The sequence below is a fragment of the Rhizobium sp. BR 249 genome, assembly GCF_047445895.1.
Classification (GTDB): Bacteria; Pseudomonadota; Alphaproteobacteria; order Rhizobiales; family Rhizobiaceae; genus Rhizobium.
Window position 1 is genome coordinate 57,672 of record NZ_JARWKX010000012.1, and the last position, 115,343, is coordinate 173,014.

At 61.6% G+C, this 115,343-nt stretch carries 103 protein-coding genes and 2 pseudogenes (2 of these 105 cut by a window edge); 53 read left to right on the forward strand and 52 right to left on the reverse strand.

Annotated features, from left to right (window positions below):
- From mmsB to QD408_RS13370, 7 genes are all read right to left on the reverse strand, one after another.
- Positions 1 to 87: the start of a 3-hydroxyisobutyrate dehydrogenase gene (gene mmsB, locus QD408_RS13340; protein ID WP_088683711.1), read on the reverse strand. It extends 795 nt beyond the left edge of the window; 87 of the gene's 882 nt are visible here — the first part of the coding sequence; the start codon lies at positions 85 to 87; the stop codon falls past the left edge of the window.
- A gap of 9 nt (positions 88 to 96) precedes the next feature.
- Positions 97 to 1,692: a GMC family oxidoreductase gene (locus QD408_RS13345; RefSeq protein ID WP_414139620.1), complete on the reverse strand. Its 1,596-nt coding sequence runs from the start codon at positions 1,690 to 1,692 to the stop codon at positions 97 to 99.
- Between the two features lie 134 nt (positions 1,693 to 1,826).
- The gene (locus tag QD408_RS13350) at positions 1,827 to 2,816 is read right to left on the reverse strand and encodes a branched-chain amino acid ABC transporter permease (RefSeq protein ID WP_414139687.1); all 990 of its coding nucleotides are present in this window, start codon (positions 2,814 to 2,816) and stop codon (positions 1,827 to 1,829) included.
- A gap of 10 nt (positions 2,817 to 2,826) precedes the next feature.
- Positions 2,827 to 3,714: a branched-chain amino acid ABC transporter permease gene (locus QD408_RS13355; RefSeq protein WP_414139621.1), complete on the reverse strand. Its 888-nt coding sequence runs from the start codon at positions 3,712 to 3,714 to the stop codon at positions 2,827 to 2,829.
- A 4-nt stretch (positions 3,715 to 3,718) separates the two neighbouring features.
- Positions 3,719 to 4,420 carry an ABC transporter ATP-binding protein gene (locus QD408_RS13360; RefSeq protein ID WP_414139622.1) on the reverse strand — a complete coding sequence of 234 codons (702 nt, stop codon included), beginning with the start codon at positions 4,418 to 4,420 and terminating at the stop codon, positions 3,719 to 3,721.
- A complete protein-coding gene (locus QD408_RS13365; protein ID WP_088683716.1) occupies positions 4,420 to 5,202 on the reverse strand; it encodes an ABC transporter ATP-binding protein in 783 nt (260 codons plus the stop codon). The genes QD408_RS13360 and QD408_RS13365 overlap by 1 nt, the downstream gene beginning before the upstream one ends.
- A gap of 5 nt (positions 5,203 to 5,207) precedes the next feature.
- Complete coding sequence (locus QD408_RS13370; RefSeq protein ID WP_414139623.1) at positions 5,208 to 6,413, reverse strand: ABC transporter substrate-binding protein; 1,206 nt, start codon at positions 6,411 to 6,413, stop codon at positions 5,208 to 5,210.
- 175 nt (positions 6,414 to 6,588) lie between these two features.
- Between QD408_RS13370 and QD408_RS13375 the strand changes: the two genes are divergently transcribed.
- Entirely contained in the window at positions 6,589 to 7,542 is a 954-nt protein-coding gene (locus QD408_RS13375) for a LysR family transcriptional regulator (RefSeq protein WP_414139624.1), read from the forward strand.
- On the opposite strand, the gene QD408_RS13380 is transcribed toward QD408_RS13375, so the two are convergent.
- Positions 7,543 to 7,881 (reverse strand): cupin domain-containing protein, encoded by a 339-nt coding sequence (locus QD408_RS13380; protein ID WP_088683718.1) that lies wholly within the window; start codon positions 7,879 to 7,881, stop codon positions 7,543 to 7,545.
- Positions 7,882 to 8,053: 172 nt separating this feature from the next.
- Between QD408_RS13380 and QD408_RS13385 the strand changes: the two genes are divergently transcribed.
- From QD408_RS13385 to QD408_RS13400, 4 genes are all read left to right on the forward strand, one after another.
- A complete protein-coding gene (locus QD408_RS13385) occupies positions 8,054 to 9,241 on the forward strand; it encodes an acyl-CoA dehydrogenase (RefSeq protein WP_414139625.1) in 1,188 nt (395 codons plus the stop codon).
- An 81-nt stretch (positions 9,242 to 9,322) separates the two neighbouring features.
- A complete protein-coding gene (locus QD408_RS13390; RefSeq protein ID WP_414139626.1) occupies positions 9,323 to 9,784 on the forward strand; it encodes a DUF4126 family protein in 462 nt (153 codons plus the stop codon).
- Complete coding sequence (locus QD408_RS13395; RefSeq protein ID WP_414139627.1) at positions 9,781 to 11,148, forward strand: FAD-containing oxidoreductase; 1,368 nt, start codon at positions 9,781 to 9,783, stop codon at positions 11,146 to 11,148. The genes QD408_RS13390 and QD408_RS13395 overlap by 4 nt, the downstream gene beginning before the upstream one ends.
- A gap of 32 nt (positions 11,149 to 11,180) precedes the next feature.
- Positions 11,181 to 11,750, forward strand: coding sequence for a DedA family protein (locus QD408_RS13400; protein WP_088683722.1), 570 nt, complete (start codon positions 11,181 to 11,183; stop codon positions 11,748 to 11,750).
- A 12-nt stretch (positions 11,751 to 11,762) separates the two neighbouring features.
- Here QD408_RS13400 and QD408_RS13405 read toward each other — a convergent pair whose 3' ends face one another.
- On the reverse strand, positions 11,763 to 12,806 hold the full coding sequence (locus QD408_RS13405) for an NAD(P)-dependent alcohol dehydrogenase (protein ID WP_414139628.1): 1,044 nt from the start codon (positions 12,804 to 12,806) through the stop codon (positions 11,763 to 11,765).
- Positions 12,807 to 13,304: 498 nt separating this feature from the next.
- Here QD408_RS13405 and QD408_RS13410 point away from each other — a divergent pair, with 498 nt between their 5' ends.
- From QD408_RS13410 to QD408_RS13445, 8 genes are all read left to right on the forward strand, one after another.
- Positions 13,305 to 13,667, forward strand: coding sequence for a copper resistance protein CopC (locus QD408_RS13410; RefSeq protein WP_414139629.1), 363 nt, complete (start codon positions 13,305 to 13,307; stop codon positions 13,665 to 13,667).
- Positions 13,668 to 13,973: 306 nt separating this feature from the next.
- On the forward strand, positions 13,974 to 14,063 hold the full coding sequence (locus QD408_RS13415) for a K(+)-transporting ATPase subunit F (RefSeq protein ID WP_003547774.1): 90 nt from the start codon (positions 13,974 to 13,976) through the stop codon (positions 14,061 to 14,063).
- A gap of 68 nt (positions 14,064 to 14,131) precedes the next feature.
- Complete coding sequence (gene kdpA, locus QD408_RS13420) at positions 14,132 to 15,835, forward strand: potassium-transporting ATPase subunit KdpA (protein ID WP_414139630.1); 1,704 nt, start codon at positions 14,132 to 14,134, stop codon at positions 15,833 to 15,835.
- 65 nt (positions 15,836 to 15,900) lie between these two features.
- Positions 15,901 to 17,961, forward strand: coding sequence for a potassium-transporting ATPase subunit KdpB (gene kdpB / locus QD408_RS13425; RefSeq protein WP_414139631.1), 2,061 nt, complete (start codon positions 15,901 to 15,903; stop codon positions 17,959 to 17,961).
- 19 nt (positions 17,962 to 17,980) lie between these two features.
- Positions 17,981 to 18,550, forward strand: a complete 570-nt coding sequence (kdpC, locus tag QD408_RS13430; protein ID WP_414139632.1) for a potassium-transporting ATPase subunit KdpC — start codon at positions 17,981 to 17,983, stop codon at positions 18,548 to 18,550.
- 177 nt (positions 18,551 to 18,727) lie between these two features.
- Positions 18,728 to 21,436: a DUF4118 domain-containing protein gene (locus QD408_RS13435; protein WP_414139633.1), complete on the forward strand. Its 2,709-nt coding sequence runs from the start codon at positions 18,728 to 18,730 to the stop codon at positions 21,434 to 21,436.
- Positions 21,433 to 22,125 (forward strand): response regulator transcription factor, encoded by a 693-nt coding sequence (locus QD408_RS13440; protein ID WP_088683730.1) that lies wholly within the window; start codon positions 21,433 to 21,435, stop codon positions 22,123 to 22,125. The genes QD408_RS13435 and QD408_RS13440 overlap by 4 nt, the downstream gene beginning before the upstream one ends.
- 85 nt (positions 22,126 to 22,210) lie before the next feature.
- Positions 22,211 to 22,666 carry a PTS sugar transporter subunit IIA gene (locus QD408_RS13445; RefSeq protein WP_414139634.1) on the forward strand — a complete coding sequence of 152 codons (456 nt, stop codon included), beginning with the start codon at positions 22,211 to 22,213 and terminating at the stop codon, positions 22,664 to 22,666.
- A 43-nt stretch (positions 22,667 to 22,709) separates the two neighbouring features.
- Here QD408_RS13445 and QD408_RS13450 read toward each other — a convergent pair whose 3' ends face one another.
- Positions 22,710 to 23,726, reverse strand: a complete 1,017-nt coding sequence (locus QD408_RS13450) for a porin (RefSeq protein WP_088683732.1) — start codon at positions 23,724 to 23,726, stop codon at positions 22,710 to 22,712.
- 362 nt (positions 23,727 to 24,088) lie between these two features.
- On the opposite strand from QD408_RS13450, the gene QD408_RS13455 reads away from it, so the two are divergent.
- The 5 genes from QD408_RS13455 to QD408_RS13475 all read left to right on the forward strand — a co-directional run bounded on the left by QD408_RS13455 (position 24,089) and on the right by QD408_RS13475 (position 28,933).
- Positions 24,089 to 25,114 carry a sulfate ABC transporter substrate-binding protein gene (locus QD408_RS13455; protein WP_414139635.1) on the forward strand — a complete coding sequence of 342 codons (1,026 nt, stop codon included), beginning with the start codon at positions 24,089 to 24,091 and terminating at the stop codon, positions 25,112 to 25,114.
- A gap of 8 nt (positions 25,115 to 25,122) precedes the next feature.
- Positions 25,123 to 25,980, forward strand: a complete 858-nt coding sequence (gene cysT / locus QD408_RS13460) for a sulfate ABC transporter permease subunit CysT (protein ID WP_414139636.1) — start codon at positions 25,123 to 25,125, stop codon at positions 25,978 to 25,980.
- Entirely contained in the window at positions 25,970 to 26,842 is an 873-nt protein-coding gene (cysW, locus tag QD408_RS13465) for a sulfate ABC transporter permease subunit CysW (protein ID WP_088683735.1), read from the forward strand. Before cysT ends, cysW begins: the two co-directional genes overlap by 11 nt.
- 10 nt (positions 26,843 to 26,852) lie before the next feature.
- Complete coding sequence (locus QD408_RS13470) at positions 26,853 to 27,893, forward strand: sulfate/molybdate ABC transporter ATP-binding protein (protein WP_414139637.1); 1,041 nt, start codon at positions 26,853 to 26,855, stop codon at positions 27,891 to 27,893.
- A gap of 161 nt (positions 27,894 to 28,054) precedes the next feature.
- A complete protein-coding gene (locus QD408_RS13475; RefSeq protein WP_414139638.1) occupies positions 28,055 to 28,933 on the forward strand; it encodes a cell wall hydrolase in 879 nt (292 codons plus the stop codon).
- Positions 28,934 to 28,965: 32 nt separating this feature from the next.
- Here the strand turns inward: QD408_RS13475 and pepT are convergent, their stop codons facing one another.
- The 7 genes from pepT to QD408_RS13510 form a co-directional block, all read right to left on the reverse strand.
- On the reverse strand, positions 28,966 to 30,198 hold the full coding sequence (gene pepT / locus QD408_RS13480; protein ID WP_414139639.1) for a peptidase T: 1,233 nt from the start codon (positions 30,196 to 30,198) through the stop codon (positions 28,966 to 28,968).
- 94 nt (positions 30,199 to 30,292) lie between these two features.
- Positions 30,293 to 31,351, reverse strand: coding sequence for an ABC transporter ATP-binding protein (locus QD408_RS13485; protein ID WP_414139640.1), 1,059 nt, complete (start codon positions 31,349 to 31,351; stop codon positions 30,293 to 30,295).
- Between the two features lie 4 nt (positions 31,352 to 31,355).
- Positions 31,356 to 32,186 (reverse strand): carbohydrate ABC transporter permease, encoded by an 831-nt coding sequence (locus QD408_RS13490; protein ID WP_414139641.1) that lies wholly within the window; start codon positions 32,184 to 32,186, stop codon positions 31,356 to 31,358.
- A 4-nt stretch (positions 32,187 to 32,190) separates the two neighbouring features.
- Positions 32,191 to 33,126, reverse strand: coding sequence for a carbohydrate ABC transporter permease (locus QD408_RS13495; protein ID WP_088683740.1), 936 nt, complete (start codon positions 33,124 to 33,126; stop codon positions 32,191 to 32,193).
- Positions 33,127 to 33,316: 190 nt separating this feature from the next.
- Positions 33,317 to 34,576 (reverse strand): ABC transporter substrate-binding protein, encoded by a 1,260-nt coding sequence (locus QD408_RS13500; protein WP_414139642.1) that lies wholly within the window; start codon positions 34,574 to 34,576, stop codon positions 33,317 to 33,319.
- A 33-nt stretch (positions 34,577 to 34,609) separates the two neighbouring features.
- Complete coding sequence (locus QD408_RS13505; RefSeq protein WP_414139643.1) at positions 34,610 to 35,782, reverse strand: PLP-dependent transferase; 1,173 nt, start codon at positions 35,780 to 35,782, stop codon at positions 34,610 to 34,612.
- Positions 35,779 to 36,501 carry a FadR/GntR family transcriptional regulator gene (locus QD408_RS13510; RefSeq protein ID WP_088683743.1) on the reverse strand — a complete coding sequence of 241 codons (723 nt, stop codon included), beginning with the start codon at positions 36,499 to 36,501 and terminating at the stop codon, positions 35,779 to 35,781. Before QD408_RS13510 ends, QD408_RS13505 begins: the two co-directional genes overlap by 4 nt.
- Positions 36,502 to 36,771: 270 nt before the next feature.
- On the opposite strand from QD408_RS13510, the gene QD408_RS13515 reads away from it, so the two are divergent.
- Complete coding sequence (locus QD408_RS13515; protein WP_414139644.1) at positions 36,772 to 37,353, forward strand: hypothetical protein; 582 nt, start codon at positions 36,772 to 36,774, stop codon at positions 37,351 to 37,353.
- Here the strand turns inward: QD408_RS13515 and QD408_RS13520 are convergent.
- Complete coding sequence (locus tag QD408_RS13520) at positions 37,350 to 38,165, reverse strand: endonuclease/exonuclease/phosphatase family protein (RefSeq protein WP_088683745.1); 816 nt, start codon at positions 38,163 to 38,165, stop codon at positions 37,350 to 37,352. The genes QD408_RS13515 and QD408_RS13520 overlap by 4 nt on opposite strands.
- A 96-nt stretch (positions 38,166 to 38,261) precedes the next feature.
- The gene (locus QD408_RS13525; RefSeq protein WP_088683746.1) at positions 38,262 to 39,725 is read right to left on the reverse strand and encodes a phospholipase D-like domain-containing protein; all 1,464 of its coding nucleotides are present in this window, start codon (positions 39,723 to 39,725) and stop codon (positions 38,262 to 38,264) included.
- A 162-nt stretch (positions 39,726 to 39,887) separates the two neighbouring features.
- On the opposite strand from QD408_RS13525, the gene QD408_RS13530 reads away from it, so the two are divergent.
- The 6 genes from QD408_RS13530 to QD408_RS13555 all read left to right on the forward strand — a co-directional run bounded on the left by QD408_RS13530 (position 39,888) and on the right by QD408_RS13555 (position 42,874).
- Positions 39,888 to 40,529 carry a UdgX family uracil-DNA binding protein gene (locus tag QD408_RS13530; RefSeq protein ID WP_414139645.1) on the forward strand — a complete coding sequence of 214 codons (642 nt, stop codon included), beginning with the start codon at positions 39,888 to 39,890 and terminating at the stop codon, positions 40,527 to 40,529.
- A 143-nt stretch (positions 40,530 to 40,672) separates the two neighbouring features.
- The gene (locus QD408_RS13535) at positions 40,673 to 40,927 is read left to right on the forward strand and encodes a DUF2934 domain-containing protein (protein WP_414139688.1); all 255 of its coding nucleotides are present in this window, start codon (positions 40,673 to 40,675) and stop codon (positions 40,925 to 40,927) included.
- Between the two features lie 250 nt (positions 40,928 to 41,177).
- Complete coding sequence (locus tag QD408_RS13540) at positions 41,178 to 41,357, forward strand: hypothetical protein (RefSeq protein WP_088683749.1); 180 nt, start codon at positions 41,178 to 41,180, stop codon at positions 41,355 to 41,357.
- A 141-nt stretch (positions 41,358 to 41,498) separates the two neighbouring features.
- Entirely contained in the window at positions 41,499 to 41,813 is a 315-nt protein-coding gene (locus QD408_RS13545) for a plasmid stabilization protein (RefSeq protein WP_414139646.1), read from the forward strand.
- Between the two features lie 38 nt (positions 41,814 to 41,851).
- The gene (locus QD408_RS13550; protein WP_088683751.1) at positions 41,852 to 42,142 is read left to right on the forward strand and encodes a DUF3175 domain-containing protein; all 291 of its coding nucleotides are present in this window, start codon (positions 41,852 to 41,854) and stop codon (positions 42,140 to 42,142) included.
- A gap of 6 nt (positions 42,143 to 42,148) precedes the next feature.
- Positions 42,149 to 42,874 (forward strand): glutathione S-transferase, encoded by a 726-nt coding sequence (locus QD408_RS13555; protein ID WP_414139647.1) that lies wholly within the window; start codon positions 42,149 to 42,151, stop codon positions 42,872 to 42,874.
- A gap of 12 nt (positions 42,875 to 42,886) precedes the next feature.
- On the opposite strand, the gene ligD is transcribed toward QD408_RS13555, so the two are convergent.
- The 9 genes from ligD to QD408_RS13600 all read right to left on the reverse strand — a co-directional run bounded on the left by ligD (position 42,887) and on the right by QD408_RS13600 (position 52,645).
- Positions 42,887 to 43,765 (reverse strand): non-homologous end-joining DNA ligase, encoded by an 879-nt coding sequence (gene ligD / locus QD408_RS13560; protein WP_414139648.1) that lies wholly within the window; start codon positions 43,763 to 43,765, stop codon positions 42,887 to 42,889.
- Positions 43,762 to 44,769 (reverse strand): DNA topoisomerase IB, encoded by a 1,008-nt coding sequence (locus QD408_RS13565; protein ID WP_414139649.1) that lies wholly within the window; start codon positions 44,767 to 44,769, stop codon positions 43,762 to 43,764. The genes ligD and QD408_RS13565 overlap by 4 nt, the downstream gene beginning before the upstream one ends.
- 15 nt (positions 44,770 to 44,784) lie before the next feature.
- On the reverse strand, positions 44,785 to 46,941 hold the full coding sequence (gene glgX, locus QD408_RS13570; RefSeq protein WP_414139650.1) for a glycogen debranching protein GlgX: 2,157 nt from the start codon (positions 46,939 to 46,941) through the stop codon (positions 44,785 to 44,787).
- A gap of 104 nt (positions 46,942 to 47,045) precedes the next feature.
- On the reverse strand, positions 47,046 to 47,840 hold the full coding sequence (locus QD408_RS13575; protein WP_414139651.1) for an SDR family NAD(P)-dependent oxidoreductase: 795 nt from the start codon (positions 47,838 to 47,840) through the stop codon (positions 47,046 to 47,048).
- A gap of 314 nt (positions 47,841 to 48,154) precedes the next feature.
- Positions 48,155 to 49,369 (reverse strand): MFS transporter, encoded by a 1,215-nt coding sequence (locus QD408_RS13580; protein ID WP_414139652.1) that lies wholly within the window; start codon positions 49,367 to 49,369, stop codon positions 48,155 to 48,157.
- A 135-nt stretch (positions 49,370 to 49,504) separates the two neighbouring features.
- A complete protein-coding gene (locus tag QD408_RS13585; RefSeq protein WP_414139653.1) occupies positions 49,505 to 49,987 on the reverse strand; it encodes an N-acetyltransferase family protein in 483 nt (160 codons plus the stop codon).
- 49 nt (positions 49,988 to 50,036) lie between these two features.
- Complete coding sequence (gene pcaF / locus QD408_RS13590; RefSeq protein WP_414139654.1) at positions 50,037 to 51,242, reverse strand: 3-oxoadipyl-CoA thiolase; 1,206 nt, start codon at positions 51,240 to 51,242, stop codon at positions 50,037 to 50,039.
- A 9-nt stretch (positions 51,243 to 51,251) separates the two neighbouring features.
- Positions 51,252 to 51,941: a CoA transferase subunit B gene (locus QD408_RS13595; RefSeq protein WP_414139655.1), complete on the reverse strand. Its 690-nt coding sequence runs from the start codon at positions 51,939 to 51,941 to the stop codon at positions 51,252 to 51,254.
- Positions 51,938 to 52,645: a 3-oxoacid CoA-transferase subunit A gene (locus QD408_RS13600; protein WP_088683760.1), complete on the reverse strand. Its 708-nt coding sequence runs from the start codon at positions 52,643 to 52,645 to the stop codon at positions 51,938 to 51,940. Before QD408_RS13600 ends, QD408_RS13595 begins: the two co-directional genes overlap by 4 nt.
- A gap of 130 nt (positions 52,646 to 52,775) precedes the next feature.
- Between QD408_RS13600 and QD408_RS13605 the strand changes: the two genes are divergently transcribed.
- Positions 52,776 to 53,534: an IclR family transcriptional regulator C-terminal domain-containing protein gene (locus QD408_RS13605; protein WP_414139656.1), complete on the forward strand. Its 759-nt coding sequence runs from the start codon at positions 52,776 to 52,778 to the stop codon at positions 53,532 to 53,534.
- A 52-nt stretch (positions 53,535 to 53,586) separates the two neighbouring features.
- Here QD408_RS13605 and QD408_RS13610 read toward each other — a convergent pair whose 3' ends face one another.
- Entirely contained in the window at positions 53,587 to 55,131 is a 1,545-nt protein-coding gene (locus QD408_RS13610; RefSeq protein ID WP_414139657.1) for an acid phosphatase, read from the reverse strand.
- 195 nt (positions 55,132 to 55,326) lie between these two features.
- Here QD408_RS13610 and QD408_RS13615 point away from each other — a divergent pair, with 195 nt between their 5' ends.
- Complete coding sequence (locus QD408_RS13615) at positions 55,327 to 56,604, forward strand: cytochrome-c peroxidase (RefSeq protein WP_414139658.1); 1,278 nt, start codon at positions 55,327 to 55,329, stop codon at positions 56,602 to 56,604.
- Between the two features lie 29 nt (positions 56,605 to 56,633).
- Here QD408_RS13615 and QD408_RS13620 read toward each other — a convergent pair.
- From QD408_RS13620 to QD408_RS13630, 3 genes and pseudogenes are all read right to left on the reverse strand, one after another.
- Positions 56,634 to 57,239 (reverse strand): annotated as a pseudogene (locus tag QD408_RS13620) (IS630 family transposase); the annotation flags it as partial.
- An 84-nt stretch (positions 57,240 to 57,323) separates the two neighbouring features.
- Entirely contained in the window at positions 57,324 to 57,656 is a 333-nt protein-coding gene (locus QD408_RS13625; protein ID WP_414139659.1) for a DUF6572 domain-containing protein, read from the reverse strand.
- Positions 57,657 to 57,670: 14 nt separating this feature from the next.
- Positions 57,671 to 63,889: an RHS repeat-associated core domain-containing protein gene (locus QD408_RS13630; protein ID WP_414139660.1), complete on the reverse strand. Its 6,219-nt coding sequence runs from the start codon at positions 63,887 to 63,889 to the stop codon at positions 57,671 to 57,673.
- Positions 63,890 to 64,369: 480 nt separating this feature from the next.
- Here QD408_RS13630 and QD408_RS13635 point away from each other — a divergent pair, with 480 nt between their 5' ends.
- The 6 genes and pseudogenes from QD408_RS13635 to QD408_RS13660 all read left to right on the forward strand — a co-directional run.
- A complete protein-coding gene (locus QD408_RS13635) occupies positions 64,370 to 65,296 on the forward strand; it encodes an ArsR/SmtB family transcription factor (RefSeq protein ID WP_190237487.1) in 927 nt (308 codons plus the stop codon).
- A gap of 211 nt (positions 65,297 to 65,507) precedes the next feature.
- Positions 65,508 to 67,016: an alpha-N-arabinofuranosidase gene (locus tag QD408_RS13640; protein WP_414139661.1), complete on the forward strand. Its 1,509-nt coding sequence runs from the start codon at positions 65,508 to 65,510 to the stop codon at positions 67,014 to 67,016.
- A gap of 187 nt (positions 67,017 to 67,203) precedes the next feature.
- Complete coding sequence (locus tag QD408_RS13645) at positions 67,204 to 69,108, forward strand: ABC transporter substrate-binding protein (RefSeq protein WP_088683766.1); 1,905 nt, start codon at positions 67,204 to 67,206, stop codon at positions 69,106 to 69,108.
- Positions 69,109 to 69,225: 117 nt separating this feature from the next.
- The gene (locus QD408_RS13650; RefSeq protein ID WP_088683767.1) at positions 69,226 to 70,230 is read left to right on the forward strand and encodes an ABC transporter permease; all 1,005 of its coding nucleotides are present in this window, start codon (positions 69,226 to 69,228) and stop codon (positions 70,228 to 70,230) included.
- A 3-nt stretch (positions 70,231 to 70,233) separates the two neighbouring features.
- Complete coding sequence (locus tag QD408_RS13655; RefSeq protein ID WP_414139662.1) at positions 70,234 to 71,091, forward strand: ABC transporter permease; 858 nt, start codon at positions 70,234 to 70,236, stop codon at positions 71,089 to 71,091.
- A 1-nt stretch (position 71,092) separates the two neighbouring features.
- Positions 71,093 to 71,566 (forward strand): annotated as a pseudogene (locus QD408_RS13660) (ATP-binding cassette domain-containing protein); the annotation flags it as partial.
- A gap of 570 nt (positions 71,567 to 72,136) precedes the next feature.
- On the opposite strand, the gene QD408_RS13665 reads toward QD408_RS13660, so the two are convergent.
- The 3 genes from QD408_RS13665 to QD408_RS13675 all read right to left on the reverse strand — a co-directional run bounded on the left by QD408_RS13665 (position 72,137) and on the right by QD408_RS13675 (position 74,562).
- The gene (locus QD408_RS13665; protein WP_414139663.1) at positions 72,137 to 73,048 is read right to left on the reverse strand and encodes an HNH endonuclease; all 912 of its coding nucleotides are present in this window, start codon (positions 73,046 to 73,048) and stop codon (positions 72,137 to 72,139) included.
- A 726-nt stretch (positions 73,049 to 73,774) separates the two neighbouring features.
- On the reverse strand, positions 73,775 to 74,269 hold the full coding sequence (locus QD408_RS13670; protein WP_414139664.1) for a GNAT family N-acetyltransferase: 495 nt from the start codon (positions 74,267 to 74,269) through the stop codon (positions 73,775 to 73,777).
- On the reverse strand, positions 74,266 to 74,562 hold the full coding sequence (locus tag QD408_RS13675; protein WP_088683452.1) for a DUF1778 domain-containing protein: 297 nt from the start codon (positions 74,560 to 74,562) through the stop codon (positions 74,266 to 74,268). Before QD408_RS13675 ends, QD408_RS13670 begins: the two co-directional genes overlap by 4 nt.
- A 294-nt stretch (positions 74,563 to 74,856) precedes the next feature.
- Here QD408_RS13675 and QD408_RS13680 point away from each other — a divergent pair, with 294 nt between their 5' ends.
- The 3 genes from QD408_RS13680 (at position 74,857) to QD408_RS13690 (ending at position 78,523) form a co-directional block, all read left to right on the forward strand.
- The gene (locus QD408_RS13680) at positions 74,857 to 76,089 is read left to right on the forward strand and encodes an HlyD family secretion protein (protein WP_414139665.1); all 1,233 of its coding nucleotides are present in this window, start codon (positions 74,857 to 74,859) and stop codon (positions 76,087 to 76,089) included.
- Positions 76,071 to 78,065, forward strand: coding sequence for a glycosyltransferase (locus QD408_RS13685; RefSeq protein ID WP_414139689.1), 1,995 nt, complete (start codon positions 76,071 to 76,073; stop codon positions 78,063 to 78,065). The genes QD408_RS13680 and QD408_RS13685 overlap by 19 nt, the downstream gene beginning before the upstream one ends.
- A gap of 152 nt (positions 78,066 to 78,217) precedes the next feature.
- Positions 78,218 to 78,523, forward strand: a complete 306-nt coding sequence (locus QD408_RS13690; protein ID WP_414139666.1) for a hypothetical protein — start codon at positions 78,218 to 78,220, stop codon at positions 78,521 to 78,523.
- Between the two features lie 64 nt (positions 78,524 to 78,587).
- On the opposite strand, the gene QD408_RS13695 is transcribed toward QD408_RS13690, so the two are convergent.
- The gene (locus tag QD408_RS13695) at positions 78,588 to 79,484 is read right to left on the reverse strand and encodes a GGDEF domain-containing protein (RefSeq protein WP_414139667.1); all 897 of its coding nucleotides are present in this window, start codon (positions 79,482 to 79,484) and stop codon (positions 78,588 to 78,590) included.
- A 203-nt stretch (positions 79,485 to 79,687) separates the two neighbouring features.
- Between QD408_RS13695 and QD408_RS13700 the strand changes: the two genes are divergently transcribed.
- The 7 genes from QD408_RS13700 to QD408_RS13730 all read left to right on the forward strand — a co-directional run bounded on the left by QD408_RS13700 (position 79,688) and on the right by QD408_RS13730 (position 87,407).
- Positions 79,688 to 80,125, forward strand: a complete 438-nt coding sequence (locus tag QD408_RS13700; RefSeq protein ID WP_088683456.1) for a hypothetical protein — start codon at positions 79,688 to 79,690, stop codon at positions 80,123 to 80,125.
- Positions 80,126 to 80,356: 231 nt separating this feature from the next.
- Positions 80,357 to 83,344 (forward strand): ATP-binding protein, encoded by a 2,988-nt coding sequence (locus QD408_RS13705; RefSeq protein WP_414139668.1) that lies wholly within the window; start codon positions 80,357 to 80,359, stop codon positions 83,342 to 83,344.
- A 15-nt stretch (positions 83,345 to 83,359) separates the two neighbouring features.
- Positions 83,360 to 84,502, forward strand: coding sequence for a YcaO-like family protein (locus tag QD408_RS13710; RefSeq protein ID WP_414139669.1), 1,143 nt, complete (start codon positions 83,360 to 83,362; stop codon positions 84,500 to 84,502).
- Positions 84,459 to 85,259, forward strand: coding sequence for a TfuA-like protein (locus tag QD408_RS13715; protein WP_414139670.1), 801 nt, complete (start codon positions 84,459 to 84,461; stop codon positions 85,257 to 85,259). Before QD408_RS13710 ends, QD408_RS13715 begins: the two co-directional genes overlap by 44 nt.
- A 42-nt stretch (positions 85,260 to 85,301) precedes the next feature.
- Entirely contained in the window at positions 85,302 to 86,522 is a 1,221-nt protein-coding gene (locus QD408_RS13720) for a hypothetical protein (protein ID WP_414139671.1), read from the forward strand.
- Positions 86,523 to 86,542: 20 nt separating this feature from the next.
- On the forward strand, positions 86,543 to 87,019 hold the full coding sequence (locus tag QD408_RS13725) for a hypothetical protein (RefSeq protein ID WP_088683461.1): 477 nt from the start codon (positions 86,543 to 86,545) through the stop codon (positions 87,017 to 87,019).
- Between the two features lie 25 nt (positions 87,020 to 87,044).
- Positions 87,045 to 87,407: a hypothetical protein gene (locus QD408_RS13730; RefSeq protein WP_088683462.1), complete on the forward strand. Its 363-nt coding sequence runs from the start codon at positions 87,045 to 87,047 to the stop codon at positions 87,405 to 87,407.
- A gap of 87 nt (positions 87,408 to 87,494) precedes the next feature.
- Here the strand turns inward: QD408_RS13730 and QD408_RS13735 are convergent, their stop codons facing one another.
- The 6 genes from QD408_RS13735 to QD408_RS13760 all read right to left on the reverse strand — a co-directional run bounded on the left by QD408_RS13735 (position 87,495) and on the right by QD408_RS13760 (position 96,555).
- A complete protein-coding gene (locus tag QD408_RS13735; protein WP_414139672.1) occupies positions 87,495 to 88,865 on the reverse strand; it encodes an alpha-glucosidase/alpha-galactosidase in 1,371 nt (456 codons plus the stop codon).
- Positions 88,866 to 88,887: 22 nt separating this feature from the next.
- On the reverse strand, positions 88,888 to 90,555 hold the full coding sequence (locus QD408_RS13740) for an ABC transporter ATP-binding protein (protein WP_088683464.1): 1,668 nt from the start codon (positions 90,553 to 90,555) through the stop codon (positions 88,888 to 88,890).
- A gap of 10 nt (positions 90,556 to 90,565) precedes the next feature.
- Positions 90,566 to 91,702: an ABC transporter permease gene (locus tag QD408_RS13745; RefSeq protein ID WP_088683465.1), complete on the reverse strand. Its 1,137-nt coding sequence runs from the start codon at positions 91,700 to 91,702 to the stop codon at positions 90,566 to 90,568.
- Position 91,703: 1 nt separating this feature from the next.
- Positions 91,704 to 92,711, reverse strand: coding sequence for an ABC transporter permease (locus QD408_RS13750; RefSeq protein WP_088683466.1), 1,008 nt, complete (start codon positions 92,709 to 92,711; stop codon positions 91,704 to 91,706).
- 165 nt (positions 92,712 to 92,876) lie between these two features.
- Positions 92,877 to 94,964: an ABC transporter substrate-binding protein gene (locus QD408_RS13755; RefSeq protein WP_088683467.1), complete on the reverse strand. Its 2,088-nt coding sequence runs from the start codon at positions 94,962 to 94,964 to the stop codon at positions 92,877 to 92,879.
- Between the two features lie 124 nt (positions 94,965 to 95,088).
- Entirely contained in the window at positions 95,089 to 96,555 is a 1,467-nt protein-coding gene (locus QD408_RS13760; protein WP_088683468.1) for an alpha-glucosidase/alpha-galactosidase, read from the reverse strand.
- Between the two features lie 244 nt (positions 96,556 to 96,799).
- On the opposite strand from QD408_RS13760, the gene QD408_RS13765 reads away from it, so the two are divergent.
- Complete coding sequence (locus tag QD408_RS13765) at positions 96,800 to 97,642, forward strand: AraC family transcriptional regulator (protein WP_088683772.1); 843 nt, start codon at positions 96,800 to 96,802, stop codon at positions 97,640 to 97,642.
- 387 nt (positions 97,643 to 98,029) lie between these two features.
- Positions 98,030 to 99,457 (forward strand): hypothetical protein, encoded by a 1,428-nt coding sequence (locus QD408_RS13770; protein WP_088683469.1) that lies wholly within the window; start codon positions 98,030 to 98,032, stop codon positions 99,455 to 99,457.
- 171 nt (positions 99,458 to 99,628) lie between these two features.
- Here the strand turns inward: QD408_RS13770 and QD408_RS13775 are convergent, their stop codons facing one another.
- The gene (locus QD408_RS13775) at positions 99,629 to 100,690 is read right to left on the reverse strand and encodes a class I SAM-dependent methyltransferase (protein WP_088683470.1); all 1,062 of its coding nucleotides are present in this window, start codon (positions 100,688 to 100,690) and stop codon (positions 99,629 to 99,631) included.
- A gap of 223 nt (positions 100,691 to 100,913) precedes the next feature.
- On the opposite strand from QD408_RS13775, the gene QD408_RS13780 reads away from it, so the two are divergent.
- The 4 genes from QD408_RS13780 (at position 100,914) to QD408_RS13795 (ending at position 102,147) form a co-directional block, all read left to right on the forward strand.
- Positions 100,914 to 101,249, forward strand: a complete 336-nt coding sequence (locus QD408_RS13780; RefSeq protein ID WP_414139673.1) for an XRE family transcriptional regulator — start codon at positions 100,914 to 100,916, stop codon at positions 101,247 to 101,249.
- Positions 101,250 to 101,537 (forward strand): hypothetical protein, encoded by a 288-nt coding sequence (locus tag QD408_RS13785; protein ID WP_414139674.1) that lies wholly within the window; start codon positions 101,250 to 101,252, stop codon positions 101,535 to 101,537.
- On the forward strand, positions 101,521 to 101,760 hold the full coding sequence (locus tag QD408_RS13790; RefSeq protein WP_088683473.1) for a hypothetical protein: 240 nt from the start codon (positions 101,521 to 101,523) through the stop codon (positions 101,758 to 101,760). Before QD408_RS13785 ends, QD408_RS13790 begins: the two co-directional genes overlap by 17 nt.
- 213 nt (positions 101,761 to 101,973) lie before the next feature.
- Positions 101,974 to 102,147 (forward strand): hypothetical protein, encoded by a 174-nt coding sequence (locus QD408_RS13795; protein WP_190237479.1) that lies wholly within the window; start codon positions 101,974 to 101,976, stop codon positions 102,145 to 102,147.
- Positions 102,148 to 102,261: 114 nt separating this feature from the next.
- Here QD408_RS13795 and QD408_RS13800 read toward each other — a convergent pair whose 3' ends face one another.
- The gene (locus QD408_RS13800; RefSeq protein WP_141105650.1) at positions 102,262 to 102,654 is read right to left on the reverse strand and encodes a hypothetical protein; all 393 of its coding nucleotides are present in this window, start codon (positions 102,652 to 102,654) and stop codon (positions 102,262 to 102,264) included.
- Positions 102,655 to 102,903: 249 nt separating this feature from the next.
- Here QD408_RS13800 and QD408_RS13805 point away from each other — a divergent pair, with 249 nt between their 5' ends.
- Positions 102,904 to 105,465, forward strand: coding sequence for a GcvT family protein (locus QD408_RS13805; protein ID WP_414139675.1), 2,562 nt, complete (start codon positions 102,904 to 102,906; stop codon positions 105,463 to 105,465).
- A 61-nt stretch (positions 105,466 to 105,526) separates the two neighbouring features.
- On the opposite strand, the gene QD408_RS13810 is transcribed toward QD408_RS13805, so the two are convergent.
- Positions 105,527 to 106,264 (reverse strand): phosphatase PAP2 family protein, encoded by a 738-nt coding sequence (locus tag QD408_RS13810; RefSeq protein WP_414139676.1) that lies wholly within the window; start codon positions 106,262 to 106,264, stop codon positions 105,527 to 105,529.
- Between the two features lie 191 nt (positions 106,265 to 106,455).
- On the opposite strand from QD408_RS13810, the gene QD408_RS13815 reads away from it, so the two are divergent.
- Positions 106,456 to 107,001 carry a hypothetical protein gene (locus QD408_RS13815; RefSeq protein WP_414139677.1) on the forward strand — a complete coding sequence of 182 codons (546 nt, stop codon included), beginning with the start codon at positions 106,456 to 106,458 and terminating at the stop codon, positions 106,999 to 107,001.
- 15 nt (positions 107,002 to 107,016) lie between these two features.
- Here the strand turns inward: QD408_RS13815 and QD408_RS13820 are convergent, their stop codons facing one another.
- The 5 genes from QD408_RS13820 to QD408_RS13840 form a co-directional block, all read right to left on the reverse strand.
- Positions 107,017 to 108,510 carry an HAL/PAL/TAL family ammonia-lyase gene (locus QD408_RS13820; RefSeq protein ID WP_414139678.1) on the reverse strand — a complete coding sequence of 498 codons (1,494 nt, stop codon included), beginning with the start codon at positions 108,508 to 108,510 and terminating at the stop codon, positions 107,017 to 107,019.
- A complete protein-coding gene (locus QD408_RS13825) occupies positions 108,507 to 109,283 on the reverse strand; it encodes an ABC transporter ATP-binding protein (RefSeq protein ID WP_088683477.1) in 777 nt (258 codons plus the stop codon). Before QD408_RS13825 ends, QD408_RS13820 begins: the two co-directional genes overlap by 4 nt.
- A 27-nt stretch (positions 109,284 to 109,310) precedes the next feature.
- Positions 109,311 to 110,015 (reverse strand): ABC transporter permease, encoded by a 705-nt coding sequence (locus QD408_RS13830; protein WP_047613446.1) that lies wholly within the window; start codon positions 110,013 to 110,015, stop codon positions 109,311 to 109,313.
- Positions 110,016 to 110,025: 10 nt separating this feature from the next.
- On the reverse strand, positions 110,026 to 110,751 hold the full coding sequence (locus tag QD408_RS13835) for an ABC transporter permease (protein ID WP_414139679.1): 726 nt from the start codon (positions 110,749 to 110,751) through the stop codon (positions 110,026 to 110,028).
- A gap of 102 nt (positions 110,752 to 110,853) precedes the next feature.
- Entirely contained in the window at positions 110,854 to 111,696 is an 843-nt protein-coding gene (locus QD408_RS13840) for a transporter substrate-binding domain-containing protein (protein WP_414139680.1), read from the reverse strand.
- 182 nt (positions 111,697 to 111,878) lie between these two features.
- Between QD408_RS13840 and hutC (QD408_RS13845) the strand changes: the two genes are divergently transcribed.
- The gene (gene hutC / locus QD408_RS13845; RefSeq protein ID WP_414139681.1) at positions 111,879 to 112,634 is read left to right on the forward strand and encodes a histidine utilization repressor; all 756 of its coding nucleotides are present in this window, start codon (positions 111,879 to 111,881) and stop codon (positions 112,632 to 112,634) included.
- Between the two features lie 26 nt (positions 112,635 to 112,660).
- On the opposite strand, the gene hutC (QD408_RS13850) is transcribed toward hutC (QD408_RS13845), so the two are convergent.
- Both hutC (QD408_RS13850) and QD408_RS13855 read right to left on the reverse strand, forming a co-directional pair.
- Entirely contained in the window at positions 112,661 to 113,383 is a 723-nt protein-coding gene (gene hutC, locus QD408_RS13850) for a histidine utilization repressor (RefSeq protein ID WP_414139682.1), read from the reverse strand.
- Between the two features lie 60 nt (positions 113,384 to 113,443).
- Positions 113,444 to 114,790 (reverse strand): formimidoylglutamate deiminase, encoded by a 1,347-nt coding sequence (locus QD408_RS13855; RefSeq protein ID WP_088683482.1) that lies wholly within the window; start codon positions 114,788 to 114,790, stop codon positions 113,444 to 113,446.
- A gap of 121 nt (positions 114,791 to 114,911) precedes the next feature.
- Between QD408_RS13855 and hutI the strand changes: the two genes are divergently transcribed.
- On the forward strand, positions 114,912 to 115,343 hold the 5' portion of the coding sequence (hutI, locus tag QD408_RS13860; protein WP_088683774.1) for an imidazolonepropionase. 831 nt of this gene lie beyond the right edge of the window; 432 of the gene's 1,263 nt are visible here — the first part of the coding sequence; the start codon lies at positions 114,912 to 114,914; its stop codon lies beyond the right edge, outside the window.

The window sequence follows — 115,343 nt, forward strand, 5'->3', positions numbered from 1 at the left end:
GCCAAGGACTTCGTGACCCGACTTGACGAGATTGGCCGCCATCGGCCCGCCCATATTGCCCAATCCGATGAATGCGATCCTTGCCATGGTCTTCTCCTATCGATTGTCTTCGAGGATCATCGCGGCCGCCTTCTCAGCGATCATGATCGTCGGCGAATTGGTGTTGCCCGAGGTGATCGACGGCATCACCGAGGCGTCGGCGATCCTGAGCTTGCCGAGCGCGCGCAGTTTCAGCCGGGGATCGACGACGCTGTCCCGGTCTGCGCCCATGCGGCAGGTGCCGACGGGATGGAAGATCGTCGTGCCGATATCGCCCGCCGCCCGCTCCAGATCGGCCTCCGTCTGATAGCTGGGGCCGGGCTTGAATTCCTCCGGCCGGAAGCGGGCGAAGGAAGGCTGCGCGACGATCTTGCGCGTCAACCGTATGGAGCGGACAGCTATGTCACGATCGCGCTGCGTCGAGAGGTATTTCGGGCTGATCGTCGGCTGGGCGGCGAAATCCGGGCTCGACAGATGCACCGAACCCCGGCTTTCCGGCCTCAGATTGCAGACGCTCGCCGTGATCGCCGGGAAGGGATGGACGGGATCGCCGAACTTCTCCAGTGAGACCGGCTGCACGTGATATTGCAGATCAGGCGTTTCCCGGTCCGGGCCCGAACGGGTGAAGATGCCGAGCTGGCTCGGCGCCATCGCCATCGGGCCGGAGCGGCGCACGAGATATTCGAGCCCGATCGCCGCCTTGCCGATCAGCTTGGTCGCCTTCTCGTTCAAGGTTGGAACGCCGGTCACTTTGTAGGCGAGGCGCAGTTGCAAATGATCCTGCAGGTTCTCGCCGACGCCTTTCACCTCGGTGACGACATCGACGCCCGCCTGCCGCAGCACCTCGCCCTTGCCGATGCCGGACAGTTCCAGAATATGCGGCGAGCCGATCGAGCCGGCGGAAAGGATGGTTTCCCGGGCCGCATAGGCGCGTTTGGCGACGCCATCATGCTGGAACTCGACGCCGGCAACAGTGCCCTCCTCCACCAGCAGCCGGCGGACCTGGGCTTTGGTCAAAACGGTCAGGTTCGCGCGCTTCATTGCCGGGCGCAGAAAGGCCTTGGAGGTGTTCCAGCGAATGCCGGAGCGCTGGTTGACGTCGAAATAGCCGGAGCCCTCGTTGCTGCCGCGGTTGAAATCCGCCGTCTCCGGAATGCCTGCCTCCCTCGCCGCCTGCTGGAAGGCATCGAGCACGGCCCAGCGCACCCGCGCCTTCTCGATGCGCCATTCGCCGCCGGCGCCGTGCATGTCATCGGCGCCACGATAGAAATCCTCGGATTTCGTGAAGAAGGGCAGAATATCGTCCCAGCCCCAGCCGGTGCAGCCCATCTGCCGCCAGAGGTCGTAGTCGCGGGCCTGGCCGCGCATGTAGATCATGCCGTTGATCGACGAACAGCCGCCGAGCACCTTGCCGCGGGGATAGGTGAGCGCCCGGCCGTTCAGCCCCGCTTCCGGCGCCGTGGTGAAGCACCAGTCGGTGCGCGGATTGTTGATGCAATAGAGATAGCCCACAGGAATATGGATCCAGTGGTAGTTGTCGCTGCCGCCGGCTTCGAGCAGCAGGACACGGCTTCTTCCATCGGCCGACAGCCGGTTGGCGAGCACGCAGCCGGCGCTGCCTGCCCCGATGATGATGTAGTCGTAGCGATCCATGCCCCTCACGAAACTCCAGATGCTTTCTGCTTCCCTCTCTCCGTGGGTCGGGGAGAGGGACAGACGCAGCGCCGCCGCCCATCTCTTTTCCGGGGGAAGAGAGCTCCTTCCCGGAAAGAGAGAGGTCCGCCCGTTCAGCGGCGATAGACGAAGCCCAGTTTCCGCCCCAGCCGCGAAGCGTAGAATTCGCCGATGATGCCGCGGCGGAAGATCAGCACGCAGACCATGAAGACGATGCCGGTGATGATCGTCACCGGGAATTCCGAGGTGGCGAGGTAGTTTTCCAGCGCCACCACCAGCCCCGCGCCGAAAAGCGGGCCGATCAGCGTGCCGATGCCGCCGAGCAGCGTCATCAGGATCACTTCGCCCGACATCTGCCAAGCGACGTCGGTGAGCGTCGCGAATTGGAAGACGAGCGATTTCACCGCGCCCGCCAGCCCGGCAAGCGCCGCCGACATGACGAAGGCGCCGAGCTTGTAGCGCGCCACGGAATAGCCGAGCGAGATCGCCCGTTGCTCGTTCTCGCGGATCGATTTCAGGATCATGCCGAAGGGCGAGTTGATGAAACGCCAGATGATCAGGATGCCGATCAGAAAGACGGCCAGCACGAAATAATACATGTTGGTCGAGTTGTTCAGATCGATGAAGCCGAAGAGGTGACCGCGCGGCACCGATTGAATGCCGTCCTCGCCTTCGGTGAACTCCGCCTGCAGGCAGAAGAAGAAGAACATCTGCGACAGCGCCAGCGTGATCATCGCGAAATAGATGCCCTGCCGGCGGATCGCGAAGAAGCCCATGACCAGGCCGAGAAACGCTGCGCCCGCCACGCCGATCAGGATGCCGAGTTCCGGTGGCAGCCCCCATGCCTTCACCGTGTAGGCGGTGAAATAGGCCGCCCCGCCGAAGAAGGTGGCATGGCCGAAGGAAAGCAGGCCGGTATAGCCGAGCAGCAGGTTGAAGGCGCAGGCGAACAGCGCGAAGCAGAGCAGCTTCATCAGGAAGATCGGATAGAAGAAGAACGGCGCCAGCAGCAGGAGCAGCAGCCCGGCAAGCAGGAAGCCCGCCTGGACCGAAAGGGCGGTCCGGCTTTTTTCCGTTCGGACGGTTTCGTTGATGTCGGTGATGTCAGCCATGTCAAGCATCCCGGCCGAAGAGGCCCGCGGGCCTGATGAGAAGCACGATCGCCATGATGACGAAGATCACGATGTTGGACGCCTCGGGATAGAAGACCTTGGTCAAGCCCTCGGCAATGCCGAGCACATAGCCGGTGATGATCGCGCCCATGATCGATCCCATGCCGCCGACCACGACCACGGCGAAGACGACGATGATCATGTTCGAGCCCATCAGCGGCGAGACCTGGTAGATCGGCGCCGCCAGCACGCCGGCAAAAGCGGCAAGCCCGGCGCCGAGCGCATAGGTCAGCGTCAGCAGCACCGGCACATTGACACCGAAGACCTGCACCAGCACGGCGTTTTCGGTGGCAGCGCGGAGATAGGCCCCGAGCTTGGTCTTCTCGATCAGCAGCCATGTGCCGAGGCAGACGACAAGCGAGACGACGACCACCCAGCCGCGATAGATCGGCAGGAACATGAAGCCGAGATTGGCCCCGCCGGCAAGCGCCGCCGGCGTCGCATAGGGTTGGCCGGACGAGCCGTAAAGATAGCGGAAGGTGCCTTCGACCGCGAGCGCCAGCCCGAAGGTAAAGAGCAGGCCGTAGAGCGGATCGAGATCGTAGAGCCGGCGCAGGAACAGCCGCTCGATGACGGCGCCGGCAAGGCCGACGATGACGGGCGCCAGGATCAGCGACGGCCAGTAGCCGATGCCGGCATAGGTCAGCAGCAGATAGGCGGCGAAGGCGCCGAGCATATATTGGGCGCCATGGGCGAAGTTGATCACCCGGAGCAGGCCGAAGATGATGGCGAGGCCGAGGCTGAGCAACGCATAGAACGAGCCATTGATCAGGCCGATCAACAGCTGGCCGAGCAGCGCCTGCAGGGGAATGCCGAAGATCATCGTCATCTGGTCACACTCCCAGAACCTTGTGCAGCGTATCCATGCGCTGCGGCAGTTCGCCGACCGGGAATTCCGACACCATCTGCCCATGATCCATCAGATAGAAGCGATCGGCAATACGGCTGGCGAAGCGGAAGTTCTGCTCGACGAGCAGGATCGTCATGCCGCGCTCCTTGAGTTTCTTCAGCACCTCGCCGATGCGCTGGACGATGACGGGAGCAAGCCCTTCCGTCGGTTCGTCGAGAATGAGCAGCCGCACACCAGTGCGGAGAATCCGGGCGATCGCCAGCATCTGCTGCTCGCCGCCTGATAGTTTGGTGCCCGGGCTGCCGCGGCGCTCGTAGAGATTGGGAAAGAGCTCATAGATCTCGTCGAGCGTCATGCCGCCCTCCGCCACGACAGGCGGCAGCAGCAGGTTTTCCGAAACCGTGAGCGTCGAAAAGATGCCGCGCTCCTCCGGCACGAAGCCGATGCCCCGATGCGCCGTCTTGTGCAGCGGTACCTGCATCATGTCGCTGCCGGCAAAGCTGATCCTGCCCTTGCGGGCGCGCACGATGCCGGTGATGGTGCGCAGTGTCGTCGTCTTGCCGACGCCGTTGCGGCCGAGAATGGTGATCGTCTCGCCTTCGCCGACATGCATGTCGACCCCGTGCAATATGTGGCTTTCGCCGTACCAGGCATTGAGGCCCTGAACTTCGAGGAGAGCGGCCATCAATGCTCCTCCGTACCCATGTAGGCCACGCGGACGCGCTCGTCCTGGCTGACGGTGGCATAATCGCCTTCCGCGAGGATCTCGCCGCGCTGAAGCACGGTGACGTGCTGGCAGATATTGGCGACGACGGAGAGATTGTGCTCGACCATCAGCACGGCCCGATCGCGGGCGACGTCGCGAATGATCGATGAGACGACGCCGACATCCTCATGCCCCATGCCGGCCATCGGTTCGTCGAGCAGCAGCACCTTCGGATCGAGCGCCAGTGTCGTGGCGATCTCCAGCACCCGCTTGCGGCCATAGGAAAGATCGGCGGCGATATGGTCGCGTTCCTTGGAAAGCCCGACGCTGGCAAGCAGCTGCTCGGCGCGCTCGTTCAGCCGGTCAAGCGCCGAGAGAGGCCGCCAGAACTGGGTGGAGAGGTTGTTCGGCCGTTGCAGCGCCACGCGCACATTGTCGAGCACGGAGAGGTGCGGAAAGACCGCCGAAATCTGGAAAGAGCGCACCAGCCCCATGCGCGCCACCTTATCGGGCGCGGTGCCGGTGATATCGGTGCCCATCAGGGTGATCGTTCCCGCCGTCGGCTGCAGGAACTTCGTCAAGAGATTGAAGACCGTCGTCTTGCCGGCGCCGTTCGGGCCGATCAGTGCATGCACGCTGGCGTCATGCACGTCGAGATCGACGTTCTTGACGGCCGTGAAGCCGCCGAAATCACGGCGCAGGCCGCGGGCGGACAGGACCACCCGCGGCTTTGCCTGAGTTTCAATCGCGGAAACCGCCATCGTGCTTACTTCACCAGATCGCAGCCGCTCTTGGCGGGATCGATATAGGCTTCCTTGCCGGGAATGGTGGCGAGAACGTTGAAGTAATCCCACGGCTCCTTGCTTTCTGAAGGCTTCTTGACCTGCAGCAGGTACATGTCGTGGATCATGCGGCCATTGGCGCCAACCGTGCCGCCGCGGCCGAAGACGTCGTCGACGGGCATGTCATGCAACAGCTTGGCGACGGCTTCCGTATCGTCGGTGCCGGCCTTCTGCACCGCCTTCAGATATTGCGTCACCGCCGAATAGGTGCCGGCGTGGACCATGTTCGGCATCTTGCCGGTGCGGTCGAAGAACTTCTTGGCGAAGGCGCGGCTCTCGTCGTCGCGGTTCCAGTAGAAGCCTTCCGTCAGCGTCAGCCCCTGCGCCGCTTCGAGGCCGAGGCCGTGCACTTCGGCGAGCGTGAAGAGCAGCGCCGCCAGATGCTGGCCGCCCTGGGTGATGCCGAATTCGGCCGCCTGCTTGATGGCATTCGAGGTGTCGAGACCGGCATTGGCAAGGCCGATCACCTTGGCGCCGGAGGATTGCGCCTGCAGCAGGAAGGACGAAAAGTCCTGCGTCGACAGCGGGTGTCGAACCGAGCCGACGACCGTGCCGCCGCTCGCCTTGACGTAATCGGTCGTCTGCTGTTCCAGCGAATAGCCGAAGGCATAGTCGGCGGTCAGGAAGAACCAGCTGTCGCCGCCCTGCTTGACGAGCGCGCCGCCGGTGCCGACGGCCAAGGCATGCGTGTCGTAGGCCCAGTGGAAACCGTAGGGCGAGCAGGCCTTGCCGGTCAGATCCGTCGTCGCAGCACCGGTGACGATGTCGATCTTCTTCTTTTCCTTGCCGATCGCCTGCACGGCGAGCGCCACCGAGGAGGTCGTCAGTTCCATGATCGCATCGACCTGCTCGGTGTCGTACCATTGGCGGGCGATGTTGGAGGCGATGTCAGGCTTGTTCTGGTGGTCGGCATCGACGATCTCGACCGGTACACCCAGCACCTTGCCGCCGAAATCCTCGACCGCCATCTTGGCGGCTTCGACGGAAGACTTGCCGCCGAAGTCGGCGTAGACGCCCGACTGGTCGTTCAGAATGCCGATCTTGACCTTGCCGTCGGTCGCGCTCTGCGCGAGCACCGCGGTGCTGCTTGCAAGCAGAAATGCTACGGACGCAATGAAACTCTTTCGCATATTCTCTCCTCCCAGAGATTAGCCAGATTACGGTTCTGTTCAGATTTGGCCAGCCGCGCTCCTCAGAGCGGCCGACCCTCAGCTTACGATCAAGGAAATTCCGCCTTGAAGCAACGGGTGGTTTACAACTAATTCCAAACAGTATCTGTTCGTTTTTGAACAGATGGGGATCGCGATGACCAACCCACCGCAGTTTACTTGGGACGATCTTCAATTTTTTCTAGCCGTCGCCCGCACAGGACAGCTCTCGACGGCTGCCCGCCAGCTGCGTTCCAGCCATGCCACGGTTTCGCGCCGCATCGACCGGCTGGAATTCACCCTCAAGGTCAAGCTCTTCGAGCGCAATCCGCGCGGCTACGTGCTGACATCAATGGGCACGCGTTTCATCGAGACGGCCGAGAAGATGGAGCAGGAGACCGAGCGGCTGCGCGCCGATCTCGCCGACGGCTCGATGGCGCAACGCGGCCTGGTGCGCCTCAGCGCGCCGGAGGGTTTTGCCAATTTCTTCTTCGCGCCGGTACTGCCGCGCTTCGCCGCCCGGCATCCGCATCTCTCGCTCGAACTGGTGACGATCCAGCAGATCATGTCGCTGTCGCGCAAGGAAGCCGATATCTCCGTCGTGCTCGACGAGCCGAAAGGCGGTCCCTATTTCGCCGAGAAGCTGACGGACTACCATCTGCAGATCTATGGCTCACGCGACTATCTGGCAAAGGCTCCTGAGATCACCTGCCGCGACGACCTGCTCGGCCATCCCTTCGTCAGCTATATCGAAGAGATGATCTTCGCGCCGGGCCTGGACTATCTCGGCGACGTGCATCCGCGCATCAAGCCGCAATTCCAGAGCTCCAGCATCTTCGCGCAGCTTACCGCCACCCGAAACGGCCTCGGCCTCTGCATCCTGCCCTATTTCTTCGCCAGCCGTTATCCCGAACTCGTGCGCGTGCTGCCCGAAGAGATCGACCTCAAGCGCCAGTACTGGATCACCTGCCACCGCGATCTGAAACAGGCGCCGCGCGTGCGCGCCGTCATCGATTTCCTGCGCGAAGCGGTGCGCGGCGAGGATGCGCGCTTCGTGCCGCCCTATGTCACCGCCGCCGGCCCGGCACGACGCGCAAAGGCCGAAAACTGACTATTTCAGGAACTCGGCCCGGTGCGGTGTGAAGGTATCGATCAGCCGGCCCTTTTCCAGCGCCCGGACGCCGTGGACGAGATTGGGCGGCACGATGAAGCTGCCGCCCTGCCTGAGCAATTCGGTGCGGCCATCGATCGTCACTTCGAAGCTGCCTTCCGCGACATAACTTGCCTGGATATGCGGATGCGAATGAGCAGCACCCACCGCGCCGCTTTCGAAGGCCACTTCCACCATCATCATCTCGGGCAGATAGGTCATGATGCGCCTGGTGACGCCGGGCTCCGGATTGACCCATTCGGCGCCTTCGGCCGATACGAACAGATCGCTTGACGACATTTCCGCCTCCTCGTTCCAGAATCTTGCGCGCAAAGTGGATCATGCCGCGGCCTTTGAAAAGGGCCGAAAGGCACCTTTTGATGTGGGTCGACTTCTGTTGACGCAGTCGGCTGGCGGGTCTATGGCCAGATTGAACGAGGCAAGCCTGAATTCACGGTGAGGAGACGCCGCCATGCAGCATACGCGCGAGGTTTTCGACTGGACCGACCCCTTCCGGCTGGCGGAACAGCTCACCGACGAAGAGCGCATGGTGCAGGACACCGCCCATTCTTACGCGCAGGAAAAGCTTGCTCCGCGCGTTATCGACGCCTTCCGCAATGAAAAGACCGATCCCGAAATCTTCCGCGAAATGGGCGCCCTCGGCCTGCTCGGGCCGACGATCTCGCCCGATTACGGCGGCGCTGGCCTCGGCTATGTCGCCTACGGCCTGATCGCCCGCGAGGTCGAGCGTGTCGACAGCGGCTACCGCTCGATGATGAGCGTCCAGTCCTCGCTCGTCATGGTGCCGATCGAAACCTTCGGGTCGCAGGCGCAGAAGCAGCAATACCTGCCGAAGCTTGCAACCGGCGAATGGATCGGCTGCTTCGGCCTGACCGAGCCCGATCACGGCTCCGACCCCGGCTCGATGGCGACGCGCGCCAGAAAGGTCGACGGCGGCTACAGCCTCACCGGTTCGAAGACCTGGATATCGAACGCACCGATCGCCGATGTCTTCGTCGTCTGGGCCAAGACCGAGGACGGTCTCATCCGCGGCTTCATCCTCGAAAAGGGCTGGAAGGGACTTTCGGCTCCCGCCATCCACGGCAAGGTGGGCCTGCGCGCCTCGATCACAGGCGAAGTGGTGATGGACGGGGTCTTCGTGCCCGAGGAAAACCTGCTGCCCGGCGTCACCGGCCTCAAGGGACCGTTCACCTGCCTCAACTCGGCCCGCTTCGGCATCGCCTGGGGCGCGCTCGGCGCGGCCGAGGATTGTTATGCGAGAGCCCGGCAATACACGCTGGAGCGCAAACAGTTCGGCCGGCCGCTTGCCGCCAACCAGCTGATCCAGAAGAAGCTCGCCGACATGGCGGCGGAAATCTCGCTCGGCCTGCAGGGCTGCCTGCGGCTCGGCCGCATGAAGGAGGAAGGCCATCCGCCGGTGGAGCTGACCTCGATCCTCAAGCGCAACAGCTGCGGCAAGGCGCTCGACATCGCGCGCGCTTCCCGCGACATGCTCGGCGGCAACGGCATCTCCGACGAATTCGGCATCGCCCGCCACCTCGTCAACCTCGAAGTGGTCAACACCTATGAGGGCACGCACGACATCCACGCACTGATCATCGGCCGCGCAATCACGGGTATCGCCGCCTTCGCGAACTGAATAATCGGCAAATTTGCCACGCGCCTGACAATGTGCAACCTTCCCTGATTGCGGCACGAAGCCGGCGAAGAGGGGGATCGCATGTTTCTGCTTCTTGCATTGCTGATCGGTGTCGTCTCTGGCCTTCGCACCATGACCGCGCCGGCCGCCGTCGCCTGGGGCGCGGCTCTCGGCTGGTTCGACGTGTCGCAGACGCCGCTTGCCTTCATGGGCTACCGCTGGACGCCGTGGATCTTCACGGTCCTCGCTGTGATCGAACTGATCGCCGACCAGTTGCCGTCAACGCCATCGCGCAAGGTGCCGATGCAGTTCGCAGCCCGCATCGTCTCGGGCGCGCTCTCAGGCGCCGCGATCGGCGCGGCCAGCAGCCTGCTCTTCGGCGGGTTGGTCGCCGGCGTGATCGGCGCCGTGATCGGCACTTATGGCGGGGCGGCCGTCCGCGGCAGGCTTGCCGCCTCGTTCGGCAGGGATCTGCCGGCCGCCCTCATCGAGGATGCCGTCGCCGTCGTCGGCGCGGTGCTGATCGTGGGGGCCGTGTCATGAAGAGCTTCGACGCCATCGTCATCGGCGCCGGCCAGGCCGGCCCGTCGCTTGCCGCCCGAATGGTCGACAAGGGCATGAAAGTGGCGCTGATCGAGCGCAAGTTCCTCGGCGGCACCTGCGTCAATGCCGGCTGCATGCCGACGAAGACGCTGGTCGCCAGCGCCCGCGCCGCCCATGTCGCAAGAAGCGGCGCGGCCTACGGCGTCAAAATCCCCGGCGAGGTCGCCGTCGACATGAAGGTGGTGAGAGCCCGGGCCGAAACGGTGACCATGAATGCGCGCAACGGCCTGATCGGTTGGCTCGGCGGCATGGACGGCATGAGCGTGATCTACGGTCATGCCCGCTTCGAAGGCCCGAAGACCGTCAGCGTCAACGGGGAGACGCTGACCGCACCGCGCATCTTCCTCAATGTCGGCGCACGGCCCGTCATCCCCGAACTGCCTGGTATCGACGATATCGACTACCTCACCAGCACCTCGATCATCGATCTCGACACGCTGCCAAGGCATCTCGCCGTGATCGGCGGCAGCTATATCGGGCTGGAATTCGCGCAGATGTATCGCCGCTTCGGCGCCGAAGTCAGCGTCATCGAACATGGCCCGAAGCTCGCATCGCGCGAGGACGAGGATATATCCGATGCGATCGCCGAGATCCTGCGCGCCGAAGGTATCGATGTCCACACCGATGCCGGCAATATCGCGTTCGCTAGACATGGCGGCGGGACGACCGTCACCGCCGGCTCCGCGGAGATCGATGCGAGCCATGTGCTGATCGCCACCGGCCGCAAGCCGAACACCGACGATCTCGGCCTCGATGCCGCTGGTGTGGCTACGGATAAGCGCGGTTACATCACCGTCGACGACAGGCTCGCCACCAATGTCGAGGGCATCTTCGCACTTGGCGACTGCAACGGCCACGGCGCCTTCACGCATACTTCCTACAATGATTTCGAGATTGCCGCCGCCAATCTGCTCGACGGCGATGACCGCAAGGTGTCGAGCCGCATCCTGGCCTATGCGCTCTATATCGATCCGCCGCTCGGCCGCGTCGGGATGACCGAGAAGCAGGCGCGCGCCTCGGGGCGCAAGATCCTGGTCTCGACGCGCCCGATGAGCCGCGTCGGCCGGGCCAACGAACGCGGCGAGACCAAGGGCTTCATGAAAGTGATCGCCGACGCCGAGACCAAGGAGATACTCGGCGCGGCAATCCTGGGCATCGAAGGCGACGAAGTGATCCACGGCTTGATCGATGCGATGAATGCGGGAACGACCTATCAGACGCTGCAATGGTCGGTGCCGATCCATCCCACCGTGTCGGAACTGATCCCGACGCTGCTTGGCGACCTGAAGCCGGTTCAGCCGTGACCTGACCTCGGAACAATTGGAGGCGGGTGGGCATGTCTATCGAAGCGCTGATCGAGAATTACGGCCTGCTGGCGATATTCTTGGGCGCGGCCTTCGAAGGCGAGACGGCCGCCTTCCTCGGCGGCGTGGTCGCTCATCGCGAACTGCTCACCTATTGGTCGGCGTCGCTTGCGGCCACCGCAGGCTCCTTCGCCGGCGATCAGCTCTGGTTCTTCGCCGGCCGTTATGCCGCGCAATGGAGCGTCGTGCGCCGGCTGATGGAAAAGCCGGCGCTTGCTCGCGCAACCGGGCTTCTGGAACAATATCCCACGGGCTTCATCCTGGCGTTTCGTTTTCTGGTGGGATTGCGGACGATCAGCCCTGTTGTCATCGGCACGACCCGGATACCGACCGGAAAATTCATCGCCCTGAATGCTGTAGCCGCGCTGGTCTGGGGGCAGCTTTTCACGGCGCTCGGTTATCTGTTCGGACACAGCATCCAGCAGACACTCGGCCACCTTCCCCTTCACCGTCACCTGCTGATCGCGGTCGGCGCCGCGGCTGTCGTCGCGGCCGCGGTCCTTGCCTTTCGCAAGATGAAACCGAGTGCCGGCCACTCATAAGAGCGCGGCGCCCTACTCCATGACGATCTGCAGCTTCACGTCGCTCGGCCGCGCCTCGACGGCGCGGTCGAACGCCTTGATCGAATCCTCGAATTTGAAGGTCTCGGAGATCAACGGCTTCAGGTCGACGCGACCCGATGCCAGCAGCGCGATCGAGCGCTCATACTGGTGCGCATAGCGGAACACCGTCTCGACGCGGATCTCCTTGGTGGTGGCCGTCGAAACATCGAAGCCGACCGGATTGACCGGCAGGCCGACGGCAACGATGACGCCGCCAGGGCGCGGCAGCGCCATGATCGTCTCCCAGGCCTTCGGCGAGCCGGAGCATTCGAAGACGACATCGGCGCCCCAGCCATTGGTCAGCCGGCCGACCTCTTCGATCAGGTTCTTCTCACGGATGTTGACCGGAATGACGCCCTGATACTGCGCTGATATATCGAGCTTCGGCTGGGCGAGATCGGCAACGATCGCGCGGGCGCAGCCGCCGGCGAGCGCAGCAATCGCCACCATCGTGCCGATCGGCCCGGCGCCGAGGACGATGGCGGTATCGCCAGGCGCGATCTTCGCCTTGCTCGCCGCCTGCATGCCGACCGCGAAAGGCTCGACCATCGCGCCTTCGGCGAAGCTGACATTGTCGGGCAGCTTGAAGGTATAATTTGCCGGATGCACGACCTCGGGCGTCAGCACGCCATGGATCGGCGGCGTTGCCCAGAAGATGACGGCAGGATCGATATTGTACATGCCGAGCCGGCTCGCCTTGGAGTTCGGATCGGGAATACCGGGCTCCATGCAGACGCGGTCGCCGACCTTGAGATGAGTCACCCCAGGCCCGACCTCGACCACCGTCCCGGCCGCCTCGTGACCGAGTACCATCGGCGCGTTGACGACGAAGGGACCGATCTTGCCGTGGGTGTAATAATGGACGTCCGAACCGCAGACGCCCACGGTATGAATCCTGATCTTCACCTGCCCCGGCCCCGTTTCCAGAGGCAGATCGATATCGCGAAGAGCAAGCTCATGCTGGCGCTCCAGCACCAGCGCACGGACTTTGGTCATGATCGGTTTCCTTCCCTATGGCGCGCCGGATTCAGCGAGTGCCGCTGACGCGACTATAAGACCGTAGGGGGCGGCAATTCAATCACGCAATCAGGCTTTTGCTCAGCATTCGATGAAATGCCCATTTCCTATAATCCGAAAGATTCACGTTCCAAGACCTCTGTATGATTCCAGCCGAGGCCGACGGGGAGTACATTCTCATTCAGGTTCCCCGGGCAATGAGGACAGGCAAAGAAATGAAGCACGATAAAGACAAAGTCGGCAGAAACCGGCCTTTCGGATCGACGATATCAAGGCCATTCCGGGACCTCTGGCACTGGCTCGTGGAGCCGATCACCGCACTTCGGCAAGGCTGGCAGCCGAAGCCGGTGCGCGTTGTCGCAGAAACGACGGATCGAAATCATCCCCGGCAGCGTTATTAGCCATGCGCCGGCATGGCGTTTCGGAAGCATGACGGCTCCGGGCACCATGCGGATCGGCGAGATAAGGAAGACCATCATGAAGTCGATCGTGTCATTCTGCCTGTTCGCATCCCTTCTCTTCGCCGCAAGTGAGGCGTCTGCGGCCCTGGAGCAGGCATCGCTCCCGCCGCTGGAGCAGGAAGAAGAGCTGGTGCCCGCCAATCTCGAGCTTACCTTCACCGGCCCGGTCGATCTTGCCCGCTCGACGGCCGTCCTGCTGGATGCCCAGGGCTTGGCCCTTCCCACAGGCAAGCCGTTTCTCTCCGGCCCCGAAGGCTCCATCTTCAAGGTCCCGCTCGATCCCTCCATGGCCTCCGGCCTCTACACCCTCGACTGGCGCGTGCTCTCGATGGACGGCCATAGCGCCGAAGGCCAATATCAGTTCCGCGTCGATCCCTAGCGCGCCGGCCGTGACCGCATAAAAGCATTTATAAGATTTTTATATTGATGGCCGTTCGCCCGTCTCGAACCTTTATGCCCTTCGGCTCCATATTCATGTCCGAGAGATCGAAAAGATCATCTCCACGCCAGAAAGCATGAAAGGCGGCCCCTCCGGGACGGCGCCCTTTGTCTTGTCTGACTCCAAGAAAAACAACAGGAGTCACGATCATGATGGATATCATTCTACTCGGCACGGCGACCATATTCTTCGCGCTGTGCTTTGCCTACGTCAGAGCCTGCGACAGGCTTTAGTGGAGAAACGACGATGACCCTCGATTATGTCTTGAGCGGCGCAGTGACCGTGTTTCTCACCGTTTATCTCACCTACGCTCTCCTTCGCCCGGAGCGCTTCTGAAAAAACTCGCGCTTCCGAGGTCGCGCATGCGCGACCGGGAACCAACCGGGTATTGAAAGTTTAACTCCATGACCCTCAACGGATGGCTTCAGATCCTGCTTTTCTGCGGGATCGTCCTCGTGCTCGTCAAACCGCTCGGCGCCTATATGACGCGCGTCTTCAGCGGCGAGCGCACTCTTCTCTCACCAGTTCTCGTTCCGATCGAACGGGGACTTTACCGTCTTGCCGGCACCGGCGAACGGGAGGAGCAGCATTGGACCTCCTATGCTTTCGCCATGCTGGCCTTCAACCTGCTCGGCGTCATCGTGCTTTACGCGCTGCAGCGCCTCCAGGCGGGCCTTCCCTATAATCCGGCCGGGATGGCGGCCGTCCCGCCCGAGCTTTCGTTCAACACCGCCGTCAGCTTCGTCAGCAACACCAACTGGCAGAACTACGGCGGCGAAAGCACGATGTCCTATCTGACCCAGATGGCGGGCTTCACCGTCCAGAACTTCGTCTCGGCTGCAACAGGCATTGCCATCGCGCTCGCCTTCATCCGCGCCTTCGCGCGCTCTTCGGGCAAGGCCATCGGCAATTTCTGGGTCGATATGACGAGGGCGACCTTTTACGTGCTGCTGCCGATCTGCGTGGCGCTGACACTCGTCTATGTCTATCTCGGCGTGCCGCAGACGCTCGGACCCTATGTCAATGCGACGACGCTCGAAGGCGCGCAGCAGACGATCGCGGTCGGCCCCGTCGCCTCGCAGCTTGCCATCAAGATGCTCGGCACAAACGGCGGCGGCTTCTTCAACGCCAACTCCGCCCATCCTTTCGAAAACCCCGATGCGATCTCCAATCTCATCCAGATGGTCTCGATCTTCGCGATCGGCGCGGCTCTGACCAACGTCTTCGGCCGCATGGTCGGCAATCAGCGACAGGGCTGGGCGATCCTCGCTACGATGGGCATTCTCTTCATCGCAGGCGTCATCGTCACCTATTGGGCCGAAGCGGCCGGCAACCCGCTGATGCATGCCTTCGGCTTGGCTGGCGGCAACATGGAAGGCAAGGAAGTCCGTTTCGGCGTCGCCCTGTCCTCGCTCTTTGCGGTCATCACCACGGCGGCTTCCTGCGGCGCGGTCAACGCCATGCACGGTTCGTTCACCGCTCTCGGCGGCCTGATCCCGCTGATCAACATGCAGCTCGGCGAAATCATCGTCGGCGGTGTCGGCGCGGGTTTCTACGGCATCCTGCTCTTCATCATCGTCGCCGTCTTCGTCGCCGGCCTGATGGTCGGCCGTACGCCGGAATATCTCGGCAAGAAGATCGAGGCGAAGGAGATGAAAATGGCCGTTCTCGCCATCCTCTGCCTGCCGCTCGCCATGCTCGTTTTCACCGCGATCGCCACGGTTTTGCCAAGCGCCGTCGCCTCGATCGGCACCGCCGGCCCGCACGGTTTCTCCGAGATCCTCTATGCCTATACCTCGGCTGCGGCCAACAACGGCTCGGCTTTCGGCGGCCTGACGGGCAATACGCCCTGGTACAACGTGACACTTGGCATCGGCATGCTCGCCGGCCGTTTCCTGGTCATCATCCCGGCCCTTGCCATCGCCGGCTCGCTGATCGCCAAGAAGGCGGTTCCGGCTTCGGCAGGCACCTTCCCGACGGACGGCCCACTCTTCGTCGGCCTGCTCGTCGGCACGATCCTGATCGTCGGCGGCCTGACCTTCTTCCCGGCGCTGGCCCTCGGCCCCGTCGTCGAGCATCTGGTCATGATCGCCGGCCAGACCTTCTGAGGTGATGCCGTGACGCTCCGTCATAGGTTTCCATCACCATCCTCGTTTCAAAGCTGGAGTCTCTTATGAGCCAGGCAAAATCCGCGAGCATCATGGATTCTCGCATCCTCATTCCGGCCGTGAGCGCCGCTTTCAAGAAGCTCGACCCGCGCGCGCTTGCCAGAAACCCGGTCATGTTCGTGGTCGCCACAGTCTCGGTGCTGACCACCGTGCTCTTCCTGCGCGACCTCGTCGCCGGCAACGGCAATCTCGGCTTCTCCTTCCAGATCAATCTCTGGCTCTGGTTCACCGTGCTTTTCGCCAATTTCGCCGAAGCCGTCGCCGAAGGCCGCGGCAAGGCACAGGCGGATTCGCTGCGCAAGGCGCGCACGGAAACCCAGGCGAAGCTGCTGACCGCCAACAATGGCAGCGATTACCGCATGGTGCCGGGCACCAGCCTCAAGGTCGGCGACATCGTGCTCGTCGAGGCTGGCGACATCATCCCCTCGGACGGCGAAGTCATCGAAGGTGTGGCCTCCGTCAACGAAGCGGCGATCACGGGCGAATCCGCCCCCGTCATCCGCGAATCCGGCGGCGACCGCTCGGCGGTGACGGGCGGCACGCAGGTGCTCTCAGACTGGATCCGCGTGCGCATCACCGCAGCGGCCGGCTCCACTTTCCTTGACCGGATGATCTCGCTTGTCGAAGGCGCGGAACGCCAGAAGACGCCGAACGAGATCGCGCTCAACATTCTGCTTGCCGGCATGACGCTGATCTTCGTGCTTGCGACGGCGACGATCCCGAGCTTTGCCATCTATGCCGGCGGCTCGATCCCGATCATCGTGCTCGTCGCCCTGTTCGTCACCCTGATCCCGACGACGATCGGCGCGCTGCTGTCGGCGATCGGCATCGCCGGCATGGATCGCCTCGTCCGCTTCAACGTGCTCGCCATGTCCGGCCGCGCCGTGGAAGCCGCCGGCGATGTCGACACGCTGCTGCTCGATAAGACGGGCACGATCACCCTCGGCAATCGCCAGGCGACGGCCTTCCGCCCGGTTCGCGGCATTTCCGAACAGGATCTCGCCGATGCCGCCCAGCTCGCCTCGCTTGCCGACGAAACGCCGGAAGGCCGCTCCATCGTCGTGCTCGCCAAGGAGAAATACGCGATCCGCGGCCGCGACATGGCAAGCCTCAAGGCCACCTTCGTGCCCTTCACGGCCCAGAGCCGCATGAGCGGCGTCGATCTCGAAGGCGCCTCGATCCGCAAGGGGGCGGTCGACGCGGTACTGGCTCACGTCAACGGCGACGCGCCCTCGAAGAACGGCGGCGAGGTCGTGCGCGAACTCCAGTCGATATCTGACGAGGTCGCCAAATTGGGCGGCACGCCGCTCGCCGTCGCCCGCGACGGCAGGCTGCTCGGCATCATCCAGCTGAAGGACATCGTCAAGGGCGGCATCCGCGAACGCTTCACCGAGCTGCGCCGCATGGGCATCCGCACCGTGATGATCACGGGCGACAATCCGCTGACGGCCGCGGCCATCGCCGCAGAAGCCGGCGTCGACGATTTCCTCGCCCAGGCGACGCCGGAGATGAAGCTGGCGCTGATGCGCGAGGAACAGTCCAAGGGCAAGCTTGTCGCCATGTGCGGCGACGGCACCAACGATGCCCCCGCACTCGCCCAGGCCGATGTCGGCGTTGCCATGAACACCGGCACGGTCGCCGCCCGCGAGGCCGGCAACATGGTGGATCTCGACTCGGACCCGACGAAGCTCATCGAGATCGTCGAGATCGGCAAGCAGCTCCTGATGACGCGCGGCGCGCTGACGACTTTCTCGATCGCCAACGACATCGCCAAATATTTCGCCATCATCCCGGCAATGTTCCTGACCTTCTACCCGCAGCTCGGCGTGCTCAACATCATGGGGCTTTCGACGCCGCAGAGCGCCATCCTCTCGGCGATCATCTTCAACGCATTGATCATCATCGCGCTGATCCCGCTGTCGCTGAAGGGTGTCCGCTACCGTCCGATCGGCGCCGGCGCGCTTCTGTCGCGCAACCTGCTGATCTACGGCCTCGGCGGCATCATCGTCCCCTTTATCGGCATCAAGGCGATCGACATAGCTGTCGCGGCGCTCGGCCTCGCCTGAATACGTAAGGAGCAGAACAATGTTTAGAGAATTTCGTCCCGCGGTCGTCATGATCGTTGCCACCACCGCCATAACAGGCCTGCTCTATCCCCTCGCCATGACGGGTGCGGCCCAAGCGCTCTTCCCCGCTCAGGCGAACGGCAGCCTGATCGAGAAGAACGGCCAGGTGATCGGCTCGACGCTGATCGGCCAGGCCTTCACCAGCGACAAATATTTCCACGGCCGGCCGTCGGCCGCCGGCGACGGCTACAATGCCGCCGCCTCCAGCGGCTCGAACCTCGGCCCGACCAGCCAGAAGCTGATCGACCGCGTCAAGGGCGACTATGAGGCCGCCAAAGCCACGAACCCGAACGCCGAGGTTCCCCCCGACCTCGTCACCGCTTCGGGCAGCGGCCTCGATCCGCATATTTCGCCCGAGGCCGCCTACTTCCAGGTGGCCCGCGTCGCCAAGGCGCGCAACGTCGACGAGGCCAAGGTCAAGATGCTGGTCGACGGCGCCGTGCACGATCGCGAACTCGGCATATTGGGCGAACCCACCGTCAATGTTCTGGCGTTGAACCAGAGCCTTGATGCTTCTATGACTGAGTGAAGGTTGCGGGCTACAACCTCTCCCTCATTCCTGTGCTCGTCACAGGAATCCAGCCACGCGAAGTCCTTCGCGTGAAAAGAGTCTTCCGCGCCGCAGACGCGGCGCTGCTGGATCCCTGTGACGAGCACAGGGATGAGGGAAGGGGAGCAAGCCTCCCCGATAGGAAAGACCACACGTATGCCAGACGACAATCGCGACCAGGCCGGCAGGCCCTCGCCCGATGCGCTTCTTGAAAAAGCCCGGGCGGAAACACGCGGCCGTCTGAAGATCTTCCTCGGCGCCGCCCCCGGCGTCGGCAAGACATACGAGATGCTGATCTCCGGCCGCGCCAAGATCGCCGACGGTCTCGATGTCGTCATCGGCGTCGTCGAGACCCACGGCCGCAAGGAGACCGAGGCGCTGCTGGCCGGCTTCGAGATCATTCCGCGCGTGAAGGTCGCCTATCGCGGCCAGACGCTCGAAGAAATGGATCTCGACGGCATCCTCGCCCGCCGGCCCGATCTCGTGCTGGTCGACGAACTCGCTCATACCAATGCCGAAGGCAGCCGCCACCCCAAGCGCTATCTCGACGTCAAGGAGCTGCTCGATCGCGGCATCGACGTCTATACGACGCTGAATATCCAGCATGTCGAGAGCCTGAACGACGTCGTCTCGCAGATCACCCGCATCCGCGTGCGCGAGACGGTGCCGGACTCGATCATCGACCTTGCCGACGATGTCGAGATCATCGACCTGACGCCGGACGATCTCATCAAGCGTCTGCATGACGGCAAGGTCTATATGCCCCGCACCGCCGAGCGGGCGCTGACCAACTATTTCACGCCCGGCAACTTGACGGCGCTGAGAGAACTGGCGCTGCGCAAAACCGCCCAGCGCGTCGACGACCAGCTGCTCACCCATATGCAGGCCCATGCCATCTCCGGCCCCTGGGCGGCGGGCGAGAGGGTGCTCGTCTCGGTCGACCATCACCCGCGTTCCGCTTCGCTGGTGCGCTACGCCTCCCGCATGGCGTCGCGGCTGCGCGCACCCTGGGCCGCGGTCTATATCGAGACCAATCGCTCGATCAACTTGACGGAAACGGAGCGCGACAGTGTCGCCGCGACGCTGCGGCTTGCCGAACAGCTCGGCGGCGAGGCGATCACCATTCCCGGCCGCGAAGTCGCTGAGGAACTCGTCCGCCACGCCGCCGCCAACAACGTCACCCATATCGTCATCGGCGCTCCGAAGAAGCCGACATGGCGCGACTGGTGGAGCCGCTCGATCACCGATGAACTGATCCGCAAGACCGGCGAGATCAGCGTCCACGTCATATCGGGCAACGAAAAGGACGGGACCACCGCGCGCGGCGTCAGAGCCGCCGCCATCGCGCCGCAGATAGATTTCTGGGCCTATCTGCTGGCGACCGCCTATGTCGCCATCGCGCTCGGCGTCAGCGTCGTGCTCGACCAGGTGCTCGACGTGCGCAACCTCGCGCTCGTCTTCCTGATGGCGGTGCTGACCTCCGCCGTCATCCATGGCCTGAGACCGGCGCTCTTCAGCTGCATCCTCAGCGCGCTGTCCTTCAACTTCTTTTTCCTGCCGCCGCGCTACACGCTGACGATCAGCGATCCGGAAAGCGTACTCGCCCTCTTTTTCTTCCTCGGCGTCGCCATCATCGCCAGCAACCTGACCGCCACGGTACAGCGCCAGGCCGCAGCAGCCCGCCAGCGGGCGCGCACGACCGAGGATCTCTATCTCTTCTCGAAGAAGCTCGCCGGCACCGGCACGCTCGACGACGTGCTCTGGGCAACCGCCTTCCAGCTTGCCTCGATGCTGAAGGTCCGCGTCGTGCTGCTGCTGCCGGAGGAAGGCAGCATCGCCGTCAAGGCGGGCTATCCGCCCGACGATACGCTCGACGATGCCGACATCGCCGCCGCGCGCTGGGCCTGGGAGCACAATCACGCCGCCGGACGCGGCGCCGACACCTTGCCCGGCGCCAAGCGGCTCTATGTACCGCTTAGAACCGGGCGCACCGCCGTCGGCGTCATCGGCCTCGACAGCGACCGACGCGACGGGCCGTTGCTGACGCCTGAACAGCAGCGCCTGCTCGACGCGCTGGCCGACCAGGCGGCCCTTGCCATCGAACGCGTCCAGCTCGTCGCCGATGTCGATCGGGCCAGGCTTGCGGCGGAAGCCGACCGGCTGCGCTCGGCCCTGCTCACCTCGATCTCGCATGACCTGAAGACGCCGCTTGCCGCCATCCTCGGCGCCGCCGGCACGCTGCGCGACTATTTCGTCTCCATGCCCGAGGAAGATCGCGCCGACCTGCTCTCCACGGTCGTCGACGAATCGGAGCGGCTGAACCGCTTCATCGCCAATCTGCTCGACATGACCAAGATCGAATCCGGCGCGATGGAGCCGAACTCAGCGCTGCACTATGCCGGCGATATCGTCGGCAGCGCCTTGGCCCGCGCCGCCAAGATCCTCGAGCGTCACAAGACGCAGATGAATATCCCCGCCGACCTGCCGATGGTCCGCGTCGATCCCGTCCTGTTCGAGCAGGTGATCTTCAACCTGCTCGACAATGCCGCGAAATACGCGCCCGAGGGATCGGTGATCCAGATCGGCGGCTGGGCCGATGCCGACCAGGTCGTCGTGCAGATCTCGGACGAGGGGCCCGGCATCCCGCCCGCCGATCTCACCCGCGTCTTCGACACTTTCTACCGCGTGCGCAAGGGCGATCAGGTGCGCGCCGGCACCGGTCTCGGCCTTTCCATCTGCCGCGGCTTCATCGAGGCGATGGGCGGCACGATCGCCGCCGGCAACCGGACGGGCCGCCCGGGCGCCGTCTTCACCATCCGCCTGCCGAAACCCACCGACATTCCAAAACTGGATGAACTCAAATGACCGGTTCAGCCGTCAAAATCCTCGTCGTCGACGACGAGCCTCCGATCCGCAAGCTGCTTCGCGTCGGCCTGACCGCGCAGGGCTACGAGGTGCAGGAAGCGCCGAACGCCGCCGGCGCCCGCCAGTCGGTCGCCGACGACATGCCCGACCTCGTCGTGCTCGACCTCGGCCTGCCCGACAAACCGGGCCATGACCTGCTGCAGGAATGGCGCGACGAGGGGCTCTCCATGCCCGTCGTCATCCTCTCCAGCCGCACCGACGAGGCCGGTATCGTCAAGGCGCTGGAGAGCGGCGCCGACGACTACGTCACCAAGCCCTTCGGCATCAACGAACTCGGCGCCCGCATCCGCGTGGCGCTGCGCCATCGCCTGCAGCAGCAAGGGGAAAAGGCAGTTTTCCAGACCGGCGGCCTGTCGATCGATCTCGTTAAGCGCATCGTCAGGATCGACGGCAAGGAAATAAAACTGTCGCCGAAGGAATATGACATCCTGCGCGTACTCGCCCAGCATGCCGGCAAGGTGCTGACGCACCAGTTTCTTCTCAAGCAGATATGGGGACCGGCCGCCGACGTGCAGTATTTGCGCGTCTACATCAGGCAACTGCGGCAAAAGGTCGAGCAGATTCCGGACCAGCCGCACTATATCACCACCGAGACCGGCGTCGGCTACCGGCTCAGGGAACCGGATTGATCCCTTCCCTCCCGCTGCCCGTACAGTATCGAGCCCGAACAGCATCGAGCCCAACGGCATCGAGCCCAACAGCATCGAGAATGACATGAACCTTCCCAATATCATCCGGCCGGAGCACACTTTCATCGGCGTGTCGGCGCCGACGAAATGGCGCGCGCTGCAAACCATAGCAGACAAGGCCGCCAAGGCTTTCTCCGTCGACGGACAGATCATCCTGAAGGCGCTCGAAGCGCGAGAGAAGCTCGGCTCCACCGGTATCGGCAACGGCATCGCCATCCCGCATGCGGCAATCGAGGGCATGACCAGCCCGCGCGGTCTTCTCATCCGCTTCACCCAGCCGCTGGATTTCGAGGCGATCGACGATATCCCGACCGACATCGCCTTCGTGCTGCTCTTCGGGGAAAACAACCGCGGCGAATATCTGAACGTGCTGTCCGCCATCGCGCGGCGGCTGCAATCGGACGGCGTGCTTGCCGCCATGCGCAAGGCAAGGACGGCCGACGAATTCTATTCCGATTTCATCGCCGATTCACGGGCATGAAAAAGGCGCGGCCCGAAGCCGCGCCCACTCGTCTGCAACGATCCTAGAAATCGCGCTGGAAGCGCAGGAAGCCGAAGACTTCGTCGTCGCCTTCATCCTCATCGTGATACTGCACGCTGAGCTTGGTTCTGAGGTCATCGACGATGCGGTAGTCGATCGTCACACCCGTCGTATAGGCGCTGCCACCGGTGAAGCCGTTACCGTCAGCTTCGAGCGCGATGTTTTCGAAGTACTGGAAGCCGGGGGTGACCGACCACTTTTCGTTGATCTTCAGGGCGTATTCCGCTGCGATCGTCCATTCGGACTCTTCGTAGTAGTAGTTGGCGCCGCTTGCCCACACGCCGGCGATGCCGAGCGTGCCCGGACCGATGTCGGCATAGACGATACCGCGGACGGCGACTTCGCTGGTGTCGGTGTCGTAACCGGCGAGCAGGTAAGCGCTGATGGCGCCGGCCTTGTAGGAGACCTGGCCTGCGACACCGAAGTTATTCGGGCCTTCGCCCGGCTTGGTGGCGTAGTCGTCTTCCAGCTCGTCGATCGAGAGGCCGGCCGCGAAGGCACCATTCTCGTACTGATAACGGATCGAGTTGTGGGTGGTCTCGTTGCTGGCGAGCGTATCGGTCTCGCCGCTCATGTCGTCGTCCCACCAGCTGTACAGCTTACCGACGCGGAACCCGGCGATGTCGATGTAGCCTTCGTCAAGCAGCGCTTCCTGGTCGGAGGCGCTGTCGGCATTGTAACGCAGCGTGATGACGCCGGTGAGCGTGCCGTATTCGGTGTCGTTCTTGGCCTGGAAGGTGACCTGACCGCGAGTCCAGAAGTTTACGTCGGAATCGCCAGCGATATTGTCACCGAAGCGCACTTCGGTGCGGATGTAACCGCCGATCGAAAGGCATGTTTCCGTTCCCGGAATATAAAAATAGCCGGTCCCGTAGGCGTCGCAAACGCGAACATATTCCACGGGCTCGGGTTCCGCCGCCACGATGGCGTCGGCAGCGCGGGCTCCGGATGCCGCGGCAAGGGCGGCAACGGAAGCAAAAAGGATAGTCTTGATATTCATTTTTCAATGGCCTTTGACAGGTTTGGAATGCGAGGCGCATTTCAAGGATGCCCCCGCGTAGCGACCGGCTAATGACGGCCGCACCGGCGCCATATAGGAATGCGCAAGTGACATCGCGGCAAAATCCGGGCAAAAATCAGCGCCACCATGTCCTTTTCGTGGAGGAACTGTGGCCAAAAAAACACGGGGCTGGCGCGGGCGGGCAAGAGGCAACAATTGGCCGCGGCCAACTCCGGCAAGCTCATTCCGAAATAGCCTTCTAAATGGAATGACATTCTAACCACTCGGCCGGAACCGGAAGAACCTTCGTTTCATTATACGACTGACTTGATAGAGTTAAGGCAGAAAACAGGAGGGTTCCCATGCAGACACAAAGGCTCACCCGGCTCCTCGCGGCTGCGGTCATGGCAGGCAGCTTCGCGATCGGGAGCATTGCTCCTGCGTTCGCGGATCAGACGCTGCTCAACGTTTCCTATGATCCGACCCGCGAATTGTACAAGGATTTCAATGTTGCCTTTGCTGCCAAGTGGCAGAAGGACAATGGCGAAGCCGTCACGATCCAGGCCTCGCATGGCGGTTCCGGCGCCCAGGCGCGCTCCGTCATCGACGGCCTCGACGCCGATGTCGTCACACTTGCACTCGAAGGCGACATCGACGCCATCGCCAAGGCGACCGGCAAGATCCCGGCCGACTGGAAGAGCAAGCTCCCGAACAATTCGACGCCCTACACCTCGACGATCGTCTTCCTGGTCCGCAAGGGCAACCCCAAGGGCATCAAGGATTGGGGCGACCTGATCAAGGACGACGTGCAGGTCATCACCCCGAACCCGAAGACATCGGGCGGCGCCCGCTGGAACTTCCTGGCCGCCTGGGCATGGGCCAAGCAGGCGAATGGCGGTGACGACGCAAAGGCGCAGGACTATGTCGCCAAGCTGCTCCAGCACGTTCCCGTTCTCGACACCGGCGCGCGCGGCGCCACGACCACCTTCGTCCAGCGCGGCCTCGGCGACGTGCTGCTCGCCTGGGAAAACGAAGCCTATCTTTCGCTCGAGGAACTCGGTCCCGACCAGTTCGAGATCGTGACGCCGAGCTTCTCCATCCGTGCCGACCCGCCGGTCGCCGTGGTCGACGGCAACGTCGACAAGAAGGGCACGCGCAAGGTCGCCGAAGCCTATCTCAACTATCTCTATTCGGATGAAGGCCAGAAGATCGCCGCCAAGCACTATTACCGGCCGATCAAGCCGGAAGCTGCCGATCCGGCCGATATCGCCCGCTTTCCGAAGCTGACGCTCGCCACCATCGACGACTTCGGCGGCTGGAAGGAAGCCCAGCCGAAATTCTTCGGCGACGGCGGAGTATTTGACCAAATCTACAAGCCAGCACAATAATAGACTTCATGAAAGCACATAGCCCCATGCGGTGGCGGTTCAAGCGGCCGAGCGTCATTCCGGGTTTCGGAATGGCGCTCGGCCTTACCTTGACCTGGCTCACCCTTCTGATCCTCATCCCGCTCTCGGGCCTTGCCGTCCGGTCGAGCGCGCTCGGCTGGGAGAAATTCTGGTCGATCGCGGTCGATCCGCGCACGTTGAACGCGCTGCGCATCAGCTTCGGCAGCGCCTTCATCGCCGCGATCGTCAATGTCGTCTTCGGCATCATCCTCGCCTGGGTGCTGGTGCGTTACCGTTTCCCCGGCAAGCGCATCATCGATGCCATGGTCGACCTGCCCTTCGCGCTGCCGACCGCCGTTGCCGGCATCGCGCTGACGACGCTCTACGCGCCGAACGGCTGGATCGGCCAGTTCCTGACGCCGCTCGGCATCAAGATCGCCTTCACGCCGGCGGGCATCGTCGTGGCGCTGATCTTCGTCGGCCTGCCCTTCGTGGTGCGCACCGTGCAGCCCGTGATGGAGGAAATCGACAAGGAAGTGGAAGAGGCTGCGGCAACGCTCGGCGCCAACCGCTTCCAGACGATTTCCCGCGTGCTGCTGCCAGGACTGGCGCCCGCCGTGCTCACCGGCTTCGCGCTCGCCTTTGCCCGCGGCGTCGGCGAATACGGCTCGGTCATCTTCATCGCCGGCAACCTGCCGTTCAAATCGGAGATCGCACCGCTGCTGATCGTCATCAAACTCGAAGAGTATAACTATGCGGCAGCGACGGGCATCGCGGCGATCATGCTGATCATCTCGTTTGCGATGCTGCTCGTCATCAATCTCATCCAGAGCTGGAGCAGGCGGAGGTACGGCTATGGCGCTTGATACGACTGCTCAACCAGTCAAGCTGCGTTCGGTGACCACCGAAAACCGGATCGCACGCTACAGCCTGATCATCCTCTCGCTCGTCTTTCTGCTGCTGATCCTGCTGCTGCCGCTGACCGCCGTCTTCGTCGAAGCCTTCCGCAAGGGCGCCGGCCCCTTCATCGAAGCGCTCGGCGACGTGGAAACCTTCTCGGCGATCCGTCTGACACTGATCGTCGCCGGCATCAGCGTGCCGCTCAATCTCGTCTTCGGGGTCGCCGCCGCCTGGGCGATCGCCAAATTCGAGTTCAAGGGCAAAGCGTTTCTGACGACGCTGATCGACCTGCCTTTCTCGGTTTCGCCTGTCATATCGGGCCTGGTCTTCGTGCTTCTGTTCGGCGCCAATACATGGCTCGGTCACTGGCTCAGCGCCAACGACATCAAGATCCTGTTCGCCGTACCGGGGCTGGTGCTCGCAACCATGTTCGTCACCTTCCCCTTCGTCGCCCGCGAACTGATCCCGCTGATGCAGGAACAGGGAACGGCGGACGAGGAGGCAGCCCTTTCGCTCGGCGCCAGCGGCTGGCAGACCTTCTGGTACGTGACGCTGCCGAACATCAAATGGGGCCTGCTCTATGGCGTGCTGCTCTGCAACGCCCGCGCCATGGGCGAATTCGGCGCCGTGTCGGTCGTCTCCGGTCACATCCGCGGCCAGACGAATACCATGCCGCTGCAGGTCGAAATTCTCTACAACGAGTATAATTTCACCGGCGCTTTTGCCGTCGCCACGCTTTTGGCCTTGCTCGCGCTGGTGACTCTTGTTTTGAAGACGCTGCTGGAAATGCGCTACAGCGCGGAAATCTCCGCCAGCCGGCGGCACTGAAGGATTTGGAATGGAAGTACGCGTTCAAAACATCCGCAAGGAATTCGATCGTTTTCCGGCACTGCACGATGTCTCGCTCGGCATCCGCTCCGGCGAGCTGATCGCACTGCTCGGCCCTTCGGGCTCCGGCAAGACGACATTGCTGCGTCTGATCGCCGGCCTGGAAAGCCCGACGGAGGGACAGATCTTCTTCGGCGACGAGGATGCCTCCAAGAAGACAGTGCAGCAGCGCAACATCGGTTTCGTCTTCCAGCATTATGCCCTCTTTCGTTATATGACAGTGCTCGACAACGTCTCCTTCGGCCTGAAGGTCAGAAAGGGCGCGCGGCGGCCTCCCAAGGCCGACATTCGCCGGCGGGCGCTGGAACTGCTCGAGCTCGTGCAGCTTTCCGGCCTGGAGAAGCGTTATCCCGCGCAGCTTTCCGGCGGCCAGCGCCAGCGCGTGGCGCTCGCCCGCGCCATGGCGGTCGAGCCGAATGTGCTGCTGCTCGACGAACCCTTCGGCGCGCTCGATGCCCAGGTGCGCAAGGACCTGCGCAAATGGCTGCGCGAGATCCATGACCGCACCGGTCATACAACCGTCTTCGTCACCCACGACCAGGATGAGGCGCTGGAGCTAGCCGACCGCGTCGTCGTCATGAGCCAGGGCGCGATCGAACAGGTCGGCACGCCTGACGAGGTCTACGACAACCCGAATTCTCCCTTCGTCTTTGGCTTTATCGGCCAGTCGAATTGCCTGCAGGTCGAGATATCGGATGGCGACATCCGCTTCGACGGCCGCTCGCTCGGTCTGAATGCCGCCGGCGAGCCGGATGGCGCAGCTCAGCTCTATTTCCGCCCGCATGACGTCAGGCTTTGCGAATCAGCTGAGAACTGTATTGCCGGCCATCCGGTTTCCAGCCGCCGCGTGGCGGGCACCCGCCATATCGAACTCGATATCGGCAATGACCGCCCGCATATCGAAATCGAGCTGCCGCCGAGCGAGGCCGATCGGCTCGACCGCAACCGGGTGGCGTTCAAACCAACCCGCTGGAAGCTGTTTCGCGGCTGATCAGGAGTGGGAAACAGGGGATTGTCGCCGGAATCGTATTCGGCGAGAGTCCTTCAGGCTTTTTGTGATCACAAGTTGTTTGTATTTGTATCATATGACGAGTAAAAGATTTTCACGTTAATCATAAAGGGCTGGACTAATCCGATAGGAGGCACCTGGCGTTGAGGGCGGAGATTTCCTTTGGAAAATCCCTGATCGGGATTTTGTTCGTAGGACTGGCAGCCGCAAGCTGCACCACAACACAGAAGCCGGCGGCAACGGCGGCGAAGACCAAGACGACGCAGGTTCAACCCGCGAAAGTCACGTTCAATTATACGGCCAAGGATCGCGACTGCCTGAAGCGCGCGATGTATTTCGAATCGCAGCATTCCGACGAGGACGGCTACATGGCCGTCGGAACCGTCGTCATGAACCGGCTGACCTCAGGCGCCTATCCTCCGTCGATCTGCGGCGTCGTCGCCCAGGAACGGCAGTTTGCGCCCGGCGTGATGACGCGCGAAGTCAAGCCGCAAGCCGAAACACAGCTGACCACGGCGGCCGATGCGATCCTCTTGAAAGGCGCACGCCATCCTGCCGTGAAGGATGCGATGTTCTTCCACACCGAAGGACTGAAATTCCCTTACAACAACATGCATTATGTCACGGTCGCCGGCGGCAACGCCTTTTACGAGAAGCGCGATCCCAACGGCATGCTTCAAACCCCGCCTCCGCTGCCGTCCTATGAGGTGGCGATGAATTATGTGCCGGGCGAAACCATGCTGCCCCCGCAATTCGAGGCACTGATCCCCTCGGCGGTTCCCGTTCCCCTCCCGGCGCCTGATGTCATGGCGACGGCGAGCACGGTGTCCACGGTGAATACGATGCCCACGGCGCATGTTGCGCCCGTCGCCAATCCCATGCCGATGCCGATCACGGCGCCAGTGACCGCGCCGGAAACCTCGATCGAGCCCGAACCCGGCATGCCGATCGCGATCCCGACGCCACGCCCCGCCTATGACAGCGTGATGCTGCGCGGGGCTATCCCGAGGAACGGCGGCTAACGCCGTTTCAGTTTGAGTGAAATGAGCGCGACTTAAGCGCGCTCTTCCCAGACCCTTGCGAGTTCCACGATCGTCTGAACTGCCTTTTCCATATCCTGGCGGCTGACCCATTCCAGCGGCGAGTGGAAAGCGTGGCCGCCGGCGAAGATGTTCGGGCACGGCAGGCCCATGAAGGAGAGGCGCGAGCCATCGGTGCCGCCGCGAATGCTGCCGCGCACCGGCGTCATGCCGGCCCGCCGCACGGCTTCGATGGCGTTGTCGACGATCTCCGGATGGCGGTCGAGCACCACCTTCATGTTGCGATACTGCTCCTTCACCTGGAACTGATAGGTCGAGCCGGGATAGGCTGACATCACTTCCTTGACGATCGCTTCGAGCATGGCTTCCTTTTCAGCGAGCCCCTTTTCCGTGAAATCACGGATGATCAGGCTCAAGGACGCTTTCTCCATCGAGCCGGTCACGCCGACCGGATGGATGAAGCCCTGTTTGCCCTCCGTGGTCTCGGGCGCGATATCCCTCGGCAAGCGGTCGATGATGGCGCCTGCGATCTTGATGGCGTTTTCCATGCGGTCCTTGGCAAAGCCCGGATGAATCGCCACGCCGGATATGCTGATTTCGACGCCGTCCGCCGAGAAGGTTTCGTCCTCGATATGGCCTGATGTTTCGCCGTCCATCGTATAGGCGAAGTCGGCGCCGAGCTTCTTCAGGTCGACCTTGTTGACGCCGCGCCCGACTTCTTCGTCAGGCGTGAACAGGATCTTGACCGTCCCGTGCCGGATGGAGGGATTGCCGACGAGGATCGCGGCGGCCGTCATGATTTCCGCCAGTCCGGCCTTGTCGTCGGCGCCGAGCAATGTCGTTCCGTCGGTGGTGACGATATCGTTGCCGATCTGGTTTTTCAGCTCGGGATGTTCGGAAACACGAATTACCCGGCTGGTGTCGCCGACAAGCTGGATATCCCCACCCGCATAATTGCTGACGATCTGCGGCTTGACATCGGTGCCGCTGAAATCCGGCGCCGTATCCATATGCGAGCAGAAACAGATGACCGGAACCGGCTTATCGCTATTGGCCGGGATGGTCGCATAGACATAGCCATGCTCATCGAGATGCGCGTCGGAAAGGCCGATCTTCAGCAGCTCGTCGACCAGCACCCGGCCGAGATCCTTCTGCTTTTCGGTCGTCGGCTGCGCCGACGAGGATGGATCGGATTGCGTGTCGATCACGACATAGCGGAGAAAGCGGTCGAGAACAGTGTCGGTCATGTCAATCCAATCCAGCAGGGTCATCTGACGATATAGCCCTCGCGGGCGATACGGCAAAAGACTTTTCCGCGCGCCAAGCGTGAGGTTTCACCGCTCAGTCGACGCGTTTTCCCTCGGCATCGAACACATGCAGATATTGCGGCGGGAAAGCCACATTGACCTTCGGGCCGGCCTTCAGCGCCTCGCGGTTCAGCGTGAAGATCTTGAAAGGCAGGCCATGCAGGGCAAGGTGCAGGATAATGCCGAAGCCCGTGGGTTCGATGAGTTCCACATCCGTTGCAAGACCCGCCCCGTCATTCGTCATCAGCACATGCTCGGGCCGAATGCCGAGCGTCACCTTCGCCCCGTCGGAGAGAGCAAGCGGCCTTGCCAGCGGCACGATCGTTCCGTCCTTCAGCCGCACCCCGCCGGCGTCATAGATCGCGTCGAGGAAATTCATGCCCGGCGAGCCGATGAAGCCGGCGACGAAGAGATTGGCGGGGCGATCGTAGAGTTCCAGCGGACTGCCGACCTGCTGGACCACGCCGCCATGCATGGCGACGATCCGGTCGGCCAGCGTCATCGCCTCGATCTGGTCATGGGTCACGTAGATCGAGGTCGCCTTCAGATCGCCGTGCAGCTTCTTGATCTCGGCGCGCATCTGTTCGCGCAAGCGCGCGTCGAGGTTGGACAGCGGCTCGTCGAAGAGGAAGGCCTTCGGCTGGCGCACGATGGCGCGGCCCATGGCGACGCGCTGGCGCTGGCCGCCGGAAAGTGCCTTCGGCCGCCGTTCGAGCAACGGATCGAGGCCGAGTTTGGCGGCGGCCGCCGCCACTGCGCTGGCGATCTTCTCCTTCGCCGTCTTCCGGAGCTTCAGGCTGTAGCTCATATTGCCGGCGACGTTCATATGCGGATAGAGCGCATAGGACTGGAACACCATGGCAATGTCGCGATCCCTAGGGTGCAGCTCGTTCACTCTGGCGCCCGCAATGCGGATCTCGCCGCCGGTGACGTCCTCCAGCCCGGCGATCATGCGCAAGAGCGTGGACTTGCCGCAGCCGGAGGGGCCGACGAGCACGACGAATTCGCCGTCCCGGATCTTCAAATCGACGTCGTGCAGCACCTGCACGTGGCCATAGGCTTTGCGGATATTCTGGATATCGATCGATGCCATGTGTTTAACCCTTGACCGCGCCGGCCGTCAGGCCCTGGACGAGATAACGCTGGATGAGCAGGAAGAAGAGGCCGGCCGGAATGAGCGCCATGACGCCCGCCGCCATCATCTGCCCGAAATCCACCGAGAACTTCGAAACGAAGGTGAGAAGCCCGACCGGGAAAGTTGCCGCGTCATTGCCGTTGATCAGCATCAGCGCGAAGAGCAGCTCGCTCCAGGCGGCGGTGAAGACGAAGCCGAGCGTCGCGGCAATCCCCGGCAGCGTCAGCGGCAGGATGATCTGGCGAAACGCGGTGAACTGCGTCGCCCCGTCGATCATCGCCGCCTCTTCGAGATCCTTAGGAATGCCGTCGAAGAAGGACTGCATCAGGAAGGTGGCAAAGGGCACGTTAAAGGCGGTGTAGACGATGACTAGCCCGGTCAGGCTGTTCGTCAGATGCAAGGGCGACAGGATCTTGAAGATCGGCGCGACCAGCATGACGAGCGGGAACATCTGGGTCAGCAGCATCAGGGCGACAATCCAGTATTTCGCCCGGAAATTGAAGCGCGACAGCGCATAGCCGGAGAGCGAGGCGCAGATCGTCACCGTCACCGCCGTCGAGGCCGAGACGATCAGGCTGTTCTTGAAGAAGGTGGGAAAGGCGCTGTGCTGCAGCACGAAGGCATAATGATCCCAGCTCGTGCGCGACGGCCACATGCGCACGCCTTCGGTATAGAGCAGGTCGTTCGGCGTCACCGAGACCTTGAGCAGCCAGAACAGCGGGAAGAGCGCGAAAGCGATATAGCCGAGGATCGCCAGGCGGTGCGCTATCGTGGGAAGGACGGATCGTCTCATGGTCTCAATCCTTGTTCAGCAGCGTCTGCCGCAGCAGGATGATCAGCATCGAATAGGCGAGCAGCAGCGCCAGCAGCACCAGCGCGATCGCCGAGGCATAACCGAAATCGAGCCGTTTGAAGGCCGTCGTGAAGATGTAGCTCGCGACGATCTGCGTCCGGTCCGCCGGCCCGCCATTGGTCATGACGACGATGAGATCGGCGAAGTTGGAGATCCAGACGGTGCGCAAAAGCACGGTGATGGCGATCGTCGGCGCCAGAAACGGCAGGGTGATCGAGCGGAAACGCTGGAACCAGCCGGCGCCGTCGATCGAGGCGGCCTCGTAGAGATCGCGCGGGATCGCCTGCAGGGCGGCAAGCAGCGTGATGGCGAAGAACGGAATGCCCCACCAGACATTGGCGATGATCGGTCCCCACATCGCATAATTGGGATCGGAAAGAATATTGCCCGGCTCATGCATCAGCCCGAGCGCGAAGAGCCAGTGCGGGATCGGTCCGATGACAGGATTGAACAGCCAGGCCCAGTTGAGGCCGGCGAGGAAGGACGGCACGGCCCAAGGCAGGAAGACCAGCGCCTGCGCGATCGCCCGGCCCGGGAACGGCTTGTCGAGCAGCAGCGCCAGGATGAGCCCGAAGACGAATTGCAGCACGACGGAGGCGCCCGTCCACCAGAGCGTGTTCCTCAGCGCACCGTAGAAGGCCGCGTCACTCGCAAGCTCGCGGAAATGATCGAGCCCGATGAAGCCGCCGGAGAACGGATTGAGCAACTGGATGTCGCGGAAGGCGTAGGAAACGCCCAATGTCAGCGGCACCAGCATCACCGCGATGATCAGGATCAGCGACGGCGCACTGTAGAGATAGGGCTCCGAGGCATCGGCAAGGCGCCGCAGCCATGGCCTGCGGTCGCGACGCATGTCGAGCGTATCGGCGGAAATGGTCATCGGATTGCGGTTTCCATAATGTGTAGATCAAGCTTCGAATGCGCGTGCGGCCCCCTCATCCGACCCTACGGGCCACCTTCTCCCCGCTGGGGAGAAGGGAACGGAGACGTTGCGGCATTTCCCTTCTCCCCAGCGGGGAGAAGGTGCCGGCAGGCGGATGAGGGGGCTTCAATCTCAAAGCCCTCTATCTCTACTTCTTGCTCAGAAACTTCTGCTGCGCCTTGGTCAGATATTCCGCCCACTGGTCGGCCAGATCCTTCGCGGAGATATCGCCGAGCAGGGCCTGCTGCGAGGTCTTGATCGCCAGCGAATCCTTGAAGAAGGCGAATTCCTCGAGATAGGTCGGCATGACCGTCGGCACCGTGTTCGGGTCCGCCAGTTCCTCGAACCAGCCCTTGAACTGGTCACCGGCATAGAAGGGATCCTTCTCGGCCGCGGTATAGGCCGGCAAAGCGCCGATGCGCTTGTTCCACTCGATATTGCCTTCCGGCCCTTCGAGCGTGGCGATCAGCTTCCAGGAGAGATCCTTGTTCTCGCTCGTCGTGAACATCGACCAGCCGCCATAGCCGATGGTCGGGAAGGACTTGCCGTCAGGCCCCTTCGGCAGCGGCGCGACACCGAAATCCTCCTTCTTCATGCGCTCGGCGATGGCGATCAGCGCATCCGGATCTTGGTCGAGGAAAGCGCAGGTGCCGGAATAGAAGCCGGCGACGACTTCGTTGAACCCCCAGTTGACGCTGTCTTTCGGCGCATAGCCCTTCTTGTAGAGATCGACCATCCACTCGATGCCCTTTGCCCAGCCTTCGCTGTTCATGGTCGAGGTGCCGTCTTCCTTGAAGTACGTGTTGTCGCCTGCCATGGAGGCGGCAAAGATCATCCAGCCGTTCAGCCCGCCCGGTCCGCCGCGCATGCAGTAGCCGTATTTACCCGGCAGCTTGGAGACTTTTTCCGACGCGGCGGTGAATTCCTCCAGCGTCTTCGGCGGCGCGTCGACGCCGGCCTCGGCAAGCAGTTTCTTGTTGTAGAACATCGCCCTCAAATAGAAGCCGTAAGGCAGCATATAGGCGGTGTCCTTGACGTCGCGACCGAGTTCGAGCGCGCGCGGCGTCAGCTCCTTGGTGTGTTCCCATTTTTCGAGATAGGGCTCCAGGCTTTCGAGCATGCCGTTATTGGCATAGAGCGACAGCCAGGTATCGGGCATCTCCATCACATCGGGCACGTCGCCGGCCGATACCATGGTCGCGAACTTCTGGAAGGCTTCGTTCCAGGGCAGTGAAATGATTTCGACCTTGGTGCCGGGATTGGCGGCCTCGAACTTGCCGACGATCGACTTCAGCGTTTCCGTGCGCTCCGGGCTGGTGATGACTTCGACAAGCTTCAATGTCGTATCGGCAAAAGCCGTACCTGCCATCATTGAAGCAAAGAGCGTCGAGATTATTAGTTTTTTCATGCTCAGTTCCCCCTTTTCGGTTTCTCTCGGGTTTCAGGATCGTGAGGCGGCGGCGAGCGCCTCCTCGATGTCCCTCCACAGCGCCTCGGTTCCTTCGAGGCCGACATGGAGGCGTACGGATCGCGCATGAATGCCAAAGGCATGCGCGGAATTCGGCTGCGCTTTCTGCTGAAGCACCACCTCGCCCGGTACGATCAGGCTTTCATGCCCACCCCAGCTTACACCCAGTTTGAAAAGCTTGAGATGGTCGGCGAAGGCGCGGATATCGACGCCCTCGCGGAAGATGAAGGAAAACAGGCCCGAAGTGCCGTTGAGCCCGGCCGGCAACCGGTTGGCGAGCCCCGGATGGCAGACCGTCTCCACCACCTCGAGCCGCTGCAGGCGCCTGGCGATTTCAAGCGCGGAGGCCTCATGCGCCTTCATGCGCAGCGGCAGCGTGCGCAGGCCGCGGATCAGCAGCCAGGCGTCGAACGGCGAAAGCTTGCCGCCGAGATAGGGATAGGCCTCGGCCTTGATGCGCGCGATCATCTCCTTCGAGCCGGCAACGACGCCCGCCACCACATCGCTGTGGCCGCCGAGATATTTCGAGGCCGAATGGATGACGAGATCGACGCCGAGCGTCAGCGGCCGCTGGAAGAACGGGCTCGCCCAGCTGTTGTCGATCATCGAGACGGCGCCGTGATGCCTGGCGAGTGCCGCGAGCGCGCCGACGTCATGGGCTTCCATCACCCAGCTCGTCGGGCTTTCCAGGTACAGGACCTTGGCGCCGGGCAGCGCCCTGGCGACCGCCTCCTCGTCGCGACCGTCGACATAGGTCACTTCGATCTTCATCCGCTTCAGGATGGTGCCGAACAGGCGGAAGGCATCGGGATAGACGTGCTTGACGGCGACGATACGGTCACCGGGCTCGACGAAGCTCAGCACGGCCGAAGAGATCGCGGCCATGCCGCTCGCAAAGCCGAGCGCGTCCTCAGCACCTTCGAGCTTCGCCAGCATTTCCTCGAAAGCGCGCACCGTCGGGTTCAGCCCGCGCGTATAGATCGGGCGCACCTTCTCGCCGCGATAGGCGGCAATCATCTCGTCATAATCGGAAAAGGTGAAAAGCGAGGTCTGGAAGATCGGCGGCACGACGGCTTCGGCGAAGTTAGCTTCGTCGTGCGCCGTGATGAGGGAAGCAAGATCGAACGGTTCTGCGCCGTTGCTCATTTGGACATTTCCTTGATGTCTTCTTCGACGATGTCGAGAATTTTCAATGTTTCCGCGCGCGCCGCCTCCGGGTCCCGGGCAGCGATCGCGTTGAAAAGGGTGCGGTGAAAGGGAAAGGACCGCCGGGCGAAATCCTGCCGGTCGAACGGGTGCTCCCAGAAGCGCTCGAAGGTCTCGCGCATCTGTTCGAGAAGCTGGCGAAACAGCGGATTGTGGGTGGCATCATAGACGGCGAGGTGGAAGGCGAGATCCTCCGGCCCGGAGGTGCCTTTTTCCAAATGCACCCGCTCCATTTCATCAAGCTTTTCCTCGATGACGACCAGATCCTTCTCGGTGCGCCGCCGGGCCGCGACCATGCCGGCCTCGCATTCGATGCCGCGGCGGACCTCCAGCGTCTGCAGCAGCGCGTCGCGCAGATGCACCGCGTCGAACGACAGCGGCATATGGATCGTCGCCCGGGAAACCGGCTTCAGCAGATAGGTGCCGCTGCCCTTGCGCGTCTCGATGACGCCGAGCGCCTGAAAATGTCGGATCGCTTCGCGAATGGTCGAACGCCCGACGGCAAGCGCCGCCATCAGCTCGCGCTCCGCCGGCAAACGCTCCCCCGCCTGCAACCTCGCCTGCTCGACATAGTCCGCCAACGCATCGGTCACCTGACGCGCCCGGTCCATGACGGGAAGCGGCCGGATCACCGGCCTGTCGCTACGATTTGCCTTCATGGTTCCCCATTTTTCTTATCAGGCAGTCAGGCTTTGAAATTGGTCTGACATCTTAGCATTTCGCAAAGATGGTAAATCGTCAAGCCGTCTTGGCGACAGGAGCGAAAATTGATTAGCGGAGATGGTACAAGGCTATGCCGCGGCAGTCCCCCGAAACGTCCGTAGCCAACGGTTCGCCCTGAGAAACGCTTGCGACGACACAAGCCTCCATTGTACCTTCGAGCACCATGAGATGCTCTTGACATAAGCCCCGGGAACAGGCTCTGAAGCATGCGCGACTATGTAAAAAGCAAAGATTTTCATCGGCATATGCGGTCGCTGCTGGCTCCGCGATTTCAGGAGCTTGGCTGGGAATCGCAAACGGCCGGCAAGTGCAGCTTTGCCCGGGGCGGAAGGGTTTGTTGGCTGCAGGTATCGCAATATTCGAACAGCCTCATGGGCGCCAAATTTACGATCAACATGACCGAGGGCTCCAGCTCCGCCGGCAACACCAGAGTACTTTTTCGGCTGAACGAGGCGGATCGAGCGGTTGGCAGAGCTCTGGAAGAGGACATCATCGCGCGCCTGCCCAGGCCCGATCCTGATCCGGAGATTGAAGTGGTCGGGGATAACGGCGGGACCGTATTGGTGAAGCTCGGCGATCTCCCGCGAGCAAATTCACGCCAGTGGGAGGGTCCCGCCGATGTCTGGCTGCCTTATTTCAGCAAAGGCGATCTTGACGATTGGGCTGCTTTTCTCTTGCCTCGGCTCGAGCGGCTGATCGCACCTTCCTCGCCCGAAACAGTCGATCCGCAGCTGTGGGCCCAGCGGTTTCGCCGTATCATGGGTTTTTTCCGCTCCAAGCGAGGTTAGCCGGCCACCGGTTTCAAATCGACCAGCGCCTTGATCGGCAGATGATCGGACGCAATGCGCGCCAGCGGCGTGTCGTGCGCTTCCACCTCGGTGATGATCCCCTTGCGGTTGGCGATGATGCGGTCGAGCGCCAGAAGCGGCAGGCCGGCGGGAAAGCTCGGGACGGCAGGCGGCAGCGGGCCGAAGGCGGATTGGAAGGTGTTGAGCGAAGAGCGGTCGCCGAGCCGCCATTCGTTGAGGTCGCCGAGCAGGATGGTCGGCATCTCGTGCCTGTCCTTTATGAGTTCGACCAGCGTGTGGGCCTGCTGGGCTCTGCTATGGCGCAGCAGGCCGAAATGCGCGGCGATGATGCGAAGCACCCCGCCCTGCTCCAGCTCGATCTCGGCGACGAGCGCGCCGCGCGGCTCCAGCCCCGGCAGCTTGACCTGGTGCACGTCATGCACCAGCCCTTTCTTGAACAGCACGACATTGCCGTGCCAGCCATGCGCCTTCGCCATGCCGGCAACCGGCACCGGGATCAGCCCCGTCTCCCTTTCCAGCCGGCCGAGATCAAGGATGCCCGTGCGCTCGCCGAAGCGGGTGTCGGCCTCCTGCAGCGCGATCACGTCGGCGCCGATTTCATGGATCACTCGGCTGGTGCGCTCCGGATCGAAACGCCGGTCGGTGCCGACGCATTTGTGCACGTTATAGGAAGCGATCAGCGTTCCCGCGCTATGCGGCCTCGACTCCGTATAGGCGGGATCGAGCCGCTTTTTCCTGTTCCTGATCGAGGCAAGAATGCTGGAGGGAAGACTGTCTTTTCTGGCGTGCATCGGACGGCGCACTTGTTCCCCCGTTGATCAAAACGCTTCTGCCGGGAGTATAGGCCCGGCGACGGAACTTGCCATGTCCGATCTCAAAAAATCCGCTCAGAGATAGGGCGAACCCAGCCACAGCACCTTCTCGAGCAGCCGCACCGGAAAGGGCCGCGCGCGCAGCCCGTCGAGCGTCACCGGCGTTGCCGATTTCAGGGTTTCCTCGATGTGCTCGTCGATTTCGGTGACGAAACCCTCGTTCAGCACTTCGAGATCGACCTCGAAATTCAGCCTGAGCGAACGCGGGTCGAGATTGGATGAGCCGACATAGGCCCAGGTGCCGTCGATCGTCAGCAGCTTCGAATGGCTGAAGCTGCCGGTCGACCGCCAGATGCGGCAGTAATTCTTGAGGATCTGGTCGAATTGCGCCGTCATCGCCCGGTCGACCAGCAGCAGGTTGTTGACCGCAGGCACGATGATATCGACCTCGACACCGCGCCGTGCCGCCGTCACCAGGGCGCCGATCAGCTCGCGGTCCGGCAGGAAATAGGGCGACATGATGCGGATCGACTGGCGCGCCACGGAAAAGGCGCCCGTCAGCATCTTGTGGTTCGTCTCGAGGCTGCGGTCCGGCCCGGAGGCGACGACCCGCATCAGGATCGGATCGCCGGGGTTGCGCTCCGGCGGCTCGATGCGCCAGGCCTCGCCGTTCAACAGTTCCTGCGTGGAGAAGCGCCAGTCTTCGGCAGCAAGGTCGAAGAGGTCGGCAACGACAGGGCCGGTGACGCTGAAATGCGTGTCGTGGGCGAAGGTCTCACCCGTCGCCTCCTCGCTGAACCCAGCCCGGATGTTCATGCCGCCCGTCAGCGCAATGCGGCCGTCGACGATCAGGATCTTGCGGTGGGTGCGCAGATTGGCATAGGGAAGCCTCAGGCCCATGATGACGTTGCCGTTGAAAACGGCGACAGTGACGCCGCCCTCCTTGAGATAGCCGAGAATGCTCGGCACCGAATAACGCGCACCGACCGCGTCGATCAGCACCCGGACCTCCACGCCGCGCCTGACGGCCGCAATCAGCGCGTCGGCGATCCGAAGCCCGATGACGTCGCGGTCGAAAATATAGGTTTCGAGCAGGATGCCGCGCGTCGCCTCGTCGATGGCCGATTTCATCGCCGCATAGGCCTCGTCGCCGGTTTCCAGCACGTCTATCGTATTGCCCGAGGTCAGCGGATTGCGCGTCACCCGGTCGCCGAGCGTCTGCAACGCCGCGAAGCGGCGGCCGTACTGGCTGATCACCGTCTCGGCCTCGGCATCGAAGGTTTCCAGCTCGTCGATCTCGGCCGCGCGCAGCAGCGCGTCGCGGCGGATGCCCAGCGATTTCCGGCGAATGCGGTTGATGCCGGCAATCGCGTAGAGCAGCGCGCCGATGATCGGCGAAAGCATGATGACGCCGACCCAGCCGATCGCGGCGCGCACCTCTTCCTTGGTCATGGCGGCATGGATCGCCGCCGCGGCCCCCATGGCGATCGAAACGACAAAGAGGATATGCGGCCAGTAGGTCGACAGGAGATAGAACATCGCTGGCAAATATAGCTGGGAAACGGCGGCGTTCAATTGCGCCGCCGCTCTCTCATGACGCGAAATTTTTCGCCGTGATCATTTTGCCGCCCCTGCGCCTGTTTCACCGCGGGAACAATCCCGGTGCGGATCGATTGATCCCAAGGAGATGAGGATCGCACCATGAACATCGCCGCAAATGTCGGTCCCGCCTTGGCGCTCGAAGTCGCGGATGCGGAAAGCATCGCCGAACTCCGGCATCAGGCCGAAGGCTGTACCCGCTGTGATCTCTACAGAAATGCCACGCAGATCGTCTTCGGCGAAGGCCTGGGGAAGGCCGAGATCGTCCTCGTCGGCGAGCAGCCGGGCGACCAGGAGGATCTGGCCGGCAGGCCTTTCGTCGGCCCTGCCGGCCGCCTGCTCGACCGCTGCCTCGAAGAAGCCGGCATCGAGCGCCCGCGCTGCTACGTCACCAATGCGGTCAAGCACTTCAAGTTCACGCCGCGCGGCAAGCGGCGGCTGCATTCGAAGCCGAATGCCGGCGAGATCAGGCGTTGCGCCTGGTGGCTCGGGGCCGAGCTCAATATCATCAAGCCGAAACTCGTCGTGGCGCTCGGTGCGACCGCGCTTTATGCGCTGCTCGGGCCGAAGGCGAAGCTGACGCCGGAACGCGGGCATATCCTCTACCCGGCAAACCATCCGCCCGTGCTGGTGACCATCCACCCCTCCTATCTCCTGCGCATCCGCGATGAGGAGGACCGGCGCCGGCAGCGACGGGATTTCGTCTCAGATCTGCACAAGGCGGCGGAGTTTCGGCCGCGATAAACGCCGTTTCATAACCCTGATATGCTGCAATGCGAAATATTTCCGGTTGCGGCGCGATTTCGCTTGAAACAGCCCCGCTCCTCTGGAACCATCTCACCCAGTATCGCGTTCGAACGACGGCATCATGTGACTGGAGATCAGCGATGGCAGAAACTCGGGAAGAGTGGATCAAAAAACGTGCATACGCCCTCTGGGAAGAAGAGGGCCATCCAACGGGGCGAGATTCCATCCATTGGGAACAGGCACGACACGAGCGCGATGCGCTTGACGGTTCGGCCAGAGCTTCCGACGGCAAGGTGGCAAAGCCCAGGGCAAAACGCACCGTCGTTAGCGCCAAGACGAACGGCGGCGTGACGCCGGCGCCGAAACGGACCGCGAGCCGCAAGACGGCGTCCTGAGAGCAGGAATACCAAGCACAGCAATGAAAGAGGGGCGTCGTTGCGGCGCCCTTCGATATCATGTGTCATACGCCTGAATCAGTTGTGCCTTATTGAATTGCGGAGGTGGGGATTCCATGCGGGGGTGAACAAAAGCCGGATGACGCTGCAAGTTTCGAGGCTTCCCCAAAAAGTCGATTCCACACCCGATAAATCCGAAGTCCATTCCGGCTTCACAGCCAGCAACCGCGTTCAGGCCGGGATGTAAGGGATGGAGATGTCACTCGTGCTCATCGCGGCCTTGCTCTATCTCGGTCTCGCGCTCGGTTTCATCCTTGTCGTCGACAATCTCGTCGGATTGATTTTCCGCGATCCGCGCGCGCCGGCACAACCGTCCCTCTTCGATCTTGGCCGCGCCTTCGCTGCGTCGCAAAAACTCTATCGAAAATAAAGTTCACTGCGGCGTCCTCCGGATCGACCATGGTGTTGGGCGCCCGCCCGGCCCGTTGAAGAGCTCCGAGCTTGCCCGATAGGGCCGGAACTTTTGGAAGCGCCGCCGGTTCAACCTCTTTGCAAACCAGAGGAGGCGACGATGCCGAGAGGTGACAAATCCGACTATACCGACAAGCAGAAACGCAAAGCCGAGCACATCGAGGAGAGCTACGAGGAGCGCGGCGTTTCCGAGACGGAAGCCGAACGGCGGGCCTGGGCGACCGTCAACAAGGAAAGCGGCGGCGGCAACAAATCCGGTTCCGGCCGCGGCAAGAAGGATACGCACGAATCCTCCGAAAAGGGTGGCCGCATCGGCGGCGCTGCATCCGCCGCCCGCTCGAAGGAGGAGAAATCGGCTTCCGCCAAGAAGGCAGCCGCGACGCGCAAGCGCCATGAACACCATACCCACCATTAGCAAAGCCCGCCGGACGCATCCGGCAAAGGAATTCAGCCATGGCCAAATCGAAGAAGAAATGGTCGCAGGACGTTACCGAACACAGCAACGCAATGGACCTTAGGGAAGGCGTATTCAAGTCGGACGATCCAAAGAAGATCGCCCGCTCGGTCAAGCATTCCGCCGAGGAGAGCGATCGCCGCAAGTCGAGCCCATTCCGCGCCGCAATGTCGATGCTGACCTTCTATATCAACCGAGCCGGCGAGCAATTGACGAAGAAGCAGCGCGGCACCCTTGAAAAAGCCAAGGACGAACTGCGAAAAGACTTCGGTCGGAAGCCGAAAGGTTAGGGGCAGATGGCATACGAGCTTTACTATTGGGACGGCATTCAGGGCCGCGGCGAATTCGTTCGGCTGGCGCTGGAGGAAGCCGGAGCCGAATACATCGACGTCGCCCGCGAGCCGGGGCGCGGGACCGGCGCGATGCTGGCGATCATGAAGAGCGAAAGCGAGCCGCACATTCCCTTTGCGCCGCCTTTCCTGAAGGACGGCGATCTCATCATCCCGCACGTCGCCAACATCCTCTTCTATCTCGGCCCGAAGCTCGGCCTGACACCTGAAGACGAAGGCCTTCGCTACGTCGCCAACGGCCTGCAGCTCACCGTCACCGATTTCGTCGCCGAAGTGCACGACACGCACCATCCGATCGACACCTCGCTCTACTACGAGGACCAGAAGCAGGAGGCGAAAGCCCGCTCCGCCGCCTTCATCCGCGAGCGCATTCCGAAATTCCTCGGCTATTTCGAGCGCGTGCTGCGGCAAAATCCCGAAGGAACCAACCACCTGGTCGGCGGCGCGCTCACCTATGTCGACCTGTCGCTCTTCCAGGTGATCGAGGGCTTGAGCTATGCCTTTCCGAAGGCCATAGCGAAGCGCAGGGCGGAATATCCCGGCCTGCTCGCCCTGCATGGTGCGGTGGCGAAGCGTCCGAACATTGCCCGCTATCTCGCATCCCCTCGCCGCCTCGCCTTCAACGAGGAAGGGATCTTCCGGCATTATCCCGAGCTCGATGGTTCGGAATGACTTGAGATCCGTTCAATCCAGCGGCACGGCCGCATCGAAGAAATCACCCCAGGGGTCCGATGGCCGTGTCTGCAGGCGCTGCGGCACGTTGGCGAGCGTGAAAGCCGTTGGACCTGTCACGTCATGCAATTCACGCCAATCGAGCGGCATCGAAACCGGGGCACCCGGCCGCGCCCGTGTCGAATAGGCTGCGACCGCCGTGTTGCCGCGGCCGTTGCGGAGATAGTCGATATAGATGTGTCCGCCGCGCTTTGCTTTCGTCGCGGTTGCCAGATACTTCTCCGGCGCGTCGGTCGCCATGCTCTCGGCAAGCGAATGGGCGAAATCCTTCACCTCGGTCCAGCCGGCCTTCGGCGCAAGCGGTGTCACCACATGCAGCCCCTTGCCGCCCGAGGTCTTGACGAAGGCGGCAAGACCGCGTGCTTCCAGCCGCGCCTTCACGTCAAGCGCAGCCGCGATCACCGCATCCCAGGCGACATCCTCGCCGGGATCGAGGTCCATGGTGATCATATCGGGTTTTTCCCAATGGCCGGTCGTCGTGCCCCAGGGATGGATTTCCAGCACGGCCGATTGCACCAGCGCCACGAGCCCGTCGAAATCGGCAATACGCAGCAGCTTTTCGCCGTCAACATCCTGGGGATCGGCGATCTCCTCGATATGGGCGTTCATGCCCTTCCAGGCATGTTTCTGGAAAAAACGCTGATGGCTTTTGATCCCGTCCGGCAGACGCAGCAGCGCCAGGGGCCGATTGACGAGATAAGGCGCCATGAAGCGCCAGACCTCGGCGTAATAATCCGCCAGCCCCTGCTTCGTCACGCCTTCGTCCGGCCAGTAGAGCCGGTCGGGGTGGGTCAACGATACGTCCGATTTTAGCGAATTGCTCGGGCTCATCCTTCGATCTCGCGTGTCAGGAAATCAAGTAGCCTGTTTTCCCCCGCGCGCAAGCCGCGCAACGGCTCGCCGCCATCCTCGGGAAGCGAATGGTCGTTGCCGGCAAGCGCGATGATCGCGGGATGGATATAGCTCGAGCGCGAGATCGCCGGCGTGTTGTGCAGCGCTTCGGCCGCGGCCTCCGACATTTCCTTCACCGTCGGCCGGCCGCCTCCCATGATCTTTTCGCGCGCCGCACCGAAAGCCGCCAGCGAGCCGGCCCAGGTGCGGAAGGTTTTCGCCGAAATGGGGATGTCCGATATCTCGGCGAGGTAAGCGTTCAGCCGGCCGGAATCGACCGGTTTCAACGCTCCGCTCTCGTCCTTCCAGACGAAAAGCTGACGGCCGGGCAGATCCGCTATCTCCTCCAGGATCTTCTGCAGCCGGGGATGCCTGAGACTGCGCTGGACGCGCTTGCCGCCCTTGGCGCGAAACTTCAGCTCGATCTGCCCGTCGACGATCTTCAGGTGCCGCTTGAGCAGGGTCGTCGCGCCATAGGTGCCGTTTTCCCGGACATAGGCCTGATTGCCGACGCGCAAGTGCGCCTCGTCGAGCAGCGTCGTCAAAGCCGCAAGCACGCCGTTGATATCCTCCGCGCCGGTGTCGAGATGGCGCAGCACTGTGCGGCGTATCTTCGGCAGCGCCCGGCCGAATTCGATCAGCTGGTGGAATTTCCCGGCGCTGCGGAAGGACTGCCAGTCCTTGTGATAGCGATATTGCTTGCGCCCGCGCGCATCGAAACCCGTCGCCTGCAGATGGCCATTCTCGTAAAGACAGATCCAGACATTCTCATAGGCCGGCGGCAGGCCGAGCGCGCCGATGCGCGCCCGCTGCAATTCGTCGGCAAGCGTCGTGCCGTCTGGCATCACATAGCTGAAGCCCTTGCCCTTCCTGCGCCGGCGGATGCCGGGTTCGGTATCGCTGACATAGACAAGGCCAAGATCGGTGATCGCTTCGGCATTCATGCTTCGGGCAACCTGCTATTTGCCGCGCCGGCCGAACTGGAACCACCGGCGGCGCTGGGCCTTGGTCGCGCCCTCCGGCGGCTGGGTCTGCCCTGTCGGCGCAAAGACGGCCGCGCTCTGGGTATAAACGATGACCGGGTTGTCCTGATCGTGCACCTCGAAGGCGCCGGTCTCCGCTCCCGTGTCGAGAACCCGCGACCATTGCGTCAGCCCGTTCACCTCGGGCAGGTGGACTGCGCAATCGCCGCCGGCGTTGAAGACGAGAAAGAGATCGTCCATCGTCTCGGTGTCGAGCGCATGCACGCTCTTGGAGAGGTAGACGCCGAGCACCTGCAATCCGTCGTCGTTCCAGGCCCCGTCATCCATGAAACTGCCGTCCGGCTTGTACCAGGCGATCTCGATGCGGCCGTCGTCGCTGGTTTCGCCGGTCAGGAACCGCTCCTGCCGCAGGACGGGATGGGCCTTGCGGAAGGCGACGGCCTGCCGGCAGAAATCGAGGAAGGGATCGTCCAGCCCTTCCCAGCCCGTCCAGCCGATCTCGTTGTCCTGGCAATAGGCGTTATTGTTGCCGCCCTGGCTGTTGCCGAGTTCGTCGCCGGCCAGGATCATCGGCACGCCCTGGGAAAGCATCAGCGTCGCCATCATGTTGCGGCGGCGGCGCGCCCGGGCCGCGTTGATATCGGCATTATCGGTCGCACCCTCGGCGCCCATATTGTCGGAATGATTGTCCGAATGGCCGTCCCTGTTGTCCTCGCCGTTCGCCTCATTGTGCTTGCCGTCGAAAGAAACCGTATCCATCAGCGTGAAGCCGTCATGGGCCGACAGGAGATTGATCGAGGAGGTCGCACCCCGGTCCGAATGGTTGAATTGCAGCGCCGAACCGGTGACGCGCGCCGCAAGCTCCGACACCATGCCGCCGTCGCCCTTCCAGAAACGGCGCACATCGTCGCGGAACTTGTCGTTCCACTCGCGGAAGGGGTGCGGGAAACCACCGACCTGATAACCACCCTCGCCGATATCCCAGGGTTCGGCGATCAGTTTGACACCGGCAAGCATCGGGTCCTGGCGGATGGCGCCGAAGAACAGCCCCTGACGGTCGAACTCCAGATCCTGCCGCCCGAGCGTGCTGGCGAGATCGAAGCGGAAGCCGTCGATGTGCATGACGCCGACCCAGTAACGCAGGCTGTCGAGCACCATGCGCATCACCATCGGGTTGGCGACATTCAGCGTATTGCCGGTGCCCGTCGTATCGAAGGTATGGCGCGGATCGTCGGGAGAGAGGATGTAATAGCTCGCATTGTCGAGCCCGCGGAAGGAGAGCGTCGGCCCTTTCTCGCTGCCCTCGGCCGTGTGATTGTAGACCACGTCCATGATCACCTCGATGCCGGCGGCATGGAACTTCTTCACCATTGTCTTGATTTCGGTGATCTTGTCGCTGGACATGTAGCGCGATTGCGGCGCGAAGAAACCGAGCGTCTGGTAGCCCCAATAATTGCTGAGGTTCATTTCCGAGAGATAACGATCGTCGAGGAAATACTGGATCGGCAGAAGCTCTATCGCGGACACGCCGAGCTTCACGAGATGATCTATGATCGGATCGCTGCACATGCCGAGAAAGGTACCGCGCAGCCGGTCCGGCACTTTCGGATGCGTCATCGTCAGGCCGCGAACATGCGCCTCGTAGATGATGGTGTCGGGCCAGGGACGGCGGATCGCCTCTTCCCCCGCCCAATCGAAATCCGGGTCCTGCACCACGCTCTTGACCATGAAGGGCGCGCTGTCACGCTCGTCGAAGGAGAGGTCATCCTCGCCGATCCGATAGCCGAAAAGCGCGTTGTCCCATTGGAGCTGACCGGCTACCTGCTTGGCATAGGGATCGAGCAGCAGCTTGTTGGGATTGAAGCGATGGCCGGCTCCCGGATCATAGGGGCCATGGGCGCGATAGCCGTAAACCGTGCCGGGGCCGACGCCGGCGATATAGCCGGACCAGATGTCGCCCTCGCGCTTCGGCAGCGGCATACGGGCAATCTCATCCTTCCCGTCAGGCGAGAAGAGACAAAGTTCTATCTGTTCCGCATGGGCCGAAAAAACGGCGAAATGGGTACCTGAACCAATATATTCCGCCCCGAGCTCCGGTTTGAGGAAGTCGAGTTCCGAAAATGAGAAGCTCATGGTGCCCCGCTTGAAGACTTGATCAAGCAGGAAACGTGAAGGCGCTTCGAAAGTTCCGTCATCCCCGGGGCAAAAGGACATGACGCCCGTCCCCGAGGACGATCTTACGGCATCAGCTGGCCGCCATTGACCTCGATGATCTGACCGGTGATGTAGCCCGACAGTGTCGGCGAGGCGAGGAAGAGATAGGCGCCGACGCAATCCTCCGACGAGCCGACGAAACCCATCGGGATCGACTTGCGTTGCAGCTCCATCTGCTCGTCATTGGTATAACGCTCATGGAAGGGCGTGGCGATGACACCCGGGGCTACGGCGTTCACGCGGATTCTGTCGGCAACGAATTCCTTGGCATGGCCGCGCGTGATCGTCGAGACGAAACCCTTCGACGCCGCATAGAGGATCGCGCCATTGCCGCCGCCGTTGCGGGCAGCGATCGAGGTGGTGTTGATGATGAAGCCGCCCTGCTTCTTCAGCCACGGATGGGCCGCCCGCGTCGCCGCCAGCACAGAGCGGGCATTGAGATCCATCACCGCGGCATAATGCGCGTCGGTATATTCGGCAGTCGGCTTGCGCCCCAGCATGCCGCCGGCATTGTTGATGAGCCCGTCGAGATGACCGAAGGTTTTCGCCGTCTCCTCGACGACACGCTCCGTCTCGCCTTCCCTCGACACATCACCCTGGATCAGATGCACGGTGCCGCCGGCAGCGCGGATCTCCTCGGCGAGTGCCTCCGCCGGCTCGCGGCTGGCATTGTAATGCACGCCGACCTTGGCCCCCTGAGCCGCAAAGGCGCGGGCAAGCGCCGCCCCGATCCCGGTCGAGGCGCCGGTAATCAGCACGGCCTTGCCGGCAAGATCCGGCAGCTTGATGGATGCGAGCAATTGAGCAAGTTCCGCCATGGCTAGGATAGCCTCCCAAAATCACGGACATAGGTGATGAAACAGACAGGGGAAGTCTATCAGGGGGAATCGGCGATGGGCAATGCACGAAAGCGGGAGATCTGCGTCGTGGGGGAATGCTGATGGCTGGCCAGTTCGGAGCAACCGAAGACCCCTCCCCACAAGGGGGAAGGTCTTAACTTGCCGCACCCGCATTCCAAATCTTTGGCGTTTCGGAAGGAGCGAGACGGTGCTCCAGGTTAGCCCCTCCCCCTTGTGGGGAGGGGTCTTTCTTGAGGCTTGGTCAGGTAGAGCTCGTTGACTAGAGAACCTCCTCACAAAGGCACGCCGAGAGCCGGCTGTGGTTTCTGACGAACAAGAGGCGGAAAGGCCAGCGCAATCGCCGCGGCCCCGAGCCCGACCATGGCTGAACCGATGAACAGCCAGGAATAATTGGCGAAAGTATCGAATATCCAGCCGCCGATCAGAGGCCCGAAGGCCATGCCGAGGCTGGAGAGCATCGTCGCCGCGCCCAGGACGGTGCCGATGATGCGCTGGCCGAAATATTCGCGCGCCAGCACCGCATAGAGCGGCATCACGCCGCCATAGGCGCTGCCGAAGATGATGGCGAGCGCATAGAATTCCCCGAGCCGGCTGACGAAGAGATAGGTCGCGAGAGCGCCCGCCTGCACCAACAGGCCGGCAACCAGGACCGGCTTCACCCCGATCCTGTCGGCAAGGCTGCCATAGAGCAGCCGGCCGCCAAGGCCCGCGAGGCCTTCGACGCTGTAGATGCTGACGGCCGCCATCGGGGCGACGCCGCAGATCGTCGCATAGCTCACCATATGGAAGATCGGGCCGGAATGGGCCGCGCAGCAGGCAAAGAAGGTGAGGCCGAGCACGATGAATTGCGGCGACCGGAAGACTTTCGACAGCTGTGGCCGGGCGCCTTCCGCCGAGAAATCCGTACCCGCATCCACCGCGTCCGCAGGCGGACGCCTGACCAGCAGGGCGGCCGGCAGGAGCAGCGCCCAGGCCGCAACACCGATGATCAGCATGGCGGGGCGCCATTCATAGGCTGAGATCAGCCAGCGCGCGAAAGGCGAGATCGTCATCGGCGCGACCCCCATGCCGGCGGAGACGAGCGACACCGCAAGACCGCGGTTCTCGTCGAACCAGGCCGTGGTCGCCGCGATCATCGGCGCGAAGAAAGCGCTGGCGGCCAGGCCGACGAGGATGCCGTAGGTGAGCTGAAACTGCATCAGCGTCTCGGCGCGGCTTGCGAGCACCAGCGCCAGGCCGAGCAGCACGGAGCCGATCAGCACGACGGGGCGCGGGCCGAAGCGGTCGCTGGCCGCACCCCAGAGGAAACCGCCGAAACCCATGACGATGAAATTCAGCGTCATCGCGCTGGCGATGCCGACATGCGACCAGCCGGTCGCGGTGGCGATCGGCTCCTGGAAGATCGCCAGCGAGAACATCGCGCCGATGGCTACGCACGACATCAAGGCGCCTACGGCAACGATGACCCAACGATAGGAAACACTCATGGCTTCGTACCTCCATGCCGACAGAGTGATCGCGACGCATGCGGCCGGTCCACTGCACTCCACGCCTCGCGATCTAAAGACGTCCGGGCGGCCGCGAATTCGACAGCGCCCTCACATCTTTTTTCTGCCGCGCGCCTAGAGAGTCCGGAACATCACCAGTGCGTCGACATAGCCCTCGGTGGGATGAAGGAAGGCGCCGGGAAGACGGCCGACGATCTCGAAGCCGAGCGATTGCCACAGCGCGACGGCGCGGCGGTTGCTGCTGATGACGAAATTGAACTGCATGGCGCGAAAGCCCCGCAAGCGGGCATGCTCCAGGGAATGTTCATGCATGCGGCGGGCAACGCCCCGGCCGCCCGCGGCGGGATCGGTCATATATCCGCAGTTGCAGACATGCCGCCCGCCGCCGGCCTGATTGGCCTTGATGTAATAGGTGCCGAGGATGTCGCCATCCTCTTCCGCGACGAAAGTCTCGCGGTCCGGCCCCATCCAATAGGCGAGCGCACAGGCCTCCGAGAGATCGCGATCGAGCGCATAGGTCTCGCCGGCGCGGATCGTCGGGCCGATGATCCTCCAGATCGCATCTCGATCATCATTGTTTGCGGGCCGGATCAGCATGCCCGATTTCTACAGAAGCCAGGCACCGGGCGCAACGGTTCAAGCGCCCTCAAACCCTTTCGAGCGCGATCGCAATCCCCTGCCCGACACCGATGCACATGGTCGACAGCGAATAGCGTCCGCCGGTTTCCAGAAGCTCCAACGCAGCCGTGCCGGTGATGCGGGCGCCCGACATGCCAAGCGGATGGCCGAGCGCGATCGCGCCGCCATTGCGGTTTACCCGCTGGTCGTCATCGGCAATCCCGAGTTCACGCAGCACCGCCAGCCCCTGGCTGGCGAAGGCCTCGTTGAGCTCGATCACGTCGAACTGTTCCTGGGTCATGCCGAGCCGCGCCATCAGCTTGCGGGAAGCCGGGATCGGCCCCACACCCATGACCCTCGGCGGCACGCCGGCAGCGGCACCGCCGAGGATACGCGCGATCGGCGTCAGGCCATATTTTCGCGCCGCCGCTTCGGACGCGACGATCAGCGCCGCCGCCCCGTCATTGACGCCGGAGGCATTGCCCGCCGTCACCGTGCCGCCTTCCTTCCTGAAGGGCGTGGCAAGCTTCGCCAGGGTTTCGATCGTCGTTGCGCGCGGATGCTCGTCCTTCTCGACGATGACGGGATCACCCTTGCGCTGGGGGATGATGACCGGTGTAATCTCCTTCGCCAGCCGTCCACTCGCCTGCGCGGCTGCCGCCTTCGCCTGACTGCGCACCGCAAACGCATCCTGGTCCTCACGGCTGACCTTGTAATCCTCGGCGACGTTCTCGCCGGTCTCCGGCATGGAATCGACGCCGTACTGCTTCTTCATCAGCGGGTTGACGAAGCGCCAGCCGATTGTCGTGTCGTGGATTTCGGCTGCTCGCGAAAACGCCGTTTCGGCCTTCGGCATGACGAAGGGCGCCCGCGACATGCTTTCGACACCGCCCGCGATCATCAACTCCGCCTCGCCGGCGCGGATGGCGCGCGCCGCTGTCATCACCGCATCCATGCCGGAGCCGCAGAGCCGATTGATCGTCGTGCCCGAGACAGAGAGCGGCAGGCCGGCCAGAAGGGCGGACATGCGCGCGACGTTGCGATTGTCCTCGCCCGCCTGGTTGGCGCAGCCGAAGATCACGTCGTCGACGGCTTCCCAGTCGATGGCAGCGTTGCGTTCCATCAGCGCCTTCATCGGGATGGCGCCGAGATCGTCGGCCCGCACCTGGGAAAGCGAACCGGCGAAGCGGCCGATCGGCGTCCTGATATAGTCGCAGATAAAAGCTTCGGTCATGGCTTTCCTTTAGAGTTTCGGGACAACGAGGTCGCCCACCGGCCCGTCGAGATGGAGCGGCGCACCGGTCATGGCCTGCAATTCCTCCAGCGACATGGCCGCAAGCTTCTCCCGCAGGACGAAGCGCCCATCGACGATGTCGATGACGGCATGGCTCGTATAGATGCGGGTGATGCAGGCGACGCCGGTCAGCGGAAAGGTGCATTTCTCCACCAGCTTCGGCTCGCCCGTCTTCGTGACGTGTTCGGTGATGACGCAGACCTGCTTTGCGCCATGCACGAGGTCCATGGCGCCGCCGACGGCCGGCACGCCCTTGCTGCCGACCCGCCAATTGGCGAGGTCGCCATTCTGGGCGACCTGATAGGCGCCGAGAATCGCGACGTCGAGATGGCCGCCGCGCACCATGGCAAAGCTGTCGGCATGGTGGAAGAAGGCCGCGCCGGGCTTCAGCGTCACCGCCTTCTTGCCGGCATTGATCAGATCCCAGTCCTCTTCGCCTTCATCAGGCGGCTCACCGAAATTGAGGATACCGTTTTCGGTGTGGAAGATCGCCTGTCGGCCGGGCGGCTGATAGCGCGCGACCATTTCGGGAAAGCCGATGCCGAGGTTCACATAGGCGCCGTCGGCAATGTCCTGCGCGGCACGCCAGGCGATCTGCGCATTGGAAAGCTTGATGTCATCCCTGATATCGATGGTCATACGTAGGCCACTCCGGCTCGGATGAGCTCTTCTTCCTGCTGGGGATTGGGAACCGTGACGACACGATCGACGAAGATGCCGGGGGTGACGACATACTCGGGATCGATGCCGCCGGCCGGCACGATGGATGAGACCTGGGCGATGGTCTTGGCTGCCGCCATGCACATCAGCGGATTGAAGTTGCGGCCGGCCTTGTTGTAGGTGAGGTTGCCGTGGGTATCGCCGACCAAAGCTTTGACGATGGCAAAATCGGCCTTCAGCCAGCGCTCCTGCACATAATGGCGGCCGTCGAATTCGGCGATGACCTTGCCTTCCGCAAGTTCGGTGCCATAGCCGGTGGGCGTGTAGAAGGCCGGAATGCCGGCCCCGCCGGCGCGGATGCGCTCGGCGAGCGTGCCCTGCGGCACGAGTTCGAGCTCGATTTCACCGGCAAGATATTTGTCGGTGAAGGCGCGCGGATCAGAGGACCGCGGGAACGAGCAGATCATCTTCCTCACCATCCCGGCATCGATCATCGCAGCGATGCCGATGCGCCCGTTGCCGGCATTGTTGTTGATCACGGTGAGATTCCTAGGCCCCTTGTCGATCAGGGCATGAATCAATTCGATCGGCGCACCCGAGCCGCCGAAACCACCGATCATGACGGTCGCTCCGTCGCCGATCTCGGAGACGGCCTCCGCCGTGCTCCCGATTGTCTTGTCCATATAGGATCTCCTCAGCCCGTTCTTGGCGTCAGAAATAAACCGCAGCAGGAACAGCGGCAAGATGTTTGTGCGTTATTTGACATTTGTTCGTATATCGCACATGATGGATAAAAGACTGGAGACCCGAACCATGCGCGAAACGGATTTCGTCAGCGGCTTTGCCCGCGGCCTGAAAGTCATCGAAGCCTTCGGCGAAACGCGCCCGCGGCTTTCCATCGCCGAGGCCGCCAAGCTGACGGCGCTCGACCGCGCCACCGTGCGTCGCTCGCTGCTGACGCTCGCCGAGCTCGGTTATGCCGATTATGACGGCAAGTTCTTCACTCTGACGCCGAAGATATTGCGGCTTGGCCATGCTTATCTTGCGGCCACACCGCTGCCGGCGCTCTTGCAGCCGCATCTCGATCATCTCTCGGAAAAGGCCGGCCAGAGCGCCTCGGCCTCGGTGCTCGACGGAACAGAAATCGTCTATATCGCCCGCGCAGCACAGCGCCGCGTCATGTCGATCAATCTCACACCGGGCAGCCGCCTGCCCGCCTATTGCGCCTCGATGGGCCGCGTGCTGCTTGCGGCTCTCGCGGAAAACGAGGCGCGCGCCATCCTGGCCCGCAGCGAACTCAAGCAGAACACGGCCAATACCAAGATCGATCCGGACGAGCTGATCGAAGAATTCCGCCGCGTGCGCGCCGAAGGCTACGCCATCATCGACCAGGAGCTGGAGATTGGTCTCTGCTCGATCGCCGTGCCGATTGAAAACGACCGCGGCGAAACGGTCGCGGCGATCAATATCGGCGCGCCCGCCGCCCTTGTCGCGGCGGCCGAGATGAAGGAACGGTACCTACCATTGCTGAAGGAAGCACAGGCCGCATTGCGGCCGCTGCTGCGCCGGTGATGGCAAACCTGAAAGCAGCGGCTCCGGCCAACACCGGAGCCGCTCCAATTGGTCAATGCGTCAGGTCGAGCGCGGCCGTGAGATCGCCCATCGGCGGCTCGCCGTTTTCGCGCAGCGCCGTGTCGCGGGCGACGATGCCGGGCAAAACAGGCAGGTCGTAGCGCGCGGTGATCAGGCGGATGATCGAGGTCGTGTCGTACTGGGTGTGATCGACCGTGCCGGCCTTGGCGAAGGGCGAGATGATGAAGGCCGGAATGCGGTTGCCCGGGCCCCAGCGGTCGGCCTTCGGCGGCGCGACGTGATCCCAGAAGCCGCCATTCTCGTCATAGGTGACGATGACGAGCATATGGCCCCATTGCGGGCTCTTTTCGAGATGCGAGACGATATCGGCAAGATGCTGGTCGCCGCTCGAAACATCGGCATAACCGCCATGTTCGTTGAGGTTGCCCTGCGGCTTGTAGAAGGAAACCGCCGGCAGCTTGCCGCCGTCGATATCCCTGAGGAAGGCCTCGCCGGCGAGGCCGCCATCCTTCAGATGTTCGGCGCGATCAGGGGTGCCGGGGGCGAAATTGGCGAAATAGTTGAAGGGCTGGTGATGGAACTGGAAGTTCGGCACCGGCGTCGCGTTCTTGCCGTCGAGTGCCGCCTGCCAGGCGCCGCTATACCAGGCCCAGCTGACGCCTTTCTCCGACAGGAGGTCGCCGATGGTGGTCTCATGCTGCGGCGGCAGCGTCGTCGCCGCAGTGGGATCGGCATAGGCCGGATCGCCGTCCTTGGCTGGCGGATTGGCGCTCGGCTCGTAAGGCGGCTGCATGGTGTTGACGGCGTAGAAATCGGGCGTCAGCGTGCCGTCGGAGACGAATTTCGGTGCGCCGTCCAGCGCCGATTTCGGGGCATTGTCCGCTACAACAAGCGACGTGCCGTCGGCATCGACCTTGGCGATCACGGGTTTGGCCGGGCTCTTGTCGGCATCGGGATAATAGGGCGCGCAGGCGCAGACCAGCGCGAAGTGATTGAGGAAGGAGCCGCCGAAGGCGCCCTGGAAGAAGTTGTCGGCGAGTACGTATTTCCTGGCGACCTGCCACATCGGCAGGATCGAACCGTCATAATGGCCCATGACGAGACTGCCGGAATCGGCCCAGGCGACGAACTTGTCGTTCTTGCCGCCGTCGATCTGCATCTGCTCCTGATAGAAGCGATGCCAGAGATCGCGGGTGATGACCGTCGGCGCCTGCGCAAAACCCTTGGGATCGTCGATCGCGAAGCTGGCATTGGCAAGATGGGCCGACTGCGCCTCGGTGATGGCAGGGGTTACGCCCTTGGCGGTCAGGCCGCCCCAGGCCGGCGGCAGTTCGGCGAGCGGCTGACCGTCACGGTCGAGTTGGCGGGCCTGCTCGGGGCTGACATTGGAAAGACCGTTGGCGCCGGGAAAGCCGCCATAGAGATTATCGAAGCTGCGGTTTTCGGCATAGATGACGACGATATTGTCGATCTTGTCGTAACCGGCCGGCGCGGCATGGGCTGATGCCGCCATGGCGAGCGGAACGAAGGCCGATCCGGCGAGACAGATCGAGGCGAGGAGTTTCAGTCTTTTCACGGGGGTACCTCATGGCTAGGGGCGTTGGCTAGAGGGAGCGGGGAACGCTCGGGGGCGCACCGACGCTAGACCCGCCATCTATCAACTTTGTGACATGGTTCTGTCACGAAGCGGCGGGAGAGCGACCGTCATCAATTTGTTGCAGCGAGGTTTGATGATGATGGAAGGCAGTCCTAAGCTATTGGAATCCTTATGATGACGAAGACGACTTTCCGGTTTGCGCAGTCCAGATTGACGGTCGGCATCGGTGTTACGGCACTGTGTCTGGCCATTCTGCCGCTGCGGCAAAGCAGCGCGGCGGCAGCTTCCGGCGTGCATCCCGGCCCGATGGCGCGCGCCGAGGCCTTCGCCCGGGCCGAAACGCTGACCGCGCTCGGCCGGAAGATATTCTCAGATACTTCGCTGTCGGCCTCGGGCTTGCAGGCCTGCGCCTCCTGCCACGACCCGGCTCGCGCTTTCGGCCCGGCATCCGCCGCGCCGGTCGAAATGGGCGGCGAACACATGGACCGGCCGGGTCTACGCGCCGTCCCGACGCTGCGCTATCTGCAGGCCGTGCCCGCATTCACCGAGCATTATTACGATTCCGAGGACGAGGGCGACGAGAGCGTCGACAATGGCCCGACCGGCGGCCTGACCTGGGACGGCCGGGTCGATCACGGCGCCGACCAGGCGAAGATCCCGCTGCTCTCGCCCTTCGAGATGGGCAACAAGGATGCGCCCGAGGTCGCCGACAAATTGCGCAAGGCGCCCTACGCCGCCGACATCGAGGCTGCCTTCGGCGCGACCGTGTTCGACAATCCGCAAGACACGTTCACCGCCGCCGCCGAGGCGCTCGCCACCTTCGAACAGAGCGGCCCGGATTTCTTTCCCTATTCCAGCCGTTACGACGCCTTCCTCGCCGGCAAGGCGACGCTGACGGCTCAGGAATTGCACGGGCGGCAGCTGTTCGAAGATCCCGCAAAGGGCAACTGTTCAAGCTGCCATCTCAGCGAACCCGCCAATGACGGCGAGCCGCCGCTCTTTTCCGATTTCGGCTTCCTCGGCCTCGGCGCACCGCGCAACATGGCGATCCCGGCCAACGCCAACCCCGGCTATCACGACCTCGGCCTCTGCGGCCCTCAGCGCACAGACCTTGCCGGCCACAGCGAATATTGCGGCCTGTTCCGCACGCCGACGCTGCGCAATGTGGCGCTGAAGAAGAGCTTCTTCCACAACGGCTACTTCCACACGCTGCGCGACGTCGTCTCCTTCTATGCGACCCGCGACAGCGACCCCAGCCGCTGGTATCCAAAAAATGCAGACGGCACGGTTCGTAAATATGACGACCTGCCGCAGGCCTATTGGGACAACCTCAACCAGGACCCGCCCTTCGGCCGGAAACCCGGCGACGCGCCTGCGCTGACCGATCCCGAGATCGACGATATCGTTGCCTTTTTGGGGACGCTGACGGATGCGGACTTGCAGCCAGCGTGAAGCGGGGCATCAAGGCGCCCACCGCATCTCACATTGCCGTTCATTGCTCCGTCGTAGACGAAGGGGGCGGTCATGCCTGTGAGGCGCAGCGCACCGGTGAACGTCGTTGTTTTCCAATGGCCGTGCGGCACGCCTGCTCGACAACGCTCGCCTCGAATTGCGCCTCCGCGCAGACGTGCCATCTTCGTTGAGAGACCAGTCTCGTCTATGAAGATCAGCTTTTCTGGATCGAGATCGAGCTGACCATCAAACCAGGCTCGCCGGCGCTTCAGGACATCTGGCCGATCCTGCTCCAATGCATGTGCGGACTTTTTTTAAAGGTCCATCCGCGGCCTCGCAGCCAGGCACCAAGCGCACTTCGGCTAATGCTCACCTGCCGCTCCACAGACAGACGCTCGACCATTTCGTCGAGCGTCACGTCCTTGCGATCATCGATCATCTCGACAACGAACGCTTCGTGTGCATCCAAGCTCGAGGACCTTCGCCAACCTTGCGGCCGTGGTGTCGGTTCACCATCGCTGGCCCTTGCGATCCAGCGGATTGCCGTCGAAATCCCAACCCCAAACCGGGCGGCAGCCTGCCGCAGACGCTTTCAATACGCGTAACCGAAAATCATCGCTCAGTGCTCGTGCCATCATCCACCTCTTCGCTGTGGATGTTGAATCAGCTTCGCCGCACAACGTCATCTCACAATCGATTCATCGATCGCAGGATCTGCTCTAACTTCCGCCAAACAGTCGGTACCGGAATTTTATTCCGGCACCTTCGACGATTTGCGCAACTTGGGCGTAAAACGCTTGGGCCTGCTCGTTCAGCTGATATTTACCTACAATATCTATTAAGATGGCCCTGTCTTTTGCGTTCGGGTATGTTTCTAAGATCTCACCGCTCTCAACAAACCCCAAATAAGTATTGAGTTTTTCCTGCAGTAGGAGAAAGTGCTTTCCCTCATTTCCCGTCCAATCAAGGTGATCAGTGATCGTCAGCACTACCTCACCTGTGACATTATCAATCCCGATTGCATCAACTACATCAGTTTGATCAACAGACATTTCGCTACCTCGCTTTACGGCCTGTTAATATCGACTGTCGTGGGAGGTATCTGTGTGCCTCCAGGAAATCCTGGTTTCCCACTGCCAACAATCACTGCCCCTGACTGCTGCATTTCAGGGAAAGCCGCCGCTTGTTTCTTTGTCAACCGTGCTGTTGCAGACGCTTTACATTCTGTGCAAACAATATTCCCGTTTGCGTCACGTCCCATCAAGTCGATACGTGTTCTGATGCCGCTCTGAGTTTTTACGGTAACTTGCTTCACAACTCCAGACTGAATTTTTTGAAGCTCCTCCATAACGTGCTGCTCAAACGCATCGCCAGCAGCTTTATTTGCTTGGATTGTTCCCTTTGAGCCTCCTGTACTTTCCGCAACGCTACTCGGCCTGCCTTTAAGAGAACCTGATGCTATCAGACCCAATCCCGCCTTACCCGCGCCGGAAATCGTCGCGAACGCATTCACAGCCTCCCCGGCAGGGAGACCGTTTAGGTCACCCTTGGCCCAGCGCCGTTCTACTGTGTCTTTGACAACTTCGGTGTTCACGAGGTCAAGCGTCGCATCGAGTTGCTGTCGAGTGATGTCTCCGTGGTCAAAACTGCTGAAAGCATTGTTTTTTGTCGATTCAGCCCAAGCTCCAATGTTCCGAGGATCGTCTGCTCCTTCAACAAAATGCCCATTGGGATCTGACTTATTGACCGGATCGTTTTCGGAGTAGCTGTATCGGTTGGTGCCGACGCCTTCCTTGGTCGGGTCCCAATCGTCCGGCGAGATGAACCGCCCGAACGCCGGATCGTAATATCTGGCATTGAGATACATCAGCCCGGTTTCGGCATCGAAGCGTTCGCCGATATAGCTCTTCTTGGTCTGGAAGGTCGTGTTGGTGGCTTCGCCATAAGCGGCATAGCCGGTCTGCTCGACGAGGGTACCGCTTTCGTTGGTCACCTGCCGCACCGAGGCCAGATGATCGCGGTGCAGGAAGAACTTGTCCTGCACGGTGCTGCCTGCGGTGATGACGATCTTGGCGTCGGGATGCGGATAGAGCGTGTAGATATCCGTGCCCGGCGTCGAACGGTCGATCTCGACATTGGCGTCGGGATAAAGCGTCGTGCCGAAAGCCCAGCTCTTCTTCACCCGGGCGCCGTCCGGACCATAGGCGAGCGTCACCGTGGCGCCATTCTGGGTCACCGTCGACAATCGGTTCGATGCATCCCAGGTCAGCGTGCGAGTGCCGTCAGACAGCATGTTGCCGTTGGCATCGTAGCTGATCGTCTTCGAACCGATCTGCGTTGCCGCATGCGGACGGATCGCCGCCGGGTTCGGATAGGTATAGGCGCCGATCCTCGTGCGCGACAGCAGGTTGCCGTTCGGCGAATAGCTGTAGGTCTCGTCAAGCGTGTTGTCGCCGCCATTGTCGGCGCCGGTCAGACGGCCGAGATCGTCATAGCTATAGGTCCAGTTGTCGTTGGCTGTCAGACCGGCGATCGTCTTGATCCGGCCGAGTTTGTCACGGCTGTACTGATTATCCATCAGCACCGTTGCGCCCTTCGCCGTCGTCACCCGGTCCAGCCAGCGCCGGGTCGGCGAATAGGCGAAGCTCGTCGTCACGCCGTTGATGTAGGTGATCGTCTTCGTCTGGCCATCGGCCTCGTAGCTCGTCGAGTCGATCAGCCCGGGCATGCTGGAAAGCAGATCGGCGTCGTTATAGAGCCAGGGCAAGGTCGTCTCGCCAACGGCAACGGTCGAGGGCGCATAGCTGATCGCCGTGGTCTTGCCGGTCGGCCCATGCTCGACGGTCGTCGTGCTCGTCACCCCGTCGATCGTCGTGCTGGTGATGCTCTTGTCGCCGGCGCCGTTGTAGAAACGGGTGTAGGTCACCGTCGCATTGGCATTCTCGGCCTTGGTCAGCATGCCGGCATTGTGCGACTGGCCGGTGGCGGCCGGTTCGTCATAGCTATTCTCAGCCAGCAGCGTCGGCACCGTTGCACCCGGTTCCGTCACTTCCTTGCGGATCACCCGACCCATCTGGTCATAGGTCATCGTCGTCACCGCGCCGCGCGCATCCGTCTGGCGGATCAGCCGGCTGGCATCGTCATAGGCATATGACCAGTTGCCGAGATCCGGGTCACTTGCCGTCAGACGGTTACCGAGAAGGTCGTAGGTGTAGGTCCAGCGGGCGCCGTTAGTATCATCGATATTTGCCGGCTCGTTGACTTTTGTAAGGCGTCCAAGCCCATCGAACGTCGCGCTATAGCGGATCACATTGCCCGATCCGACACGTCCCACCTGGCAAATCACATTGTCCCATGTCCCAATGTGATAGGGGCGATAGCGGCCCTCTTCATCATAGTAGGATACGTAATAATACGGGACATTGTCCGTGCCTGAGATTTTAGGCAAATACGTATAATAATTATACGTCGCAGAAGTCTTGTCTGGGTTGAGTTGCTTGATGACGCGATCCTGCCAGTCATAGCTCCTGATCGTCCACTGGGCGGTTTCGTTCGAGAAGCGCGGGAAAGCGGTGGCATAAGCATTGCCCCTGCTGTCATAGACGGTATCGGTGATCCGCGTCGGACCGGTCGCGGACGCTCCGGGCGTCTCCACCCGCCAGGGCCGGCCGAGGCCGTCGTAATAGGTGCGGCTGAAGACCTCGCCCGAGCCGTTGGTCCGCGGCGAATAGGTTAGCACTGCCTGAAGTGTCGGGTTGCCCTCGTTCTCATAACGGGTGTTGACGTAATTGCCGGAGCCCGAATGCGTATAGCCATACGGCCGGCAGTAAACGTCATAGGTAAAGGTCTCGACGATGCCGTTCCAGTCGGTCTTCGTGGCCGGCAGGCCGCAGACCAGATCGTAGCTCGTCGTGCTGACGAAGCGGCTATCCGCAGCCAGCATACCATTGGCAAAATAGCGCGGCCCCCGTTCCACCACCGGATAGAGATGATAGCTAGCGTCGTAGTCCCATTCCGTGCGGTTGCCGACAGCATCCACCTCGGAAATCCGGTTCCCGTATGTGTCGTAGCCATAGGAGGTCGGCGATGACCGCAGCGTGCTGCCGACGCTCATATAGGCCACTTTCTGCGTCAGGTTACCCTTGACCGGCGGCGTCGCAATCGCCGTCGCCCCGTCATAGAGATATTCCTCGTAGCTGCCGACCGGCGATGACGCATCCAGACCGAAACGGACGGTCTTGGATGTCGGCAAAGAGACGATATAGGCGGATGTGCTCGGCGCATAGGTAAATGTGGTCTTGCGCTCGTCACCGATCGTATTAGCGTCCTCGACGCCATGGATGTCACTCGTGCGGCCGCGGTCCGTAATTGCGGTCACATTGCCATAGGCATCGAAACTCCGCTCCGTTCGAAGGATTGCCGCCGATCCCTGCTTCAGCGTCGTAACGGTGATAGTATTTCTGGCCACATAGGGCTTGGAACTTGCGTTGACGGAGTAGCCTTCAAGAACCTCCTTGTATTCAGTGTTCGTTCCGTTCCGAAAAACAGTTTTTTCCGGGAGTCCGTAACTTGCGAGGTCCTGACGATAGGTTGTTTCGACAATCGAACGCGACGTCTCGCCGTAAGCCAGTGCCTTGGTCGTCACGACTGTTTTGTAACCCAGGAACTTACGGGCCGCGGGATCGTAAAGGCCACCCGAGTAGGCATAACTGGTCACGGCGACATTGCCGCGCCGATCATCGACTGTGATCGCCGTCACCGCATGCATGACCTGCGGCATGAAGGTGTTGGCAAAGCTGGTCGAGGGGGCGTAATTGACGGAAATCGTTCCACCCGTTCCAAGGGTAATGCTGCGCAACAGGTTGGGATTGCCCGAACCGGCGTTGGAAATCGTCGTGCCCGTCTGCGAAGCGATAAAATCGGGAAGGCCATCGCCATTGAAATCGCCTGACAGACCGGAGCCGCGCTGCAGGAAAGGCGAGACGACCAGGCTGTTGCCGCTACTTCCGAACCACAGGCCATAGGCCCTCAGGTCTTTGAAGGGATCGGTATCCTTGCGATCCTTGGCGGCGACGATATCCACCTTACCGTCATTGTCCATGTCACGCAGGATCGGCGGGCCCTCGAGCGCCAGTCCACTTGCGACCTGGACGAAGCGGCTGCCGGTTCCAAGCCAGATAGCCGTCACATAGCTCGTTCCGGAGGTCGTCGTTTTAACGACGTCAGTTACACCATCACCGTTCATGTCCGCGAGGGCACAGTAGGCCGAGGCCGAACTGCAGTCGATGCCCATCTTCTCCGAAACCCACGCGCCGTTGATATATTTTTTGGCATAGAGGTCTTTGCCCGTCACGACTCCCTGGCGACCACCCCCAAGAAAATCGGCGACACCGCGGATATATTCGTCGAAATAGAGGAGCTGATCGACGCCGTCGCCCTGTGGATCGGCGGAGGCATTCTTCACCGTATTGTCACTGTCGTAGTTGGTGGGAATGGCGGCGCATACGGCGGCATTGGATCCGGGACAAACCTCAGCCGACACATTCAAAGATGCATCAGTTGTAATCAGGCCGCGGACGCGTGTTTTTGTTACATTGCCGTTGCTGCGGTTGGTGGTCGTCACGTTGTAGGTGAACGCAAAGTCCTTAGGCTTGCCCGCCACGAAACGCCCGCCGAGATAACTCGGGACCGGCAAGCCATCATACGTTGTATTTGTCCTCGGCACCATGACCGACGATGTGCCTGCGACGGCACCACTTCCTGCGGTGAATTGTGTTACGGTGAACTTGATTGGATCAGGTCTATAAGTCCGCAAATCGGAATTATAGGAATAGGTCAGCAGCGAGCCATAAAATTCGTCTCTGCCATCGAAGTTGAGATCACCAATCTGCCGGGAAAGGAAATAGGAAAGCTGCTTGTCGACATCTCCAGGCGTTGCCGCTGGGAACTGGTTATTCAGCCTCGTGTAGCTGTAGTTGATGTTGTCATAGGCCATCGACCGCAGGACCTTGTGTGTCCCGCCTGTAATGTTGCCGGCGGCATTGACGACTGCATCGCGGCCATAACGATCGACCCGCACCAGGCGGGATGCATTGGAGAACGGCGCCTGATCGTACGACAGGACGTAACCGCCACTGATGCCAGCCTCGGCGGTAACCTTGTAAGTGACGGATTTGAGCCGGTAGGTGGTCCAAGATATGCCCGAGCCATTGGCCATCGGCAAATAATCGGGCCGCCGTTCATAGGCAAAGGCAATTTGAGAATGGTTCCCATACTCGATTTTCGCCGGATAACACAAGGGAAGATCCGGGCACGTGTAGGAATACCGGACCTGGTTGCCGTTCGGATCGGTAACCGATGTAACAAGATAACGTCCGTAGATCTGTGGAAAATTTTCGACAACGTCCGGCGGGGCCACGCCCACGATATTCGCCACCGTCTTGAATGTCGACACAACCCCGTTCCTGTCGGTGATGGCCCATGAATTGCTGCGGGGATGCTCGAACACGATACGCTGAGCAGACTCATGTTCCGTCGTGTGCGTGGAGCCGGGCTGACAGACTACACCAGTTAAGCACCGGACCAGAGTTTCGCCGTTCAGCGTAAAGGTGTCATTCCAGACCCATAGCGGGGCACCATTACCGTCGTTTCCCCGTTCGATGACGTCGAGGCCATCCATGCCCCAGCCGTAGCCGAGCCAGCCCTGATAGAGGCCGCCGATGCGAGACTTGCGGGCAGAATCATAACGCAGCGCCAATTTGGGCCCGATGCCGTGATAGGTCGGCGCATCGAGTTCGATGACTTGTGTGAATGATCCGTTGCTGGAAATCTGTGGAACAGATGCTTTTTCGGGAGCATTGACTGCGGGCGAATCTGGCTCGATGGCTGTGGCCGTCGCCGCAAGCGCGGAGGCCCCTGCAGCTTGCTTCGACGAAGCCGCGTCTTTGGCCTGTCCGTCGGTGGTCGGCACTTCGCTTGCGATGGCATCATCGACAGCATTGCCGGCTGATGCGGCGCTAGTCTTACCAAGCTGAGTCCGGTCGACCGTCTTGTCTAGCAGCGGAGAGGGTGCTGAAGGATCGGCGGCAAGATCAGATGCTGCCGGATCTTCCGCGGCAGCGCCGCCAAGTCCCGAGCTTCCGTTACCTAGACCACCGTCAATGGTTTTGGCGGCATCCGCGGCGAGCGCCGTATCGGCAAAGGGTTCACCTAGACCTGCCGCAACCAACAAGGCAAACAAAACCGCTGCAGCAAAAGCTGCAACATCCGATCGAAACTGACGCATGAATCCCCCAAATGAATCAAGACGTGCTGAAATTTTTGCATTCTAAAGTCGAAAATATTTTTATTTGCAAGTGGGGCGTCCGCGCCAGAGGCTAAAATAAATTCAGCCATTAAAAAAATCCGGTGAATTATCGAAACGATTGGGCGCTTGCCGAGTAATTGCAAAAGCTTTCCCCCGGTTAAATACTTATGATCCCGCTCTCTTCCGAAGGGATGCCGGCCTTATGCCGAATCACACATACTTGTGCGCTGAAATATCTGAAGGTACCCGCGATTGTTTGCTACATTGAGCCGCTCGGGAATTACTGCTGAGAATGAAGGTATCCAGTGCCGCAAACGCGTTGAGGGAGCCGGAATGAAATCCGTGAGGTATCGTCTCGGCAACGAGCCGGCGTAATTTCTATCCTCCTTCCGCGCGCAACAGACCACTTGCCGTATCATAATTTCCGATATACATCATTCTATCGGAAATGATGGGGAAATGATGGAACGTTCGTTTTTGACGATCGCCGCCGGCGAGAATAATGATGCGATACGGGCGCTTTCGGCGCCGGCGCGGATCGAGATTCTGAAGCTGCTCTGCGCCAAGGGGCCGCTTAATATCAACGATATCGCGCAGGCGCTTTCCCTTCCCCAATCCACCGTCGCGACCGGTATTCAGATCCTGGAAGATGCCGGTCTGGTGGATTCGCGGCTGGCGAAGGCGCGCAAGGGAAACCAGAAAATCTGCTCGGCGACCTATAGCGAAATCCTGATCAGCTTCGAGGAAAGTGCGGCGCAACGGGCCAACAACATCATCGAAGTCGAGATGCCGGTCGGGCTCTACACCAGCTGCGATGTGCATGCGCCCTGCGGTCTCTGCTCCAGCGAGAGCGTCATCGGCCCGCTCGATGTGCCCGATTATTTCCTCGATCCGCAGCGCATGCAGGCCGGGCTCGTCTGGTTCGGCAGGGGTTATGTCGAGTACAAATTCCCCAATAATGCCAAGGTGTTGAACAAGGATATCCGCGCCATCGAATTTTCGCTGGAGCTGTCGTCCGAGGTGCCCGGCACCAATCCGGACTGGCCTTCCGACATCACGCTCTGGGTCAACGGCATGGCGATCGGAACCTGGACGTCGCCGGGCGATTACGGCGACAAGCGCGGCGCCTTCACGCCGGCCTGGTGGAAGCTCGAAGGTTCGCAATATGGGATGATGAAGACCTGGCGCATCTCCACGCGCGGCACCTTCATCGACGGTGTCGCCGCATCGAATGTCACGCTCAACGATCTGGCGCTTGGCCAGCATTCCTCCATCCGGCTGCGCGTCGGCATCGCCGAGAATGCCGGCCATACCGGCGGCGTCAATATCTTCGGCCGCGGCTTCGGAAATCACGGCCGCGATATCATCATGCGGCTGCATGTCTGAATTTTATAATATCGGATATCCTGATTTGGAAATCGCATTTATTTCGTGCCTCGGCGATAGAGGAACATATTTAAGCACTTGAAATAAAATGTATTTTACCGTCTGTCGCATTAGTATGATTAAATCCGCGCTCCGGTTGACATCCCAACATTCCTGATATCAAGTTAGGGGCAAGAAAACAAAATTCCTGATACATAAACGGGAGGATCCGTTGAAGACGAATGTCGTTGCCCACCGCGATTTTCGCATCGCGACCATTGACGCCAGGCTCTACAGCTCATTTCTCGAGCATCTCGGCAGAGCGATCTACGGCGGCATCTACGAGCCCGGACACCCCACGGCCGATGAGGATGGCTTCCGCCGCGACGTGCTCGATCTCGTCCGTGATCTCGATACGCCCTACTGCCGTTATCCCGGCGGCAATTTCGTCTCGGCCTATAATTGGGAAGACGGCGTCGGCCCGCGTTCGGAACGCCCGGTTCGCCTCGACTTGGCCTGGCGCACCCGTGAAGCCAACCAGATCGGCGTCAACGAATTCGTCGACTGGTGCAAGAAGGCCAATACCAAGCCGATGCTCGCCGTCAATCTCGGCTCGCGCGGCCTCGATGCTGCCCGTAATTTCCTGGAATATTGCAACCATCCCGGCGGCACCTACTGGTCGGATCTGCGCCGCAAGCACGGCTGGTCCAATCCGCACGACGTCAAATTGTGGTGCCTCGGCAACGAGATGGACGGCCCCTGGCAGGTCGGCCACAAATCGGCCTATGAATATGGCCGGCTGGCGGATGAGACGGCGAAGGCGATGCGCGGCTTCGACAAGTCGCTCGAACTCGTGGTCTGCGGCTCGTCCAATTCCGACATGAAGACCTATCCCGATTGGGAGGCCCAAGTCCTCGAGCAGTGCTATGACAGCGCCGATTACATCTCGCTGCATATGTATTTCGCCAATCGCGAGAAGAATACGCTCAACTACCTCGCTCGCGCGACCAAGCTCGACCGCTACATCACCACGATCGGCGGGGTGATCGATTACATCAAGGCGAAGAAGCGCTCGAAGAAGACTATCGGCATTTCCTTCGACGAATGGAACGTCTGGTATCACTCCAACCAGCAGGACAAGGAGATCCTGGCGCGCGACGAATGGCCGGATGCGCCGCATCTCCTGGAAGACGTCTATAATTTCGAGGACGTGCTGCAGGTCGGCGGTATCCTGAACACCTTCATCCGCCGCTCCGACCGCGTGCGCATCGCCTGCATCGCCCAGCTCGTCAACGTCATCGCCCCGATCATGACCGAGGACGGCGGGGCTGCCTGGCGCCAGACGATCTACTATCCCTTCTACTACGCCTCCCGATATGGCCGCGGCACGGCGCTGCAGCTCGTTGTCGACGGCCCGACCTATGACAGCGACGAGGAGAACGAGGTTCCCTATCTCGATGTCTCGGCCGTCCATTCCGAGGATGGCAGGACGCTGACCTTCTTTGCCGTCAACCGTCATCCGGATAGCGCGCTCGATCTCAACGTCCGGCTGGAAGGGTTTGGTGGCGCCCGCCTGATCGAGCAGGTGGAAATGACCCATGGCGACCTCGAAGCCGTCAACACGGCGCAGCGGCCGCAAAGAGTCGCCCCGGTCACTGTCGAGAGTGCCAATATCGAGGACGGGCGGGTGCGGGCGGCGCTGAAACCGCTGTCCTACAACGTCATTCGACTGTCCGTTTGACAGCTGCGCCGGGCGCCGAATGGGCCCGACTGAGGTATTCGGCTCCCCTGCGAGGAGGCAGGCGAGCCGGAGGGATGGTTCACTGAGGCCGGGGCTTGTGAAGCCCTGGTGGCTGCGAACCGACAACCGCGACGTGCCCATGCGTGCCTCAGCGGCCGCCATATCGTCGCTTTCTAGGGAGGAGTTCATGCAACAGTGGAAGAGGCTCGCATTTGGCGTCGCGCTGGCCGCACTCGGCCTGACAGCGACGGCCAAGGCCGATGACTATACCTCCTTGCCGCGCAAGGAGACGCTCATCGTCGAAAATCCGGAAGGGACGATCAAGAATCCCGGCTGGTTCAACATCTGGGTCAATGGCGGCGGCGGTGTTTCCACAGGCCTGCAGCAGCTGACCATGGATACGCTCTGGTATATCGACCCCGAACAAGGGCTTGGCGGCGCGGCCTGGGACAATTCGCTCGCCGCCGACAAGCCGCAATATAATGCCGACTTCACCGAGATGACCGTGAAACTGCGCAAGGGGCTCTTCTGGAGCGACGGCGTGGAATTCACCGCCGATGACGTCGTCTATACCGTCAAGACGCAGATGGATCACCCCGGCATGATCTGGAGTGCGGCCTTCTCGGTGCAGGTGGCAAGCGTCGAGGCGACCGATCCCCAGACCGTGGTGTTCAAGCTGAAGAAGCCGAATTCGCGCTTCCACGCCATCTTCACCGTGCGCTGGAACGGCGCCTGGATCATGCCCAAGCACGTGTTCGAAAAGGTGGCCGATCCGCTTCGCTACGATTTCGCCAATCCCGTCTCGCTCGGCGCCTATAAGCTGAAATCCTACGATCCGCAGGGCAAATGGTATACCTGGGAGAAGCGCGACGACTGGCAGCGGACCTCGCTTGCCCGCTTCGGCGAGCCGGCCCCGAAATATGTGACCTATACCGATCCCGGCCCGCCGGATAAGCGCACGATCGCGCAGCTCGAGCACAATCTCGATATCATTCACGACAATACGCCGGAGGGCATGTTCACCCTCAAGGAGAAGTCGAAGACCATCGACACCTGGTTCCCGGGCTTCCCCTTCGCCCATCCGGACCCGACGCTGCCGGCTGTCATCTTCAACAACCAGAATCCGCCGTTCGATAATGCCGATGTGCGCTGGGCGCTGGCGCTGCTGATCGACATCAAGGCCGTCGACATGGCGAGCTACCGCGGGGCGGCGACGCTCTCGGCGCTCGGCGTGCCGCCGACGGCGGTCGCCATGAAAGACTATCAGGCGCCGATGCAGGACTGGCTGAAGGATTTCGAGATCGATACCGGCAAGAGCAAGATCAAGCCCTATGATCCGACGATCGGTCAGCAGATCGCCGATATCCTCCGCAAGCAGCCGAAGTTCAAGGACCAGATCCCGACCGACCCGCAGGCGATCAGCGACGCCTTCGGCTACGGCTGGTGGAAACCGGACCCGAAAGCGGCCGGCGAACTTCTGGAAAAGGCGGGCTTCAAGAAATCCGGCGGCAAATGGCTGACCCCTGATGGACAGCCCTTCAAGATCCGCATGACGGTGGAGGGCGACACACGCTCCGTCTTCACCCGGGCCGGCACGCTGATCGCGCAGCAGTGGGCAGCCTTCGGCATCGACGCCAAGGCGGTGCCGGCCACCAGCCTCTGGCAGGTGGCGTTGCAGCCCGGCGATTTCCAGGTGGCGATTGCCTGGAGCGTCGAGACCTGGGGCGGCGATCCCGATCTCTCCTTCTTCCTCGACAGCTGGCATTCCCAGTTCGTGGCGAAGAAGGGTGAGGTTCAGCCGCCGCGCAACTGGCAGCGCTGGTCCAATCCGGAGCTCGACAAGATCATCGAGAGCATCCGCGGCATCAGCGCCGACGATCCCAAGGGCATCGAGCTCGGCAAGGATTATCTGAAGCTCGTCGCCCGCGAAATGCCGACGATCCCGCTGATGTCCTATAACGTCTTCACCTCGATGGATACGACCTATTGGACCGGTTATCCCACCATCAAGGACCCCTATACCGATCCGGTGCCGAACTGGGCGAACTCCAGGCTCATGATGGTCAAGCTCAAGCCGGCTCAACCGAAATAATCCTCCCAACGCCGGCGCGTGAGCCATCGCGCCGGCCCCCTATCGACGGGCATGGGGCCCAACCACCCGTGCTCGTCGATCCTTTCCAGAAGGGAACCAGAGAGGAACCACTGCCTTATGACGTCCTATCTGATCTTTGTGCTGAAGCGGTTTGGTCAGTTTCTGCTCGTCGTCTTTCTCGGCGTGACGATCACCTTCTTCGTCACCCACCTGACCCCGATCGATCCGGTCGAAGAAAGCATAGGCGCCATCACCCAGATGGGTCAGTCCGATCCGAATGCGATCGAGCTGATGCGCCAGTCGCTGCGCGAGCTTTACGGCCTCGACGGCTCGATCTGGCAGCAATATCTGCATTTCTGGCTGCGGCTGATGACGGGCGATCTCGGCCCCTCGCTCTCGGCCTTTCCCACGCCCGTCTCCACCATCATCCTGCGCTCGCTCCCCTGGACGATCGGGCTGATGACGGTCGCGACGCTGATCACCTTCGTGCTCGGCAATGCGATCGGCGCGCTTGCCGGCTATTACCGCAAGAACATGGTGCTGAAGGGCGTCAGCCTCGTCTTCATCGCGCTGCTGCCCATTCCCTATTATATCCTCGCCTTCGTGCTTCTCATCGTCTTCGGCTATCTCTGGCCGGTGCTGCCGATCAATGGCGGCTATGAGATGAACGCCAATCTCGACCTCTCCTTCTCGTTGGTGCTCGATATCCTCGAACACTCGATCCTGCCCGCCCTGTCGCTGATCCTTGTGGGCGCCGGCAGCTGGCTGATCGGCATGCGGGCGCTCGTTTCCAACATCATCACCGACGATTACGTCGTCTTCGCCGAGCTCGGCGGCGTGCCGAAGCGAAAGATCCTCCGCTCCTATATCGCCCGCAACGCCATGGTGCCGCAATTCACCGGGCTTGCCATGTCGCTCGGCGCGATCTTCAACGGCACCGTCATCACCGAAATCGTCTTCGGTTATCCCGGCATCGGCAACCTTTTGATCTCGGCGGTGCATGCCGGCGATTACAGCCTGGTGCTCGGCCTCAGCGCCTTGTCGATCGTCGGCGTCGCCGCCGCGGTCTTCATCATCGACATTCTGAGCCCGCTGATCGATCCGCGCATCAAGGTGGAATAGAACATGTTTACGATCGTCCGCGACCTCGCGCGCCAGAACCTGGAATTCCTCTGCGGCCTGCTGCTCTTTGCCATCATCGTCGGCCTGATCATCATGTCCTATTTCTCGCCCTACGGCGCGACGGACATCTATCTCCTGCCGCCCGACATGCCGCCGGACGGCGAATATTGGCTCGGCACGACCTCACGCGGCCAGGACGTTTTCTGGCAGTTGACGACGGCGCTGCGCAACACGCTGTTCTTCGGCATCGGCGTCGCCTTTCTCTCGCGCATCATCTCGCTGGTCGTCGGCCTTCTCGCCGGTTATGCCGGCGGCGCGGTCGACCGGGTGCTGATGGCGATCAACGACAGCGTCATGGTCATCCCGCAATTTCCGCTGCTGATCCTGTTCTATTTCGTGCTGAAGGACAGCATGACCTGGACCGTGCTGATCGTCATCATGGCCTCGCTCGGCTGGTCCTATGATGCGCGCCTGATCCGCTCGGTGGCGATCGGCCTGAAGACCAGGCCCTTCACCACCCAGAGCGTCTATTCCGGCATGACGACGCGCAAGATCCTGGTGGAGGAGCACCTGCCCTATGTGCTGCCGATCGTCTTCGCCACCACGATGAACAACATGATCTGGTCGATCGGCATGGAGATCACCCTCTCGGTGCTCGGTTTCACCGATATCGAGACGCCGACCATGGGCATGATGATCTACTGGGCCAATGCGCATTCGGCGCTGATTTCGGGAACATGGTGGTGGGTGGCCGCCCCCGTCGCGGCCATCGTCATTCTCTTCCTGGCGCTCTTCCTGCTCTCCATGTCGATGAACGAATACAATGATCCGCGCAGCCGGCTGAACCGGATGGGAAGTTAGCATGGAGAATTTGGTCGAAATCCAGAACCTGAAAGCCTATTACCGCGCCTTCCTCTACGGCGTCGATCGCGAAGTGCGCGCCGTCGACGATATCAGCCTGACGATCGGCCGCGGCGAGGTCTATGGCGTTGCCGGTGAATCGAGCAGCGGCAAGACGACGCTGATCAAAACAATCGCCGGCGCCATCCGCCCGCCGCTCAGGGTCGTCTCGGGCAACGTCAAATTCCATTTCGGCGGCGGCACCCAGGATATCTACGCCATGACGCCGGATGAGCGCATGGCGCTGCGCTGGAAGCATCTCTCCTATATCATGCAGGGCTCGATGAACGTGCTCAATCCGGTGCGCCGGATTCGCCACTCCTTCACCGATTTCGCCTTCCGCCACATGAAGGTCAGCAAAGCTATCTTCTTCGAGAAGGTCGCCGCCCACCTGCAGCGGCTGAAGCTCGATCCGCATTTGCTCGATGCCTATCCGTTTATGTTTCAATCGTTCCATATATTTCGGATGTGATGCTTTGCGCTCAGGAAGCGTGTGGATCGGAGGCCTACGCAATGAGTAGAGAGCGTATTATGCCATTTACAGACAACGAGGAGGATTTGAGACAGCTCGATAACTTAAATATCAAAGCACGCGACGTAGTTGCTTCGCGGCCTCGCCGACCTTTCGTCGCCAGACTAATTGATACTGACCGGGTGATGGTTTTCGAACGCAAAATGTAGCAGTTGAAAGGATAGGAACTATCGACCGCTATTTTGCGTGAGAGCTTGAGCACACCGACCTTCTCATCACTTCCCAGATCTTCTCTTCAGACGACTCGAACTGAACGCGGTGTAGCGCCATCGCTCTGGCAAAAAGGCACGGCGCCAATTTTATATTGGCGAGCTTCGTAGATTAGCCGAAACGCGGGACGACCGCTCAACATCATTGCTGTGGCAACCCCAGCGTGATCGCGCACCTTCAGCAGGATTTCCGAAACGTGATTTACATCGATACGATGTCTTAATGCATTGGAGAGCGGTGTCGTTGACGCTGCAGCGCATCTACCTAGTGCTTGAAGCAATTTTCACGGTGCCACCGGAGAAAATGGGGATGCGGCCGCTCGAACGGCTTTGAAGGCACAATTGCTCTTCCAGTCTTGTTGATTAGTCCTCGAATGCTCTCCGGATCGTTGGCTTGCCGCGAGATCAGAATATGGAGCTCATCCGAGAGCCCGATCAGCCCTCGGTCGAACATCCAGTGCGCGGTGCCGGACAGAGCAATGCCGTTGGTGAGGATGTCGGGTCCGTTTGCCTCCACGGGGCGGATATGTGCGGCATCGACTTCCGCACGGCCGCCGCCATTGATGAGCTTCAAGCCGGTGATTGCGCAGCGTTTGTCATAGGCCTGCAGAACGAGCCGGCGAAACAGCCGATTGCGAACGATCCGAGACGAGAGCTGCATGACTCGGTCGCGCTCGTGCTCAAATAGGAACGGCGCCTGAGCTCCTTCTTCAAACCCATCGGCAGGGAGCGCTGCTCCCGGCTCATCCAATCGAGGCAGTTCAGGCTCGTGTTCGTCCAGGCCAATCGACACGATGCGATTGAAATCCGCCGCCGATATCGGGCGCACTGCGGCCTGTGCTCTGCCGGAAATCCGCCCCTCCTCATTCAGCACGCCTCGCTCAATGACACCGTGCGGCCCACTGAACGGAACGGCATTGATGAAATCGAGGTAGCTGCCCGGCTCGATGAGTGCCACATACATGCCGAGCGCCTTCGGATCCGGAATGACCTGAGCTACCTTGGCGATGGCAAAATAGCCGCGGGTTGCCGCAACCTTGCGCGGCTCGTAATAAACGATCCAGTCTCCGAGGCAGGCTTGCACGCGACCGAGATACTGGCGCGGGAACTGATATTGTTCTGCCGGGCTGTCGTCGTAGATCGAATCTGAGCGGTGAATGAAAACCCCGAATCCCATATCCGATGCGTAGCACGGAAAGCCGCCAATATCGCCAAAACACTCGTCGACACATACGAAGTAGCCGCCTGACCGCGGCAGCGCCGACGTGAGTGCGGATGAGATGAGCGGAATCTAATGCAGAATATTGTGGGATTGACGACACCGATCCGCCTAACCTCTTGACGAATCAGCAGAAATATGCTATTCCGCGATCAGCCTGATCGGGAGCGGAAAGCGTGTTAACGCTGTGCTACTGATCTGCTTCATAGAGCGCTTTCCGCTCCCGATCAGGCTGAGGGACGACCTCGCGAGCTTGCTCGCGAGGAAACGAAGAGGGAAAAAAGCAAGGCGTCGACTTTTCTTTGCGGCTGTCAATTTTGTTTTCTTATCTCTCTTGGGGGACATGGTCGTAAACCTAGTTAAGTTATTGTTTCTGGTGCTATTTTAGTAGAATTTTCCGAAATTTTCAAGCCTTAGCGAGGCTGCCATCTGGCGCACCGGCGTTTCCTCCAGCTCGAGACCTAACCCCTTCTGGTTGCCGTGGCATGACACGGCACAAAAATCCGATGAGCAAGGCGCCGGCAAGCAAAGGCGCCTCCGGTGATTTCGGAACTGTCAACGAGACGGCGCCGACGTCCGAAAATTCCTGGAGCAGCAAATTCGCACGCGCTGGCGGCACCGGATACCTCGCTGATACATATCCCCTGGCCGTTGGAGAAGTGCACGAATTGCCCGCAACGAGTGTCAGCGCAGCGCGCTATTGAGATCATGCAACCCAACCATCAGCATCATCGGGTCGGATGGCGAGGACAGGAAGCCGACCGCCTCATAGAAAGCGCGGGCGTCGTCGGAAATCGCATGCACCAGCAGGCCGCGGATTCCGAGGATGTCTGCGGCATTGAGCAGGCGCAAGCCCGAATCGCGCACCAATGCTCTGCCGATACCGCGTCCCTGGTAAGACTGATCGATGGCGAGACGGCCAAGCACGGCAACCGGAATCGGATCGGGCATGTTACGCCGAAAACGGCCGGGCGCTTCCGGCTGCTTTACCGCGCCTGAAGCTAGCGCATAATAGGCAATGACTTTGTTTCCCTCGCACACGACGAAGGTACGCGATGCGCCGCCTGCCTGATTGGCGCGGGCGCGGCGACGCAGCCAATTATCCAGTTCAGGCACGCCGGAACTGAATTCGGCCAGTTCGTGATGGTCGGCCAGGGGTGTCGGCGGGCTGAGGGTCACGCCTCATCCCATGGCGCTTTGGTCGACATGGTCCGTTTCAGGCGCGCATTCGGCTGTGCGGGCGCATCCAGGCGGGCAAGGTATTCGGCATGGATTTCGGGGCTGACCGTGAATATGGTACGGTCGAGCAGCACTTCCTCGGCGCGGCGCTCGGAAGCCTCCAGCATAAAATCCGTGCGGGTCTTGCCCAGCAACTCGGCGGCGCGATCGATCAAGTTGCGGGTCGCAGGCTTGATGCGCATATTCAGCGGCACGCTTGTGTCCGGACTTTTGTTGGTGTGCGAGGTGGGCATGGGAACTCCTATCTGGAGCAGATATAGCGTAACGACGATATCTTTACAAGCTCTGTAAAGATATCGTCGTTACGTGTTTTGTCGGCGATGTCCTGACCTCCATGAGAATATCTTCGGCCGGCTGGCGGATGCGGCCAATCCCACCATCTCGTCCCGCCACCCTGCCTGCCGAACATTTACGACCATCACTTGTCTATTGCGTTTCTTTGCGTTAGCTTATGCAAGATTTAGTTGTATCCATTGTACTAGATCGATAGGTCGATGGATGCTGAAGCGATACCTTCGGATGACGCCATGATCTGGAACCATCGCATCACACGCATCACTGTCGGCCTGCTGCTGCTGGTGCTCATCACTGTCGTCTCATTGCCGGCGATCACCGGGTTTACGAGCCTTGACGGCACGGTCAACGCGCGTTTCGCTATCGTCAATGCACCGATCGACGGCACGATCGCGGAAGAGCCCCTCAAGGTAGGCAGCCCGGCCAAAGGGGGACAGTCTCTCGCAGAGATCAGAAATCCTCGCGTCAATCGCGCGATCCTCGCTTCGCTCGAAGCAGATCGCAACACGGCGCTCGACCGCGTCGCGGCGCTGAAAAAGGAACGGGACGAGCTCTCTCAGCTTCGCGAGGAACTGTCCGCCAGATTGGAAGTCTACCGGCAGACCACCATCGCCAATCTTGAACGCGAAGTCGAAATCCTGCGGAAGAAAGTCGAGGTGTCGCAGGCTCAGGATCTGGTCGCGCAGGTCGACCTGAACCGCCGGATGGCGCTCGAGTCAAAGGGCATTCTGACGCAGAAGCTGGTCGAGGCCGCGCGCGCCGCCGGTGCGGCGACCGGCGGCGAGGTCGAAATCAGCAATTTGACCGTCGATCAATTGCAACAAAGGCTCAATGCGGTCCGCCAAGGCATCTTTGTCTTCGGCGACGGACAGAATGATGTGCCCTATTCGCGACAGCGCGAGGACGAGGTCATCGTTCACATCAACGACCTGAACTCGCGCATCGCGGAAAATGAGACACGCGCCGCCGAAGCGCAAAAACAGCTCACCGAAGAGAAAAACCGCGTCAGCAGCCTTGAATCCGCGACCGCAATAGCACCGTTCGACGGCGTTGTCTGGAGCAGGAGCATCGTCGACGGTTCGAACGTCGTGCTCAACAACGAGTTGATGCGCCTCCTCGACTGTCGAGAGCTGTTTGTCGATATCCTTGTTCCCGAGGTCGATTATGACCAGATCTATCCGGGACTTGCCGCGCAGGTGCGCTTGTTCGGCCGCAGCGATGTCTTCAAGGGTACGGTCATTTCGGTCAGAGGCAGCTCGGCGGCTGTCGAGACCGATTCCTTTGCCGCCAGTCTGCCGCCATCGACACAGCGTAACGCCCGTATTCGGGTCCGCCTCGATCCTTCCTTCATGAACGACGATTTCGCGAACTTTTGCCAAGTGGGACGCAGCGTGCAGGTACGGTTTTCCAAACACCGCATCGACGTGTCAAATTGGGTCAAAAAGCTGTGGTTCAGTATCTTCTAGCGCTGGTTCCCACCTTTTTCGTACTGGCTTTCTTTTTCCTGGGGCCTTTCAATTGGTCGCGCCATCGCACCTGGACGCGGGCGGTGACCTGCGCGTTCGTGGCGGCAACTGTATTGCGCTACATGTTGTGGCGCCTGACGGAGACCGTGCTTCCCTATCCCAACGACGGCCTGAATTTCTATTGGGTCTGGATCCTCTTCGTGGTCGAGATTCTGGCTTGCGTCGAAGTGGTCCTCTTTCTGATATTGATGAGCCGCTACGTCGACCGGAGTGCGGAAGCGGACAGGCTGGCCGGCGTTTTCTTTGCGCGCGACGAGCGCGAACTGCCGACTGTCGATGTTTTCATTCCGACCTATAACGAGCCGCTCGACGTGCTCGAGCGAACCATCATCGGCGCGCGCGCGCTGGATTATCCTGCCGACAAACTGAACGTGTATGTGCTCGACGACCAGCGCCGAGACTGGCTCAAGGCCTATTGCGAGGAGAAAAACGCCATCCATGTCACGCGCGGCGACAACAGCCACGCCAAAGCGGGCAATATGAACAATGGGCTCAAGGTCAGTTCGGGCGAGTTTATCGCGGTCTTCGACGCGGACTTTGTTCCCTATCGACATTTCCTGCGCCGGACGCTGCCTTTCTTCAGCGACGAAAGCGTCGGCATCGTCCAGACGCCGCAACATTTCTTCAATGCCGATCCGGTGCAATCGAACCTCGGCCTCGAGAATATCTGGCCGGACGAGCAGCGCCTGTTCTTCGACGAGATCGCCCCCAGCCGAGACAGCTGGGACGTCAGTTTCTGCTGCGGATCATGCTCGGTTGCGCGCCGCGAGGCGATCGACGCCATCGGCGGGTTTCCGACGGAGTCGATCACCGAAGACCTGCTGACAACGCTTTCCATGCTCAACAAAGGCTACAAGACGCGCTATCTGAACGAGCGGCTGTCGATGGGATTGGCCGCCGAAAACCTGACCGGTTATTTCGTACAGCGCGAACGGTGGTGCCAGGGCGGTATTCAAACCCTGTACCTGTACAATGGCCCGCTGCGCGGCCCCGGATTGACGCTGTTTCAGCGGATCATGTTTCTGCCGATATCATGGCTGGTGCAATATCTGGTCCGTCTCACGATATTGCTCGTCCCGATCGTCTATCTCTGGCTCGGCCTGCTGCCGCTCCATTTCACGTCCATAGCTGATTACGTGTCGCATCAGGTGCCGCTGCTGGCGGCGTATTTTCTCCTGATGCTGTGGATCACCCCGACGCGTTATCTGCCTGTGATCTCGAGCGCAGTCGGGACTTTTGCGGCATTCCGTATGTTGCCGACCGTGATCTCCAGCCTGGTGAGACCATTCGGCAAACCGTTCAGGGTGACGCCGAAGGGCAGCGGCAACGAGGCGAACCAGTTCGACCGCTACAGTTTTGCCTGGATCGCCGGCCTGATCACGATCACTGTCGTTGGCCTGCTGGTCAATATCGTGCCGGAAACGGCGCACACACAAGGTCAGTTTTCGCCGGTCGCCGCCTTCTGGTCGGGGATCAATATCATCGTCCTGCTCATCGCGTCGCTGATCTGCTTTGAGAAGCCTCGGCGCCTGTTTCATGCATTCAAACTCGATGAAGCCGCCACCGTCGACGATGTGCCCGGCCAGGTCGTCAGTCTGGCGCTTGATAAGGCGGTCGTCGCCGTCCCCAACATGGCCCGATTTCAATCCAAATCGGTCATGCTGAAACTCCCCGGCTTCGCCCCGTTCCAGGCAGAGCTCAGACACGTCACTCAACGACGAAGGAGCATAAGCCGTACCGGTGACAAGCAAGCTTACTACCTGCACCTCTATTTCGAACTCAGTGGCGCTGCGCGCGACAGCATGATCGTGAAACTCTACACCGGTCAATATTCGCAGGACATTCGCGACATCGACAAAGTCGCCGTCTCTCTCAACCTTTTGCTGCGGTCGTTCGGGCGAACGCGCACGTTGTAGCCGGCATTCAAAGCGCGGATAGTTCGCGCCGGCGAGGAACGGTCGCACGCGTCACGAGTTAAGGATCGACAGACAATAGGTCCCGCAAACTTTCAATTGACCCTTCCCTTTGGCAAGGCGACACTCGACCTGCAGCAAGGCAGGAGGAAACAATGGACGAACCAGATCGCTGGCGCCACATGGCAAGTGCTCCGAAAGACGGCAGCCGGATTCTCGTCACGATCCGCCCGTCCGAACAGGGGCCGGCGGAGGTTGATCTCGCCTATTGGTCGAATGGCGATCAGTTCGGTGGGGAAGGCTGGCGCGCCTCGGATTCCTCGCCCGGCCACATCATCGAATATGCCGAGCCGGAGTTGAAGTGCTGGATGCCGATGCCCTCGGCCAATCTCGGGCGCAGCGCGATCCCCTCTCCCTGGGAGGGCGATGACGGACCGCAGCTCGACGGTTCGGGGATTTGAGATAACGCGGCCGATGAGATCGGTTCTGGCCGCGGCGGGCAGGTTCGGATTGCCGTTCTGAACCCTACGCTGCGCGCACCCTGTCCCGGCCGCTCAGCTTGGCGGCATAGAGCGCCTGGTCGGCGCGCCGGTAAAGATCGGAGGCGCTGTCTGACGGGGCGCAGGCGGCGATGCCGGCGGAGCAGGTGTAGCTGAAGTCGGGCGAGTCCGGCAGGGGCCGGGAGAAGCGGATCACCGTCAGCATGCGCTCGACCATATCGATGGCGTCCTCCGGCGCGGTTGACGGCATCACGAGCAGGAATTCTTCTCCGCCGACCCGCCCGAAACAATCGTTGCGGCGAACATTCTGATGGATGCGATGGGCGAAATCGCGCAGCACGATATCCCCAGCGTGGTGGCCGAGCCGGTCGTTGATGCGCTTGAAATTGTCGATGTCGAAGACAGCGAGGCATCCGGCGTTTCCGTGTTTTGCGGCTGCCAGCATGTCGTCGACGCGCGCCATCACGAAGCGGCGGTTGGCCACACCCGTGAGTTCGTCGGTGTAAGACGCCTTGATCGCCTGGTCGCGATCCTGCCGGACAGTCCTGCCATGTGTTCTGAGACCGGTGATGTCGCTCGCGATGCACAGCATCCCGCCGTTCTTCTCGACCGCCTCGGTCATCCAAAGCCATCGGCCATCGCACAGATCCGTCTCGAAAGCGCGATAGCCGATCTTGCCGCGTCGCGACTGGGTCGAGCGCAGCCACTCCTCGAAATCGCTCGCCCGGATGACGGTGCCGCGCCGCAGCTCGAAATTGCGCCGCATGAGATCCGGCCAGAGTGGCGATTCATCCGGCTCGATGAAATAGGCCGAGCGGAAGGCGCTGTTGGCATATTGCAGCCGGTCATCACCGTCATAGACCGCAATCAGCGTTTCGGTCCGTGCGGAAAGATGCAGAAGCTGTTCGACTATTGCGTCCATACCCAACCTTGTCTGGTGGCCTTGGCATGACATGGCGCAGAAATCCTACGAGAAAAGAGCCGGCCGGCAAGCAAAGGCGCTTCCAGTGCTTTAGGAAACGTCAACGAGATGCGGTGTCCAATCGTGATTGGACATCGGCTGCGACCTGAGCGAGGCTGTTCTTGGAGGCGGACCGTCTATTTTTTCGGAGATAGGAGGCCGAGATGGAACAGTACGCATTAGACCAGTTGAAGAACATCGCAAAGGTCAGCACGACCTGCACGCGCCTTGACTTGACGCGGCGCGAGCGGCTCGAACGATGGGCCGAAAGTCTCGAACGCAGCCCCAGGCCGTTTCTCAGGACGCTTCACGAAACCGAGTATAGCCCGATTGCAGAGCGGCTTGCCCTCAGGGATGACGACACCCCGATCTCCGTTGCATTCGCTGATCCCATTCTGCGGGCGGCAGGAATGGAAGACGATACCTATGGCGAAGCCAAACGGTTCTTCGAACTCAGCGACGAGCAATTGCACGGCCTTGTCTGCTTCTGCCATTTCGGTGAACAGGTCAGCGCGGCAACACTCGCGCGCCGTGTTCGAAAGATGGCGGATTACCAGCCAGGCGGTTTTTTCGCTCAGCTTCGTGCGTTCTTTGGATATTGAGGCCAAAGGCCTCCTGGCGCTGTAATGCCGGCGCCCGCCGTCGTGGTGAATGGGTCGCCACGGCGAACGGCATGTGCGGCATTCACATGCGCCGCAGTCTGGCGGGTACGGCTGATGATCAAGCCGCAGCCCAGCTGAACTTATATATTAGCGTTGCCGCACGAAAAGCTTGCATGCAAGCTATAAATCGGATGTCCTGAGAAAGACTTCTGTGGTGTTGGGCGACCCCGAATGAAAACCCTCGACGCGCGAATTCGGTTCACAGGTGAACGGCGCCAGGTCACGGCCCTTTTCTATGACATTGTCGGCTCCACGGAACTCCTGTTGCGGAGCGAGCCGGAGAAATTCTTTCGCTCCGTCTCGGCATTACATCAGAGCGCCGAGGCGATCATCAAAAAGCATGGCGGCTTTCTTCATCAGCGGCTCGGCGATGGAGGATGCTGCTTCTTCGGTTATCCCGACCAATCCGAAGATGCGGCTGAAAGCGCGGTGCAGGCTTCGCTTGATTTGCTGGGCATTGCCGCGAGCGTCAAGGCAAAGCCGCGCACCGCTTTCAGGCTGCGGATCGGGGTTGCCACAGGTCTGGTCGTCTTCTCCACGCAGGGGGACGAGATCGTCGGCACGGCGCCCGTGCTGGCGGCGCGCCTGCAGGCAGAGGCCGAACCGAATTCCATCCTGGTCGCCGGCTCGACCGTTCAGCTCACCCGGCACAAATTCGACTACAGCCTGATCCGGAAGGCGAGGCTCAAGGGCTTCGACGATCCGGTCGCGCTCTGGCGCCCGCGCGAGCGGGATCGGTTACGATCGGCGCCGTCGCTTTCGCATGAGTGGGACCGGCCGATCCGAGGCCGGGAGAGAGAGCTGGCCACGCTGTCGGGCGCCTGGGATTCGGCCCGCGAGGGCCGGGGCAGCGCGATCACCGTGATCGGCGAGGCCGGCATCGGCAAATCCAGGCTGATCGGCGAATTTTCCCGCAGCCTGTCGCAAACGCCGCACGAGACCCTGGTCTTCCAGTGCGGCAGGCGCCTGGAAAGCCAGCCGCTGCACCCGTTCGTGTCTTTTCTCGAAAGGCTTGTGGGCGAGGCTTCGGTTCTGAAGGAGGGCGACAGCGGGGCTTTGCTGCAGGCGCTTCAAGCATCCGGCCGAAAGGTCGATGCGGGCGTCGCCGACACCATTCTCGCCTTCACCTCGGAGCGATCGCCGGCGGCCTCGCGCAATATTCGCGTGTCGGATCTGTCGGGGCAGGCATTCCGGCGGGAGGTAATCGAAGCTGCGGCCGGGATCCTGGCATGCAGGGCGGCGGCCCCGACGCTGCTCGTCTTCGAGGATGTCCACTGGGCCGATGGCATGACGCTGGAACTGATCGACCGGCTCGGATCGCTCGCCGGCCAGCTGCCTCTTCTCGTGGTTCAGACATCGAGGATCAGGCGGTCCCTGGCGCTTGCGAGCGAAATCGAACTGTCGGGCCTGGCCGCCGGCGCGGTGCGTGATCTCGTCGCCTCGATCTGGGGCGAGCCTCCGCCGCCGGGCTTGGCCGATTTCATCCTGGATCAATGCGACGGCATGCCGCTCTATGCGGAAGAACTGGCGACCTTCTTCCGGGCAAGGCAACCGCTCGGCAAGGCTCCATCCGAATGGCAGGGGCTGCTCAGGGAAGGCGGCGTCACTTCGCTCAACGATCTTCTGGCCGCCAGACTGGCTGCGACCGGTTCGGCGCGGCGGGCGGCGCAATTTGCCAGCGTCATCGGCCGCGAATTCAGCCTGTCGCTGCTCGCCTACCTCCTCGAAGGGGTCGACCGGCAGGCGGTCGATGTCGCCGTCGAGCGGCTCCTCTCCCAAGGCATCATCGAGCCCTCTTCCGTCACCCCCGGTTCGTTTCAGTTCCGGCACGTGCTGACCCAGGAGGCCGCCTATAGCAGCCTGCTCAAGAGCGACCGGCGCCGCATCCACAGGCGGATCGCTGATCTCCTGATCGCAGAAGCAAAGCCCAGCCTGCCGGCCGCCATCGCCGCCTGGCAATGCGCGGAAGCCGGCCTGCATGATGCGGCGGCGAGGTTTGCCCTGGCGGCGGCGGAGCTCAGCGTTCTGCGCTCGGCCATGCATGAGGCGAACGTGTCGCTCGAGCTCTGCGCGCGGGAGGTCGCAAGCCTTTCCCGGCGCCATCCCGATCGCGCCGAGCTGGCACTGGGCCTGCTCGAACTTCAGGGCGTCGTTGCCACGGCGCTGGAGGGCGAGGGCTCGGACAGCGCGCGGCGGGTCTATTCCCGCGCCATGCAGCTTCTGCGCAAACAGGCCTCGGACGTTCGCGTCAAACACTTCCCGGTCTATTGGGGATGGTGGTTCACGGCGCCGAACATTCCGGCGCAGCAGTCCCGCGCCCGCATTCTCGTCGGTGACATGCAGGCGGTCGAGGATCAGGAGACGAGGCTTCAATCCTATCATTGCGGCTGGGCGACGAGCTTCCACGCCGGCGAGCATGAATTCTGCCTCGATTGCGTCTCCAAGGGCCTCGGCCTTTACGATCCCGAGAGAGCCATCAGAAACCGCGCCTTCTTCGGCGGGCATGACGCCAGGGTCTGCGGCCTGGGCGAGAGCGCCCTCTCCTATCTGCTCCTCGACGATGGCGATGCCAGCGAACATGCGATCGGGCAGTGCCTGGAATGGGCAGCCGCGACCGATCACGCCGGCAGCATGGTTCATGCGCTCTATTACGCAATCGTGCTTCGCCGCTGCCAGAGCCGCTATGACGACGTCCATGCGCTCGGCGAAGACATGCTGGCGCTTGCCGAGCGGCACGGCCTCGCCGCCAGCCAGGCGCGCGCCAATATGTATTGCGGCTGGGCGGAGCTGATGACCTCCGCCGGCAAACGCGGCCGGGAGCGCTTCCAGGGCGGTCTGCTGCTGCAGCAGCAACTGGGCACCGACGATAATTTCTCCATGCACAGCGACATGCATGCGCAGGTGCTGCATCGGCTCGGCAAGCCCGCCGAAGCGCTCGCCACCCTTCATACGGCGATCCATGTCGGCCGCAACAGCGGCCAGCGGTTCTGGCTCGCAGAACTCTATCGTCTCAGCGCAGGGCTGAGAAGAGAACTGAACGAGCCTCCCTCCCTGATCAAACGCGACCTGACGAGAGCGATCCAGATCGCCGAAGGGCAGAAAGCCGCCTGGCTCGCTGACCGGGCGAGCCGCGTCTTGGCCGAACTGCCAAGGGCGTAGGGGCAGGAGGGCGCGATGGACGACGCGGTGCTCGACACCATCTTCGATGCCCCCCTCTCACCGCCCCCCGATCCCTGGCAGACGGTGCGGCGCATCCTGGCGCGCAAGCATGACTACGGGATCACCAGGCTGGGCTCGGTCACAGAACTCGACCGGATCGGCATTCCCGTCGTCCAGGTCGTCAGGCCGCGGGCGCTTTCCGTCGCCGTCAGCCAGGGCAAGGGTTTGACTGTGCCGCTGGCGGCGATATCGGGCTTGATGGAATCGCTGGAGGGATGGGCCTCGGAGCGGATTGCCCCGGACCGCATCTTCACCGCGGCCATCGGCGAGATGAACCGACAGGGACACTGGTCGCACCTTTGCGCCGGGCGTGACGCCAAGAGGCTTTCCTGGATCGACGGGCTGGATCTCCTTTCCGGCCGGAGAATTCCTGTCCCGCTTGCGCTTGTCGATTCCGCCTATACCGTTCCCTCGCCGCATCCCCATTGGCTGCCGCGGGACACGACCGGCCTTGCGGGCGGCACCAGCCTGCAAGGCGCGGCAATGCATGCCTGTCTGGAGATTCTGGAGCGGCAGGCGCGATGCACCGCGATGAAGACCCCGCATTTCTTCGACCGCTTCCAGATCGACAGCCGCTCGGTCCGCTCCGGCCGCGCCGGCGAGGTCATGCAGCGGCTCGCCGAAGCCGGTTTCGTCGTCGGCATCTGGCAGATCCCGGCGCCGCACGCGCTGCCGGTCTACTGGTGCCACGTGATGGAAGATGCAGGCCGAGCGCCCTTTGCGCCCCTGCCGGCCGAAGGCTTCGGCTGCGACTTCAGCCATGACCGGGCGCTGACCAGCGCATTGCTCGAAGCCTGCCAATCCCGGCTGGGGGTGATTTCGGCGGCGCGGGACGATATTGCGAGCGACGTCTACGCATATGCCGATACCTCGGAGCTTGCCGCATGGCGCAGCCAGCTCGCGAGGGGTGGCCGCGCCTATGCCGCCGGTGACTGTTCCAGCGGCCGCTCCATCCCGCCGGTCATCGAGGCGCTGAAACTCGCCGGCGCGACGGCGGCAATCCTTGTGGCTCTGCATTGCGACGATCGCATTCCCCTTCACGTCGTCCGGGTGGTTGCTCCGCCGCTGGAAACGAATCCGGAGGCGGATCTTGCGTGACGATATCGTGGTTTTTCTCGGCCCCACCCTCTCCGCGTCAGAAGCGCGGAAATATCTCGACGCGATCTATCTGCCTCCCGTCGGCTGCGCCGATGTCGTGCGGGCGGTGGCAGATCACGCTCCCTCAGTGATCGTGCTGATCGACGGCGTCTTCGCGCAGCGCCCGGCCGTTCGCCACCAGGAGATTCTCTGGGCGATGGCCCGGGGCGTACGCATCTACGGCGCGGCCAGCATCGGCGCGCTCAGAGCGGCAGAACTCGCGCCTCAGGGAATGATCGGGCACGGATTGATCTACCGCTGGTATCGAAGACATCCGCTCGCCGACGATGCCGATGTCACGGTGCCGATGGCGCCTGCCGAACTGGGGTCACGAGCCTTGGGCGACGCTCTCATCGACATGAGGCTGAGCTTGAGAAAGGCCGAATGCGCCGGGGTCATCGAAAGACGGCTGCGGCATGAACTCGAGGCGCTGGCGCGGTCGCTGCACTTCAGCGAAAGGTCGTTCACCCGGCTTCTCCAGGCGGCGGAAAACAATTCCGGCGCCGCCGAACGGCTTGCGGCGCTACAAGCATGGCTGAAAGCCGGGGCTGTCAATCAGAAGCGAAGCGATGCGGTAAATCTTCTGACACATCTCGCCGATCACAAGATAAACTCCCGGGGAGAATCGAATTCTTTCGAATTTGAACTTACGGAATCCTTCGCAAACGACATGCATTACTGCAAAATGCTCGAAACACTATTGCCGAAATGCAAGTAGCACTGGTATAGTGGACGATCGGTCGGCGTTGGGCAACGAGCGGTGGGGGCAGCAGTGGATGCCATCACACATCCGCAGGGCGCAGGGGACATAGCGGCTTCGGAGCGGCCGCTCGGGACGCGTTTCCTCGTTTTTCCCCAGCCACCCTTCATTCCCGGCTATGAAAAACCCGAAGTGGTGTGGATCGGATCATCCGCCGGACCGATACTGGCCGGGCCGTCCGACAGCCGGATCTATGTGGCCAATCCCGTCGAGCCGAAATCGCCCTATGCGGCGCCCTATATCCCTCCCTATCCCGGCCTTTTGCAGCCGCCCGCCGAGCCCGGCCCGGACGGACATTTCGATCACATCGGACCCGGTTCACCGGCATTCCTTTCGACACACAGCTATGCCTGCGCCCGCCGGGTGCTCGATATCTGCGAGAGTTATGCCGGGCGCCCGATCCGCTGGTTCTTCGAGCCGACGCTGGAACGGCTGGAAATCGTCCCCCGCATTCCCCATTGGCAGAATGCGCAATCCGGCTTCGGTTTCCTGGAACTGGGCGAGAGCGAGCCTGAAGGCCCGACATCCTGTTTCGCGCTGAATTTCGACGCGGTCGCCCATGAAATGGGCCATCTCATTCTGCTGAGCGAACTCGGCCTGCTCGAGGGCGACGGCTCCGGCAGCGATTTCTTTTCCTATCACGAAGCGATCGCCGATTTCATATCGCTGTTGGGATTGCTGCAATTCGATACCGCTCTAGACCGGCTGCTTCGCCGCACCAGCGGGAATCTGCTGCTGCACAATGAACTCGACAGGTTTGCCGAGCTCAGTGACGAGAAACAGCTCCGGTCACTCAACAACTCACTGCGCATCAATGATGTCAGCCAGGAAGTGCACGATCGGTCGAAGCCCTTCGCGGCCGGCCTCTTCGACTGCCTGGTGGAAGTCTACCAATCGCTGCTCTTCGAGCGCGGGCTGTCGGATATCGATCCGAGGAAGTTCCGCGACCTTCGCCAGCAGATGGCGCCGGCGCTGATGGAAGAGGGACTTCGGGCATCACCAGCATCCTATGAACGGACGCATTTCGCAGCGAAAGCCGCCCTGCAGGAGGCGCGCGACGTGATCGGCGAAGCGGTGACGCGCTCCTGGAACTATCTCGACCCGGACAGCCTGACCTTCGAGGCCGGGGCTTCGGCCCTGCTCGAGGCCGCCTGGCGGGGGCGCGGGCGGGTTTACATCGACCAGCTTGAAGACTGCATGAGGTGGCGCGGCATTCTTTAACCAAACGACGGGAGGCATCGATGGCAGACGACAGCGTTCCAGCACCTTCACTTCCTGGACTTCCCTATGTGGCGGGTCAGATCATACTCTACGGCATAGACTTGAATGATGCTAAAGGTCTTACGCGTTTGGACGTTGGACTGGCCAGCAAAGCCGAACTCCAAATAAAATTGGGGGGTCCGGCGCATATAACCGGATCGACCGTACTCGCCTATGGCTACGCTTTCGACGGTCACTGCTATCGGTTTGACTCCAACCGGATCTTTATTGTCACAGGACCAAATGCCGAACCTGCAGAGGGTTGCGGCTTCGATAAAGCGCTAGGCTATAAGATGTGGCGCATCAGCAGCGCGGAACAGATCCTGGAGATTTCAACAGCTCTCGGCGACGCGAAAACGCTCATTCTGGACTCGCAGTTACCGGGTAAAAGATCGCCCAACTCCTACGCCATCACCCTCAGAATGGCACATCGCAATGGTCGCCTCGGTAACGACTAACCGGCTTTCACATGGAGGAACAATCATGCCATGTATAGTGAAAATCAATTTCAAGAAAGCTTACACAGCAGTCACGGTGACCAACGGGCATAATCCGTACGTCGACAAAAATAATGTCACGCTCGAAAATTTGAATGTGCTCGCTAACGCAACCTATGAAATATCCGTGGCGCTCATCAACGGCGTAGGTGCGGTTATCACCTATGCAACGGATGGGGCTGACAATCTTCGCTTCACATACACTATCCCTGATGATTGCGACGGCAACGGGAACATAAATGTTCCCAAGACAGCCGCTGTATCGCAAGCAGCGTCGCAAGCCGATTTTGAGAAGCTTGCACAAGAGGTCGAGGCCTTGAAGGAGCGGTTCGCAGCCAGTCCGAGGTAGCAAGTTGCCGTTCCCCATCCCCAAACAAAAACCCCGCGGTCGTTGCCACACCGCGGGGCTCTTTGACGCCTTACCCGGGAGAGGGGGTCAGGCGGCCTTGATTTTGCTAGATGTGCGCGCCCATTCGGGCAGCCAGTCGCCGTGGGCAGCGAGCAGGTCGTCGACCAGCGACCAGATCTGGTCGAGGTCGAGTTCGGCGGCCGTGTGCGGGTCCATCATCGCGGCGTGGTAGATGTGCTCGCGATTTTCGGTCATCAGCGCCTGCACCGTCAGTTCCTGCACGTTGATGTTGGTACGCATCAGCGCCGTCAGTTGCGGCGGCAGGTCGCCGATGAAGGTCGGCTGGATGCCGGAAGCGTCAACCAGGCAGGGCACTTCGGCGGCGCAATTTTCCGGCAGCGAGGTGATGCAGCCATTGTTGCGGACGTTGCCGTAGATCACCGAGGGTTCGCCGGTCCAGACCGAATTGATGATCGAGGAGGCATATTCCTTCGACGGCTGCACCTCGATCTTGTCGGCCGAGCGATAGGCTTCGGCCTGGCCCTTCCAGCGCTCGATCTGCTCGATGCAGCGCTTCGGATATTCGTCGAGCGGAATGCCGAATTTCTCGATGAGGTCCTCGCGGCCCTCCTTGATGAAATAGGGCGTGTATTCGGCGAAATGCTCCGAGCTTTCGGTGACGAAATAGCCGAGCCGCGTCAGCATCTCGTAGCGCACCTTGTTGGGGCAGCGCGGGTTCCAGCCGGGCTTCGGCGCCCTGCCCTCGCGGTAGCCGCGCAGGAGATCGGGATAGAGGTTGCGGTAGGAGCCGTCGGCCTGGCGATGCTCGAATTTGAGATAGAAGGCCATGTGGTTGATGCCGGCGGCGCGATAGCGGATTTCCTCGTAGGGAATGTCGAGGTCATGCGCTAATTCCATCGCCGTGCCCTGCACCGAATGGCAGAGGCCGACCTGGCGGATGGTCGGATATTTCTCCGATATCGCCCAGGTGTTGATCGCCATCGGGTTGACATATTGCAGCATGATCGCATTGGGGCAGACAGCGAGCATGTCCTCGCAGACCTTCCACAGGTGCGGCACGGTGCGAAGCCCGCGCATGATGCCGCCGACGCCGAGCGTATCGGCAATCGTCTGGCGCAGACCGTATTTCTTCGGCACCTCGAAATCGGTGACGGTGCAAGGCTCGTAGCCGCCGATCTGGAAGGCGACGACGACGAAATCGGCGCCTGAAAGCGCCTTGCGCTGGTCGGAATAGGTCTCGGCTTTCGCCTTGACGCCGAGCGTCGAGATCAGCTTGTTGACGACGATGGCGCTTTCCTCAAGCCGCTGCGGATTGAGATCCATCAGCGCGATGGTCGCGCCCGAGAGCGCCGGGCGTTGCAGCACGTCGCCGATGATGTTCTTCATGAAGACGGTGGAGCCTGCTCCGATGAAGGTGATTTTGGGATTTCCTGCCATTATAGCCTCCGGCATTCGATAATCATGCTACCTCGAAAGCGGCCTTGACGAGCCGTTCGGTGTAAGCGGTCTTGGGATGGGTGAGAACTTCGCTGACGGGTCCCTCTTCGACGATTCTGCCATGCTGCATGACGATGACGCGATGGCAAAGCGCCCTGACGACCTTGAGGTCGTGGGAGATGAAGAGGTAGCTCAGGCCCCGCTCGTCCTGCAGCTTGCGCAGCAGTTCGATGATCTGCGCCTGGACCGAGAGGTCGAGCGCCGACGTCGGTTCGTCGAGCAGGATGAATTCCGGCTCCAGCGCGATGGCGCGGGCGATCGCGATGCGCTGGCGCTGGCCGCCGGAAAATTCATGCGGGAAACGCGACAGGATATTGCCGGGCATGCCGGCGGCGACGAGCGCCTCGCGCACCCGGTCCTGCCGCTCGCCGCGCGTGGCGCCCAGCCGGTTGACGACGAGCCCCTCCTCGATGATCTGGCCGATCGTCATGCGCGGGTTGAGCGATGAAAACGGGTCCTGGAACACCACCTGCATACGGGCGCGCAGGGGCCGCATTTCGGCCCTCGACAGGCCGTGGATCGGCTGGCGGTCGAAATGGATCTCGCCGGCCTGGGGCGTGTTCAGCCGCAGGATCGCCTGGCCGAAGGTCGTCTTGCCGGAGCCGGATTCGCCGACGAGGCCGAGCGTTTCGTGACGGCGCAGCGTCAGGCCGAGGCTGTCGACGGCGACAAGCTCGCGCATCTCGGGCTTGAGGATGGTGCCATGGCGCATCATGAAGGAGACGCGCACGCCCTTGGCGTCGAGGATGACATCCGACCCTTCCGGCAGCGGATTGGCCTCGCCGCGCGGCTCGGAGGCAAGCAGATGCCGGGTATAGGGATGCTGCGGATTGGCGAAGAGCGCTTCGGTGACGTTGTGCTCGCGCACTTCGCCATGCTGCATCACATAGACGTAATCGGAAAACTGCCGCACCACCGTCAGGTCATGGGTGATGAGGATCACCGCCATCCCCAGCTCTTTCTGCAGGTTGCGGATGAGGTTCAGGATCTGCGCCTGCACGGTGACGTCGAGTGCCGTCGTCGGCTCGTCGGCGATCAGGACGTCGGGATCGTTGGCGAGCGCCATGGCGATCATCACGCGCTGGCGCTGGCCGCCGGAAAGCTGATGCGGATATTGCTTGAGCCGCGCGGCCGGATCGGGGATCTGCACATGTTCGAGCAGTTCGAGCGCCCGCTTTTCCGCATCCCTCTTGCTGATGCGGCGATGGACGCGGATCGCCTCGACGATCTGACTGCCGATCGTATAGATCGGGTTCAGCGAACTCATCGGCTCCTGGAAGATCATCGAGATGCGGTCGCCGCGCAGCTTTCGGCGCGCCCGCTCGGAAAATTTCAGGATGTTGCTGCCGTCATAGGAGACCGTCGATTTGTCGGAAACGACGGCGCGTTTCGACAGCAACCCCATCACCGTTCGCGCCGTCACCGATTTGCCGGAACCGGATTCGCCGACGATGGCGATCGTCTCGCCGCGATAGAGCTGGAAGGAGACGTCCTTGACGGCTTCGACCATGCCGTCCTCGACCTTGAAATTCACCGCGACGTTGCGGGCGTCGATGATCGGCGCTTCCGAGCGGCCATCATGGTCGTGACGGACGGGCGGGGCGAAGGAATTGACCAGTGCAAGAGCCATATCAATCACCTCAATAAGGATCGACCGCATCGCGCAGTCCGTCGCCGAGCGCATTAAAGGCGAAGACGGTGACGAGCACGAAGCCGACGGGAGAGAGAATCCAGGGATAGGAGCCGATGACCGAATAGGTCGCCGTATCCTGCAGCATCAGTCCCCAGGAGATCAGCGGCGGCTTGACGGCGAAACCGAGGAAACCGAGGAAGGATTCAAGCAGCACGACGCTCGGTATGTGCAGCGTCACCGCGACGATGACGTGGCTCATCACGTTCGGAAAGATATGCTGCATGATGATGCGCTTATCAGTAGCGCCCACGGCCATCGCGGCCTTGACATAGTCGATGCGGGCAAGTGCCAAGGTCTTGCCGCGCACCTCGCGCGACATCTGCGCCCAGCCGAGCGCCGACATCACGACGATGACGAAGGCGAGGAAGACATTGGTCGGCGCCGTCACCGGGATCAGCGAAGTCAGCGCCAGGTAGAGCGGCAGTTGCGGGAAGGCGAGCACCAGCTCGACGAAGCGCTGGAGCCAGATATCGAAGGTTCCGCCGAAATAGCCCGACACCATGCCGACCGTCGTGCCGATGACGGTGACGATGAACACGACTGTCAGCGCGATCGTCAGCGATATGCGCGAGCCAATGATGGCGCGGGAGAGCACATCGCGGCCGAACTTGTCGGTGCCGAGAAAATGCACCGGCTGGCCGTCCGTCGAGCCGAAGAAATGCCGGTTCGCAGGAATGAGGCCGAACAGCTTGTAGTCCGCACCCTTGACGAAGAAGCCGAGCAGCCGCGGATTGTCGTAATCCACGCCGACGATCGGCTGGAAGGTCACCGGGTCGAGCTCTTCGGAATCGGACAGCGCATAGACGCGCGGCTGGAAGACGAAGTTCCCGTCCTTGTCGTGGAAGCTCATCACCTGCGGCGGCGCGAAGCCGACATCGGTCGCCTTCGGGTCCATCGGCGCGAAGAAATCGGCAAAGACGGCCATGATGATTAGGAGCGCGACCAGCACGAGCCCAGCCATGCCGGTCCAGGAGCGCCGCAGCCGGCGCCAGACGAGCGCGAGATAGCTTTCGTTGCCGTGTGAAGGCTTCTTGATGGCGGGTTCTGCTGTCGGCGGCGTGTCGGAAGAGTCGAAAGCAAGCATCTCAGGCTCCTCCGAACTGGCGTACGCGCGGATCGAGCAGAGCGAGCAGCATGTCGGCGATGATATTGCCGACGATCAGCGTCGCCGACAGCACCATCATGAAAGTGGCGGTGACATAGACATCACCGATCGCCATCGAGCCGACGATCGCCGGGCCGACGGTCGGCAAGGCGAAGATGATCGCGGTTTCGATCTCGCCGGTCAGCATATAGGGCAGCACGACGCCCTGATACATGACAAGCGGATGCAGCGCGTTCGGCACCGCATGGCGCATCACCACCGCGCCGCCGGAAAGGCCCTTGGCCTTTGCCGTCTCGACATATTGAGCGTTCAGAGTATCGAGCAGATTGCCGCGCATGACCCGCATGTTATAGGCGAGCCCGCCGAAAGTGGCGATCGCCACGACAGGCCAGACGTGGTGGAAGAGATCGACGAATTTCGCCCAGGACCAGGGCGCCCCGCCATATTGCGGCGAGAAGAAGCTGCCGATTTCGGAAACGTTGAACTGGAAGACCAGGAGGTAGACGATGATCAGCGCCATAAGGAAGCGCGGCACCGTCATGCCGAGGAAGGAAATTCCCGAAAGCGTGCTGTCGATCCAGCTGTATTGCCGCGTCGCCGCCCAGATGCCGAAGCCGATGCCGAGCACCGAGGCGAAGATGTGGCAGACGAGCGCCAGGAGCAATGTCCGCGGCAGGCGTTCGGCGACGACGTCGGCGACCGGCTTGTTGTAGAACATGCTGTATCCGAAATCGCCGCGGGTGAGGATGCCGCCGATCCAGTTGACGTATTGGACGACCATCGGCTTATCGAGACCGTGTTCGACCCGGTAGGCCTGCGCCTGCGCCTCGGCCTGGGCGTAGGATGCACCGCCCTGGTTGATCAGCTGCGATCTTATATAGTCGGCATAGTCGCCGGGCGGCGCCTGGATGATCGCGAAAGTCACCACGCTCAGGATGAGGAGAACGGGGATCGCGGAGGCTATGCGCACGAGCAGGAATCGCAACATCTAACGGTTCGCTTCTCTTTGCCGCCAGTCGCTCCTCGTCGGCGCGGCCGGCTCGTTGGTCTTGTCCGGCCGCGCGCCACGCGCGGCCGGAAACTCACTTCAGCTGGGAGGGAGCTTTCCCGCGTCGCATCAGATGCGACGCGCTTTAACCCATTGCATCATGCATCAGTTGATCGGACCCTTGTCGCCGGGTTTGCCGGGCAGCTGCTCGGGGAACAGCTCGTACTTGCCCTGCTTGTCGGCGGCCACCCACAGGCGTTCGCGGATGACCGAATCCTCAGCCCAGTTGAACATCATGATCGGCGTCCCCTGGGGCACGTTCGAGAAGCGCTTGTTGACGATCAGCGCGCCCGGATATTCCGTCAGGCCCACGGTGTTGACGTGTTCCGTCGAGATCTTCTGATACTGCTTCATCAGATCGACGCGCTCGTCGTTGTTCTGGCTCGTCCTGAACTTGTCGACGATGTCGACCAGCTCCTTTTCGAAGGGCATGAGATCGAGCTGGTCATCCTTGCCGGCGCGATGATGCCAGCTGGTGCGCGGACCGACAGGGGCAAGCTGTTCGGTATTCTGCACCACGGACGACAGTTCCGTTGTATTGCGCTGGATCAGCCAGTCGAAGCGGCCGGCATAATGCGCGTCGTCACGCTTGGCGCCGTCGAGCGCGTTGATGACGATCTTCAGGCCGAGCTTCTCCATCTGAGCGACGACACCTTCGGCAAGGCTCTTGTCGGTCGTGTACTGATTGTTGATCAGCATGACGATTTCGACATCCTTGCCGCCCGCCGTGCCGGCCGGGAAGTTCACGATGCCGTTGCCATCGGTATCCTTGAGGCCGGCTTTGGCGAGTTCCGCCTTGGCGCCTTTGAGATCGAAGGGATAATAGACAGTGGAGTTGCGGTCGTAGAAGCTGGTGCCGGAGGAAAGCCCGCCCGGATAGATCGCCGTGAACGGCCCCTTGACCAGCGAGTCGCCGATCGCCTTGCGATCCAGCGCCATGGTGACGGCCTTGCGGAAATCCTCGTTGCGGTTCAGCTCGCGGATCGCCTGGCCACGCTCGTCCGGGTTGCCCCAGCCATTGGCGGAGAAGTTCATGCGCAGGTTATAGCCGATGAGGCGCGGACCGAAGGCAAGCCGGGCGGGCGCGGTCTTTTCCGCGGCGCGCTTCAGCGAGGCCACGAAGTTTTCCGGCTGCTCGAGATTGGAGAAATCGGCAGACCCGGCCACCGCCTGAACGTCGCGATCGGCCCAGGTGGAGAGCTTGTAGTGCAGCTCGTTCAGATAGGGCAGCTGATCGCCATTCTCGTCGACCTTCCAGTAATACGGGTTGCGGCGCAGGACGATGATGTCGTCAGGACGATATTCCACCGGCACCCAGGCGCCCATGACAGGCATGTTCATGAACTCCGGCGGGAAGGCGTTCTTGAACTGATCATAGGTGTTCTTCGAATATTTCGGGTGCTGGGGCTTGAGGATATGCGACGGACCCGGGCAGAAGTTCGGGTAGGACATAGTGTAAAGGTATTGCTTGGGGAAGGCTTCCTTGAACGTCCATTCGACGGTGTAATCGTCGATCTTCTTCAGCGTCGTACCGACGCCGAAAGCCTCAGGCGATGCGCCGCCGCCGAGCGGCGAGACGTTCGGGTCGACGACTTCGTCATCCCAATAGAACATGATGTCGTCGGCATTGAACGGCGCGCCGTCCGACCATTTGGCGCCTTCGATCAGGTGCATGGTCAGCTTGTGGCCGTCTTCCGACCAATCCCAGCTCTTGGCAAGGTTCGGCAGCGGCTCGGTATCCTTGGCTTCCACCTGGAAGAGCGGCGCGGTGCGGGTCAGGCATTCGGAAAGGCCGATATCGATGCCGCCCCAGCCCTGCGTCTGGCCGGCGCCGTAGTTCCAGCCTTCCGGCCGGCCGCCGATGACGTGGCGCATCGTATCGCCATAGACGCCGATGCCGTCGGGCATATTGCCCGTCTTGAAGACCAGCGGCTCCTTCGGCAGGCGATCCTTGACCGGTGGCAGCTTGCCGGTGGCGACGAAATTCTTCGTGACCCAGTCGGGCTCGTGATATTCGGGCAGCGCCTTGAACTCCAGGATGGAGTCGCGCGCGACGTAGTTGATCTTGCCTTCGGCCGGGAAGTCCGGCGGCACGGGCGGATTGGTTGGCTCAGAGGCATATGCGTTCAGCGCGGCGGCCGAGACGCCGAGCGCCAACCCGGCGAGAATGCCTGCGGTGCGGAAATTCATCATCGTTTCTCCCTCTTGTTCCGGAGCGCGTTTCCACGGAGCTCCCTTCTCCTCTAACGACGTGAAGGCGGGCCTGGCGCCATGGCTTTCCCTCCCGGAAACCCATGGCGGCCCGTCCTCCACGAACTCACACGGCCTGTTTCAAAGCCGCCTTTTCGGCGCGCAGCTCCTCGATCGAGCGGACGTTGCGGCGCGCAGCCCCCGCCCAGTCGCGGGTCTGCACCTTCGATTTCGACAGCCGCTCCTTGGCGGCCGGCACGGCATCGGCATATTGCGGCAGCCAACGGGCCTGGGCAACGACCATCTCGTCGACCATCTGCCAGACCTCCTCAGGAGTCGAGACGGCGCCGACCAGCGGATCGTGCAGCACGGCGAGCTTCAAGAGGTCGATGTCGCCCGAAATGGCGGCATGCACCGACATGCGCTGGACGTTGATCGAGGAAATGCAGGTCGCCGCACAGGCTTCCGGCAGGGTGACGCCGGAGACCATGTTGATGCCGAAGCGATCGACGAAGCCGGGCGATTCGATGATCGCATCAGCAGGCAGGTTGGTGATGACGCCGTTGTTCTTGACGTTGAAGTGGCCGCGATAGACCCGGTTGGTCTCCAAGGCCTCCAGGATATGGCTGGCATGCTCGTTCGAGCGCCTGGCGGGATCGATCGGCTTCGAAGCGGATTCCAGGAATTGCGGGAATTCCGTCTCGAACCAGTTGCGCGTTTCCGTCGAATGACGGAGGTAGCCGCCGGTCTCGCCGTGGATCCAGTCGGACATGTCGATCCAGCGGGTAATTTCCTCCGGCCGCTTGCGATACCAGGGCAGGTATTCCGAGAGATGGCCGTTGCTTTCTGTCGAATAGACACCGAAACGCTTCAGCACATCGATGCGCAGTTTCTCCTGCTGCGAATAGACGGGATGCGCCTCGAAGGCGGCAACCAGCTCATCCTTGCCGATCTTGCGGCCGTTGAGGCGCAGGTCGATGAACCAGGTCTGGTGGTTGATGCCGGAGCAGATGTAATCGAGTTCGCTCACCGACTTGGCGCCGAGCACCTCGGCGATCTGTTCGGCGCCGTGCTGGACGCCGTGGCAGAGGCCGACCGTATCGACCTTGCCGTATTCGATCGCCGCCCAGGTGTTCATCGCCATCGGATTGGCATAGTTCAGGAACTTCGCACCCGGCTCGGCGACCTCCCTTATATCCTTGCAGAAGTCGAGGATGACGGGGATGTTGCGCTGGCCGTAGAGGATGCCGCCGGCACAGATCGTATCGCCGACGCACTGGTCGATGCCGTATTTCAGCGGAATCCTGATATCGTCGGCATAGGCCTCGAGCCCGCCGACCCGCACGCAGCTGATGATGTAGCGCGCGCCTTCGAGCGCCTTGCGCCGGTCGGTCGTCGCGGTCACCTTGGTCGGCAGCCCGTTCGCCTCGACGATGCGGTCGAGGATCGCCTTGATCATTTCGAGATTGTGTTCGCTGAGATCCGTCAGCGCGAATTCAATGTCGCGAAACTCCGGAACGCACAAAATATCGGTGAACAGCTTCTTGGTGAAACCAACGCTGCCCGCACCGATGATAGCGATTTTGAAACTCATGATCTTCACCTCGACCCAATGGAATGCTAGAGAAAGGACTGATATGGAGGATCAGGCCGCATGCCGCCGCATGTGGTTGAAAAAGCCGTAAAACTGCCTGTTTTCCTCCCGACCGCTCTATCGGCCGTGGTCCCTTCGTTCTTGTCGAGCGGGATTATGCCCGAAATCGGCAGGCCGACCAGAGAAGGATTATGCTTTCAAGGGTAATTTTGTGCTGCGGGATTTGATCGCCAACGGACAGTCGATGAGGACGGTTTCGCTGCCCCGCGGCCGGCAGCGATTGCACGCCATGCCGACCAGTGCCGGCTATGAGGTGCGCGAGAACGAGACCTATGACTGGGACGGCCGAAAGCGCGGCCAGACGCCCTTCACCGTGCTGCAGCACACGATCAGCGGCAACGGCCGGCTGCGCTACCAGAACCGCAACTATCGCCTCCAGGGCGGCGACACGCTTCTGGTGCTCGTTCCGCACAACCACCGTTACTGGCTGGAGAAGGGCGAGCGCTGGGAATATTTCTGGATCTCGATGAACGGTGAGGAAACGCTGCGCATCCATCAGCTGGTGCTGTCGACCGCCGGCCCGGTCTTGAAGCTGCAGCCGTCGACCGTCGATCATCTCGCCGATTGCAGCCTGCGCCTCGTCAAGGGCGCAACGTCGCCGGGGGCTGCCTCGGCGATCGCCTATGAAGCGGCGATGGCGCTCTATGACGACGTCTTCGGCTCGCCGGCCTTTGCCGCCGAGCTCAGCCTGATGCAGCCTGTCATCGACCATATCAATGCCAATCTCGACAAGCCGCTGCCGGTCAGCGAACTTGCCGGCATCGTCGGCCTCAGCCGCGCGCATTTCTCCCGCAGCTTCGGCGAGAGCGAGGGCATGCCGCCGGCCGAGTTCGTGCTGCAGCAGCGCCTGCAGCGCGCCGTCAAGCTTCTGACCAAGGCGGACTTCCTGCCGGTCAAGGAGGTCGCCATCATGTGCGGCTTCGAGGACGCCAACTATTTCTCAAAGGTCTTCCGCCGCGTCTACGGCACCAACCCCACCGAATTCCGCACGACCGGCATGTATGCCAGCATCGGCAAGCCGAAATAAACTCCCACTCGCTCAGTCAATGCATCGGTTCGGGTCGCCGGGGCATCAGGAGATCGCCATGATCGATCGAGGAGCAAGGATGAAGTTCAAAGCCAGCACACCCTACGCTGCCTCGATATAGCGAGTGCCCAGGCGGTCACCGATTTGCTGAAGTATACCTACGCTGCCGCGCTTCTGCATTTGAAGTGCCTTCCGCGCAAAACGGTCGGCGCATCACATCAAAACACTTTAGACGTGATTCAAGCATTATTGAAAAACAATTTGAACGTGCTATAGTATTTCAATGACGGCGTAAAGGTAACGGCCCTTTCAAAGGAAAGTGTCTCCGTCTACGAGTATGAAATTTCAAGCTTAGGCGATCCATCAAATATCGGGGAGGGCTCCATCATGGACCCGCTTAGCCTAGTTGTGGCCTTTTTACTTTCATTGGTCGTGCCTGTCATTGTCATTGCCATCCGACAAACCGTTAAATTGCACCGAGGCGAGATAATTCAGGACCTGGCTGCCGTCTTCCATTCGGCAAAAGAACCGGAATCGGAGCGGCTGATCCCGTCTTTCGAATTCGTCAAATTCAAATACTTCGTCCCGACGGGACCTGAGCGAGGGCAGAGGCAGGACTTCCAAGCCTGGGCCTGGGCGGTTGCTGTCTTTCCTTTCTTTCTGGTCGTCAGTTCGACAAGTTACGTCTGCATCGAGTTTTTTCAGGACCCCACTTTCACTGGCACGCTCTTCGGAACACACGCTCCCGTCGTTCTTTGTATGATAGCTGTAAGTGCGGCATTCTGCGGTGGCTATCTAAATTCGATGCGGACTTTGACCCAATCCATACAGAATTTCGACCTTAGTCCCTCGTTGATCGTAGCACTGGCCACGGAGATATTTTCGGGCATCGTTCTCGCTGCAATTTTCGCGTATGCCGTGCATGCTATCTATGGAGCTTTTGAAGGCCTGCCTGACGGAGCGGGTGTGAGGGAGGGGGTGGCTGTCCTGGCATTCGCAATCGGTTTCTTCCCGGACGCCGCGCAACGCGCGCTCGTCGGACGGTCGAAGCTAAAGAACTTTAAGCGCGAGAACCTCTCGGTCTACAAATACACGCTTGCGACGCCTGTAGAGCTTATCGACGGTATCGACACAGACATTCGCAATCGGCTTTCCGATTTTCATATCGCCACGACACAGAACCTGGCGACCGCCAATCCGCTCATGCTCTTCGTCGAGACGCCGTTCGGAGTGTACCAGATCATGGACTGGGTGGCGCAAGCGCAGCTCTGCGCGTCCGTCGGTGCCGAGGCTATGACGTCCATGTGGAAGCTCGGTGTGCGAACTCTTTTCGATCTGGAAAGAGCCGCGCTCGATGAACGTTGTCGCCATCCCGAGCTTCTCCAATCCATTGGCAAGCATCTACTGGGCCAGAAGGACGACAAGTCCGACTTCAGTCCCGAGGCGATTATCGCCAACATTCAGATGCGCCTTGATGACCCTCATGTGCACCGCTTGCGCCAGATTTACATGCAAGTCGGGGTGCGGATAGGTGAACGTCATTGGCGGTTCCTCACGCGCGACGACGGCATCGGCCCTCGAAGCTACGATGCTACTGGCATCGTCTTCCAGACTCCGAACCGTATAAGGCTTGCGGATAGCGGAATCGATATCCGCCCGAATGACTACCTGGCCGTGGTGGGCGGTAAGAACAATGGCAAGTTACTCAAGGTGGGCGGCATCGATCGTACATTGGTCACGGTCGATGAGGACGTGATTGACGAAGACGTCGGGGCTGGCGCAGGCGCGGTCAAACTATTTAGGATCAACCCGTAGAGCCGCCGGCTAGAACAGGATTAGGCCAACCCGGCTTAATCCTGTTCTTAATTAAAGAGCTTGAGCATGATGTCCTCCGAAAACCGCTGACACCTTTCGGCATCATGCTTTAGCTAGAACCGATGTAGGCTGATTTCACTCCAGATTGTCTTGCCCACGAGCCAAGTGCCTTCAGGCCCTAACCTCGAACACCATGTTGAACGGCGTTTCCGTCGCGCGGCGGAAATGCGTGAAGCCGGCGTCGAGCGCCACCTTGCGCAGTTTCATTTCTCCCGCCTGGGCGCCGAGCCCGAGTCCCACCTCCTGGGAGAGTGACGCCGGCGTGCAGATCATCGTCGATGCGCCGTAGTAGACGCGGCCGACCGGGTTGAGATTGTCCTTGAGGTGATCATGGGCAAAGGGTTCGACGATGAGCCACGTGCCGTCCGGCGCAAGCGTTTCCTTGACATGCCGGCCGGCGCCGACCGGATCGCCCATGTCGTGGAGGCAGTCGAACATGGCGACCATATCGTAGCCACGCCCCGGAAATTCAGCCGCCTTGCCCTGCTCGAAGGTCACCCGGTCCGCGACACCAGCCTCTTTCGCCGCCGCCCTTGCCGTTTCGATCGACGGGCCGTGATAGTCGAAGCCGGTAAAACGGGAGGCGGGATAGGCCTGCGCCATCAGGATGGTCGAGGCGCCGTGACCGCAGCCGACATCGGCGACACTGGCGCCGGCCTTGAGCTTTTCATCCACTCCGGCAAGAGCCGGAATCCATTCATTGACGAGATGGCTGTTGTAACCCGGGCGAAAGAACCGCTCGGTTCCCCGGAAGAGGCAGGTGCTGTGCTCATGCCAGCCGAGCCCCTTGCCGGTGCGGAAGGCGTCGGCGATTTTAGGCTCGTCCATCCACATCGACTGCACGACCTCGAAGGCGCCGACGAAGAAGGCAGGGCTGTTTTCCTCGGCAAAGACCATCGCCTGTTCGGCCGTCAGGCTGAAGCGATCGGTCTTTTCGTCATAGGCTATATAGTCGGCAGCCGCCTGGGCGCTCAGCCATTCCCTGAGATAACGCTCCTTCACTCCCGTTTTCGCGGCAAGCTGTTCGACGCTCAAAGGCGTCCCGTCGGCCATCGCCTTGAAGATTCCCACCTTGTCGCCCAGCACGACCAAAGCACCCGACATGGCGGCGCCGACGTCCCCTACAAGACGACCAACAAGCGCATCGAGTTTCTGCATATCCGGCTCACGCATTGTTTCCTCCCCGGCGCGTGATAAAGGGATTTAAATTAGGCTTTAATGATATTCAGTCAATCAACCTCCCTATCGCCCAATGAGGGTAGCTTGACAGGATGCGCGCGACTGCAACCGTCACAAGCGAACTACCCTGTTCCACGTCAGCACCACATTCGCTTGCTTTCTTCTCTGGCGGTTACATCTCTCATGGTGCTGACCCCGAGCAACAATCCGTGTTTCAATGCCAGGTAATGATTTTTATCTATCCCCAGCGCAGTGCCGCGCGGCACGTGCTCTCATCGCGTGGTCGAAGGGCGATCTGTCATCAGCCTCGAAGATCGCCAAGGCGACGATTGCCGGTTTCGAGGCCGGGAGACTTTCCCCCGATGAGCAGACCCTGCAGGGTATGAAGCGGAGCCTGGAGGATGCGGGCGTGCTTTTCATTCCGGAGAATGGCGGCGGCGCCGGTGTTCGCTTGGCAAGACCGGCATCGGCTTCTATAGACACTGACGAAACCGAGACGGTTCAATACGAAGAATATCTCAAAAACGACGCCCCTCCCGGCGCTGGCGGTTGAATGGCAAAGAAGCAGAAGTTTGAACACTCCGAATTGGCGGGGGAATTTACCGATGACGGGATTACCGTGCTCGTCGATATCTTTCGAACCTCCGGCAGCAATGAAGACTGGACGATGGAAGTCGTTACCCAGTCGGAGGACCTGATCCAGTGGGACGAGCCTTTCGCCACCGACCGGGATGCTTTCGATGAATTCCTGGCAGTGGTGGCGCGGGACGGTATTCGATCCTTTCTGGAAGACGACGAACCTTCCACGCATTGTAGGGATATTTGTGAAAAGCATCAATGATCTCGTCGCCTCGGCGAAAACAGTCTGCGACCGATACCGGGCCGGGCGGATGGAGCGCGAAACCGTGCGGGAATGGGTCTTCGGACTCGGCGCCTATCCATCGCCTCACGGAGACCGTGTGCGCGAAGCGGCCGAATGGTTCCGGCTGCATAATCGCGAACCTGTTTCCGAAGAGATCGCGCTCGGGGACATCGACCGGCTCGAGGCGATTTCGGTGCCGTGAGCCAGGCATGCGAGCGGGGAAGATCAAGTCACGGTATTCGGAACCGGGACGTTTCCTGAGAATATGCCCGCATACGACGGCAAATATTTCGCGTCGGTCTACATCGAAATGGATGGCATCGAATTTACAGTCGGCGTTCCGAAGCCCTGAGAAGCGGAATTTGCAGGAACCGACTGGAAGCATTATGTTTGTGGCCGAGATTGGAGATGGACGATGCTCTTGCAGAAGTACCACGAAAACAAGGAAGCCCTGAAGCAGATCGGCCGGGAAGCACTGGCCGAAAGCCGCCGCATGGGCCTGACGATTTCCGCCAAGGATCGCCAGAACGAGGCCAACGACCAGAAGAAGCGTGAGCGCAAGGATCGCGTTCAGGCTCCGGTGAAGTAACACCCGTTTCATGCCGGAATTGTCGTGCATCCTCCTTGCCGGACCAAACGGCTCCTGCAAGTCCTCATAATCGCCCAGCCAGAAAAAATGCGGGAACTGCCAGCGGACACGGAGTCACCCGATTATGGCCATCCCCACGATCCGGCTTGGCTGGCGAGCAAAATAAGCAAGACGAAAAGCGCCATAAGCGGAAGTATCAACTTGGCTTGCCTGGCATGGAATGACGGCGGCGCTCTCATGATACCGGTTTTCTTCCCGATCTCGGTCAGCATAACCCAAAATACCGCGCCAAACGTCAAAGCTGCCGCAATCACCAACGCCATTTTTATCATGGCTGCAACTTAAATGATTGACTAGCTTACGCAAGAACCTCCGTTGTTTGAGAACGTTACGGTCGCCTTCGGGTCCGTCAGCGGGCATCCTGATCCCAAAGCTCGGCCTTTTCAGTCCCCCGCCGTCCGACCGGACAACCGCAAGGGGCTTGCCCATGCCGTCGTTGCCGATCATCGCCTGGCCGTTTGATCCGGGCTGACGCAATTACGCCGTTACTCGACGGCGTAGGACCAATGACGATTGTGAGCCTTATGCATAATGGCCTCTTCGCAGCTTCCATGCTGAGAGGTCTAGGGGTTCCGCAGCTTCGGCAAATGTGACAAACCCTTACGAGGCTGACATGGCTCTGCATCTGACGCGCAAAGCGGAAGTCACGCGTGGCCAGGCATCTTTAATTCGTCCGATAAGTAAAAGGAACAGCACGTGGCAGCATTTCCGGAAAAGGCAAAGGTCGTCATCATCGGCCTCGGCGGCATCGTCGGCGCCTCCATCGCTCACCATCTCGTCGAGCGGGGATGGGACGATATCGTCGGCATCGATAAGTCGGGCATACCGACCGATATTGGCTCTACAGCCCATGCCTCGGATTTCTGTTACACCACGAGCCACGACTACCTCTCGGTCTGGACCACGCAATATTCGATCGATTTCTACGAGAAGATGGGCCATTACGCCCGCATCGGCGGCCTCGAAGTGGCGCGCACCGGCGACCACGCCTGGATGGAGGAAATCAAGCGCAAGCTTTCCTCGGCACGCGCTTTCGGCACGCGCGCCCATTATGTCAGCCCTTCCGAGATCAAGGAGAAGTTCCCGCTGATCGAGGAAGATCAGGTGATGGGCGGCCTTTACGATCCGGATGCCGGCCTCGTCATTCCGCGCTCGCAGACCGTTGCCGGCAAGCTGGTCGACGCCGCCGAAAAGGCAGGCAAGCTGCAGGTCTTCGGCAACACGCCGGCGAAGTCGCTGATCGTCGAAGGCGGCCGTATCAAGGGCGTCGTCACCCATCGCGGCACCATCATGGCCGACCACGTCATCGTCTGCGCCGGCCTCTGGGGACGCCTGATCGCGGAGATGGTCGGTGAAGACCTGCCTGTTATGCCGGTCGATCACCCGCTCACCTTCTTCGGTCCCTATAACGAGTTTGAAGGCACCGGCAAGGAAATCGGCTTCCCGCTGCTGCGCGACCAGGGCAACTCCGCTTATATGCGCGATACCGGCGACCCGTCGACGACCGAGGGCGGCCAGATCGAGTGGGGCTATTACGAAGCCACCAATCCGCGCATGTGCCATCCGCGCGATCTTCTCGAAAAACATGAAGCGCGCCTTTCGCCTTCGCAGCGCGACCTCGAGATGGAACAGATCATCGAGCCGCTCGAGCGCGCCATGGAACTGACGCCGATCCTCGGCGAACTCGGCTATAACGAAGGCCACTCCTTTAACGGCCTGCTGCAGGTTTCCGCCGGCGGCGGCGCATCCTGCGGCGAGAGCCAGAAGGTTAGGGGTCTCTGGTATTGCGTTGCCATCTGGGTCAAGGACGGCCCTGGCTACGGCAAGCTGATCGCCGACTGGATGACCGACGGCCGCACCGAAATCGATCACAACAGCATCGACTATGCCCGCTTCTATCCGCATCAGCTGACGGAAGAATTCATCGAAGGCCGCTGCTTCGAAGCCGCCCAGAAGATCTATTTCCCGGCTGTTCACACCCGCGAACCCTATCTATCCGGACGCAACGCAAAGCGCTCGCCTTTCTACGAGCGCGAAAAGGAACTCGGCGGCTACTTCATGGAACTGGGCGGCTGGGAGCGTGCGCACGGCTACGCCGCCAACGAGCACCTTCTGGAAAAATACGCCGACCGCGTGCCGGTTCGCGAGAACGAATGGGACAGCCGCCATTTCTGGCGCGTGTCGAATGCCGAGCATCTGGCGATGAGCGAGGATTGCGGCATCGTCAATCTCAGCCACTTCCACATGGTCGATATCGAAGGGCCTGACCATGTGGAGCTGATGGAATGGCTGTGCGCCGCCAAGGTCGGCGGCGATGCCAATATCGGCAAGGGCGTTTACACCCACTTCCTCGACGACGAGGGCATGGTGCGCGCCGACTTCACCGTCTTCCGCATGGCGGATCGCTGCCGCCTCGTCAACGGCGCCGATGCCGGCCCGCGCGACCTGCATTATATGAAGCGCGTCGCCCAGGACCGCGGCCTTGACGTGACCGTCACCGACGTCTCGGAAAAATTCGTGACGATCGGCATCTGGGGTCCGAACGCGCGCGATACGCTGAAGAAGGTCGTGGCCGATCCGGCCGGGCTCGATCAGGAAAATTTCGCCTTTGCGGCGATCAAGCCGATCGAAATATCAGGTAAGCCCGTCACCGCCTTCCGTATTTCCTATGTCGGCGAGCAGGGCTGGGAACTGCACATGAAGTACGAAGACGGCCTTGCCGTCTGGGATGCGCTGCGTTCGACCGGTGTGATGGCCTTCGGCGTCGAGACCTATGCAAACTCACGCCGCATGGAAAAGAGCCTGCGCCTGCAGAACGCCGACCTCCTGACCCAGTACAACCTGATCGAAGCCGATCTCGCCCGTCCGAAGGTCAAGGAAGCCGATTTCCGCGGCAAGGAAAAACATCTGGAATACAAGGCGCGCGAGCACCAGCCGGCCATGCTCTGCACGCTCGTAATGACCGAAAATACGGACAAATCGGGCGTGAAGCGTTATCCCCTCGGCAACCTGCCGGTTATCGATCCCGCCACGGGAGAGGTTCTGGTCGACGAACTCGGCCGCCGGTCCTACACGACCTCGATCGCTTACGGCCCGACGGTCGGCAAGAACATTGCCTTGGCTTACCTGCCCTGGTCACATTGCCAGGTCGGGCGCAAGCTGAATATCGAGTACTTTGCCGAGACCTATCCGGTGGAAGTGGTCGGCGTCGGCTACAAGCCGATCTATGACCCGGAAAATCTGAAGCCGCGCACCTAAGCGCTCAGGCACTTGTGGCGCCCTAAGCACAGGGCGCCACGCTCAACTGCGTCTGGAGACGCTACCTGCCGTCATCATTTTCGGCTTCGGCCGCAGCCTCGGGAACGCGGCTTGGGACGAACCGTTTCGAGATCAGCCAGCAGCCGAGCCCCCACAGCGCTCCGGCGCACCACCCGGCGAAAACGTCAGTCGGATAGTGAACCCCGAGATAGATTCGGCTGAGCCCGATGAGGACGGCCAGAAAAACGCCGGCGCCCATGACGAAGATCCGCGTCGAGCGGTAGCGCTGCGTGCGCGCCACGAGCGCGCCGAGCGTCAGGTAGGTCACCGCCGAGACCATGGCGTGCCCTGAGGGAAAGCTGAGATCGCTCACCTCGACGAGATGCGGCACGATATCCGGGCGCGGGCGCGCGACGAGGATCTTCAGGAGCGTGCTCGCGAGCCAGCCTGTCAACACCGAGGAAAAGACGAAGATCGCGATCTGCCAGCGCCGGTCGAGCAGAAGATAGACGGTGATGAGAACCGTCATCAGCGTGAGTACAGTGACGCCGCCGAGGCTGGTGATGTCGTCCATCGCATGCGTCAGCCAGGCCGGACCGATCGGCACGGCAAGATCGCCCTGTTGTCTGAGCGCCAGCAGGATGGCCTTGTCGAAACCAAAGGTCTCGCCCTCGAGAACCTCGCTCGTCAGCCGCTGCAGCACGAACAGCCCGCCCGCGACCGATGCCAGCGTGATCAGCGTCAGCGGCTCGTATGCGGTGAGCCTCGCCAAGAATCCGCGTCGTTGAACCTCGCTCATGCCTACTGTCGAACTCCCTTCGCACCATGTCCTTCATCGCCAGATCGGCAAGGTGAGCCGCAAATTCAAGACCTTGCGACATTCAAGAACAACCCCGGGGGCTGTCACCGGCGATATCGGAATGCCCGGTAGCAAAAGCTCAACCTTCTTTTGTTATGGCTGGAGCGATTGTCCTGGAGATGGTTTCGGCGATGAAAATTCTGACCCCGATGGTTCTGATGGCATCCGTCCTGCAGCCGGTCGCAGCCCTTGGCGAGACCGAATGGATGGGCGGCGCGAGACAATGGTCGGTCGGCTTTGCCAACGAAGCCCCGCAGCCCTATTGCCGCTTGCGCTGGGACAGCGAGATCGGCAAGACCATGGAATTCCGCCAGAGTGCGACCGAGACCTTTTGGCTGGTCGCGAAGAACACCTGGGACATTCCCGCCGATACGAAAACCGAGGTGACGCTGACCGATCGCCAGGTGACGAAGGTGGTCGCGGCCGAATTTTTCGATAAGAACACGCTGCGCCTCTGGCCTCTCGGCAGCAAGGGAAGCGCCGGACTGAAGAAGATCATCAAGAATTCCTTTGCCGGAACGCCTGACGTGCAGTTGACCTTTGCCGGCGACGAAGGCGACTGGACGCTTCCGCTCTCGCGGGTAGACCAGCTCTATCCGACCTTCGTCCAGTGCCTCAAGCGGCTGGAGGTCGGCGGAAAACCCAAGCAGGATTCCGAAACCAGCAAACCGTTCTGACCGCCACCCCAGGTCTCAGCTGACTGGCGGCGGCGCGGTATCGCGGATCAGGCCGCGCACGGCCTCGATATCGCCGTTGAGCGGCCGCTCGTCGCCATAATGGGAAACATGCTGCCGCACGGCCTTATGGACGAGGTCCGTGCCTGCCGCCCGTGGCGCCGTCTTCGCCAGGAAATCATGCGCCTGGGCAGCAGCCATCAGCTCGATCGCCAGAATATATTCGGCATTGTCGATGATGGCGAGCAGCTTGCCGGCGGCAGCCGTCGGATGCGCGAGGAAATCTTCCTGCAGGCCGGAAGTCAGCCCGCCATCCATCGCCGCGGGTGCGGCAAGGCGGCGGTTCTCGTTGCTCAGCGCCGCTGCGGTATATTGCGCGATCATGAAGCCGGAATGGCTGCCGGCGTCGCTTGCCAGGAAGGGCGGCAGGCCGCTCACCAGCGGATTGACCAGCCGGTCCATGCGCCTTTCGCTGATCGCGCCGATCTGCGCCAGCGCAATCGCAAGACTATCGGCCGCCTGCCCGAGCGCCGGGGCGACCGCATGGGCCTCGGAGGAGACGATCGGCTGCTCCGGCGTGCCTGAGACGGCCGGATTGTCCGTTACCGAAGCCAGTTCCTGATCGGCTACGCGGGTGGAATTGTCGAAAACGTCGCGGGCGGCGCCATGGGCATGCGGCACCGAGCGCAGGCTCAGCGCATCCTGGGTGCGCCGGCCGCGCGCGGCGGCGACAAGGCCGCTATTTTGGAGGCGCGCACGGAGCGCGGCTCCGACTTTCTCTATTCCCGCCGATGGGCGCAGCGCCAGCACGGCCTCGTCGAAGGCGGCGATCTGGCAGCCTGCCGCTTCCAGCGTCAGCGCCGCGATGGCATCGGCCCAATCGAGCAGCCGTTCGGCCCGGGAAAGCGCGACAGCCATCAAGCCGGTGGCGCAGGCCGTGCCGTTGACGAGGCTCAAACCCTCCTTGGCGCCGAGCACCAGCGGTTCAAGGCCGATCGCCGCAAGTGCTTCGCGGCCGTTCATGCGTTGGCCGCCGAGCGTCGCACTGCCCTCGCCGATCAGCACGAGCGCGGTATGGGCATTGTGGGTGAGATAACCGGCCGAACCTTTCGACGGGACGTCGGGAATGCAATCATGCGCCAGCAGGACTGTGAGATGCTCGACGATCCCGCGCCGCACGCCGGAATGGCCATGGGCGAAATTGGCGATCTGAGCGGCGATGATGGCTCGCACTTCGCGGGCAGCAAGCAACGGCCCGACGCCGCAGGCGTGGCTCAGCACGATGCTGCGCGACAACAGGCTCTGCGAAGCGCGGTCGACCACGGTATCGGCGAGCGCCCCGACGCCGGTGTTGACGCCATAGGCGCGCACGCCTGTTTCAACGATGCTGGCGACGATACGGCTTGCCTGCTCGACCCGCGCCCAGGCGGCCGGCGACAGCGCAAGCGCCTCCCCTGCCCCGACGCGCGCAACGTCGCGCCAGGTCAGCACTTTATCGATCGTGATCGTCATTGACCTGTTCCGAAATGGCCGATGAACTGACGGAAGGCCGGCGACGCGCCGCCGGTAAACATCTCATCCGGCGGGCCGCTGCTTTCGACCAGGCCTTCGCGCATGAAGACGACCCGGTTCGAGACGTTGCGGGCAAAGCTCATCTCATGGGTGACGACGAGCATGGTCATGCCTTCCTCGGCAAGCGCGCGCATGACGCGCAGCACCTCGCCAACGAGCTCCGGATCGAGCGCCGAGGTCGGCTCGTCGAAGAGCATGACCTTCGGCTTCATCGCAAGCGCGCGAGCAATTGCGGCGCGCTGCTGCTGGCCGCCGGAGAGATGGGCGGGATAGGCGTGGCGCTTGTCTGCGATGCCGACCTTTTCGAGCAGCGCCTCGGCCTCGGCGATGCATTCGGCGCGCGGCCGCTTCAGCACATGGATGGGTCCCTCGATGACATTCTGCAGGATGGTCATGTGGGACCAGAGATTGAAGGACTGGAACACCATGCCGAGTTCTGAGCGGATATGATCCACTTGCTTCTGGCTCGCCGGCTTTGTCTTGCCGTTCTTGTGAACCATCTCGATATGCTCGCCGTCGACCCAGATTTCACCGTCGCTGGCGGTTTCGAGCAGGTTGATGCAGCGCAGGAAAGTCGATTTGCCGGAGCCGGAAGCGCCGAGCAGGGAAATCACGTCGCCGTCCTCAGCATCGAGAGAAATGCCGCGCAAGACTTCATGCGTGCCGAAGCTCTTGCGGATATTGCGGACCGAAAGTCGGGTAACGCCTGGCATGGAAGCTCCAATCGCGTTTAATCAGGTTCAAGCCTTCAGCGCCTGCGGGATCGCGCGGCGGTGTCGGGAGAGCGAATATTCGAGCAGGGCCATGCCCTGCAGGATGATGAAGTTCAAAACGAGATAGATGATCGCCGCGCAGAGGAAGACTTCCATCGTTCGGTAGGTCTGCGAGATCAGCCGTTGGGCAACACCCGTGACCTCCCAGACGGTGACGAGGCTTGCGAGCGCCGTCGATTTCATCATCAGCACGATCTCGGTGGAATAGGCCGGCAGCGCATGGCGGAAGGCGATCGGCGCCAGGATGCGGCGCACCAGCAGGAAGCCGGACATGCCGATCGAGCGCGCCGCCTCGATCTCCTTCGGGGAAACGGCACGGATGCCGCCGCGGAAAATCTCCGCCGTGTAGCCGGCCGTGCAGAGCGCCAGCGACAGGATGGCGCAGACCATCGGCTCGCGCAGGAATGGCCAGAGGAAGGAATAGCGGATGAAGCCGAACTGGCCGAGGCCATAGAACACCAGGAACATCTGGATCAGCAGCGGTGAGCCGCGAAAGACGAAGATATAGCCCTTGGCGAAGCCCGAAAGCACCGGGTTGCCGCTGACCCGCATCCAGACAATGACGAGTGCCAGCAGGCCGCCGCAGAGAATGGACAGCGAAAACAGGATGAGCGTCGTCGGCACGGCCTTGAGCAGCGTCACCATAGTCGAGGCGATGAAGGTGAAATCCATCGTCGTCTCCTTACGCCTGGCCCATGGCCGAGGCCGGCATGCTGCGATTGGCGCGGCGTTCGGCGCCGTTGAAGACGCGGTCCGAAAGGCTGGTCAGGATCAGATAGAGGCAGCCGCCGGCGATGTAGAACAGGAAATATTGCCGGGTCGATCCCGCCGCCACCTGGCTGGTGCGCATCAGTTCGGCAAGGCCGGTGACGGAGATCAGCGCCGAATCCTTGAGGCTGAGCTGCCAGACATTGCCGAGACCGGGAATGGCGAGGCGAAGCACCTGCGGCATGATGATACGGCGAAAACGCAGGCTGCGATGCATGCCGATCGCCGATGCCGCTTCGAGCTCGCCCTTCGAGATGGCGAGGAAGGCGCCGCGGAACACTTCCGCCTGATAGGAGCCGGAGATGATGCCAACGGCAAGGGCACCGGCGATGAAGGAGGGCAGGCCGAGGAAGCCTTCATAACCCATCGCCTTGCCGATCGAGGTGACGGCCGAAGAGCCGCCGAAATAGATCAGATAGATGATCAGCAGCTCGGGCACGCCGCGAAACACGGTCGTATAGACGTTGCCGAGCGTGACGAGAACAAGATTGCCGGAGAGTTTTGCCGCCGCGACGATCGCGCCGAGCACCGCGCCGATGGCAAGCGCCGTCGCGGTGACGGCCAGCGTCATCAAGGCGGCGGCAATGAGCAGCGCGCCCCATCCGGTCGAGCCGAAGCCGAGCAGTTCCAAGCTTGCCATATCGTCCGTTCCCCGTCCGTGGCAGTGTTTTGCGTGACAATAACATGCCGTCTCCGGCGATAAAGCCGGAGACAGGTATTTGCGGCCGAAAGGCCGAAACGCTTATTGCTGCGGGCTGACGTCGACCTTGAACCACTTCATCGACAGGTTCTTGACCGTGCCGTCGGCAAGGGCTGATTTGATCGCCTCGTTGAACTTGTCACGCAGGTCGGTATCGGCCTGGCGGACGCCGAGGCCTTTGCCCTCGCCCCAGATCGAGCCGACGATTTCCGGACCGGTGAAATCAAGCGTGTCGTTGGCGGTCTTAAACGCGTTGGCGAAATAGACGGCGTCATCGAAGCCGAGGTCGATGCGGCCGTTCTGCAGGTCGAGGTCGCGGTCGGCGCCGGTCTTGTATTCGCGGATCTCTGCGATATCGCCGAAATTGTCATAGACGAACTTGGCGTAGACGGTCGCCGCCTGGATGCCGATCGTCTTGCCCTTGAAGGCTTCCTTCAGCGCTTCGATTTCCTTCACGCCGGTCTGGCCGGGCGTCATCTTGATCGTGGCGCCGGTGCCGGCGGCCTTCGCCAGCGGGCTGTCCTTGGCGGTGGCGAAGGCGGCAGGGGTCGCGGCATAGGGAATGGTGAAGCCGATCACCTGCTTGCGCTCTTCGGTGATGGAAAGCGCATCCATGATGACATCGAACTTGCCGGCATTGAGCGCCGGGATCATGCCGTCCCAGTCGGAGGCAACCAGCGTGCATTCGATCTTGGCGCGTTCGCACAGAACCTTGGCAAGCTCCGGCTCGAAGCCGCCGAGCGTGCCGTCGGCATTGGTGAGGTTCCACGGCGCATAGGCGCCTTCGAGCGTGATGGTCGCCTTCGTCCAGTCCTTGGCGAAGGCGGGCGCTGCGACGGCGGAAAGAGCGGCGACGCCGCAAAACAGGATCGTGCTGAATTTCATAGATGAATTCTCCTCTGAGATTGAAACTGACCTTGCGGCACCAGGGGCCGATCTTCGCCGGCTTGCCCTTTCCGTCCTTTTTCTGTTTCGAGGACCGATTGGGATGTTGTATATGGTACCATATGAGATATTTTGTGATATGCAAGAGGAAAGTCGGTTTATGCGCGCAAAAGGAATAGGCAATGAAGCGTTCCGGGGAGATGAAGCGGGAACTGGCGGGAAATGACAGCACCCCGCTCTATGCCGGCGTCAAGCAGGTGATCCTCGACCGCATCCACAGCGGCGAATGGCCGCCGAAATACCGCGTGCCGTCGGAAAACGAGCTTGTCGTCGAACTCGGCGTCAGCAAGATGACCGCCAACCGGGCACTGCGCGAACTCGCCAACGAAGGCGAACTCATCCGCATCCAGGGCGTCGGCTCCTTCGTCGCCGAGCGCAAGGGCTATTCGGCGCTGTTCGAAGTGCGCAACATTGCCGAGGAAATTGCCGAACGCGGCCATGTCCATGAGGCTTCCGTCGTCGTCCTCGCCCAGGAAACGGCCTCCCCCGAGATCGCCGACGCGCTCGAACTGCCGATCGGCGCGGCGGTCTTCCACTCGCTGATCGTCCACAGCGAAAACGGCGTTCCGGTGCAGATCGAGGACCGTTTCGTCCATCCGGAAGCCGCTCCCGAATATCTCGACCAGGACTTCACGACGCTGACGCCGAACGCCTATCTGACGGCCGCGGCCCCGCTCAGCGGCTCCGAACACGTCGTCGAGGCGGCGATGCCGCAGGAATGGGAATGCAAGCTGCTGACCATCCTGAAGACCGAACCCTGCCTCACCATCCGCCGGCGCACATGGTCGGCAAGGCAGATCGTCTCGACCGCCCGCCTCGTCTATCCCGGCTATCGCTACCGGCTCGAAGCCCGCAGCGGCAAGATGTTCGAAGAGTAAAACACCAGCTATCTTGTATATGGAACCTATTGCGATGCCGGCGTGAAACGCGCCACCAGCGCATGACGATCGCCCGGATAGGTAAAGCGCACATGCGTCACCGGGCCGGCGCCGCTCCAGGTGCGGCGCTCGACGACGAGGCAGGCGGTGTTTCGGGCGATATCCAGGGCCGCCGCCACCTCGGCTGTCGCGGAGACGGCGTGGATACGGTGTTCGGCGGTGCTCCACGGCACCTGGTTAAGCAGCCAGGGGCCTGGCGCCATCGCCAGGAAATCGGTATCGGCAGCTTCCGGCACGGTCGCCAAGCTGATCAGCCGCTCCTCCAGGCAGAAGGGCCGCGCCCCGGCATTGTGGATGCAGACGACCTCGACGACCGAGGAAGCGATCGGCAATTCCAGGCGGCTTCTGTCTTCCGCCTTGGCCTTTCGGCTCGCCTTCTTCGAAACCGCATAGGAATAAGGCAGGTTCAGCGACTGCACTTCGGCTTTGATGTCGTGGATTTCGAGAACGGCCGACTGCGCCTGCGGCTGGGTGACGAAGCTGCCGGATTTCTTGCGGCGCTCGATCAGGCCCGCCTTGGCGAGTTGGGTCAGCACCTTGTTCACCGTCATGCGCGAGCAATCATATTGCGTGGCGAGATCGACCTCGAAGGGAATGCGGTGCCCCGGCGGCCATTCGCCCGAGACGATACGGCCCTCGATCTCGCTGAGGATGCGCTGATGCAAGGTGGGGTCCCTGCTTTGATTCATCGCCACGCTCCGGTTGGTCTCCCGCTCTAGATCGAATGCCTTGAAAGGAAAAGCGCTTTTTCAGGCAGCCAGCAATTCGCCCATCGCGGCAAGGAAACGCCGGTCGATCGCGTCACGCTCGATATGGCGCCCGCCCGCCACCCGTTTGTGGCCCCGCGTCCAGACGCAATCGACGGAAACCCCGCCCGCAAACAGCCAGTGATCGAGGATCTGGTCGCCCGAGAGATAGGGAACGGCCGTGGTATCGAGCGAAACGATATCGGCGTGATGGCCCTCGGTAAGGCCCGCCGGCGCTTTCAGCGCGGCGCCGCCGCCGGCAAGAGCGTTTATGAACAACGAAAGCGCCGTCGAGCCACCGGGAGCTGCGACGACATTGCGGGCGTGCAGCGCCAGGCGCTGCGAATATTCGAGCTGACGCAGTTCCTCCGGCACGGAGATCAGCACGTTGGAATCCGAACCGATGCCGTAACGCCCGCCCTCTTCCAGAAAAAGCGGCGCCGCAAAGGCGCCGTCGCCGAGATTGGCTTCGGTGATCGGGCAGAGGCCGGCAATCGCCCCGCTCTTTGCCATTCGCCGCGTCTCGTCTTCGGTCATGTGCGTCGCATGGATCAGGCACCAGCGCTGATCGACAGGTGCATGATCGAGCAGCCATTCCACAGGCCGCGCCCCGGACCAGGCGATGCAGTCCTCGACCTCCTTCACCTGCTCGGCGACATGGATATGGATCGGGCCATCACCCGCCATCGGCACGAGCCTTGCCAATTCCCCCGGCGTTGCGGCGCGCAGGCTGTGCGGCGCAAGCCCGAGCTCGGCGCCGTCGAGCCGGCCGGTCACCGCCCGGCATCCCTCCATCAGCCTTTCGAAGCTTTCCAGCGAATTGATGAAGCGCCGCTGGCCGTCGATCGGCGCGGCACCGCCGAAGCCGGAATGGGCATAGAAGACCGGCAGCAGCGTCAGGCCGATGCCCGTCATATCGCTTGCCGCGCCGATGCGTTCGGCAAGCTCGGCGATATTAGCATAAGCGCCGCCGTCTCTGTCATGATGGAGATAGTGGAACTCCCCGACGCGGGAAAAACCTGCCTCGAGCATTTCCGCATAGAGCTTCGCCGCGACCGCCTCGACATGATCGGGCGTCATCGCCAGGGCGAACTTGTACATGACCATGCGCCAGCTCCAGAAGCTGTCATTGGCGGGGCCGCGCACTTCGGCAAGGCCGGCCATCGCCCGCTGGAAGGCATGGCTGTGCAGGTTGCCCATGGCGGGAAGGAGGAGAGCGTGGCGCTCGTCGCCGGAGGCGGGGGAAACACCGCTTTCCACCCGCGCGATGCGCCCGGATTCCAGCGTCAGCCGCACGTCCTTCCGCCAGCCTTGCGGGGTCAGCGCCGTCTCTGCGTGAAGTGTGGTCATGGCCTTCCCTCTCCTCTTGCCGCGCCGCCGATCTTTCTTTTCCAGAAGAGCGCGCAAAATTTCTCTTGTCACCTGCTTATTATGTATATACATGTTTTGGCATAAGGAAAGGCGCAAAGCGATGACCGGGAGCAATTTTTCAGAGGAAACCGCATCCGCCGATATCAGGCCGGTGCTTTGGCGCAATGCGCGGCTCGCCACGCTCTCGCCTGAGAAAGCTGGGCTGGGCGTCGTCGAAAAGGGCGCAATCCTGGTCGAAAACGGCCGCATTACCTTTGCCGGTCGCGAAAGCGACCTGCCGGGCTCGGCCATTGAACGGTCCGAGATCGTCGATCTCGAAGGCCGCTGGGTAACTCCGGGCCTCGTCGACTGTCACACCCATATCGTTCACGGCGGCAATCGCGCCCGCGAGTTCGAAATGCGCCTTGCCGGTGCGAGCTATGAAGAAATCGCGCGCGCCGGCGGCGGCATCGTCTCCTCCGTCAAGGCGACCAATGCGCTGTCGGTCGAAGAACTGGTGGCAGAGGCTCTGCCGCGTCTCGACACGCTGCTT

Coding starts and splice junctions, on each gene's coding strand:
- QD408_RS13345 (WP_414139620.1), bottom strand. CDS start 1,692: ATGGATCGCTACGACTACATCATCATCGGGGCAGGCAGCGCCGGCTGC.
- QD408_RS13355 (WP_414139621.1), bottom strand. CDS start 3,714: ATGACGATGATCTTCGGCATTCCCCTGCAGGCGCTGCTCGGCCAGCTG.
- QD408_RS13360 (WP_414139622.1), bottom strand. CDS start 4,420: ATGGCCGCTCTCCTCGAAGTTCAGGGCCTCAATGCCTGGTACGGCGAA.
- QD408_RS13365 (WP_088683716.1), bottom strand. CDS start 5,202: ATGGCGGTTTCCGCGATTGAAACTCAGGCAAAGCCGCGGGTGGTCCTG.
- QD408_RS13370 (WP_414139623.1), bottom strand. CDS start 6,413: ATGCGAAAGAGTTTCATTGCGTCCGTAGCATTTCTGCTTGCAAGCAGC.
- QD408_RS13375 (WP_414139624.1), top strand. CDS start 6,589: ATGACCAACCCACCGCAGTTTACTTGGGACGATCTTCAATTTTTTCTA.
- QD408_RS13380 (WP_088683718.1), bottom strand. CDS start 7,881: ATGTCGTCAAGCGATCTGTTCGTATCGGCCGAAGGCGCCGAATGGGTC.
- QD408_RS13385 (WP_414139625.1), top strand. CDS start 8,054: ATGCAGCATACGCGCGAGGTTTTCGACTGGACCGACCCCTTCCGGCTG.
- QD408_RS13390 (WP_414139626.1), top strand. CDS start 9,323: ATGTTTCTGCTTCTTGCATTGCTGATCGGTGTCGTCTCTGGCCTTCGC.
- QD408_RS13395 (WP_414139627.1), top strand. CDS start 9,781: ATGAAGAGCTTCGACGCCATCGTCATCGGCGCCGGCCAGGCCGGCCCG.
- QD408_RS13400 (WP_088683722.1), top strand. CDS start 11,181: ATGTCTATCGAAGCGCTGATCGAGAATTACGGCCTGCTGGCGATATTC.
- QD408_RS13405 (WP_414139628.1), bottom strand. CDS start 12,806: ATGACCAAAGTCCGTGCGCTGGTGCTGGAGCGCCAGCATGAGCTTGCT.
- QD408_RS13410 (WP_414139629.1), top strand. CDS start 13,305: ATGAAGTCGATCGTGTCATTCTGCCTGTTCGCATCCCTTCTCTTCGCC.
- QD408_RS13415 (WP_003547774.1), top strand. CDS start 13,974: ATGACCCTCGATTATGTCTTGAGCGGCGCAGTGACCGTGTTTCTCACC.
- kdpA (WP_414139630.1), top strand. CDS start 14,132: ATGACCCTCAACGGATGGCTTCAGATCCTGCTTTTCTGCGGGATCGTC.
- kdpB (WP_414139631.1), top strand. CDS start 15,901: ATGAGCCAGGCAAAATCCGCGAGCATCATGGATTCTCGCATCCTCATT.
- kdpC (WP_414139632.1), top strand. CDS start 17,981: ATGTTTAGAGAATTTCGTCCCGCGGTCGTCATGATCGTTGCCACCACC.
- QD408_RS13435 (WP_414139633.1), top strand. CDS start 18,728: ATGCCAGACGACAATCGCGACCAGGCCGGCAGGCCCTCGCCCGATGCG.
- QD408_RS13440 (WP_088683730.1), top strand. CDS start 21,433: ATGACCGGTTCAGCCGTCAAAATCCTCGTCGTCGACGACGAGCCTCCG.
- QD408_RS13445 (WP_414139634.1), top strand. CDS start 22,211: ATGAACCTTCCCAATATCATCCGGCCGGAGCACACTTTCATCGGCGTG.
- QD408_RS13450 (WP_088683732.1), bottom strand. CDS start 23,726: ATGAATATCAAGACTATCCTTTTTGCTTCCGTTGCCGCCCTTGCCGCG.
- QD408_RS13455 (WP_414139635.1), top strand. CDS start 24,089: ATGCAGACACAAAGGCTCACCCGGCTCCTCGCGGCTGCGGTCATGGCA.
- cysT (WP_414139636.1), top strand. CDS start 25,123: ATGAAAGCACATAGCCCCATGCGGTGGCGGTTCAAGCGGCCGAGCGTC.
- cysW (WP_088683735.1), top strand. CDS start 25,970: ATGGCGCTTGATACGACTGCTCAACCAGTCAAGCTGCGTTCGGTGACC.
- QD408_RS13470 (WP_414139637.1), top strand. CDS start 26,853: ATGGAAGTACGCGTTCAAAACATCCGCAAGGAATTCGATCGTTTTCCG.
- pepT (WP_414139639.1), bottom strand. CDS start 30,198: ATGACCGACACTGTTCTCGACCGCTTTCTCCGCTATGTCGTGATCGAC.
- QD408_RS13485 (WP_414139640.1), bottom strand. CDS start 31,351: ATGGCATCGATCGATATCCAGAATATCCGCAAAGCCTATGGCCACGTG.
- QD408_RS13490 (WP_414139641.1), bottom strand. CDS start 32,186: ATGAGACGATCCGTCCTTCCCACGATAGCGCACCGCCTGGCGATCCTC.
- QD408_RS13495 (WP_088683740.1), bottom strand. CDS start 33,126: ATGACCATTTCCGCCGATACGCTCGACATGCGTCGCGACCGCAGGCCA.
- QD408_RS13500 (WP_414139642.1), bottom strand. CDS start 34,576: ATGAAAAAACTAATAATCTCGACGCTCTTTGCTTCAATGATGGCAGGT.
- QD408_RS13505 (WP_414139643.1), bottom strand. CDS start 35,782: ATGAGCAACGGCGCAGAACCGTTCGATCTTGCTTCCCTCATCACGGCG.
- QD408_RS13510 (WP_088683743.1), bottom strand. CDS start 36,501: ATGAAGGCAAATCGTAGCGACAGGCCGGTGATCCGGCCGCTTCCCGTC.
- QD408_RS13515 (WP_414139644.1), top strand. CDS start 36,772: ATGCGCGACTATGTAAAAAGCAAAGATTTTCATCGGCATATGCGGTCG.
- QD408_RS13520 (WP_088683745.1), bottom strand. CDS start 38,165: ATGCACGCCAGAAAAGACAGTCTTCCCTCCAGCATTCTTGCCTCGATC.
- QD408_RS13525 (WP_088683746.1), bottom strand. CDS start 39,725: ATGTTCTATCTCCTGTCGACCTACTGGCCGCATATCCTCTTTGTCGTT.
- QD408_RS13530 (WP_414139645.1), top strand. CDS start 39,888: ATGAACATCGCCGCAAATGTCGGTCCCGCCTTGGCGCTCGAAGTCGCG.
- QD408_RS13535 (WP_414139688.1), top strand. CDS start 40,673: ATGGCAGAAACTCGGGAAGAGTGGATCAAAAAACGTGCATACGCCCTC.
- QD408_RS13540 (WP_088683749.1), top strand. CDS start 41,178: ATGGAGATGTCACTCGTGCTCATCGCGGCCTTGCTCTATCTCGGTCTC.
- QD408_RS13545 (WP_414139646.1), top strand. CDS start 41,499: ATGCCGAGAGGTGACAAATCCGACTATACCGACAAGCAGAAACGCAAA.
- QD408_RS13550 (WP_088683751.1), top strand. CDS start 41,852: ATGGCCAAATCGAAGAAGAAATGGTCGCAGGACGTTACCGAACACAGC.
- QD408_RS13555 (WP_414139647.1), top strand. CDS start 42,149: ATGGCATACGAGCTTTACTATTGGGACGGCATTCAGGGCCGCGGCGAA.
- ligD (WP_414139648.1), bottom strand. CDS start 43,765: ATGAGCCCGAGCAATTCGCTAAAATCGGACGTATCGTTGACCCACCCC.
- QD408_RS13565 (WP_414139649.1), bottom strand. CDS start 44,769: ATGAATGCCGAAGCGATCACCGATCTTGGCCTTGTCTATGTCAGCGAT.
- glgX (WP_414139650.1), bottom strand. CDS start 46,941: ATGAGCTTCTCATTTTCGGAACTCGACTTCCTCAAACCGGAGCTCGGG.
- QD408_RS13575 (WP_414139651.1), bottom strand. CDS start 47,840: ATGGCGGAACTTGCTCAATTGCTCGCATCCATCAAGCTGCCGGATCTT.
- QD408_RS13580 (WP_414139652.1), bottom strand. CDS start 49,369: ATGAGTGTTTCCTATCGTTGGGTCATCGTTGCCGTAGGCGCCTTGATG.
- QD408_RS13585 (WP_414139653.1), bottom strand. CDS start 49,987: ATGCTGATCCGGCCCGCAAACAATGATGATCGAGATGCGATCTGGAGG.
- pcaF (WP_414139654.1), bottom strand. CDS start 51,242: ATGACCGAAGCTTTTATCTGCGACTATATCAGGACGCCGATCGGCCGC.
- QD408_RS13595 (WP_414139655.1), bottom strand. CDS start 51,941: ATGACCATCGATATCAGGGATGACATCAAGCTTTCCAATGCGCAGATC.
- QD408_RS13600 (WP_088683760.1), bottom strand. CDS start 52,645: ATGGACAAGACAATCGGGAGCACGGCGGAGGCCGTCTCCGAGATCGGC.
- QD408_RS13605 (WP_414139656.1), top strand. CDS start 52,776: ATGCGCGAAACGGATTTCGTCAGCGGCTTTGCCCGCGGCCTGAAAGTC.
- QD408_RS13615 (WP_414139658.1), top strand. CDS start 55,327: ATGACGAAGACGACTTTCCGGTTTGCGCAGTCCAGATTGACGGTCGGC.
- QD408_RS13625 (WP_414139659.1), bottom strand. CDS start 57,656: ATGTCTGTTGATCAAACTGATGTAGTTGATGCAATCGGGATTGATAAT.
- QD408_RS13630 (WP_414139660.1), bottom strand. CDS start 63,889: ATGCGTCAGTTTCGATCGGATGTTGCAGCTTTTGCTGCAGCGGTTTTG.
- QD408_RS13635 (WP_190237487.1), top strand. CDS start 64,370: ATGATGGAACGTTCGTTTTTGACGATCGCCGCCGGCGAGAATAATGAT.
- QD408_RS13645 (WP_088683766.1), top strand. CDS start 67,204: ATGCAACAGTGGAAGAGGCTCGCATTTGGCGTCGCGCTGGCCGCACTC.
- QD408_RS13650 (WP_088683767.1), top strand. CDS start 69,226: ATGACGTCCTATCTGATCTTTGTGCTGAAGCGGTTTGGTCAGTTTCTG.
- QD408_RS13655 (WP_414139662.1), top strand. CDS start 70,234: ATGTTTACGATCGTCCGCGACCTCGCGCGCCAGAACCTGGAATTCCTC.
- QD408_RS13665 (WP_414139663.1), bottom strand. CDS start 73,048: ATGGGATTCGGGGTTTTCATTCACCGCTCAGATTCGATCTACGACGAC.
- QD408_RS13675 (WP_088683452.1), bottom strand. CDS start 74,562: ATGCCCACCTCGCACACCAACAAAAGTCCGGACACAAGCGTGCCGCTG.
- QD408_RS13680 (WP_414139665.1), top strand. CDS start 74,857: ATGATCTGGAACCATCGCATCACACGCATCACTGTCGGCCTGCTGCTG.
- QD408_RS13690 (WP_414139666.1), top strand. CDS start 78,218: ATGGACGAACCAGATCGCTGGCGCCACATGGCAAGTGCTCCGAAAGAC.
- QD408_RS13695 (WP_414139667.1), bottom strand. CDS start 79,484: ATGGACGCAATAGTCGAACAGCTTCTGCATCTTTCCGCACGGACCGAA.
- QD408_RS13700 (WP_088683456.1), top strand. CDS start 79,688: ATGGAACAGTACGCATTAGACCAGTTGAAGAACATCGCAAAGGTCAGC.
- QD408_RS13705 (WP_414139668.1), top strand. CDS start 80,357: ATGAAAACCCTCGACGCGCGAATTCGGTTCACAGGTGAACGGCGCCAG.
- QD408_RS13710 (WP_414139669.1), top strand. CDS start 83,360: ATGGACGACGCGGTGCTCGACACCATCTTCGATGCCCCCCTCTCACCG.
- QD408_RS13725 (WP_088683461.1), top strand. CDS start 86,543: ATGGCAGACGACAGCGTTCCAGCACCTTCACTTCCTGGACTTCCCTAT.
- QD408_RS13730 (WP_088683462.1), top strand. CDS start 87,045: ATGCCATGTATAGTGAAAATCAATTTCAAGAAAGCTTACACAGCAGTC.
- QD408_RS13735 (WP_414139672.1), bottom strand. CDS start 88,865: ATGGCAGGAAATCCCAAAATCACCTTCATCGGAGCAGGCTCCACCGTC.
- QD408_RS13740 (WP_088683464.1), bottom strand. CDS start 90,555: ATGGCTCTTGCACTGGTCAATTCCTTCGCCCCGCCCGTCCGTCACGAC.
- QD408_RS13745 (WP_088683465.1), bottom strand. CDS start 91,702: ATGCTTGCTTTCGACTCTTCCGACACGCCGCCGACAGCAGAACCCGCC.
- QD408_RS13750 (WP_088683466.1), bottom strand. CDS start 92,711: ATGTTGCGATTCCTGCTCGTGCGCATAGCCTCCGCGATCCCCGTTCTC.
- QD408_RS13755 (WP_088683467.1), bottom strand. CDS start 94,964: ATGATGAATTTCCGCACCGCAGGCATTCTCGCCGGGTTGGCGCTCGGC.
- QD408_RS13760 (WP_088683468.1), bottom strand. CDS start 96,555: ATGAGTTTCAAAATCGCTATCATCGGTGCGGGCAGCGTTGGTTTCACC.
- QD408_RS13765 (WP_088683772.1), top strand. CDS start 96,800: ATGAGGACGGTTTCGCTGCCCCGCGGCCGGCAGCGATTGCACGCCATG.
- QD408_RS13770 (WP_088683469.1), top strand. CDS start 98,030: ATGGACCCGCTTAGCCTAGTTGTGGCCTTTTTACTTTCATTGGTCGTG.
- QD408_RS13775 (WP_088683470.1), bottom strand. CDS start 100,690: ATGCGTGAGCCGGATATGCAGAAACTCGATGCGCTTGTTGGTCGTCTT.
- QD408_RS13780 (WP_414139673.1), top strand. CDS start 100,914: ATGCCAGGTAATGATTTTTATCTATCCCCAGCGCAGTGCCGCGCGGCA.
- QD408_RS13785 (WP_414139674.1), top strand. CDS start 101,250: ATGGCAAAGAAGCAGAAGTTTGAACACTCCGAATTGGCGGGGGAATTT.
- QD408_RS13795 (WP_190237479.1), top strand. CDS start 101,974: ATGCTCTTGCAGAAGTACCACGAAAACAAGGAAGCCCTGAAGCAGATC.
- QD408_RS13800 (WP_141105650.1), bottom strand. CDS start 102,654: ATGATCGGCAACGACGGCATGGGCAAGCCCCTTGCGGTTGTCCGGTCG.
- QD408_RS13810 (WP_414139676.1), bottom strand. CDS start 106,264: ATGAGCGAGGTTCAACGACGCGGATTCTTGGCGAGGCTCACCGCATAC.
- QD408_RS13815 (WP_414139677.1), top strand. CDS start 106,456: ATGAAAATTCTGACCCCGATGGTTCTGATGGCATCCGTCCTGCAGCCG.
- QD408_RS13820 (WP_414139678.1), bottom strand. CDS start 108,510: ATGACGATCACGATCGATAAAGTGCTGACCTGGCGCGACGTTGCGCGC.
- QD408_RS13825 (WP_088683477.1), bottom strand. CDS start 109,283: ATGCCAGGCGTTACCCGACTTTCGGTCCGCAATATCCGCAAGAGCTTC.
- QD408_RS13830 (WP_047613446.1), bottom strand. CDS start 110,015: ATGGATTTCACCTTCATCGCCTCGACTATGGTGACGCTGCTCAAGGCC.
- QD408_RS13835 (WP_414139679.1), bottom strand. CDS start 110,751: ATGGCAAGCTTGGAACTGCTCGGCTTCGGCTCGACCGGATGGGGCGCG.
- QD408_RS13840 (WP_414139680.1), bottom strand. CDS start 111,696: ATGAAATTCAGCACGATCCTGTTTTGCGGCGTCGCCGCTCTTTCCGCC.
- hutC (WP_414139681.1), top strand. CDS start 111,879: ATGAAGCGTTCCGGGGAGATGAAGCGGGAACTGGCGGGAAATGACAGC.
- hutC (WP_414139682.1), bottom strand. CDS start 113,383: ATGAATCAAAGCAGGGACCCCACCTTGCATCAGCGCATCCTCAGCGAG.
- QD408_RS13855 (WP_088683482.1), bottom strand. CDS start 114,790: ATGACCACACTTCACGCAGAGACGGCGCTGACCCCGCAAGGCTGGCGG.